The sequence below is a fragment of the Bacillus sp. FSL W8-0640 genome, from assembly GCF_038007725.1.
GTDB classification, from domain to species: Bacteria; Bacillota; Bacilli; order Bacillales; family Bacillaceae_G; genus Bacillus_A; species Bacillus_A cereus.
The window spans coordinates 2974728-3090070 of record NZ_JBBOXT010000001.1; the positions used below are offsets into that span (position 1 = coordinate 2974728).

Consider the following 115343-nt stretch of genomic DNA (forward strand, 5'->3'; position numbering starts at 1 on the left):
ATGACCAACCTACTAGATGAGCAACAAACTCACCAATTGTTGCATATGAGTATGTATATACACTACCAGACGCCGGGAGTGTAGAAGCAATTTCCGCGTAACATAATGCTATAAATCCACATATAATTGCTGCAAGTATAAATGAAAAAACAACTGCTGGGCCAGCATTTCTTGCTGCTACTAATCCAGTTAACACAAGAACACCCGTTCCAACTATCGAGCCTACCCCTAACATAATTAAATCAAATGCTCCTAATGTTTTCGTTAAAGTCTTGCTTTGATTATGCTCTAACAATTGTGTAACGGATTTCTTTTTTAGTAAATTACTCATATTTTCTGTATCCCCTTTAAAATAAGGTTTATTCTTCTCGTTAGTGTTGTATATAAATTTACTTAGTTATTAACTAGCCTCATAATATTTCTTTTACATTAAATAGATTTAAAATATTATATAAATTCGCTTCTCACTTACTAGTTAAACTAGACATTTCCATAGATTTTTGCGTACAACGTTTCATAGCTGAAATGATAGCTGTTCTTAAACCTTTTTCTTCTAGCGTTACTACAGCCTCTATCGTCGTTCCACCTGGAGAACAAACCATATCCTTCAATTCACCTGGATGTATTCCTGTTTCCAATACCATTTTTGCAGAACCTAATACAGCCTGAGCCGCAAATTTATAAGCTTGTTTTCTCGGCATACCGCCAAGTACAGCAGCATCTGCCATGGCTTCTATAAACATATACACATATGCTGGAGAAGAACCACTAATAGATGTAACAACATCCATTAGTTTTTCATTTATGACCTCCGTCTGGCCGAAAATATTAAATATGTTCAGTACCTCTTTTATATCTTTTTCTGTAACCATTTCATTAAAACATAACGCAGACATTCCTTCTCCAACAAGTGCCGGTGTATTAGGCATTACTCTAACAACTTTTAACTTTCTACCAAATTCATTCTCAGTGCTCTTAATACTTTTCCCTGCAGCAATAGTTACAACGATTACATCATTTTTTATTTGATCTTTTATTTGGTTAATTACCGATGAGTATAAATCTGGTTTGATTGATAAAATTAAAATGTCAGCGCTGTTAGCGACTTCATTGTTGTTAATAGTTATAGTTATGCCATATTCATTACTAGCATTTTTTAAATTAATGACATTTAAATCTGAACAAATTATTTGATCTGGAGAAACTATATTTTTTTTAATCATCCCACCTATCATAGCAATACCCATGTTTCCACATCCGATGAATCCTATTTGTTTATTCATAATAATTTGCTCTTACTCCTTCTACTCTAAATTTTATTGATTTTGAAATTATTATTCTAAATAAGGGCTATTACAATTACTTGGTTTATCAATAGAATTTCAAAATTCTCCTTCCTATATAGAGCTTACATATACCTCTAATAACTTCTTTGCTTTCGCTGAATTTTGAGGTGTGGGTCTTACTGCCCGGCAAATAGCGGGATAAAATCATTTCTTTAATCTATAATAAGAAGGACATAAAAAAACAAAAAGTTACAAAAATTTTCAAATTAAAACTTTTATAACTTTTTGTTTTGATGTAAATATAATTTCAATTAATGTATCTCACCGTTTTAAACTTGACGCTCCATAATCTTGTATAGTTACATTTATATGATATTTAATCGGTACTTTACTAAATGTTTGATCCCAATCTTTTTTGACTTTCTCCCATGTTCTCGGGTGTTTAATTCTTAATTGGTTGCCAAAACCCGCAATATCGACTTGGTATTCTTTTTGTATTTTTTTTGTAACATGATGTACTAAGTGCTTTACTTCTTTTTCAATAGCTTTTTCTTCCCTTTTTAAAAATTCATTTTCAAAATCTTTTCCTGATTGCATCCAATTTTCAGACAAACGCCCTTCTGATTCAATGTTTACATCAAAGGAAATATTATTTCCGTTAACATGTGGTATGATTTTGCTTTTTATTGACTTTATCTCGTATATAATAAGTTTCTTTGATTCTTTATCAAAAGTTTTTACCACACCACCATTCCTTTTTCCGTTTATCCATACTACTCCTTCCAATTCCTGTTCATTTAAAAAGCCCATCAACTTTTTTGTCTTCCCTTTAATTACAGCAGCTCCTGCAAATTTTGTTTCTCCTTTTATCGAGATTACATTTTGCAAAAGAAAACTGGACCCTGACCGCATCTTTCCTTCCAATTTAGCGAGCGATACAGGAGGTAAAATCCTTGTTGTTCTATTTCTATTATCTGCAATTCCAGACAAACGAAATGCTGGGATTTCTCCTTTTTTGTTTGATTCCAGTACCTCCTTCGCTAGACCCTTGCTAATTAAGAGCATACAGCTAAGCCGAACTTCATTGTCACGGAGATACTGTTCAAGTAATTGTTCTAAACTGAATGTACGTACAAGACTATCACTAATAACAATGTTTTTTAAATGTGGGCTGAACATTGTGCTCTCTCTTTTCAATGAAAACTCACGAACAATTTGATGAATGGAATCACCGGTCTCAGAAACATTTATATAACGTTTTTGTTGTCCATTTCCTTTACTTTGTGCTTGCGAACTAACAATTTGATAAGTAGCTGTTATAAGATTTCTTTTAGGATAACCTCCTTCCTCATCCTCTTTCTCAATTGTTGAATCCTTCCCTTTATCTAGTGCTATACCTGCAGTTAAACTCAACTCTTCTACTTCTTTACTGCTCCAACATCCTGTTAAAAATAGAAGCAAAAGCGTCCATAACAAAGCCAAATAGAACCGCATATAATTAAATTTATTTTTCACACTACTCCTCCTTTTAATCGCGTAATAATAAGAAGAAGCAGTGGCAGTAAACCAAATAAAAATAAAGCAGCATTACCGAGCATATCCCCCAATTTAAGCAAGTCATTTATATTTTTCGAAGTCATAGCAATGATGTAAATGATTGGAATCAAAGCAAAAATAAACGGATGAATTCTCTTTTTAAAGAGTTGTGCTAATCCTAATGCAGCTGCATAATAACTAATCGTATAGGTAGCAAATATTTGCATAATCCATATTACAAGCAGTAAAGATTCAAAACGTTCAAATATTAATCCAGAAATTTCAAAACTGCGCATAAGGTCAATTGTCGGCCATGTTCTTGTTACAACCCCATCAATTGATAATGCACCAATGACCATTACAACAGTTATTACATAAAAGATTAACGGAATAGAAATTCCAACTAAAATAGCTTTTACTGCTTTATTTCGTTGTTCCATAAATACCAAAAGAATTAACATAATTTCAGGACCTGTATATGCGAGAGACGTTGTTTTTATCCCATCTAATACTGGTTTAATTCCCAAACCTAATACGGGACGGAGATTATCTATCTCGAATATTCCGATGCTCATAAAGGAAATGATTAAAAAAATAAAAACAGTAATAGGAAATATTATTTCAAACATCCGTGCAATTGAATTAATACCACTCATAATCAAATAGAGACCTATCCACATAAAAGGCATAACAATAGCCCATGTGGGGGTTCCTTCGAGCAAAAAAAAGCTTATTACTTCTGCCATTGAACGAATTTGAAATGCTGAAGTTGTAAGAAAATACCCTATAATAAGAAAACTAAGTAATCTGCCTATCCATTTCCCTACAATATCTTGACTGTATTGGTAAAATGTTTTTTCTGGAAACTGCTGACTTAATTTGACCATAATTACTCCTGAAACCATTGCCAGTATTCCACCTAATATCACACTTAGCCATACATCTGGTGTTTTCACTTTTTCCACAGATGCTCTGGGCAAAGTGAGGATTCCTGTCCCAAGTATGTAATTTACAATAATAACAACTGCTTGCGAAGTTGTTATTCGGTCTTTAAGTTTAGTAATCACTGAAGGCCACTTCCTTTCGTCATCAGCTACCTTTTGCGGATATTTTTTTTGGTATGCATTATTTTTGGTCGACGTCTCATTATTTTTAATGGCATGCGAACCATAAAATCTTTCCAGTCACTAAATCGATATGGAACAGCAGGGCTGGTATAAGGAACGCCAAAACTTTTCAGTTTCACTAAATGACTGCAAAGTAAAAGAAAGAAGAGAATAACTCCATACAAGCCAAATATCGCAGCACAAAACATAGCTATAAAACGAAGAATGCGTAACGTAATTCCCACACTATATTGCGGAATAGTAAAAGAAGAAATAGCTGTTACCGCAACAACGATAACCATTATTGGACTAACAATTCCTGCTTCTACGGCAGCCTGACCAATTATTAAACCACCCACAATTCCCATTGCAGGCCCAATCGGTTTAGGCAGACGTAAACCTGCTTCTCGCAAAACTTCGATAGCTACTTCCATAATTAACGCTTCTATTAAAGCGGGAAAAGGAACTCCTTCTCGCGATCCGATAATAGAAATAGCGAGCTTAGTGGGAATTAATCCTGGATGAAATGAAATAAAAGAAATATATAGTGCTGGGGCAAATAATGAAACAAAAGCTGTCATGAAGCGTAATAAGCGGAGAAGCGTACCAGGAAGCCACCTTTCATAATAATCTTCTGGTGATTGCAGCAGCATACTAAATGTAACTGGAGCAATTAAAACAAATGGTGTTCCATCTAACAAAATAGCTACTCGACCTTCCATTAAAGCACTAATAACACGATCAGGCCGTTCTGTATTTTGAATCTGTGGAAAAGGACTTAGATAATTATCTTCAATGAGTTGCTCTATATAACCAGATTCGAGTACACTGTCTATGTCAATTTTCTGAATTCTGTTTTTTACTTCATCCACCAATTCTGTACTAGCAAGATCTCTAATAAATGCCACAACTAACTCTTTCTTTGCACGTTCTCCTACTGGTAGCTTTACTAATGATAAGCTCTCATCCGCACAATGTCGTCGCAAAAGTGAGGTATTATCACTTAATACTTCAGTAAAACCGACCCGTGGCCCTCTGACTAATGCCTCCGATACTGGTTCTTCAATGTTTCGTTTATTTGCTTTTGTTGTACCAAGAATAAACACATCTGCTAAACCATCAATTAAAAGAGCTGTTGAACCTATCAATACTTTGGGTATTAAATCTTTTATGTAATGGACTTCTGCTACTTCACTAATTGTAAGAACTTTATTTTTAATATATTCTTTTGAAACAGTCCCCTCCACATAAGAAGATTCATTTTTATATTCATCAGAAAAATCATCCATTAGTAATTTCATAATATGTTTGTCAATTATCTCTTTATCTGATAGGCCATCAACAAAAACGATCCCAGCCTGAATATCTGTGCGTCCAATATTAAACTTCCGAAAGCGAACATCAGAATTATGTCCGATTTGTTGCTTTATAAGTTCTAAGTTAGAGGCAAAATCATTTGTGAAATGAACGTTTGCATTTTGAGATAGTTTATGCTCTTGTTTCGTTTTAATTTGAATATTATTTTTTTTCACTTGTTTGTCTCTTGACTTCCACCAACTCATTCTTCCCACTCTTTCTCTGACATACGAACCCAATGAAAAAATCTTGAGATAGTATACGGAATTAAAAACAAGATAAAAGCTTGTACAAAGACTTTCCAATCTGGAAGATAAGAGGTAATTATGTTCCACATTTTTATCACCCAATTTATATACTCTGCTAGGATTGAGATTTCTAAAAAACGATATGTACTTAATAAAAAATAACTATAAGATTAAAGAACAGAAAAGCGAGACATTATGCTTATTTAGTACAAATAACCTAATTAGTATAAAAACATTTCTGACCTAAAATACCATTTCCAATTATAATTTGTTAAATATTATCTCCTTTTCCCTTATTTATATGCCCGCATTTGAATTTCAAATAATATAAGGATCAATGATATTTCCTCTTAAAGAAAAAAAGATGCTAGAAGATAGCATCTTTTTTTAAATTCAACTTACTATGTAGTTATATTTTATTTTGGAAATACTCGTTTTTTTTAATGAATATTAATGTTTAAAAAAATAAAAAATACATATTCTTTTGTTCTAAGTTCATGCACTTCTACCAAATCGATACGGAATTTTCTGATTTTAAAACTAATATGAAATAAAGGAGAATAAAAAGAAAAACTATTATCAATCTATCAATTGAAAATAATACTTAACAAGAGTTTATCATCTTAACTCCAAGTGTATTCGTTTTGCTTCAAAATAAAGAACTTGAATAAATTTTTTCGTATCAATACGAGCAGGTAATGTTGGTTCATTATTCAATTCTGTCATCTTTCTCCTTACGGTAGTAAAATCAAAAAATCTAGAAGCATAATTTTCGAACTTCGGGTTTAAAAAATCAGTAAGTCCAAGGGATGCTAAATGGTTTAATGATTGATAAATTGCTCTCCGAATCCGTTGTTTGGAAGCTTCTATGAACCTTTTTAATTCGGCATCTTCAGCTGAATCCCCAAGTTTTTTTTGAGCCAAATTCATAAAAATCTCTTTTAGTGAGGGAAAGCCTTGGTCCAACGTGTTATCTTGTTCATATTTATATAAATAATCTAGCATATCCATTAAATCTTTACTTCCACTTTCACTGGCTATTCCTAATTCAGACAAAAGAAAATGAATGGAATTTTGAAAATGATTAAAAGTATTTAAATGTTTTTCATTACGGTATTTTTCTTGCGCACTTGAATTACTATCCAATTTTAGTACCATATTAAGCGATTCTTGAATGTTTTTTATCGATTTTTCCAAACGAATTCGTTCAATGACTTTCCGAACAACTGTTAATACTTCAATCCGGTTAATTGGCTTAATAATATAGTATTCAACACCAAGCGAATAAGCTTCAGCAATTAATTCTTTTGATTCTACTTGAGAGACCATGATGATTTTCCCTTTAAACGAAGGTTTTATTTGACGGATTGTTTTTATTCCATCTTGAATCGGCATTAACAAATCGATAAATAAAATGTCTATATTTTTAAGGATTAGCATTTGTTGCTCTAAAGATAAACCATCCTCAGCTTCTCCTATAACCTCCCCAAGATCTTCATCCTCGATAATTTGAGCCAACATTGAGCGAACCGCTTTTTCATCATCTACTATATAAAAATACATAGAATCACCCTTTCGAAATTATATGATCAATCCCTAATCTAATTATAAAAATTGATCCTTTTCCTTCGGTTCTGTCCTCAAGCGTAACATCACCTTCAAGTTGTTCGACCATTTCTTTAACATACGATAATCCGATACCTGTCGATGGGTTGCCTAAATCATCATATTTAGAAGTAAACCCAGGCTCAAAAATTGAATCTTTATATTTTGAAGAAATACCAGGACCATTATCGCCTATTTGAAATTCAACAAAATGGTGGTCTTTATTAATGTCAATTGTGATGGTTCCCATACCTTGGATAGCTTCTACAGCGTTTGTAACGATATTATTTATAATAGATAAGATTGTGTAAATATGATAATGAGGATGCACACCATCAATTTTATACACAAATTGGATATCTTTCTCTAGCAAGCGTGCATATTTCGTATTTGCCCGTATAATGATATTTACTAGTTCATGTACAGACATATAATCTGTAAAACTTTCATCAGAAATTAGTTTTGAAAGCCCCGCAAAAATACGTTGGTTATCCTTTTTAACGTCATGGACCTCACCAGCAATTTGTAATGCCTGTTGCCTTAAATCCCCAAACTGAAAATCCATCTGTTTGTGCTCAAAAGAGTCTAAGGTTTTATATAAATCATAGGATTTTTTTGTTATATTCTCAGCATCTTGTAATGTTTTTTTTAAATGAACAGCATCTTCATATAAATTAGAGATGAGCATGAGCATGTGTTCATTTTGTTTCTTTATGTGTCTCTCCCTTGATTGCGCTTCATACAATTTCATCATATTGAAAAAGCTTAGAACTATAAAACTATGGGAACATGCGATAACAATGATCTCATTTATTGCTTCGGATGTGATTGATGTTTTTAATACGAAATATTGAATCATTAATTCCACACAGTCTGACAGTATTTCAATCATGCAACCAATAAAACCAATCATTAGTGGTTGATGATAAAAACGTTTGATTTTTGCTAAATGAAAGAGATACGAATAAGTAAAATAAAAGAAAAAACTAGGATAGTGAGTATGAAAAGCGGCTAGCCAATCCATATTTCCCTTTATAATGACATCCATTGAGATACGAAATACTACAACGACTATCGCTGTTAAAAAACCCGGTAAAAATGCTGGAATTCGTCGAAACAATAACAAAAAAAAGAAAAATGTTGGTGCGCCAAAGCTCATTCTAAATGTTTCATTTAAAGGAAATGACTTTATTTCACCTACTAAGGGTACTGTAAGTATCATTAAAACGAGAATATAGATGTCTTTTTTTACTAAATTACTAAGATTCAAAATAATCACTTCTCACTTTCGCCTAACAGTCAGTATACAAACCTATTTGCATTAATACAATACTTACTCTATTTTTTTCAAAAACTGATAAATAAGATATAAACGAAAGCATTATAGATTGTGAGTATTCATTACACCCTTCTACTTTAGAAAGATACTTTATAACTCAAAAATGTTCAGACACAATATAAGGTCTGAACACTTTTGGACTCGCTCTAACACCAAAATATCTGTGCTCCTTTTTAAAATATACTTAAATCCCATTCTTTTGCAATATGTTCTAACAACATAATTCCTGGTAAACTATTCCCATATTCATCAATGGCTGGTCCGTAAATACCAATACCACATCCATCTTGGAACGATAAATCCTTCCTAGATTTTGAGGGAACAAGTGTCATAATTCCGCCGGATACCCCACTCTTAGCTGGTAATCCAATGAAAGCAGCAAATTTTCCAGAAGCATTGTACATTCCACAAGTTAGCATTAAAGCTTTTGTTAACCTAGCTACTTCTTTAGGGAGCACTTGTTCTTTGCGAATAGGATGATATCCATCATGTGCTAGTATAAGCCCTATTAAGGCAATATCTTCTGTATTTATTTCAATCGAACATTGTTTTAAGTAAACCTCTAGTGTCTCCTCCACATCTGATTCTAGAAAACCATTCTCCTTTAAATAGTATGCTAATGCTCTATTACGATGAGCCGTTTCCCATTCTGATTGAAATACTATTTCATTAATAGCGGGACGCTTCTCTATCATTTTTTCAATTAATACGTATAGAGATTCTAATTTTTCTTGCACCGATGTCCCTGGCAAAAGTGAAGCTATCGTAATCGCTCCAGCATTGATCATAGGATTAAAAGGTTTTCCTGGTTTATGTATCTCTAAACGAATAATTGAATTAAAGGCATCTCCAGTTGGCTCTACGTCAACTCGTTCTAATACATAAGAAATACCGCGACTTAAACAAGCGGCTATAAAACCGATTACTTTTGATATACTTTGTAATGTGAAAGGTATCTCCCAATCTCCTGATTTTATCATTGTTCCATCTGGCTTTACTATACAAATACCTAACTGCGATACATTTATTTCCCCCAGAGCGGGAATATAACTGGCGCTTCGTCCCTTAGCTGCATACGCTCGATAATGAGCTACCCATTGATCTAAGCAAACTTTTTCTTGACCCTCAACTTGAACGCTAGAATCCTTTATCATTTAATCATATTCCCCCGTACTATTAACTTTATATAGAATGATTTTTTCTTTACTATAATCAATAATATTTGCACTAGAACCAAGAAAAATATTCAGACATATTGCAGTCTGAATATCCTTCTTATTACACACTTTTCTTTTTTGAAGTTTTCTCATAACTATCCCAACATTCAATATTTTCAAGTCCTTTAATGTTTTCTTTATAAAAAACAGGATCTTTACCAGCTTTTTTCTGGTTTATATAATCTTGTAACGCCGCAAATGCTACTTTTGAAAGTAAGGTAATAGCAATTAAATTAATAATAACCATAAAGCCCATAAATAAGTCCGCTAAATCCCATACAATTTGAATCTTTGCAACAGAACCAAATACAATCATAGCCAACACACTTATTCTGTATATCATTAACCACACTTTACTTGTATGTAAGAAGCGAATATTTGTTTCGCCATAATAATAGTTGCCAATTAACGCACCAAATCCAAATAAAAAAACAAAGATAGCAAGACAACCCGATGCCCAAGGACCTATGTGTTCACTTAATGCTGCTTGTGTAAGTGCAATACCATTTAACCCCGGTTGTTTATATGCATCAGACAGCAAAATAATAAAGGCAGTGCTAGTACAAATGATCAGTGTATCCGTTAATACACCAAATGCTTGAATCAGTCCTTGTTTCACCGGATGACTTGTTGTTGCTGTTGCGGCAACGTTTGGTGCACTTCCCATACCAGCTTCATTTGAAAATAAACCACGTTTAACTCCATTCATAAGTGCTGCACCAATTGAACCGCCTGCTATTTGTTTAAAACCAAATGCGTTTTGAACAATAAGAGAAAGAACTTCCGGCATTTTTGATATGTTGGTAACTACAACAAATAATGCAACTCCAATGTATAATACCGCTAAAAATACCACCTTGTATTCAGCCATTTTTGCAATACGTTGTACACCACCAAAAATAATCGCAGCGAAAGCAATAGCCATGATTATCCCAACTGTTAGACGATCTGTACCAAATGAGTTTTGAAAAGCAATTGTAACTGTATTTGATTGTACTGAATTGAATACAAGACCAAAAGTAATTGTGATTAAAATAGAGAATAATACTCCCATCCAACGTTTATTCAACCCTTTTTCCATATAATAGGATGGACCACCGCGGAAACCAGTTTTATCTTTTACTTTATATATCTGTGCTAATGTGCTTTCGACAAAACTGGAGGCCGAGCTAATAATAGAAATAATCCACATCCAAAATACAGCTCCAGGACCACCTAATGCAATTGCAATCGCAATTCCTGTGATATTCCCTGTTCCAACGCGGGCTGCCATACCAATACAAAACGCTTGAAAAGGAGAGATTTGATCTTTAGAACCACTTTTCCCCTCCATTAATACACGGACCATCTCTTTTAACATTCGAAACTGTACAAAATTCAATTTAAATGTAAAATAAATTCCGCAAATAACAAGCATAATAATTAACAATTTAGACCATAAAAAATCATTTGTTGATCCGACTAACTCTACAAAAAATCTTTCCATATTATCACTCCATACCAAAAATTTATCTATCATAATCTATATAAAATCACCTATATTCCTTGGCATAAATACCTCATTCATATTCAAATACAACAAGGATAAAAATTTTCTATATTAATAGAATTGGCCTGTTTAAACAAACATCGCAACACGCAACTGCGAAACTGAATTTTCTAAAAACTTACCATTTATACACAAGATGCTCTATCCCCTTCTGCAAAACTAATATTCTTATCCACTAATGTTGTTGTACTATTATGTTTGTTTCGTTTACCGGTGATTTACATTTTAATCATAATAATCAATAGTGATTAACTGGTTTTTTGTTAATTTTCTTAAGAACATGGAAATATCTCCTTTCTTACTACTAATCTCAAAAATAGGCTAGGTAAAAATTTCACGAAAAATCTATAAAGCGCTTTCAATCTTTAACTAAGAGAAGTTTGTCTTTAATTTATAATTAAAAGTACAGAATGTTACGAAAAAGTACAGATTTTTATAAAAACAAAAAATTTTTTAAGATTTTTCATCTAAAAAAACAGTGAGATTTTGTGAATTTTATACAGTATCCAAACGTCGCAGATTTTGTTCTATCTATCCTTTGACAAGTCTCTATTTTCTTCATATAAACATGCATACTTTTTCTCTTTTAGAAGTTCATATAAATTATTTGAAATCAAGAATCAACGGAATATTATAGGAATATTTAAAAAATAAAACATTTAATTTATTTATGGTATCATACAAAAAACATTTGTTTTCTCAATTAATCCCCCTAGTTGGATTCGTCTATATTGCACATATTTACAACATGAAAGACACTAAGAAAAAAAGGATTTTGTTGAAGGGATGAAACATTACAAAACTCTTATTTAGGACCTTATGTCATCCTCTTTTCTAGCAATATCGAGTTATCCCAAAAAACGTATATTTACTAACATAAATTACAGGTGGTGTATTGTGAAAGAAATAGTATTTGTTCAAAATAAAAAAAGACTCCTTATGAAATTCGAATTTTTAAAAAAGGATTTAGTACTTACCATTTCACTGATACTAGCAATTGTCAGCTGCTTAATACATTCGCCAAAGATCGAATATATTAACTTTGAAGTGTTAATTAGCTTATTTAATCTGATGGTAGCCATTAAGGCCTTGGAACAGCTAAAGATATTAGACAAACTTGCCGTTGCGATTTTAAATAAATGCAATAACAGCAGGTCAATATCTATTATTCTAATTTTGTTATGCTTTATTTGCTCCATGTTTGTAACAAATGATGTCGCTCTCCTCACTTTTGTACCAATAACACTTGTCATTAGTAAAAAAACACAAATGAACATGATGGATACAATCATCCTGCAGACAATTGCGGCAAACATCGGTAGTAGCTTGATGCCTATGGGAAACCCACAAAATTTATACCTATATTCTTACTATGGAATTAAGCTCATCCCATTTTTAGGTTCAATCCTGCTTTTAGCTGTACTTGGAATTAGTTTGTTATTTATATTTACTCAAAAACTTCAAAAAACAGATTTGAAAATAGAACTACCTGTTATTACCGTGAAAAATCGAAAAAAAGCTACCGTCTGGATTTTGATACTTATTACTATCATTGCATCTATTTTTGGTGTTATTAATTATTACATTGCGCTAATAGTCACACTGATAGCAGCATTTACGTTAGATAGAAACTTACTATTTAAGATCGATTACTTTCTTCTAATAACCTTTGTCTGTTTTTTTATTTTTATCGGAAACATTTCCCATTCCGATGCACTGGGGACATTTGCTCGCGCTAATTTAAGAGGAGATACTTCAGTCTTCTTTAGTTCCATATTTTTGAGTCAATTGATTAGCAATTTTCCTACTTCAATTCTTCTATCAAACTTTACTTCTGATTGGAAAGCTTTATTACTAGGAGTAAATATTGGAGGGCTTGGAACAATTATCGCATCTTTAGCCAGTGTAATCTCCTATAAACTATTCATTCAGGCCAATGTTAAAGAGAGTAAGGCGTATTTAATTAAATTTAGCATTTACAACTTTGCATTTTTAATCATACTTACATGTATACAATACTTTATCTTTAAATTTCTAAAAATTTTTTAAAAAATTGATTCCTTTAGAAAAACCCAAATTTCTCAGCATTAAATTGAGAAATTTGGGTTTTAATATAGGTATGTTCACTATTTTGAGATGTTCCCAAAGCGAAACTCTTTTAGCTTTTACGTTATTTATTAGAATTCGGTTCATTTTTTATGCACTCAGTTATATAATAAATGACTGAATTTATAGGGTAATAACTTTCAATTAATAATAGAAAGTTATTACAATGTTATTTCATTTTTGAAGTCCTCTTCACAAAATCCTTAATGTCCCTCAAATTTTTCCCGCTAATATTATCTTTGATGGTTAAATTTAGTTCAATTTCTAATTTTGCAAATACTGCTCCTACACAATTATAGATACTTAATCCCTCTATACTCTTTCAAGCGGTAATCCATTCCGATGGAAATTACAAATGACAAAATTTATCCGTTTTTCCTACTTGCTAAATTCAGCAAGTAAAATGTTTTTAAAAACTTCTGGATTATTAAGGTTTAAACTGTTCGAATTGATAGCGAGTGTATGTTTACCTCCAAGCGTTCCACCAGCAAAAGTGGAAAACCCTGGAACGGCCCCCCTGTGTCCCCATACCGAGACACCGTTCGGAAGCTTAATTTCAAGTATTCCAAGACCATATCCGGTTCCCTCTCTATTTGTAGGAACTGTAGTAAGCATTTGTTTTAACTGCTGTTCCTTCAGTAATTTGCCACCTAGTAAGCAAGAGAAGAATTTGTTTAAGTCGTCAGCAGTAGAAATCATATCTCCATCCGAGCTACCTGGGTTAATATAAGTAACATCTTTTAGCTCACTCGCTCCGTCTAGTTGCAAATAGCCACGGGCATGCTTGGTGCCTGGAATCACGCTTGAATTACCAGGTAGAAATGTATTTGACAAATCAAGCGGTTCAATAATCCGATTTTCAACCTCTTCCGCATAGCTGTTTCCTGTTACTTTTTCAATAAGGATTCCTAGTATTACATATCCTGTATTTGAATAAGACCAACCCTTTCCTGGGGCAAAGTCTGGGGGAAGTGAAATCCCCATCTTTACAAATTCTTCAGCCGTATACGATTTTTTTATATCCGTAATATCAAAGTCTTTTGAATTTATATAGTCAGCAATACCACTTGTATGATTCAATATTTGCCGGATCGTAATCTGGTTACCATCATATCCGTTTCCTTGAATAACACCAGGTAACCATTTTTCAATGGAGTCGTCTAGATTCAAACGGTTCTCTCCAGATAATTGAAGTAGAACTGTTGCAATGAACGTTTTCGTCACACTGCCAATGCGAAAGCGAAAATCTGCTTTCATTGGTTTCTTAGTTTTCAGATCCGCTACCCCAGCTGTATAACTCCAAGTTTTACCCCCCTTAGAAATTTTAGCGAGTATTCCCGGGTATCCAAGTTGCAGTTCATCTCGCATTGCTTTCTTAACGGAAGTACGATCGCTTTGCGTACTTGTTTGTAACGAACTAGATACATTTTGCGTAGGTTCTGCTTTTACAATTAATGTTGGTGTTATGTATAACAGGGAACTTCCACCTATTAAAAGTGCTAGACTTGCACATGTAATTTTACTGCGTGTTTTCATAAAGAATTCCTCTCTTCTATTTAAATTATATTGATGGCTGATAGCTGTCTCATATACTAACCACACAGCTATCAACTCTCCCAATGATAAAAGTCAACACTGAATTTGCAATCAACGTACTAATCATTATTTTCACAAACACCATTGTGTTCTAACAATCTCTAAATCACTCTTTTTCCACATACATATTAACCATAGAAATTACTTCTTTTCCTTAAAACACTCTTGTTACTGATTATTTGTTTTATATGTAGGCCGTACTTGTTCCCCCCTTCATGCCTCCTTATATTTTTATCCTACACAATGAAAATCTCTTTTTTCTTACCTATTCCTTACAAATTCCTTACATACAAAATCACTTCTACAATAGGATTGAAGTAGTATCTGTGCCCGAAAACGCAAAAAACACCGATGCTTTTCGCTTCAGTGTTTTTGCGCTTTACATATTGTAAGATTCGTTTTACTCTTAACAGGTTAAACTGCTGATTTTTTCTAATGCGATTATTCTTCTTGCTATATAAAACAAATTTCATTGTGTTATATGAAATTTGTCATTAAGGCACATGATTCTAAATTTATTGATGTACTTGAGATGGACTCACTTTTTGAATTTGAACAAGTATATCAAACGCTTTACCTAATGATATATCAACAGTTTTTGGTATATCAGGCCCTTCGGTAGTTATTCCAGCGAAAATTGGCTGTTGTTCGTTTAACCAAGTTTTTGTCACGCCGTTCGCCTTACGTAAATCAATAAAAAATTGATCTTTTTTGACCTGTCCAAAAATGTAGTTATAACTGTTTGGATCATCCGATTTTAATGTTCCATAGGGGCCAAATTCACCATTGCTATTCTTCACATTGTATTGTCCTTCATAAACTGACGTTCCAATAGATACGTACCGTTTTCCGTAATATTCTGCTAAATGCTGCCCTGCTACTTTAGGGTATATAAAAGAAAGCATATTTGTTTTCGAAACGTGTCCATTATGTCCCCATACAATGGTTTTTCCTAAATGTTCTTCAGTCCACTTCGCATTTTCATACATTGCAATATCATGTTTCAAATAAAAATCCGCTGGTTTATCAGGAGGTGTCGCTAACATTGTAGTAAACTGTTCAATAATACGAGCATTTTGCTTTATCCATACGAACTCTTTAGATTTCCCATTTAAATGACTTTTATTTTCCTCTAATAAAGCACTAATTTGTTTAGCATCTAAAACATACTTTTCTTTTTCTTCTTTCGTAAGGCTTTCAAAAGTATTCATATCCTTTGTTACAGGAATAAGCCCTTTTATCTTCTCTTCTACTCTAGGCAACAGTTTTGAATTGTTCGCTTTAATATATTCTATTATATTATTATAAACATTTTCGTTTACTGATTGAATGTCCATCCCGATGACACGTACTTTCGATTTATGTTTTGGATTAGCATTATATTGCCGAATCCAATCAAGTAAATCTAGCATTTCTTTCGTCTTAAATACAGGTGTTAGATGTTGGCTTGGGTTTCCCTTACCAGTAAGAACATATCGATCAAGTTCCAAGGCCCTGTCCCATCCCTCTTCTAAAACTAGATTGGTAAAGCCCTTTTCAGATACTAAATACTTAACAATGCGGTGTTTCATCGTAAAAACTTCATGAGCCCCATGCGTAGCTTCACCTAAACCTACAATTGAAGCTGAACCTACCATATCCTTAAGTGGTTTCAAATCATTAAGAGATGCAGTTGGATTAGTTGTTTTTAAAGGCTTTGCATGTGCTTCTAACCATTTCGTTATTTGATTTGTATTATAGGGAGCTGTAACAGAAACCTCTGTTTTCGAATCTGCATAAGTATTTCCTACAAAATGAGTCATTGTTATAGCAGAAGCAACAATTGCAATAATTATTTTCTTTTTCATAAAAAACCTCCTGAAATATTTACTTATAGCTTTTTGACATACTCTGCCAACTTCCGTTTAAAACATTCATTTTCTTATTACTGTTAAGATACATTTATTCTAGTTCCTAAAACTCACTTATTTCTTAATAGGTTCTTAAGAAATTCTTAATTCACTTATACGAATATAAAACTAAATAAGCTTCAATTCATTGTATTGTAAATTCCTCATTGCATAACATTATAATGTACAGATATTCGTTATAAATGATGTTATCTAAAGTATTCAATTTCAGTATGTATTATTAACGTAATTAATATATGGTTAATATGAAGTTCCAAATTTTGATTGTTTGTAGTCTCTTTATCATAGAGTTAATTTAGGGGTTATTTTTTGTTCACTTCATTTTTTTTGGCACTCTGCATCTAGACGGTATACCCATTGGCCACAGTTAGACTATTTCAAATCAAAAAAATAGATTACCTGCACACGAAAAAGTATAGTGCACAGGTAATCTATTTGTTTTTGAGATTAATAAAAACCTAATTTATCTTTTGAATTCTTCCATCAATAATAGACTGAATTGGTTCTTTTGATTTTTTTATATAATCTACTAATGCTTCAAAATCAGTTGGTCCTGTTTCAGCATCTTTACCGTTTTTAAAGGATACAAATCCATCTCCCCCTGAAGCTAGAAATGCGTTAGCAACGACGCTGTAAGTTTTAGAAGGAATAATTTCTTCTCCATTCGTTAAGCGAATACTTGTTACTTTTTCTCCATTGGGCTTGTTCGCATCCCAAGTGTATTGGATTCCTGAAATTTGAAGCATTCTTGTTATGTCTTTTTGCCATTGTTGATTTAAAATATCACGAATGTCTTGACCTGTTAAATTTACTTTTATTAATTGATTTCCGAATGGTTGAATACCATATATCTCTCCCCATGTAATATCACCAGCATCTAAGTCATTACGAATACCACCAGGATTCATAAGTGCAATTTGGGATTGCATTGTTGTACGCTGGGCATCAGCAACTAAATTTCCAAGAGTAGATTCACCAGCCGTATTGAGTTTGCGATCTAGTGGCGCAATAGACTTACCTACAACTTCATTAACAAGAGGTGCGATTTTTGCTTGATATTTCTCCATCTTCTTCTTTATTTTTTTATCAGGCTCTATGCCTTCATGATAAGTTGTAACAATTTCTGCTTTTTTCTCAACAATATCTTGTGTTTTACGATCAATCTTTACATCAACATCAGCAAAAGCCATACCATATGAATTTGCTTGTACGACAAGTTTATTATTAACAGTTCCATTTACATAAGTGTGGCTATGGCCACCAAAAATAACATCGACTTCTGGATCAGTCTCATTTGCTAATCGGACGATATCACCATTTGTTACGCCGTTCCCATCTGTTATACCTCCGTTATGTGCAAGAACAACGATAGATTTAACGCCTAGTTTTTTTAATTGCTTTACGGATTTGTTAATAGCTTCAACTTCATCTGTAATTTCTACATTCTTTAGCATAGTAGGCATAACAAGGTTAGGAACATCCGTTGTTACGACTCCGATAAATCCAACAGGAACTCCTTGTACCTTTTTTATAGTGAATGGTGGTAAAAATAAACGACCGGTGGATTTATTATAGAAATTTGCAGCAACATATGGGAATTTTGCTCCTTTAAAATTCCCTGTTTTCTCATGGTATCCACCATAAATAAGGCGGTTCATTTCTTGAACACCTTCATCAAATTCATGATTTCCTATCGTTCCAACATCGAATTTCAAATCATTTAGAAATTCAATTGTAGGTTCGTCTTGTAATAATGCTGAAACAGGAGTACTTGCTCCAACAACATCTCCAGCATGTACCTTTAATGTATTTGGATTTTGTTTTTCACGATCACGTAAATAAGCCCCTAAGTACTCAATTCCCCCTGCATCTTTATTGTTAATTTTTTTTACAGTGTCTAGTTGCCCATGAAAATCGTTAATACCGAGCATTTGTACATCTATGTAGCGGTTTGGTTCTGTACTTGCTTGGGCTGAAGGCATAGCAAATACACTAGTAAAAGTAACTGTACTTAATGCTAAAGCAACTGGAATGATTTTTTTCAACATAAAATTTCTCTCCCCTAATTAAAATCTGACATAATACGATGTTATTTTAATATATTAAGAGAATTATTTCCACAAAAATTCTACCAATTATAAAAATTAATAAGATTTTATTGTTTTCTGACAAGATATTTCTTCCTCAAAAAAATGTATATTTCTTTGTTTTGAGGATTATTCAAAATATTATCTTGATAGTAATATAACAATACTTCTAAGAAATCTAAAAAACTCTAATCAATATATTTTAGCTGTTAAGAAGAGTATTCAATCCAAAATTAATGGAGATTTATCAACCTAACATCTCAATATCACCATTAAAAAGATGCTCCTGGATTTATCCAAGAGCATCTTTTATAAAGCTTTATTTTAACTTGTTTATAATTTATTAATTAACAATTATATAGTTGTAATTAGTCCTTTAAAAATGATAGGAGTGCTTCATTAAATTCTTTAGCATGCGTTGCATTTAGCCCATGTGGACCACCCTTTATTAACGTTACTTTAGAATTAGGAATTGCTTCATGTGTTAATTTCCCACTATATTCATATGGTACAGTTGCATCAGAATCACCGTGAATAATAAGAGTAGGTATATTAAACTTCTCCAAGTCTTTTCTAAAATCTGTCTTACTAAAGGCGGTAATACAATCAAGTGTTCCTTTAGGTGATGCACTGGCTGCAATATCCCAATTATATAAACGGAATGGCTCACTAACTAAATCTGTTCGATTACCAGCTGCGAAAAATCCCTTAGTAAATTCATCAAGAAATGCAAGGCGGTCATTAATCACACCACTTTTGAACGCTTCAATTGTTGCATCATCTAATGCCCCTTCAGGATGATCCTCTGATTTGTATAAATATGGAGGTACTGCTCCAGCAAAAACAGCCTTTTCAATACGATCTGTTCCATACGTACTAATATACCGGGCTACTTCGCCTCCACCCATAGAAAAACCAACAAGTGTGACATTTTGAAGCTCTAAATGTTCTAATAGTTGATGTAAATCAGAAGTAAAGGTATCATATTCATACCCTTCCCACGGCTGAGATGATTTTCCAAATCCTCGACGATCATATGTTATAACTCTGTATCCAGCCTCAACAAGAGCGGGAACTTGGTATTCCCAAGATCGACCACTTAACGGCCAACCATGAATTAGTACAACTGGTTTTCCTGTGCCATAATCCTCATAATATATCTCAATTGGTTCTTGATTTTCGGTTCCTACAGTAATTTTAGCCATGCTTCTACCTCCAAAAAATATTCTAATATGTATCCTTTTCTTCAATAATCCGGATGAATGTCATAACCTATTCATGCACGTTTATGTTGTGAACTCTAAGTATGAAACTCTATTGTTCCAATGCATTCATTTTCTCCTTTTGGAACAATCCCCCCTCTAATACCTTTTTCATCAAAAAATAATTACTGAACATTACTCCTATTCAATTGTAATAACAAAAATAGGTGACTATCAATATTGTTCTATCTATAGGATGTATAGGTAAAACCAATCTATTTTATAGTGAAAACAACTATAGTTACGACCTATACGAATTATAGATAATTTAGAATTGATTAACGAATCAGTTTTCAAATACTATAAAATTGTATAGCACTTCATGTTCTGTGAATGCTGCTATAACCAATATTATTGGTCAGCTTAGTTATAAACGAAGAAACTTATGATAGTATCCGACTATTTAAACTTTCTTCGATTACTTAATTTTTAGGAGGAATACATAATGACTGATCTCTATTCTCGTATTAACAAAGATGATGCTGTTGTGCTTTTAGTAGATCATCAAACTGGTCTTATGTCCGGACTAGTACGTGACTATGGTGTTGATGAATTCAAGAACAATGTTTTAGCTCTTGCTCATACTGCTAAGTTTTTTGATTTACCAGTTATTTTAACAACAAGTTTCGAAAACGGGCCTAATGGACCTTTAATGCAAGAATTGGTTGATCTCTTTCCTCATGCACCAAAAATAGCTCGACCTGGACAAATTAACGCATGGGATAATGATGATTTTGTAAAAGCAATCGAAGAAACTGGAAAAAAACAACTTATCATCGCAGGCGTAGTTACGGACGTTTGTGTTGCTTTCCCGGCACTTTCCGCTATAAAAGCTGGATATGAAGTATTTGCTGTTACGGATGCTTCAGGAACTTTCAGTAAACAAGTTGCAGATGCTGCCAATACTCGTATGGCACATAGTGGTGTGCAACTTATGAACTGGTTTAGCGTAGCTTGCGAATTACAACGCGATTGGCGCAACGATGTCGAAGGTTTTGGCAATTTGCTTGCTAGCAATCTTCCAGGCTATCAAAATATAATTGGAAGCTATAGGGGAGCTCAGCGAGATCTTAGTAAACAAAATGCATAAAGTGAAACTTTAATCAGTGGGGGTTTTGTTCATCCCCCACTGATTATTAGTTGAACCAATCGGGCTTTTACAGGCAGTTGATCCCCCACCTAACTTCTTTGCTTCCGCTGAATTTTGAGGTGGGGGTCTTACTGCCCGTTAATGCGGGATAAATGTATCTCAAGGAAATAGCTTTAAATCACCTTTTTTAAAGTAGATAGTATGAATTTAGTGCTGATTAAATCAGCACTAAATTTAAATTAAAAAGTATAGCAGATCTCCAATTGACAGAATATACATCACTTTCAATAAACAATTAAAAAAGGAGCGTTTTATTATGAGTAATTTAGAATTGTTAAATCCGGAGAACAGCGCATTAATTTTGATTGATTTTCAACCTCAAATGACTTTTGGAGTTGCAAGTATTGATAGACAAACATTGATTAATAACGTTATGCTACTTGCTAAATCAGCAAAAACTTTTAACGTACCTACTATTCTTACTACAGTTGAGACACGCAGCTTTTCTGGTTATTTTTGGCCACAAATTCTTGACATATTCCCAAACCATGAAATTATAGAACGCAGTTCAATGAACTCTTGGGAAGACCCAAAATTTGTTGAGGCAGTTAAAGCAACAGGTAGAAAGAAATTAATATTTGCAGCACTTTGGACTGAAGTTTGCCTTGCATTCCCTGTGCTCGAAGTAATGAAAGCTGGCTATGAAGTGTATGCAGTTGATGATGCTTCAGGTGGTACTAGTCTGACAGCACATAACGCTGCTATGCGTCGTGTAGAACAAGCTGGTGCAATTCCAGTGACAGCAATTCAAGTTTTACTTGAATACCAACGTGACTGGGCACACAAAGACACTTATGATGCTGTAATGGAGATTGTAAAGGAACACACTGGTGCTTATGGTCAAGGTGTAGAATACGCATATACTATGGTGCACGGCGCGCTTCCAAGCAGGAAAATATGAAACAAGAAGGAGTAGCTGTCGAAGAGACTTATACAGGGAACACGATGGATGCTGGCAATCCAGTAACAACGATTGTTACATGGGAAATTCAAGAAGGTAGAGAAAAGCAGTTTGAAACATGGAGACATGAAATTGAGGCTGCCGCTACTAAATTCCCAGGGCATTTAGGTGTAAATCTAATAGTTCCAAATAACGAATCGAGAGAGTATACTGTTATTTTTCGATTTGATACGTATGAGCATCTACGTGTTTGGCAAGAATCAGACATTCGCCGGGATTTGTTAAAAACGGCAGAACAATTTCAAGTTACTAATCCGAGTTACAAAACTGAAAGTAGTTTGGCTTATTGGTTTGTTACTCCGAAAACGCCAGTTCCACCGCCAAAATGGAAAATGTCTATCGTTACCCTTCTGGGTGTATGGCCTCTTAGCATGTTAGTTCCTAAAGTGATAGGACCTATTATAAAACATATGAATCCTATTATGTCCGCTTTTTTCGTTTCTGTATGTATAGTGTCCTTGCTATCATGGGTAGTCATGCCGATTTTCGGTAAATTATTTCATCCATGGTTACAAAATAATAGAAAGTAGACGAGGTGTGAACATGACTTTACCGGATATGATCTTATATAACGGAAAAATTACTACCCTTGACCCTTCTCAGCCTGAGGTATCTGCTATCGCCATAACTGATGGTTTAGTCACTGCAGTAGGTGGAGATGAGCTTCTTAATAGTGCCACGGAAAAAACAAAGAAAATAGACCTTAAAAGAAAGAGAGCTATTCCAGGCCTGAATGACTCTCATATACACGTTATTCGTGGTGGTCTGCATTATAATATGGAATTACGTTGGGAAGGCGTGCCATCACTTTTTATTGCTCTAGAAATGCTCAAAGAACAGGCAAGGCGTACACCTGCTCCTCAGTGGGTAAGGGTAGTTGGAGGTTGGTCTGAATTTCAATTTAAAGAGAGACGGTTGCCAACTTTGGAAGAAATTAATGCCGTTTCTGAAGACACTCCTGTCTTTGTGCTACATCTTTACGATAGAGCACTTGTAAATCGTGCTGGGCTGCATGCACTGGGATATACAAAAGATACACCAGACCCTCCAGGCTGCTTAATTGAGCGGGATAAACGAGGTAATCCAACGGGCCTTTTAATTGCGAATCCTAACGCTTCTATTCTTTATTCAAGTTTGGGTAAAGCACCAGCACTTAATTTTGACGACCAGATTAATTCAACTCGCCATTTTATGCGCGAATTAAATAGATTAGGTATTACAAGTGCTATTGACGCAGGTGGTGGATTCCAAAATTATCCTGATGATTACAAAGTTGTTGAACATTTAGCCGAGAAGGAACAATTAACTTTGCGTATTGCTTATAATCTATTTACGCAAAATCCAAATCATGAATATGAAGACTTTGCTTCATGGGCAAAAATTGTTTCTCCAGGTCAAGGAACTGATAAGTATAAAATGAATGGTGCCGGAGAGATGTTAGTATTCTCAGCAGCCGATTTTGAAAAATTTCAAATGCCACGGCCTGAACTAGCTACGATGATGGAAGCTGACTTAAAGAAAGTAATTTCTCTATTGGTGGAAAACCGTTGGCCCTTCCGTTTACATGCAACTTATGATGAGTCAATCACACGTTTCTTAAATGTATTCGAGGAAGTTAACAGTGAAATTCCTTTTAATGGTCTACGATGGTGGTTTGATCATGCAGAAACAATCTCAGATCGTAGCATGGAACGTGTTAAGGCTTTAAATGGCGGTATTGCCATCCAAGACCGCATGGCTTTTCAAGGTGAATACTTTGTTGATTTATACGGAAAGGAAGCTGCAAAGCGTACTCCTCCGATTTATCGTATGTTAGACCTTGGTATACCTGTTGGCGCCGGTAGTGATGCAACTAGAGTTTCCAGCTATAACCCTTGGGTCGCTCTTTATTGGATGGTTGCCGGAAAAACCATTGGTGGACTTTCGATATACGATGAAAAAAATAAACTGGATAGAAAAGTAGCCCTGGAATTATATTCAAAAGGAAGTGCGTGGTTCTCTGGTGATGAAGGTAAAAAAGGAACCCTTGCAGTAGGTCAGTTTGCTGATCTTGCTGTATTGTCTGCTGACTACTTTACTGTGCCAGAAGAAGAAATCAAAAACCTTGAATCATTACTCACAATTATGGGCGGACAGGTTGTGTATGGAAATGATGAATTTAAAAATTTATCACCTGAATTGCCGCCAGCATCACCTGACTGGTCACCGACGGGAGTTTATGGTTATGGCGGTGCTAACCTAGCCAACACTATACTTTCTCACGATGCCCATGATAACAAGTTACATAGTTGCAGTAACCCTCTCCATCAACACACTCATACCGTAATAGGAAAAGATGGAACTAAATGGGGTATTGGTTGTACTTGCTTTGCTTTCTAAATCAAAACCACCGGTATAATGCCGGTGGTTTTCTTTCTGCAATAAGGATATGTAGATTCGAAATAGCATTGTATATCTCTATTGGAATCTATTACTATTTAATAGGACAAAAGAGTTGATAGCTTAAACTTGATTTGTTTTTTACATCCTTCTCTCCTTGCAAAGCCTACCCCTTTCCCTTAAGTAAAAGTCAAAAATCGATCACACCACACATATAAAGCCACTGCCCTTTGACTTTAATATTTGCTTTATCTTAAGACTTATAGATTTTTTCAAATTTCACACTAGAATCATTATTATTTCTATTACACTGATACTTTTTGCGAATCATTTAACTTCTGCATAAAGATGCGTGCAGCAAAACTTAAAAATTTATCATCAAAGTGAATAAGATTAATATCTTGACTTGGTGTTGGATCAGTAATACGAACTATGCTCAAAGTATCATTATTAACAAAGTTAACCAGTGAACGAGGTATTATGGCAACCCCATGTCCATTGTATACAAGGCTCAATAGAGAAATAGAAGATTTTGTTTCTATATTTGCTTCAGATAAAGATAACCCTAAACTCTCACAATATATTTTAATAGATTCACGACAACTACATGAAACCATTATTCTACTCAGCCCTACTAATTCTCGAAAAGAAACAAATGATTTTTCATTCAAAGGATGATTTTTTGGAATGACAAGGACGAGCTCTTCACTATACAAAAGGGTGTTTGTTAATGTGTCTGGAATTTGAGCACTACGTGTAATCCCAAAATCAATATTTTTGTCAACGATTTGATTTACGGCAACTTCGGATTCTACAATTTTCACTACGATGTTGGGATAATGTTGTTGAAACTTCATAATATAAGGTGTTAAATAAGTAAGGTCCTCTAATAGACCTCCTATAGTAATCACACCTCTTTTTACACCCTTTAATTCAAAAATTTCATTATAAACGTCATCAAATTGTTGCATGATAAATTTTCCTTTATCAAATAGCAGCTTACCCGCTTCTGTCATTTTGATACCTCTTCCAACTCGATGAAACAAAGGTGTATCAAGTTCACCTTCTAACACACGTATTTGTTGACTTAAAGTCGGCTGTGAAATACCTAGAACTTCCGCAGCTTTAGTAAAACTATTATTATTACAAACTTGAATAAAATACTCTAAATGACGTAACTCCATTCTTGATACCCACTCTCCGCTTTATGAAAGATTTATAATGAAAAGGACGATATGTATACGTGAACATAACAACTTTATTTCCTACTATATTAATTGCAATTACATAATTTCTTTATTTTGTACTACAATACATTTACTACTATTTATTAATTTTCCCTCCTATTTATTTAATTTATATTTAATTAGGATATTACTAAACAGAAATAACATCTAAAAACTTACACTTTCTGTGCGTAATATCCTAACTTTTTCAACTGTTTACTTATCATTTTTTCTCAATATAGTCCAAACTACCAAATATTTGCCGAATCCCCTCTCTATGCTGTGGAAAAATTAGTGTCACCAATTCAATACCTTCTGAAATAATTGATGCATACGTGATACAAAAACTTACAAGTAATATTTTGTCCTCAATTTTTTTATAGGCCGATCAGCTTTACTGTATAGTAGCTCAAGCACTGCAAATTCAGTTGCATTAAGTCCATAAATTTTTAAATCCTTTTCATACGTTTAGTGATTGGCTGTAATTCCCTTGATAATATAACAAATAACTTTAAAGATAAGCTCTCATAATTACCAATCCTTTACAAGTTATCTTGAATTCGAGATTTATTATATTATCGTCGAAATATTATGTCAATAATTCATTTTAGCGTTATCAAGCCACTTATAATTTATTTCTCAACATAAGACATATAGAATCGTTAGAAAATAACTGTTAATATATAGATATCTCAATTACGTTATTTTTTAGAGGGCTTGTTGTCTAGCGCAAGCTCTCTTTTTTCATAGTCTAAATGGAATTCGGACACATTTTATATGGTGAGTTTTGCCCTCTTTTAGCGATAGAGACAAAAAATCTGGTTGTGATGTAAAAACTTCAAAATAACCGCAAATAATCTATAAAAATCAGACATATTAATGAATATGCATTCAAGCGAATCCGGTCTGTTTAAATTTGATTATTGAACTATTTCTCTGTGGCAAAATAAAGCAGCGCTATGGTCGGAAAAGCGATTCCGATCCACAATGCTACACTCCATCCTCCGAAAAAGGATCCAACAGCAACACCCAAAAAGAAAATAGACATGAATAATCCATTTAAGCGACTACGAACTTCTGGTTGCAAAGAGAAAATCAAACGTTGACTTAAAACTGGAAGAGGAATATCGCACTCGATGTTTCCAGCCCCGTCGACTGCAAGCAAAGCAACTTCTAGAGAAGGGAATTCAAAGAGGAGAATTGAAAGAAAACCTTGATATTGAATTATCCATCGATCTCATTTACGGACCAATTTTTTATCGGTTGCTAGTAACCGGTGATAAGTTGGATGATTCCTATGTACATCACTTGGTAACAAGCGCATTCGATGGAATACGATAAACATGAATAACATTCGAAAAAAGAATTAAATGCGCCTTCCTCCTATACGAATAAAATTTCGCTTAACTTAATAAATAAAATATCTAATTATTTAAGCTGATGTATATGAGTCGGTCCCCCACATACATCAGCTTAAGAGTTGAGAATTACCCTAAATGAATGAACATGCAAAAAAATTTATTCTGAGGATTTTACGATATTTTATTTAATCGAAATGTGACATAACTCCTAATATTAGTCTTATTAAGACGCAAGCTCCCTCTCTTCTATTTTTTAATTGAATATTTTAGGTTTATAATGATTTATTTTTAAAGATAATTACCTAATTTATTAACTTATTTTAGAGTAAAAAATAGGAGAAGCCTATCGTGACAGACTCCTCCTAAAAAAACAACCGTTATATACATATTGAAAATAAATTTATTTTATTAATAATGAATATTCACCAGTGTTATCATCAAATTTATACACATTCAAATAATATTTCCCTGGTTTCGCTACGAATTTTCCCTTTATAGCATTTCCTTCATCTTCACCACAAGCTACGTAATTTTGCATGTCTGATTCATGATAAAGTACCCATGTCATCCCAATGTTTTGTTCATTTACCACAGAAATATCTACTTCTTTTGGAACTGTAACATCAAACGTATAAACATCTGTTTGATCAGGAGCAATCAGATTTCCTTTTACAAGCTTATTAAACGGGAGTACCTTTTCCTCTTCAAGGGATCCACCTGTTTGCGGATCTTGTTTTACAGTAACTTTTGTTTGTTCTTTACTTTCTTTTCCTCTACTATCTTTCACTGTTAGTTCCACAGTATATGCTCCTTTTTCTCCATATACATGGGTAGGGCTGACTTCTGTACTTGTTGTACCATCTCCAAAGTTCCATAGATAAGAAATAATTTTTCCATTTTCACTTTCTGTACCATCACTATGGAATTGAATTCCTTCATTTACTATCCCGCTATATGGTCCATTCATATTTACTATAGTCGTTGTTTTTTCTTTTTCCTCTGTTGCAACACCATGGAAAACAATATCATATTCAAATTGATTGGCTGCATTCACACGATAGTTAACAAAATAGGCTGTAACTGTTTTATAGCCGCTCCATCCTGTTTGAGACAACTGCTCCAAGGTTTGATTGACTTGTTTACTCATTGTTTTCCAGTCTTCAGACTCACCTTTTGATGTACTACCTATGTACTTGCCTTCTACAGTAAATGTGTTAAAAAATTGAGACTCATGTTTTGTGATTTTTGCATCTTTTATATTAGTTACATCGACAATTTCTTTCTTCACTTCAGCTAACGGCTTAGGTGCATGTTGTATTAAGTAATCATTTGTTACTTGTGGTACATTGTATTTATCTTGATTATCAATCAACTGCTGCATATACGTTTGATATTCTGTATTCAGCTGTGCATCTTTACTTAATGCTTCACGATACGCGTCATAATTTTTCACATCGTTTGCACGGATTAAATCCTGAATCTTATCAAAGGTTTCAAAGTGGTGATTATATAGATAAGACTGTAGTGCAAAGGAATAATTATAAAAATCCCATGATCCATATTTTGCGAACAAAGTTTGCTTTGCAGTATAACGGCTTGCCGGATCAGATGATAAGCCACTTATAATACTTTTACGTGGAACAACATTATTTGTACGTGTAGATCCTGCAAAGAATTCTGCATTCCCTTCTTGGAACCAAGTTAAGCGTTCATTTTGATATAGTTCTCCACTCCCAAATAAACCAGGAACCTCGTATCTTCCTTGTAAATAATGAGTGAATTCGTGACGGAATAACTCTTCTAGACTATAAATACTCTGTTTTGGTGTACGCTCATATGTAAAGAAAGTACCCTTCTCTTCAATATAAATACCGCCGTTGTTCGTTTCATATCCATATAATTGTCTATTTAATTGATAATCATCTGGATTATTATAAATTACAATTGTCAGCACATCATCTGCGTTACCTGGTTCTAGTGCTTTATCATTTCCAATTACACGGTGATATTGTGCCTTTACTTCTTTGGCTGCCCAATATAACCTTTTAATTTTCTCTTCTGTTACTTTATCGCCTGTCTTAAAAACAATAGATCCATCATCAAATGTATATGTTTTAGGTAAGTATTGTAACTTCCCTTCTTCACGTATTTTCTGTAAATCTACTGTATTTCCATCATAATCTTTTCCACCGTAGTTTGTTTTGATTTGCTCTACCGCTATAAAATAAGGTCCACTTAGGCGAGGATACATATTCATCGCTTGTGTAATAACTTCCAATCCTTTGTTTGGATTGCTATGAAATTTCCCTAAACGTCCTGCATAATAAATCCCATTATTAATTAGCCAACTATTCTCAGTTGTTAAATTCCGTATGAGAGCAATTCTACTAACCTCATTTATAAAGTTATCTATCTTTCCATACCACATTGTTGCATTAGGCTTTTTATTCGTTTCCTGCAAATAAGATTGTATATCATAATCAATACCTTTTACGATTTCATATACAGCTTGTTCTTTCATATAATCATTAGCATACATAGAAAGGTTATCATTAAACTGTTTTAAAATATTTGCCGCATACTGTACTGTTTCAGCATCACTAGAAGCATTACTAATTAATTTCCCATACGCAACTACTACTCTATCTTGCTCAGCTGTACCTAATGTAAAGTTTGGATTTTTTGCAATAGCTTTTAATGCTGGTAAACATTTGTCATGGAAGCTTCTCTCATTTAAGTAACCTACTTCATTATTAAAATATCCCACATAAAAAGCAGAACGTAATACTTCAACAAAAGTTTCAATTCCCTTTGAATCCTCTTTCGTAAAAGATGTCCCTCTTTGTCCTAATTCATCAATGATAACGTTCATACGTTCTTTATTTTGATAAAAAGCTTTCGTATCTTGATTGAATTGAAATAAGTCTGTAATTTGATTCCATGAAACTCTTGATAGCGTATCAATGAATTCACTATCAGACATTTTATTCAATTCTGCCAGAGTATAGCTTTGCTTTAATTGCCTTTCATCATGTTTCATCACCGAAGTAGGTCGTTGTGAAAAATCGCCTACTTTTAAACGCTCTTCAAAATTCAATGTTTCGTCCGCTTTTGTAGCATGAGCCATTTCATCTTTTGAAGTTTCTGTCCCAATCGGTTTCATCTGTAACGTATTATAGGGTGCTTTTTCTTCTGCGGATACCTGTGTTTGAATACTTCCAAATGATAATGCCATCGTACTAATACCGATCATCATTTGAGTAAATTTTAAATTCTTGTTCATAACATTTCCTCCATTTATATATTCCACCCAAAAATATAACATTTTATTTTAATAAATTATCATAAAATGTATTATTACATATTGTTTAATATGAATTTCTGTATAAATTAATATTAAACAAAGCATTATTGAATCTCTTTCTTTTTCCATACATACTCATAAATTGAGTAAACTTTTTGTTTGGAATTTACAGGTTCGTTGCACGAAACCAGACTCTCTGGCAAGATTTCTTAAGATGTTCGGGGATAAATAACATTGAATTTCTTGAGCAAATAGTTGTAGTTCATCAGATACAAAAATAGACATAAAAAACGCTATCCTTTCCTATGATTCTAGAGAAAGAATAGCGTTTTTTTACTCGTTCAGTACTTAGTAGGTATAACTTTTTATATTTCAAATGACTTTTCTCTCTAAAATTATTTTTCATACAAATTTTCAGATTCTAAAAAATCTATAAATTTCTTATAATGTGTCACTGTTCTTTCTAAAGCAATCATTAAAACAAATATAAAATAAATTGCTTGAATTCCATTCATATAATTAAAGAGTGATTCAAATATATATACAATACTTGCAATCATAGAACAAAACCATAAATAAAATTTCATTTTCAGTTTTTTAATTTTTTGCTTAGTTGTCTTACAAGGCTGGCCATGAACTCTTATAAACAAATAAATTGCTGTATGCAAAATAATAATTGAAAATTGGAAACTTCGATTGTCCTCTGAACTAAATTCAGAGAAACCTATTTCTAATGAATGTAATACTATCCAAATAGAAAACAAAGATAGCACGAAGACATATAAAAAACCAAATAATAATTCAAAAATAAATAACCAAGGTTTATTTAATATTGAGTAAAATGGATTTAGATATTTTATGGTTAATAAAAATTTCTTCGCTAAATCAGTAATAATAATTGATGTATTAGTTATATTCATATAGAAAAGTAATGTTATTGGAACCAATAACATTATAGCAATGCCCCAAATGGTAATCTTAATACCGGATAAAAAGAAAACAGCTCCAAAAATTACAACTGAAAAAATAAAAGTTGATATTGGAACAAACATTAAAAATATAAGAGTTCTTATTAAGATTAACTCCCCTAAAAAATCTTTTATTATGAAAACATGTATTTTTTCCTCCTTGTAATTCTTCACAGTTTCAACTATTTCTTTCTCGGATAAAAGAAAATACTTCAATCTATTAAACATAAAAAAACTCCTTTATATTAATTTAAAAAAGATTGCCCTCTGTATGCTACAGAGGGCAATCTTTCTTGATGATTAAAATATATACCCAACTGTTAGCAAATATATTAAAAGACATTGTCATTAATTCACTTTAAATTTCACTTCTGGGTATTTGGAGTCCAATTTTTCAAGCGCAGAGCTATCGTCTACCTGTTTCACATATCGATCAAAAAAAGCGAGACTGAATTCGTTTATAATACGGTGAACGTATCTTGGATCTTCATCTAAGCTTCGTAACAAAGGAGAGAACAAATGAAAATCAGTGAAACTCGTATGATTGGTATGGGGAATAACCATTGACATGCCACCACCTGCAAGTGCATGGTCACTACGAACTTTTCCCTCTAAAAAATCTTTCGTGGAATCATCACTAGTCTCTGCATTCATAATCAAAAACGGTTTTCCAACTCTAGATTTCGGAACATTTTCCCCATATAATGTACCATCCATATTGATGGCTGCTTTGACACGGGAGTCTTCCACTAACACTTGCGCAGCTGTAGCTCCACCATAAGAATGTCCAAACATTCCAATTCGGGATGTATCCATTCTTCCTGTAAAGCGATTATCTTTATCGCTTTGGTTAAGCTTCTCTATTTGATTAAGTACAAAAACAACATCTTCCTTCCATAATTTGATATGGCGATCTCGTTCGGCAAAATCAGTTAAATTGATCGACTGTACAAAAGCGGTTCTGCCATCTGGAAAGACGGTAGCTGCAGCATCATAGGTATGATCAATTCCTACGACGATGTAACCTTGGCTGGCCAACTCCTCCACCTCAAACGTGTTTTGATTGCGAAAACCGCTTAAACCATGGGAAAAGAGTAGGACCGGATAACGTTCCTCTGAATCTGACAATTGAGCTTCCATGAATGCATTCGACTTCATCAAGCCTAGATGATGAAACGCGAATGCTGGAATAGACAATGATTTTTCCAACCCCTTGGCAATCTCATCCGAGTTATGGATATAAGGTGCGCGATTCATCTCTCCTTTTTCTTTTGCAGGATACCAAACCTGAACCATCAGCTCGCGCCGGCCGTTCAAATCTTTCATATAAGGTTCTTCTCGATTATAATCAATCCAATGATAAAGTGTAGTACCAACCTTGAAGGGACCGCTCGTTTTTTCAAATAAAACTACCGGCATGAGGGAAGGAAGCATGACCGCAATAGTCAAATAAATGACCAGTAGCGCTGTCTTGACTGTGAATGCCCCACAACTTTTAACGTTCTTTTTTGATTCAGCAAATAGATAGCAGCTTGTTAAAATAAATGGGGACAAATAAGCAGGAATCATCTGCCAGCGATACCCTTCTACGATAAGCTGCACAACAACCACACAAAAGGCAACTGTTAGAATGAAGACAGACCATTGTTTTATTTTCTCACTAAAAAACAATATACAGCCTAGAATACTAAAATTCACAATAATTATAACAGTCTCAAAAAAATCCATTTACATTCCTCCTATACCCGTATTTTATCTTCAAGGACATCCCAGCCAAATTGAAAAAACAATTTAAAATTACAAACTTTTCGTTTCCATCTCTGATTATCTTAATCCGTACCTTCAGTACCGAAAAATTATTTTTGGTACTGATTTTATATTATACCGAAATCTTCCAGACTGTAAAGTATAATTACCCTTAAGTAAAATCGACATAAAGTGAAACTTTAATCAGTGGGGTTTTCTTCATCCCCCACTGATTATCAGCCCTCACCAATCGGACTTTTATGGGCAGTTGATCTCCCACCTAAATTCTTTGCTTTCACTGAATTTTGAGGTAGGAATCTTACTGCCCATTAAAGCGGGATAAAAATAAAAAATGAGCGGGGCTACGTTAACCTGTATGGTTATTGTGACCCTACTCATTTTTTATGTAGAAGTACTATTTAATCCTTACTTGTGATTCCATGCAATATGATATCGGCCATCATTGCAAGTGACTCTTGTAGAGTAATTTGGTTAGAGGCTATACTCCCCTGTTCAAAAATTGATTTCATTAACGTTTTGAGTGTTTGGATTAGCACTGGAATGTCCATTGAACGTAAAACACCGCTATTGATGCCCTCTTCAACTAGCCCAGTAATTACCTCCCATTCTTCATTTATGCCTTGTTCTATTTTTGCCCACTGCTCTGGATGGTAACGTCGCAGTTCAATCAGTAAACGTACGAAGCTGTGCTGAAAATCCTTAGGCACAATTAAAAGAATCCCTTTTAATTTTTCCGGTATGTTCAAATTCGAATTATCGATAATTTCCCGAAAACGTATTTGGGCTTCTTCATTTATTTGCTCAACTACATAACCAATAAGCTCGTCCTTAGATGGAAAATGCTCGTAAAGCGTACTTTTGCTTACACCTAGATCACGAGCTAAATCACTCATTGTGAATTTTATTCCCCTTACATGAAAAAGCGCAATAGCAGTTTTGGCAATCCGATCTTTCATCATTTATTCACCTCATACCAAAATAGTAAAGTTATTATCTCTCCAGTACTATAATAGTACTTCGAGTACAAGAATAGTTTAACTTTTTATTTCTTGAAGGTCAAACGTGATGAAGATGATGATATTTCACTTCATAGCCTTTAAATGAAAATATTATGTTTTTTATGGAAACCAAGTTTATTTTTATCATTGCGGGGACATCAAAACTTTAACTTGATAGGGATATGGCACTACCCTAATTAATAAATATTATTAACTATATGTCTATCATATTTTTTATAAACAGGATCAATTAGATTTAAAAAAAGACTTCTTTTTCTTTACTCGTAATAAATCACCTGTCCACCCTTTGAATCGCATATACATATACATACCCGCTGTTGTGAAAATAATAAATAAGAGAGCCATTAAATAGCTATATTTCCATTCAAGTTCAGGCATGTATTTAAAATTCATACCCCATAATGCTCCTAAGGCTGTCAAAGGCGTACTTACAGCAGTTAATACAGTAAGAGCTTTCATAATTTCATTCCCACGATGAGAAGAAACAACTTCTTGTAAATGAATCATCGTGTCTAATTCTTCTTGGTACTCTTTAACGAGTTGTAATCCACGCTCTAATTTTACGTGCGTTTGTTTATAACAAAGGGTGTTTGTTAGTTTTTCTAACCAAGCTTCCTCCAAGCCTTGTAACACTTCTTGTATTAAGCGAAACACATGTGTGTTCATAAATAATTCATGACGAATATGATAAATCCTTTCTAAAACTGCTATGTTATTATGATGATAAAAATCCCATAACACATTTCTGAAATTGTTTTCAAAATAGTCAACCTTTCGTAAATAGTGAGATATAAATATCGATAAGATGGCACATAGTCCTTCAGCGGAACTATTACAATTTTTTATACCTATAGGGAAATTATGTATTAATTCTTGAAAATCTTCTTCCTCTTTTTCTTGGACCGTTATCAGTATCCCATGAGCTACGAAATAATGAAGAAATTTTTGAATTTTGGCGTCCTTTTTATCTTGATCATATAAAAACGAACCATATACACAAGTTTGACTTGGTGATAACGTATAAACATATAATCCATTTTCACAAGGAGAACTTATTTTCTTTACAAATTGAGGGAAATAAGATGTTACATCACGGGGGATTATAGAAGAAATTTCTTCAAGCTCACTAGTTTTCACATGATACCAACTCCATTTCGTCATTTTTATGCATTCCATATTATTCTTCCTTTCTAAATAGTTTTATGTTTGATCGAATCATATCCGTAATATGAAATTTGTATGTAGGTATCCATATCTTGGAGGAAAAGTTTTTAAATCATCTAAATTACAAAATAAATGCATAGGAGGTCTTATTCTTTAAAAAGGAAGACCCCCTATATATTAGTTATTTTTATTCTCAATTTTAAACATTTCCTCTATACAAGCACTTTTTATCTTTTCTTATTTATATTTGGAAAAGAAGCCACACAATTTGGCACGTCTATTCAACGAACTCCATTTCGGTCGTCATTATAATTTGGATTTATATGCAGATTGATTGGTGATGTCCTCAAATACTTGACTTCCAATAATATAGTATCCATGAAGCGCGGCCTCTTTTGAAGCGTCTACCATACGGAAAGAAACAATTTCACCTTGCATTTTTTCAATTTGTTTTTTGTGGAGATCTACTATTCCTCCTGTCCAAATAATAGTGTCATACTGGTCTAACTTAAATTGTTCTTGTAATACACGCATGATGTCTTGGAAATGTGTATCCAACTCTTTTTGAATTAAAATATCCACCTGACTTGTCTCATAATTTTCTTCTTTATCTCCATATCCTTTTTCTAATATTTTTGGCATGTCATTAATATGCAATTGATTACTTTCACCTGCATGATTCTGCAGGATATTCTTAATATTTTTCAAAGGCTTGCTACATCCTAGTTCCGTCTCATAATGATTTAAAATGACATTCTGTTTCATATCTGTCATTTCTAATGTACGAAATCCACCATCAATAATTAAGATGCGATCTTGTTCCTGAATGATTCCCTCTTTTAAGAAATAGGCATGTAAAGCGATCGGTTGCTGAAGAATCAAAGCATTTTCAACCGTAATATTAATAAATTTCCCATCAATTTGTACGGAAGTTTCTTTTTTTAGTGCACGTTGTAATTGCTCATGCTGACTACCAAAACAAGTGACTGGAAGCCCGGTAACAACTAAAGGTAACACGACATTTTCTTTATAATCCTTTGCAATGCAACCAAATATTTGTTGTTTAAACTCTTCGCTTTCATAATAATTTTCTATTTCTTCGTCAAATAGAGGAAGAAATGAAGCGTCAGATTGATGTGCTTCATTTCCCATGTAGTATGCAAAGTCTAAGTCTATAAAACTTACCTTTGTTAAATCTTCACTTTCAGCATGATTAGGTACAGGAGCTAGTGTGGCAGCTTCACTCTTAATCGTCACCTCAGAATCTACATCCTGTCGATATGCCCGCTTAGTAAAACCAATTCCTACATCAATTGCATACAGAGATTTCATACTTTTTTCCTCACTTTCTCTTTTTAGAATTAAATCTAAGCACTCTCTTCTTTCCCTTCTTTCACATATTTCTTTTCATTTTCCGTTTTTTCTCCGTCTAGGTTCTTACTATTTTGTTTTATTTCATTATCCTTTTCATCTTTTTTCTTTTTGTTATTTTCGTTTTCTGTTAAATCTTTAATAGTAGAAATGACAACCGGTGTGGCTGTAAGCAGTTGTGGTAATGTTTGTTTTGCAACATTAGCTGCAGTTACAGAGAATTGTTTACTTGTCTCGGTTACCTTCTCTAATGTTTCCTTTATGTTTCCTTCTTGTAGTTTGTCTTTTACGCTTTTTCCTTTTGTTTGTATAACTTTCCGATTTTCTTTTTTTAACAGAGATACTATGACTCCGGTCGTAATCCCAATCACAGCATATTTAAATATTGTATGTTTCATTTTTCTCACCCTTCTCTACTTTTATTTTCTTCCATGCTACAACCTAAAATAATTAACTTATCTATTTATCAGATATTGCAATCTATTAGAGAGAATGATAGTTTTGCGGCTGCCTATCACTCGCCGTTAGTGTTTCATCTGTTACTAGAAGTAAAATTCTCCCTTGATCTAGTTTTTCTTCATATAAGTTAGCTTCCTCCTTCGACAACCCCATTTCCTCCATTTGATTTCGGAGCTCGTCCCCTTTTTTGGAGAAAAAGTTGATAATACTTGTGCCCAACCCTTGTTCTTTTACTCCAATCGTATTTGTGTTTGTATCATCCGCAATCTTTTTTGTTATATGTTTTTCATGTGTTAAGACGTAAATGTCATCTTGGTGAATCCCTTTCAATTCTAGCTCTTTTACTTTCATAACTACTTCCTGTTCATTTTGATATTCATAAACCACCGGTTTTCTTTCATTCTTATGCATCGTATTTTTCCTCCCTTAGATTTTTTATTTTCTTATTTAGTTGTTATGTAATATGTAATACACCTATTTTAAAGATGTTAAACCTAAATTTTCAAAAAACTTCACATAATAGGTTATTAATGTTTTTGAATATCAAGGAAATGTCACGAGCACTTTGCTTTGATAACAGTGTTACAAATAACGCTTTATTTGGAAGACAAGTCCATTATTTTATAGAAATCATAGAAAAATAAAAAAGCACTCCTTTTCAAAGAGTGCTAAAAAAAACATATAACCTAATAAAAATATTTCTATTTTGATTACAGAAAGAAAGTCTTTATTAAAACATATGGTTGCTAATTTAATTGCGATCTGCCTTGCACCCAAGCAGCAATATCATTTATAACATACTCAGGAATATTAGCAGGACTATAATATTCATCCGGTTTACTTATTTCCCCATCGCCCTCTGTAAAGAAATGATTTAACTTTGGATATAGTCGATAATCAACGTTATTTCGTTCTTTTAATTGTTCTTTCCAAAGAGGAATTTCGATTTTTGATTGAACTTGATAGTCTCTTTCTCCTTGAATAATAAGAAGTGGTGTCTTTTGTTCTTTTGATATTTCTGCTGCTTTAATTTTCCGAATAGAATCCCAAAATACTGCTGATCCTAAGTAAAAATCTTTTGGAGGATTCTGACCAGAGAAATTTGGATCATTTAATAATTCAAATTGCGATTTGTAGAATTTATATTGCTCCTGGTTCATTGCTCCAATAGAAAAAAGATACTCAAATTGATCTAAAACAACGTCTTGAATCGTACGAGCTGGTCCACCCATTACAATTGCCCCAGCAATATTTTGATTTTGGTCTTTTTCAATCATTTTCGGAAGCATCATTCCACCTTGACTATGACCAAGAATATATATTTGATTCTTATTTATTAGAGGCTCATTTTTAAGAAATTGAGTTACAAGAAGAGCATCATCTGTTGTCTCTTTATCAACTGTATAGAAGGGACTGAATTGTGTTTTCAGCCCATGTTCATACGTTCGTTTATTATAGCGAAGGACAGCAATTCCCTTCGATGCAAGACCTTCAGCTAAATCGCGAAATGGTTTTAAAGCAAACCCTGTTTCATCCTGATCAGTTGCTCCTGATCCTTGAACAAGAACAACCGCTGGAAAAGGACCATTTCCTTTTGGAACCGACAATGTTCCTGGTAATGGAAATGCACCACTTCCAACTACTACTTCTTTATCAACAAATGATTCAGGCTTACTATATGATGGACGCTCAGCAACAGGACTAAACGACATGCTTAGTTGAAAATCGTCTATTTTTCCAGATGGATCTAGTTTAATTAGTAAAGGTACAGTCATTTTTTCAAAAACTAATTGAATCTCCACATTTGTATGAACAGGATTTGTCTCTTTTTGTGTAACCTCTCCAATTTCTATAAAAGAACCTGCTTGTAATTGAACTGGCAGTCCCTCCCAATAGCTCTTCAACCATTCTTCGGATATTATTTTCTGTAATGACCTTGAGGTTAAATCAAATGCAGATTTATAATCTTCACTATTCATATGGCGAATAAATGAAAGAGTAGTAGATATAACAGGATTTTCATCATCACTATTGTCTATTTTTTTTATATTTGTGTTTACTTCCTTTAATTTTGAAATAAATTGGTGGTTAAATGGATTATTATATGTATTAGGATATAAATTTGTTTTCAAAATTTCCGTATTCCGTGCCTTATACAAATTTGAAGAACTCTTAAAATTTTCAGGTGAAATTACTTCCTCCGCATATGAGACTGAGGGAATTGCTATTGTAAAAATTGCACTGATAAGTAATAACTTATTACTTATTCTTCTTTTCTTACCCATACTTATTGATTCTCCCTTCAAAATTTAAAATTTCTAATACAATATGCCAACTATAAGGAAAATAAAAATTACCAAAGAGATTAATAATCTATTTTACGATCCCCCCTCTCAAGTTAAAAATCTATCATTAACAAACTTCAATAAAAAACGCCTTCCCCCTCTTTTTTTATTGTTGGATTTTCCAATGACCTAGAAGCACAGCACGAAATTACATGTAACCGACCCATGAGATTCTCTGTTTCAAAAGAAAAAAGCACCCCACTAGATGCTTTCTTTAATTGTTCTCACTATCATTTATTCAGGTAATTCTCTTATTACTATAAGATAAATTCATTCTATTTCCTAAACCTCACTTATTTCTTAATTCACTCATACCAATATAAAACCTAATAACCTACCATCAAAAAATAAAGAAAATAGGTTATTTGGCTATTCATTTCGTAAACTTAATGCTCAAATTAGTTTTTTTCACAAAGTTAAACTTTATTAAGAAAAACTTAAAGAATTTCCCTCTATATTCATAAGAACTTTTTTCTATACTCAAAATGTAAATAGACAAAAGGAGAAACGATCATGAAGAAATTTGTAATTTGCATACTAGGAATAGGCCTCCCTATATACTTACTACCTTTCATATTACGCGGAGATTTAGACAGATTTAATCCGATTGCTGAAGAAAAAAATGTATATGCCGTTGCGAAAGGATATGGTGTTCCAGATTATCATCATAAAGGAAAAGCTATGTACTCACTAAAAGCTGTTGACGAATTAAGTAATGAAAAAGAATATACAGTTGGAACGAACACGCCTAATGATTTTATAAGAAAAACTTACTTAAAAATTCATGTGAAAGGAAAATATGTGTATTCTTACGATATTATTTCTAAAGAGGATATTCCTGAGAAAATAAGGGGACAATTGGAGATAGCAAATAAATAAAAGAGCCAATTCATACGATTTGGCTCTTTATTCTCTCTCCCATCTACCGTTTGGATAATTCTTTCGGTAGATTTATTAAATTCGTTATCATTGTTCCAATAACCATTGTTCAATTACTTTTACTGTTTCATCTCGTTGTGCTTTTGCCGTAATTAAACTCGCATTATCACCTTTTTGCTCACCATACATGCCAAAATGAGCATGGTTTCCCCCTTTTATCATGTGCATAGTTGTATTCTTTGACATGAACTTTTTATTGTTCTCTATTTTTTCTACAGTTGCTAAAGCATCTACTTCTCCATAAATTGATAACATCGGAATCGATTTTGTAGAAAAGTCATCTGCAGGATACGAACCTAAGAAAATGATTCCGTGTACCTTGTCTTCATGCTGAGAGGCATACTTAGAAATCATAGCTCCGCCCATTGAATGCCCCGCAACATACCATTTTTGAACTTCAGGATACTTTTCAATTACACTATCTACCTCATTTATTCCAAATATCGCTAAGTTTAATGGTAACTTAGGCATTACTACAAAGTGCCCATCTTTTGCAAGAGCTTCTCCTAAGTAACTATAAGCCTCAGCTTCTACTTTAGCTCCTTGATAAAAAATAACCCCTACTTTCGCATCTTTCGCTCCAAAAACGATATTATCTTCATCTTTTTTATCATCTACTAACGACAAAGCCTCTTGCGTCGGTTTATAAGTAAACTGAGACCAAGTTAAAAAAGTAATACTTCCTATAATTAAAATAGCTAGTAAAGAGTACAGCGTAATTTTTATCCATTTCTTCACAAAGATGACCTCCATAAGATGTATATATTCCATATTTCGGATTATCATTAACACACATAAAAACTCGAGCATTTTTATTATGCTCAAGTTTTTAGTTCCGTCTTTAATTTATACTATAAATTGTCCAAGATAAATATGTAGCAAATGCAGACCATAAAAAATACGGAATTAGCAACCATGTCGATACCTTAGATAATTTGGAAGAAACTGCTATGAGAAGTAACGTAGTAATAGCGACAAGTAAACAATCTACTGTTGCTAAAAACAAATTCTTTTGGCTAAATTGAAAATAGCTGAACGCTTGATTGAATATATAATTTAAAAGGAATAAAAACCAAAATGTTTTTGGCTTGAATCCATAGTTGTTGTAAATAATTGCAACTGATAATGCAATAAGTCCAAATAATACAGCCCATATCATTCCGATTGTCATACCAGGAGGTGTCCAAGACGGCTTTTCTAACGCATCATACCAAGTACGATCAATAGGGAATAAAACACTAGAAACATAAAACAAACCATATGTTAGTAAAAATACTATAATACTAGATTTTTTCATAAACATTCTCCTTTTTACTAGAAGATTATAGAAACTTTATATGATTAGTATGTCCTTATAATGGATAAAATTCTAAATACATATTGTTTAACCTATTTCATACAAATTCTTTCATATTTTTATATGCACAAAGGGCTCTCTCTCGTGCTGCCTTATGATCAACAATCGGATAAGGATATGTATTCCCAAGTTTTATATTGGATTTTTGTAAAATATGCTCAGGTGCTTCCCAAGGTTTATGTATATATTTGTTTGGGATATCTCTTAATTCTGGTACCCATCTTCTTATATACTCTCCATTTTTATCAAACTTTTCTCCTTGTGTGATAGGATTAAAAATACGAAAGTACGGTGATGCATCTGCTCCACTTCCAGCAACCCATTGCCATCCCATTGTATTATTTGCAATATCAGCATCTAGTAGTGTATCCATAAACCATTTTGCACCTTCTTGCCACGGAATTAACAAATGCTTTACAAGAAAAGAGGCTACAGCCATTCTTGCCCGATTATGCATAAAACCGGTTTGCCATAGTTCTCGCATTCCCGCATCAATAAACGGATAACCAGTTTCACCCTTCTGCCATACTCTTAATAACTCCTCTTCCTTATTCCACGGAAAATGTTCAAAGCTCTTATTAAGAGGTTTATATACTGTAAATGGATAATGGTATAGTAAATAATAAGAAAACTCTCGCCAAATTAATTGACGTATAAAGCTATTAACTTGTTTTTCAAAAAGACTACATTGTCTTTCGGTACTTTTATTTATTAAGTAATGAAACATTAGCTTTACTGATATTTGACCAAATGAAAGATACGGTGCCAACATCGAATGGACATTTTGATCTGGAAAATCTCTTCCTTCACTATAAGAGACTAATTTGCTAGAGAAAAATTTCTTGAATGTTTTATATGCCCCTTCTTCTGTCGGATCCCATATTGCTTCCATATGAGATGTCCACGGTATAGTTGGCAGCAAGTGTAATTCTGAAACAGATAAGCTTGCTGGTAAAGAGTTTCCCCACTTTATACTCTGCACTCTGCTAATAGGTTTAGGTATTACCTGCTTTTGAAATGCATTGTAAAAAGGCGTAAACACCTTATATTCAGTGTTATCCTTCTTTTTTATAATCCACGGTTCTAATAATAAATGCGAATTAAATTCCTTACAAATAATACCTTTATCTTCTAATATCATTTTCATTTTTTGATTAGATTTTAACCTGTCTGGATCATAACAACTATTCCAATATACAGCCGTTATATCTAATTGTTTTATGAGAGAAAGTATTTCTTCCTGTGTATTTCCTTTGCGGATTATTAAAGTAGAGCCCAATGCCTTAAGTTGCTTTTGGACATCCATTATAGCATGGCGTAACCACCACTTTGCCGCACTTCCTATTGAAAAAGTTTCATCTTGTACATATACCGGAAGAACCTCCCCGGACTGAACAGCCTCAAATAGAGCTGGGTTATCATATAAACGAAAATCTTTTTGAAACATAACGATAATTTTGTTTTGCATAGCTACCTCTTCTGATTCTTAAAACATAATAAAATTTATTATACAACAGCAATTTATACATAAGAATTTATTTGTCTTTAATAGATTAATTAACTTTTTCAACTATTTTATTAGTAGCAATTTTAACAACCATTTCTTTTTCACCTGTTCTATCAATCCTGAAACCATGAACTTCAATATCAGAAGGTACTAATGGATGATGACGGATCATATCTATACTCTTTTCAATATTTTCACTAACATTTTTTTGTCCACTCAGCCATTGATTAAGGCTACCACTTGAAAATTCAGGCATGCAATTTTTAAAGAGATAGTCTAATTCTATATTATCTTTTATGAAATCACGTTGAGTTTGTAGATTAACTGAAGAAGTTTCTTTATCCTCTATTCCGACAACAAAAATTACTTTAACATTTTCTTGATAAATAGCAATAATAATAGATCTCATTATATCTCCATAAGGATGTACAATTACAGAATCATAGCTGTGTATAGTCAACATGTTTTCTTGTTGAATGTTAGTTACTTGTTGGATACTAGGCTCTATTCCGTGTTCAATGTCTGTTAATAATAAAACTTTTTTATTCTTTGAATTCATATGGAGCACTCCTTCTTCATTATTGTATTTATGAAACTTTTAAGCTAGTAACAATAATAATTGTTACCAGTTTTTCCAGCGTCCCTCTGGATCAACACTTGCAAGTCTAACCCATCCATTTTGGACTTTTTCTCGAAATGTGAAATCATTATTTAACAAACGTTCTATATATTCAATAGGTGCTTGAATGACAATTAGTAAACGAAGTGGTGAATGATACGTCTCACTATCTGACTGCATAACCGATTGCCAAGGTAAGCCTGGCAACAGGTCACTAGCATTCCCTTGCATAACACCGAGACCCGCCGTTACGGTTTGGGTTGTTTTATTTCCACTACCATAATAATGAGGAGCTACAGTTGATGCGTAATATTGTAGATTTATCCACTGTGCAACTGTTCCTGGTCCTGCAATAATGTTAGCTAATATATCGCCACTTTCATCCTGTTTCCAATCATAATTATGAAGGAAAGCCCTACCTTCTAAATCACAATCTTGAGTTAATTCACGCTTTCCGATAATAAAAGATGCATTACGCGCTAATCCCCATTCTGGACGTATTTCACTCCAATCTTCTGCAAATCGATGCGCCTCTTTACTCGGATTTTTTATTTTCGTTTTAAAATTAGGTAATTGCGTTAAACGTTCTCTATTTGCATGTTGGCTCACATTTGGCATAATCGTCTCGATACAATCAAACGCTTCTTGCGCAGTTTTCGAAAGTTCTGGGACGTAAATCCATTCCAATTCGTCCACTGTTGTTTTATGTTCAGCTGCTGCAAAAATGGTATCCTCAGGAATGTTAATGCCTTCAGCAGACAACGCCTCTCTTACTTCTGGAAGATTACATAAAGTAGCGAAAACTCTTGCATTGAATCCCCCTGCTGCGCCTCCACAAGCACCACACTCAAGTGCTGCCGCATAAGGATTGTTCGTACTTTGACTACTATGTCCACACATTACAACTAAAGGAGCAAATTTTTCTGTCAGTCCCACCATTTTTAAAGTTTGACGCACATAGTTCACTTTTTCTTCTTTCGTAAAACCGATAGGTATCTCACCTTTTGTGTCATGAACATAATTAAGCGAGAATGTTGTATCAGGTTTTTGTAACATAGTTTTACGAAGTTTACGAATGAAACCACCAACTCCTCTTGGGACAAAGCTTCTTGTCACCATCTGTAGACCAAGTAAAGGACCACTTAACTCAGGTAGCGCCATACTTGTCAGTACGTTCTGTTTCATCGTTTTAAATGTATAACGCACCGAACTGCCTACCCTCTTACGTTGCTCATAAGATTTAAATTCATTTTCATCTGTAAGCTCTTTTATTTGATGCTTCGGTTTCAGTATAACTGGCAAAGAAGGATGGCTGTCATTACTACCTAGTTCACTAGTCGCAATTGGTAACCCAAAGAAACCAGCTATTCCAAACGTTTCAAACGGACCTAGTTTTTCTAAGTGGCGACGAAACGGTTCTGAACGTACATCAATACAAAATGCTAATTGAGCTAATACACGCTTTTTATCATTGGTTGCACGTTGTTTAGAAGCAATCTTCTCTCTTAATTGCTCTGCATGCGTTTGTTCCCAAGCTTCCAGCCAAAGTTTCCTGCGAATATTTTCATCAAAACGATATGCAAATGCTAACAATTCGCTTTGTTCAGCTGCAGACATTTGTGACCATTCCCGTGTTGAAATATTCCCCCAATAGATCCAAGAAGCTATAAGTGGGACAATCGAAACTTTTTTCTCAACCTTTTGATTTTTTAAAGGTAAATAAGGTTTTGCAATAGCCAGCTCCATAGAAATTCGAACTGCTAAATATTCTATTAAAAGCCCCTGTTCCTGAATTGATTGTTGTGAGCGCCATCGTATCATTCCTGCCCACCCAGGTAAAGAAAGTAAGTGCCCTTCAAGATAAGCTTGTATGTTAGATTCAGAAATTCCTAGTTCAAATAACGCTCTCGCTAAAGCTACTTCGGCATCTTGTGGCCAATCTTTTAAAACTTTACGCTCATTTTTACTGAGCGCTGGATCAAATGTAATAAGGTGTTGCCATGCACGATAAAAACCTTTCTCTCGATTTGGCATCGTCCAACTTGATCCGGAGTCATCAAGATATAATTTACACCATTTAATGATATGATAATTAAGAATATCAGATAGGTTTTCACTATTTTGATTCTCTATAAGCGAACTTATTGGCTGCATAACAGAGGCTTTCATACTCCCTGTATTTATATAACTCATTTCGTCTGCCAGTTTATTTAATTCTGGCGATGATAATAGACTAGAAGGTACTCTTTCTAATTTTAAAGCTGCTTGACAAAATCGCTCTGCTTTCTCTCGCGGAATATGAAAAGATTGTGAATCAAGCCAACGAGACAAACTACTTTGTAAAAATGATTCCTCAATCTCACCTTTCGCTTTTGCCGAATGAATCATGGAGGCACTAGGATACATATCCACATTACGAATTTCTTTTAACCAATTTGCAACTTGATCAAATGATTGCTTTTCAAGTCCCATCCAAGGATGGTGAGCTGCAAACGTAGAGATAGGCCAAAGTGGTGCAATAACTCTGCTAGCAGATGCAACTAAATCATTTATATTATTTTTTTGTATATCAATGTTTGTATCTTTCTTTAATATTGACGATATGCTCATCACGAATTACCTCCCTTTGATACATAATGTTTCAGATAGCTTGGGTGACTTTCTACTGATTTTCTTCTCGCCTCACCTACTCGAACTAACCAAAGATAAAGTACAGCGAATAAAGTAGAAGATTGATTACGAGTAACGAAAGTACTAATAGCACTACTAAATAGTAAAATACATATAACAAAGATAACGGCTGGAGCTGAAGGTTGAACACTTTGATAAATGTCAGTATGCAACCATTTATAAAGAGAATTATGAACAGTAAAGTAAATGAGAGAACATCCAATCAAAACAATTACGCCAGCAATTCGTCCCATTCTTCCCTCTCCAAAAACAACAAGCTGTTTCCATGAAAAATATAATGACCACCCTAAGATTAACGCACTAACTAGCTGATATCCCTCTCCAGAAGTCATAAACCAGAAAGTAATTGCTATAAATACTCCTAAAACACGCCCGACTATAATCCATAAATTTGACATCTTTTCATTAGACTGATTCACTACCCCAAAACGTTGCACTGAAAAACCAGCTTGTAAAAACAGTGTAGCTTTAAACAAACCATGTAAAATTAAATGAATAATAGCCGCTAAATAAGCGCCTAATGCACATTGAATAAGCATAAATCCCATTTGTGCAATAGTTGAACCTACTAGCTGACGTTTATAATCAACTTGGACTAAACTAATTCCTGTTCCGATTAAGACAGAAATACTAGAGAAAATAAGTAAAATGATTTGTGCAATATCATCATGAAAAAGAGGTGAAAATCTAGTTAACATGATACCGCCAGCATTTACTAAACCCGCATGCATAATAGCTGAAACAGGAGTTGGAGCAACGGCAGACTCAATTAACCATCTTTGAAAAGGCCATTGTGCTGCTGGAATCATCACCGCTAATATAATTAATAAGTTAATTCCTGTTCTCTCCAATGTTCCATGTAGCGCTACATTTTCATTCGTTAAAACTGATGTTAATTGCCACTGTCCAGTTACTTGAAAAAGCCAAATGATAGCTGATAGCAACGCAATCCAACTTATTGTAAATAAATAGCCAGAGATTTTAGTTGCTTCACTAACTACTTTCCACCCTTTATTTAGCCCTATGAGTAGAACCAATCCTATAAGCGTTGCTCCCCAACAAATGATCATGAAACGAAGATCATCACTTAACCATGCAACCGAAGATACACCTGTAGTAAATGTAAAAAGTAAAAAATATTTTCGATATGAGCGGTCTCCCATTAAGTAACGTACAGAAAAACGCTGAATGATTAAACCAATTGTAAGAACAAAGAAAGCCATTAACCAAGCTAAAGTATCTAGATGCCAAGGCCCCACAACTCTATCTCCATTGTTATTAACAAGTGCGAGTAAAGAAATCAATGAAGGCAAAGCAGCGATACCAATATGGATATGAACAAAACGTAAAGGCATCCTTGCATTTAAAAACAATAATCCACTTAGCCAAGAAGCACTAAGCGCCATAAAAAATAATGTTAACAGTGTTGATGAACTCAGCGAAATTAACATGTTAAATACTCCCTTCTAAGCGAAAATAACCTATAAAATTCCTTTTAATTAAGATGTTTTTTTAAATTTCAATTTTCATTCACTCTTTTTAGTGCATCGTTTTTTCCCATAAAAAAAACCGACAACTTCCATAATTCAATGATTTTATATCATCATTGAATTATGGAGATTGTCGGTTTCCCTTCAACTAACTTCAATAAAGTTTTTTGAAGAGCTCCCATTTTATAGAGAATAATAATGTATGTATTACTCCTGTTAAAAAGAAATGTATATTTCTGATCTCCTAGATTATGCAATCAATATATCAATTTATGTTATACGCTATCTTTTAATTAAGAAACTTTTTCATTTAGTCAATATTACATATTAAAAAAATGCTAAAGCCTTAATTATAGCAAGCTGTTAAAATGAGCGTCTATCAATTTTTTAAAACAATTATAAGATAAACCATATTTAGCAGTTTGTCAATTTCTTTATCCGTTTTTTAAGAGTTATTTGAATTACGATTTATTATACCTAAATAACTTCAAGTTTTTAATTATTAGCCTGTTAATAAAGTGCAAAACTTGTAGGTTTCTTAATCCTTCCACTAACCTTAAGGTATTTTTAAAATTTCTCCTCAAGATTATGAAGCAATTTAAAAATCATCACTCGTTCGCCTGTACGGGAGCTTATATCCGTATGAAAGCTTTTCACTTTCTCTCCAGTTAATTCTAGTATAATCTCTTTCAGATCATCAATTCCAGATTCAACTAGCTCCGAACGATTCTTCTTTATCGTTAGCATACCGTCTTTTGTTTCGCAAACACTATATTCAGCCGGCGTTAAAACACCTTGTAAATTTACGATAATCATATCCCGTAATATATCTGTCTTAACGGATATAGACCCGCGTCCTAGGTAGTCCTTTTCCCAGTGAGTAATTGCTTTGCTTATCTCTGATTCAATAGAGCCTTTTGAGCTTTTCATCTATGTATCCTCCTTCAATAAAATAAATTTACAATAACAATATAATAATCCGGATTGATTTTATTTTCAATTATTGAGAAGAATTTATTGGGATTGCAAAAAAGAACTCTTATAAAATTAAGAGTCCCTTTTATATTAAATGCGCTTTTCCTTAGTAATGTAACGCAAAATAGCACTTAGGCATTTGTAGATTTATACAACATATTTCGAAGCAGAATACAAATAAACCCTAATACTAATGCAAACATGCCTACAAATAAAATATATTTCGTTCCAATTTGTGCAATAATTATCCCTGCGATCCCAGTACCAATTGTAGTCCCTAAATTACAAGAAGTTAAAAATAATCCATTAGCGAAATCTGGTGAATTAGGTGCTGAAGACATCATCCAATATTGATTGACATTACCACCAATCCCGCCAAAAACACCCCAAATTACAATAAAAATTGCAGTTGGTATCGCAAGATCTGATACAAAGAAAAAGGAAAAATATAATATCATTAGAGCAATGGGATAAATGATTACCGTACGGACAGGAGCTATTGTCAGTAATCTCCCTGCAAGAATATTCCCGATAATATTTGCTAACCCATAAACAAATAGCATGATACTTATCATATACGGCGACATTTTCGTAACTACATCTAAATATTCGGTTAGATAACTATAAATTCCAAATACCGCTCCATTTAAAAAAGTTACAGCAAGTATGGATAGCCATGTGATACCTTTCGTTAAAATCTTAAGCTGCGAACCATAAGAAAGCTTTTCCTGAACAGGCATAGAGGGAATAAATACGATTGTCATAATAAACGCAAAAATATTAACAAGTGCAAAAAATGTTAATGATATTTCAAGTGTAAATACATTTGCTAAAAAGTTGACAATCGGTACACCTAAAACCATACCAGCTGAAACCCCAATAAACACTTTAGCAACTGCTTTTGGAGCTTCTTTTGCACTAACTGAAGTTGCTGCTACTGATAAAGCCATCGATACGTACACTGGATGAAAGAAAGCCGGAATTACTCGTGCAACTAAAGCAACTGTAAAATTCGTTGTAAAAATTGAAATAACGTTGCCGATAATAAAGATTGCTAGTACGAACAACATAACCGTTTTTCGATTTACACCCGAAAAAACTAAAGGAAGCGTTGGAGCCGCAATGGCAATGGCGAGCGCGAACAAACTAACCATTAAACTTACCTTCGAAACACTTACATCAAAATGATCTGATAATGCCGGAAGCAAGCCAATATATCCCATTTCAGTATTAAGAATACCGAAAACCCCTACTGCTAATATAAAAATTAATACACTTTTTGAATTCTTCATAAAAAACATTTCAACTCCTCTTTCACTTCTTATCAATGCTTTTGGTAATGTGATTATAAAATGGTATTATTGAGATAACAAATACCTATATTGAATACATTCCTATAACAAATAGGCATACGAAGGAGAAGAGTTTTTTGGACATACGTGTATTACGCTACTTCATTGCGGTAGCAACGCAAGAGAATATATCTGCTGCTGCAAATGCATTGCATTTATCTCAACCTACATTATCAAGACAGTTAAACAACCTGGAAGAAGAGCTTGGAACTACTTTATTTGTGCGAGGAAATCGAAAAATCACTTTAACAGACGAAGGTATGTTTTTATTAGATCGAGCAAAAGAAATTGTGGATTTAGTAGAAAAAACAGAAGCTAATTTTAACCAAAAATCTGAAATTATTAGTGGAGAAATTCATATTGGAGCTGGAGAAACAGAGGCAATGCAGTTCATTGCACAAACTATAAAAAAAGTTGTTGCCCATCACCCTAACATTAAATTTCATTTATATAGCGGCAACGCTGATGACATTACAACAAAATTAGATAGTGGTTTATTAGATTTTGGTATCGTTATTGAGCCAGCAAATAAACAAAAATATGACTACTTAAAGTTGCCAGCTACTGATGTATGGGGCGTACTTATGCGAAAAGACACTCCCTTAGCGGAAAAAGCTTATATCCATCCAACAGACTTACTAAATAAACCTCTTATCATATCAAGACAAACGGCTGTAAGTAATGAATTATCAGGATGGCTTGGAGAGGAAATTGAAAACTTGAATGTTATAGGTACATATAATTTACTCTATAATGCATCCTTACTCGTAAAAGAAAATATAGGGTACGCATTATGTATTGATAAGCTTATGAATACGTCTGAGGAAAGTACACTTTGCTTCCGCCCCCTATCTCCTAAGCTAGAGGCTGGACTAAATATTCTTTGGAAAAAACATCAAACATTTTCAAGTGCTACAAAGATTTTTCTAACATATTTGCGAGGAGGTATGTAAATATTTTTGATAAACTGTATAGACTTATTTCTAGGACACATATAGCTAAAAAAGAAAAAATCTTAGATTAATTCTTTTTTTAGCAATGTGGTGCTCCCTCATCACCATCGAACTATAAAAAGCAAATACCCCAAAACGAAAAAACAAGCCGTTGTCTGTCAAATACACACTGGATTTTCGTTCTGGGGTGCTATAAATGTTTTAATTTGATAGGTACGGGGGCTACCAGAAAAAGAAGCCTATACATGTACCACAAGCTTTTTATCTGTTGGCAGTTTGTTTGATCAATTCACTTTTACTATCTCTTTGCAGCATAATTCTCCCCACCGCTATAAGAATGGTAATAATTGAAGTGCGAAGAAGAATATTCATATCGTGTGATAGATTTCCCCCTCCAAAAATTATTGTTTGATATCCATCGGCTACATAAGTTCCAGGGAAAAAAGAACCTACAGTTTGATAAAAATTTGATAGCAATGCTTTTGGGACAATTACTCCAAAAGTAACTAATTGTATTGACAGTGATATGATATTAAATACCATACCAGCAGGACCGAATAGAACGATAAACATTTGTGTTACGCTTAAGAAAGAGAAAAAGACAAGAGTTTGGAAGATCCATGTTTCAAATAAGCTTGTATTCAATTTAACGTTAAATACGGTCATCAATAATAACGTGATAATAGCTAAAATAACAGATACGACAATATTAATAACTTGTCTTGAGAAAAATATAGACCATTTTCCGTGCGTGTTTTTTAATATTGTTGCAACAATATTAAGATTTAAACTCATAAGCATAGCTCCAACCCATGAAGCAAGAACAATTAAAAATGGAATCATGGTTGCTGCAAAGCCATCTGTATTGTTTGTTTTTTCGACAGATGATTGCACAGAATCAATGTTTAATGAACTTACAGCTTTCGTAATGTTTTCTGATAACTTTTGGGCCAATTCTTCTGACGGTATCACTGTACTTAGTTCGTTAGATAGGTTAGATGAAATAAACTTTTGTTTATACGCATATACATTTTTATTAACTGTTTGCGTAATATCCTTTGCCGCGCCTTCCATAATCTGTTTTGCCAAAGATGAGTTTGCTTGATTGATGAAATAGTTAATCTCTGTAGTATTATTTTCTTTCAATAGGCTTGAGAAATTTGCAGGAATTTGAATAACCATATCTAAGTTCCTGTTATCCATGTCTTTTTGGGCGTGCGTTACCGAGCTATAACTTTTAACTTTAAAGGGCAGATTTTCCTTCAAGCTTTTTTCAATATCAGTTCCCATTTCATTATCTTCATTAACTAATCCGATTTTTAATTGGTTTACCCGATCAGTAACACCATCGTATGCAGTCATCCACACACAAAAGAAAATTAACAGAAAGGCAAATGCTGTTGCAATTCCAATGAATGTTGGGGGGAATTTAAAGAAATTTTTTAAAGTTTTCATTGTCGTACTCCTTGTTGTTTTATTATAGCAAGTACTTACTTGCATCTGGTGTAAAAAAAGACCTAGGGAGTTAGCCCCCTAGAAAATAGTTGGACACTATGTTTTAGAAAAATCTCTTTTGAATTTGAAAATAAATTGTCCCCGAAGCGTGAGTTAGAAAGAAAGTAACCGAAATTCATCCAAATAAAGTTCATCGCCTGAGCTTCCATATCAGTTTCAATAAGCTTTCCCTTTTCCCTCATCTCAATAAAATATGAAACCAAATTATCTTTTAATTGTTTAGGAATTAATGCAATTTTTTCTTTAAGCTCTGGGAACATTTCAGCTTCCTGAAAACTAATCAAAATTAAATCCTTTAACTTTTCTATATATGCAAGATATCCTTCTGCAATAGATAGCAAGTCATCTTCAAGATTCCAAGTCATCTCTCCAGGCATTAATTTATTCAATTCCATATCACGCGATAAAGATTCGACAGCTTTTTCCATAATATTCTTTTTGCTTCCGAAATTCCGAAAGATCGTTACTTCGTTTACGCCCGCTAATTCCGAAATCGAGCGAGTCGTCGTTCCCTTATAGCCATGAGTGCGAAATAGTTCTAAAAAAGCCTCAATAATACGTTCTGATGTATTTGTCATTTCATTCACGTTTCATCCAACTTTCACATAATCTTTATCCAAACCCGAATGCAAGTCGTTACTTGCACAAGTAGAATAAACCTTTTTGATCAAAAAGTCAACTTTATAAAAAAGCCGATTTCTTTATCGTATAGGAAATCGACTTTTGGCTTAATTATTGATTTAGTAACAAAAACACCTTTTTAAAATAACTATGTTTATACTATAGACGTTGATCTTTTTGGAAGTTTAGACGAAAATGATCCTCGTCATTATATACCCCAAATCCATACCCTTGCTCTTTATAAAATTTAATAATTTCAGGAAGAGCTTGTAATGTTTGCGCCTTTTCATGCATTAAAACAACTTCTACTTCTTCTGTTGTCTGTTTCTTTACATTATCGATAATCTGAGTTGGATTATCTTTTAATTTCCAATCATTTGAGTCTATTGTCCAATCCCAAACTTTTATTGCTGCTTCTACAATTTGGTTACGAATTTCCTCGTCCTTTAATCCTGGTGCAGATCCATATGGCGGACGAACTAGTTTAGGAGTTGTACCCGTAATATTATGGATAAGAGCTAACGTTTCTTTCATCTCCGGTACAAATTGTCCTTTTTTGTATAACTTATCACTATTATGTGTCATACTATGAGCACCAATATAATGCCCTTCTTTTACTGCTCGCTTTACGTTTTCCTGAAAACCTGTATTTTGTAAATTGCTACCTTGCATAAAAAATGTCGAGGCGACATTTTGCTCTTTTAGTACATCTAAAAATTTCCCAGTTAGTTCGCTAGGACCATCATCGAATGTTAAATAAACAACCTTTCCCACCGGTTTTCCATCAGGTCTTTTCTGTTTTGCTGGCGGTGTTTCCTTTTTCTTTTCTTCTTGTTGCGTATTAACTTGTTTACTACTTTCATTAGCTACTCCCTTCGCTGGGGTAGAGTTCCAATTTCCAATTAAGAAGAATGTGAAAAAGGTCGTCGCTAAAACAACTCCTAAAGATATGATTGCCTTCGTTACTACACTTGTTTTTTTCTTATTTTGTGATTCTTTCATTATTTTCCGATCCTTTCCCTATTAATTTTCATTATTTATAAGGCTGAGCCTTTATTCGACTGAATCATTCGTTTCAACCGATGTTTACAATAAATAGATTAATAGAGAGAGGTAAAGATAAAATGCAGATAGTGTCGAAATTAGTTAAAGAATAACGTATTGTGTTTACTTAAAAAAAGAACTTGTTTCATTAATACTGTTAAATTTGAAAAATAAATATACACCCAAAATAAAAAATACTATTCTTTCTAATTAAGATTTAGAAAGAATAGTATTTTTCTATTTACCTATTTTATTACATCGTAAAATAATTAATAATGCCATCCACAATACCTTGTTGCGATTTTGCTTGAAATTCTTCTGAATTCATTCTTTTTTCATCACTCGCATTAGATGTAAATCCTAATTCAATTAAGATAGCCGGAGAAGGATTTTCTCGTAAGACAAGAAAATCACTGCCATGAACGCCTCTATCTCGGCTGTCTATATTTTGATCAAAAATAGCTTCTTGTACGACCTTAGCTAATTTTTTATCTTTCCTTTTATTCGCTCCATAATGAGTTGTTATTCCCTTTACATTTGTATCCTCAAAAGCATCATGATGAATGCTAATATAAAGATCCGCCGCATGGTCTTTCGCTACTTTGACACGTGCTTGTAATTCTTCCTTTTGCTTTGTTTCTGGAAGTAAGCTCGTATCTTTTTCACGTGTTAATATAACTTTTGCATCCGTTCTTTCTTCTAATTCTTTCTTTATATTTTGTGCTACTTTTAAATTAAGCTCTTTTTCAATCGTTCCTAATTTCTTTCCTTTCGTCCCTCTATCTCCTCCACCGTGTCCCGGATCAATTACAATTGTTTTTCCTTTTAATCGTAGATCCTCTTTTGATATATTTTTGTACCCTTTAGCATGTATGAAATTAACGCCTGTACCCATTATTATTATAATAAGCAAAAGCAATATCGCTCTTTTTTTCATTTTAACAATCTCCTTATCAACTTTTCATTCTCTTTCTAATGAAAATAGTAATGAATGCTGATAAAGATAAAATGCAGATAGTGTCGATTTTGTTTAAAAATAATAAAATAATACTCCATCTTCTGTATTTGAAACACCATATTCCGCATCATGTAGCTCTAATATATTTTTTGAAATAGCAAGTCCCAATCCTGTTCCACCTTTTGAACGTTGACGAGACGTATCCCCTCGATAGAAACGATCCCATATTTTCTCTAAATGTTCTGGCGCGATATGAGCCCCTTTATTTTCTACACATACTTTTACACGTTCATTCTCTTCTATTGTAGAAATAATAATATTCTCCTGTTCTGGTGTGTAACGAATCGCATTTGTAATAAAGTTCGTTATAACTTGTTCTATGCGATGCTGGTTTGCAACAACTTCAATTTTAGAAAGTTGTTTATGAACATATAATTGCTTAGCTGTTATATCCGAGGTTAATTGCTCACATATGTAATCGATCATTTCATCAATATGGAAAACATCCATTTCCATTTTATATGTACCAGATTCGAATTTCGCTAACTCCAGCATATCAATAATGAGCATATCCATTTTATCTACTTCTTTTGACATTGCTTTAAAGTAATACTCCTTTTTATTACTAGCAACACCATCCTCTAAAATTGAAATACAGCTCTTCATAATACTCAAAGGTGTTTTTAACTCATGTGAAACACCAGCGATAAATTCTTTACGTGTATTCTCTAATTGCTTTTCTTTTTCTATATCTTGCTGCAATTGATGAATATACGAATGCAAAGCTTTAGAAAGTGTATTAATATTTTGTGATAAATCACCTATTTCATCCTTTGTAGTAATAGGTATCGTCTCAGAGAAATCTAAACCCGCGATTTTTTTTGTAGTATCATTTATTTGTAATAATGGCTTGGCGATTTTTTTTGAGTAATAGAACGATATCAAAACAATTAAAATCAATACAAAGATAATTAAATATACATAATAATCCTTTATCATTTGTACCGCTTCATCAACTGGTTGCAATGATGTCATAGCAAATATATAGTTTGTCTTACCCCCCGCGTCTTTTGTTGGCTTGATTAAAACTTTATATTTAATATCATTTTCTTCGTAATCCATTATTTCTGTAGAAGTAACATCATTAGATTTTTGATTCAATAATAAATCAACCTGAAATTGTTTTATTCTATCTATAAGCACACGATTTCCATATATAAAGTTCGTTCCTACAGTCCCCTCCGGTAATTGCACGTTTTGAATGCTTCCCGCTAAATATAATTGTGAACTTTCTTTTGAAGATACGGCTTTTGGCCCATACAACCTTTCTGACAGTTGCTTGTTCTCTAGCCCAACATTCTTCTCTTTTATTGTTAACATCGCAGGGACTACTATATCCCCCTTCTGTACTCCGTCGATAATAATATGACTCCCTTGTTCTAAACTATATTTCATCCTCTGTATATCTTCTAAATTGATAAAACTATACAACGGTATGTGAATGGAACGTTCAGAAAATATCTTATTTTCGTTTGGGTCTAATTGAATTTCTATAGAAAAATCATTTGCATATTTTATATTACCTACACTATCTAACGTTGTAATCCATGTCGCATTCTCTTGATAGAAATTTTGTTCTAATTCTTGAATTACTTTCGCATCATCTCCAGCTTTTATATATGCTTTTTCAAAGGATTGAATATTTGTTTTAATATCATTAACTTTTCGATTTGCGTAGTATTGCTTAAAAAATATAGTTTGTCCAATAAAAATAGTTACTAAAATAAGTGTGCATAATGCTGTTGTTAACATAAATAACTTTAATACAATTCCTTTTTTCATACTTGTCCCTCAAATTTATAACCAGCTCGTACAACCGTTACAATACAAGCTGCTTTTTGTCCTAATTTATGACGCAAATTACGAATATGACTATTAACAGTGCGATCATCCCCAGCGAATTCATAACCCCAAATTTTATTGATTAGTTGTTCTCTCGAAATTACAATTCCTTGATTTCGCATGAGATACGTTACTATTTCAAATTCTGTATGAGTCAAATTTATGTCTTCCCCATCTATAGTTACTGTACGAGAAGGAAAATGTACATGGATACCACTACTCGTTAATGTGTCTTCAGCTGGTACATTAACAGCTGAAGAATATCGGCTTTCCATTAATCGTTTTGCTCTTGCTAATAAAATAGGAGGACTATACGGCTTTGTAACATAATCATCTGCTCCTAGTTCAAATCCAAGTAAAGTATCATCTTCATCCACCCGAGCCGTTAGCATAATAATAGGTACATTAGATTTCTTCCGAATTCGCCGACAAACCGTCCAACCATCTAATTCCGGTAACATAATATCTAAAATAATTAAATGCACCTCATGCTCTTCAAATATAGATAACGCTTCTTTCCCATCCATCGCCTCTAAGACGTTATACCCTTCGTTTAATAAGTAATCTTTCATAATTTCACGTAAAATATCTTCATCTTCTACAATTAATATTGTTCTTTGCATCTTTTATCTTCTCCACGATTTATTTTAGTTAGGAAGAAATAGTTCATTTTATATGTTAACCAATTAGAAATCTTTCACTATTTCCGTCACTACTACATACAACATAATTATATCAAGATAATAGCATACCGGTATAAAGATAAAATACAGAGATAGCCTTACTATTGAAATGCTATTATAATTTTGTAATTGGAATCAAATAAAAAACCAAAAGAAATACTATGATATCGCGACTTAAACTAAATAATATAGTGTATATCAAAAATGAGTTTCCTGAATACTTTCGAAATGGAACAGTAAAAAAACAGTCTCAGTACATCAAAGTTGATTTAGAACACATTATGAATACCTTAAAACCTGGACAGGTGTGAATTTAGGGTAATATCATATTTTCCATTCAAATATGATAGAATAGAAGTATATCCAAAACGGAGGAATAACAAATGAACTCAAACACAAAACAGTTTATTTATGATATCCAGCAACGAAAGAACAATTATATAGAAAATGCTTTAATAGCAATACAACACCCTAAAAAAGAGCAATCTGAACAGGTCATTCAAAATATAGTAGAGAAGATGGATATGATGATTAGTCTAGTTACTACGTACATGAGGATTGAATCTGGATCTACGGAAGAATTAAAAGAACTTCAGAAAGAAATTATCCATGCTCAAGCATATATTCAAAAACGAAAATTTGAAGAAACACAGAGATAAAACCCTGTGTTTTTATTTGATTATTGTTTTGGCATAATCCATACAATTTGTTGAATGCGTACAATATATGGCACCGTATCTTCAATGAGCAAATGATCTGGTTTCACATCCTTTAATTTCCCTCTTATATTTCCTCTTACAGTTTCAATAACCACATGTTTACCAATTACTGATTGTAATGTCTGATATACATAGGGATTAGGCACACTTACCATATTTTGTTTACTAAAGTCATTTCCCTCCAAATAACTCATTCTATAAGACTCCTTTCTAACTTGCATTCTTTCTACTAATATATGATATAAATCTTATAAATATGCTAGAAGGATAATTCATTATATGGACGGAAATAACATTTTAATAGGGTACGGTTTCTATTTCTACATTGCTAAAAAATTATTTATATAAAGTTACTTTTACTAGTTAATAGGAGATGATAAAGGGATATTTTGAATATACATCTAGGTTGTTCCTTTCTGGTTATGTATCATTTTAAATACGCCCTTTATTAGAATAGTGCTCATACTTTTTTTGAGATTCTTTCGTAATACGTGCGTTAAGTAAAATTGCTAACAATAAAAATACTCCATATTTTCCCCCTGTAGCTCCTATGATAATCACACTACTACAAACAAGTACAATTAATAGGATAAACGAAACTAAATAAATACGATCATAATTTTTTGACATCTTCTCGTATTTTATGCGTTTTTTCCTTGCATCCATTTTAATTCCTCCTTTATATGATCCATTTCACTCTCAGATAAATCTCGCCCTAAAAAAAGAAACAATCTATCGTTTTAAATAATTAGTTTGTTTTTTTATCAACTAATTTATATAACGTAAAAAGAAATCCTACCAATATTAAGCTTTCCACCATGATAATTTCCATCCTCTCCTTCCTTTTAACCCCAACACATCAGATAAAAGTTATTTATATCCCATATTGGCTGCAACAAACAAAAAGGATCCCCCTTCTCTTAAAGGCCGATCCTTTTCTCCTTGTATGCAACTATTTTTACCTATTCTTGATTAATTAGAATAATAGCTGGTCCATCTACACGAATTCCACCAACTTCGATTTTTTCATAAGACTCAACTGTAATAGAGATGATCCCTTCTCGCTTCTTTAATTCATTACTTAATTCTTTTGTTAACATTTTTTTCATGTGTGTACTCCTTCTTACTGCTTAATTTACTATTGGTATGTAAATAAAATTTAAATTGGTTTCCTGGTCTGGAAACCAATTTTTTGTAGTTGACCATATGGTGTTACCAGTTCGTTTATCAATTTTAAGTAAAGAAGATAAACAATTACTATTCACCGTCTCAGTAGATATAAGGCACTCTTAAAGATAGTGGTGAGATTGATTGTTTTTTCTTCTAGAAATAATGACTTAGATAGTATATTACCTAAAACAATGAAAGCCCTACCTCTCTTTCATCCTTACTGCTCCTTGTCCGTGCCAGTGTGAATCAGGATTGTAAAAATCAAGTGACTATTTAATCTAGTTATTTGATGAAACTTCAAACGTTCGTAAAAGAAATTTAAAAATAAAAATGAATTAGATTGAAGTAATAACAAAAGAGGTATCTACTCTAAAAGTGAGTTGAAGAAATTGAATATCTTTGAAATACTTTCCTTTTAATAATCATCATATACCCAGAGAATTCAGGATATTTCCGAGGGATGTCATACAGTATTTATAATAAATCTCAACAGAAACTTTTTATTTGTTTTTCAGTGATTCCTTTAATTAATTCTAGCTCACTGACCAAAAATTTATATGCATCATCCAACAATTTTTTTTCGCTTGTATTCAGTGCTTTTTCCTTCTTTATACGGATTAAATCACGTATAACTTCAGCACCTTCTTGTATTTCACCCGTTTTTATTTTATCTGTGTTTACTTTATACCTTTGTTTCCAAGGCATTAATTCGCCTGATTCTCCATGCTGAAAAATGTGTATAATGCGCGTTAATGTAAGTATATCAATAACTGGGCGTATATTCGAACTCAATATTTTGCCTTTAGGAATCATGATTTGCATATTACTAATGGACATTTTTATGACATAATAAAGTTGCTTTTTCCCTGAGAACTCTTTTTCTTCTATGGCTTCAATTATACCTGCTCCGTGCATTGGATAAACAATGTTATCCCCAATTTGAAACATATAACCCACCTCCATATGTGGTAACCTTCTCAAGCTTAACACATATGTTATTTTTTATCAAAAATTCAATAATATCATGAGTTTATTTTTGGTGTCAATAACTTTTTTCTTCGGAAGTTAAATTAAGGAAAACAGCCGCAAAATAATAGAGAGCGTTCTAGATTTCAAATAAAAGAAAAGGGAATTCCCACGCGTATATTCTGAAATCTCTACTCATTAACGTAGATCAGTTTTTCCTTGAAAACGGCCAAATCGATCCCGTATTTTTTTCAATCTTATATGATACTCCAAAATCTCAATTCTTGCTTTTTCTGCTAGAGGGGCAATTGGTCGTAAGTCTTTTAACCCCCAATACTCAACCACTACATCAAGTACTTGATCAAAATATTGTAGTGGCCCATAGTTTGCTTCTTTTGCAATCACAGCCATTCTATTTTCAAAATCAGGCATGACGGCACCTGGCATTTTAAAATTCCTAATCACATTGGCAATATGGTAGCAATAATTTGGTTCCAATTCTAAATGTGTTCGAATAACGTCTCGATAAAACGCATAATGAAGTGTTTCATCTTTTGCAAGACGGCGTAATAATGTAGCCAGATCTGGATCATGCTTACTTGCCACCTTAGCTACATTATTGTAAAACACCATTGTTGCAAGTTCTTGTAGCGTCGTATACGTCATGGCTTCGATTGGTGTATGAAAATCAGGCTCAAATCCACACTCAACGACTGATTTTCTTAATTCATGTATACGTTTAGGGTTTACACTTCGAGTGAGTAGTAAATATGTCTCTAATAAATTCGAATGTTGATCCTCTTCTGAGGTCCAAGTATGAATAAAGTCTGTAATAACAGAAAGGGAACCTTTAAAAGTCGCAGATAAATACGTTGTAAACCATGGTAAATTCACTTCTGTTAATAAAGCTGTTTCAATGGCCGTAATTACACCAGAAGGGAGAGTAACTTGACTTTCATCCCAAGGAACTCTTTTAAAGTCCATTCCCTTATCCCATGGTAAAAACTCATGATAACCCCAGTCTATCTTCTGCGCTCTTATTTTATGTTGTTCATACAGTTCTTTTAAACGTGGTTCTAATCGGAAATCTAAATCATTTGTTAGCATATAAGTGCCCCCTTTTCTTACCATGAATATTCAGCTTATTTTTATCTCTAAAAATTTTCTACAAATAAATATTACTTTCCTTTTTTTAAATCAAACATAACAAACTTGTAACAAAACTCTTTAAGAGTGCTATATTTTCATAGGATTTTTTTATCAAAAGAGGGACCGTTACATCTATTTTCTTTTTTATAAAATAGATATTGAGGCAAACAATATGTTAGTTAGTCAAAATAAAAACTAACCTCAGTAAATACAGAATAACATTCATGGATAAAGATACTCGTCATGTTGTAAATTTTGGTGAGTGTAAAAAGGTGCATGCCTATAAAGAATCGTTTTATAATAAAGATTGATAGTGTTTTATATACACTATCAACTTATTTAGACGTAAGATTATAATCCAATATATTAGATTAAGCGCTTGAAAAAAATATAGTTGATGAGATAGCCTTAAACGACAATTCCCAACAAGCTTAATACACATTGGCTATGATGAGTTAGACCAAATTTTGTGAAACAGTATACAACAAAAAGGGAAGAGGCGATAAATATGCAGTCAACGGAAGCGCATATGAAGGAAAAACAACGAAGAGAAAAAATAGAAATTATATTTAGTCACAGGGTAAAAGGGGAGAATTTTTTTCACGGTTCTTCCTATCAATGGAAAAACATTGTATATCAAAATTATAATAGGATACAACAAAAAGAGTTGGAAATTGAACAACTCATTTCAAAAATGGAAAAAGAAGGGATCCGTTTTACGCAGCACCGTTCCCTCATACACTATCCCGTCATTGATTTCGTAAAATATATAGCTAAGATTTATAAGGAGCCCCTCGAAATAAAATAATCATATTTATAAAAGGTTTATTTCCGGGGGTTTTTTTAACTTAAAACCAGGGGTACCGCCCCATTTCCATCAAGATAAAGTTTTATAACACCCCCAAAACGAAATTTTTAGGTTTTATTGTGAAAAAAGCCTATTTATCATTTTGGGGGTGACCTGTTTTCTTAGGTTGATGGGATACCGCCATCAACCTAAGAAAACAACATGCTAGGAGTATACTAGATTTTATACAGTTTTTCTGCTAATCCAATAACCCAAAAACCATGCCAGGATAGGAATGTATAAAAAATGAATAGAGTTATCGAAAAAGAAAAAGTGGATTACACCACTACTTTCCCTGCTACCCTACTACTAATAGTTATTTAAAACAAACCAGGTAATTTAACACTTAAATATTTAGGAAGAAGGCTCAGAATGAAATTAAATAATGAAAATGATGGCATTGTGTTTGCAGTACTTTCTTATATTATGTGGGGTATTACTCCAATTTACTGGAAGCTTATTCAACACGTATCTTCAGGAGAAATTCTAGCACAACGAGTCTTTTGGTCCTTTATTTTTATGCTTGTACTTTTATTTTTCATGAAGAAATGGTCTACATATGTTGAATTCATGAAAGAAATTGTTAAAAATCCAAAATTAGTTTGGTCACTTATTATTGCTTCTGTACTGATTAGTTCAAACTGGGGTATCTTTATGTGGGCAGTGCTTAATGGAAAAATATTAGAAGCAAGTCTTGGTCAATACATTAATCCTTTAACAAGTATGTTAATCGGTGTAATCGCATTAAAAGAAAAGTTAAGTGGTTCTCAAATTCTTGCATTTATATTAGCAGGCATTGGTGTATTAACACTAACGTTCCATTATGGTGTGATTCCTTGGATTTCTCTTAGTTTGGCGCTTACCTTTGGATTTTATGGTTTAGCCAAAAAAATGATTAAAACAGATTCAGTCATTGGATTAACACTTGAAACGATGGTAATTTCGCCTATTGCGTTAGTATATTTGACTTACTTGATGTTTCAATCTCAAATACAATTTTTCAATTCTGTTTCAACCAGTTTATTATTAATAGGGAGTGGCATAGTAACAGCTCTACCACTTTTATTATTTACAAAGTGTGCTAAAAAAGTTTCATTATCTATGCTTGGTATTCTCCAATATATTTCACCAACTCTGTCACTAATAGCCGGTGTTTTTCTTTATAACGAAACGTTAACAAAAGCTCATTTTATAGCTTTTACCTTTATTTGGTTAGCCCTTGTAATTTATACTTTTTCTTCCATAACAAAGTCAAGTAAAGAGAGTAAAAAATAAATGAGTTTAACTTATAAATAATGAACTACCTGTAACGAAAATTATGTAAATAAGCTGTCCATATGGGCAGCTTATTGTATTTTTGCTTAGCGTTTTTTTGATGCATGTTGAATTGATGGTATTTTTGTACCAAGTACAAGTATGAATGCAACAAGTGCTAATCCTGTACATAGAAGAAATAGATAATAGAATGAAAATGATTTTATTACCCAAAGATCTAATACTGGTCCTAAAGCCATGCCATTGCTTCTCCACGAAGAGATCGTGGAATACATCAATCACAGCCTTTTCTATCGAACTTGTAGCAACTGCCCAGCTGATTCCATGGAAAATATGTAAAATCACTAAGCATATAGCCCCTGTTATCCAAGTATAAAAATACATTGTCTTTACAAATAATACTCAAACATTTTTGCAACCTTTTCTTTTATTTTTTCTTTTATAGATAATTGGTTGACGTCAGAGGATGTTACTTGCTTTGAATTTTGTAAGTCTGCATTAATCACTGGCTTTATTCTCGAAATATAGATAGGGTCATGAATATAACAGTTCATTTCCTCATTTAAATGAAACGAACGTGAATCAAAATTCACGGTCCCAACCATCAATACTTTTTCATCAATCAAAAATACTTTACCGTGTAACACCCCATTTTTGTAACCATATACTTCCATCCCCTGTTTTAATGCTTTTCGGATATATGGATATGCTGCTTCTTTAACTAATAGTGCATCCGAATGAGGTGAGAATAGAATTTTGACACGGACTCCCCTCTTTCTTGCATCTACTAATGCGTTCCAAATAGTTCTGTCTTTTGGTATAAAATAAGGTGTTAATATAATAATGGATTCTTTTGCTTGTTGAAACAGCATTTTATAATCTTGCCCAAGTTTTTCTCCACTATAATATGCAGTAAATCGTTGCGAGGTTGCTCCCTTTTCCTTTACCGCATTGTGTATCGGAATCGGTTTCTCTGAGTTTCTCTTCCAGTCTAATACAAATTGTTGTTCTAAATCTTGAACTCCTTCTCCTCGTATTTGAAGATGATAATCTCTCCAATAACCAAGTTTTTCTTTTTCTCCCAAATACTTCTTTCCAATGTTGAATCCACCAATGTAACCAACCTTTCCATCAATAACTGAAATACGACGATGATTCCGATGATCCAAAGAAGAAAAAAGATAAGGGAAAGCAGGTTTATTGTAATATGTAAAATGAACTCCTTTTTTAACTAATAATTCTCTTTCCTTTTTCTTTAGTAAAATTCCACCTAACCTGTCCAAAGCATAGTATACTTCTACACCTTCTTGACTTTTTTTCCGCAATAACTCTAGAAACTGATGGCTTACTTTATCATCAGCAATAGAAAAAAAGTTAACATGCACGTAATGCTTTGCTTGCTCTATATCTGAGAATAGTTGATTGTTTAACTGTTTCCCATCTGTATACAAAATAATATCACTTTGACGCATAGGGTATTGACTAGAATTTTGGCTAAATACCCCATTTTTTTCTGCTATCGTTCTGTCAATTTCACCCCAAACAAACAGAACTAAACATCCACCGATAAATAAAAAGAGGAATACTCGGAAAATTCTTCTTATCTTTTTCAGCACATTTAATCTCCTTTATATATTATCGTTTTATTTCTGTTAGTTTTTGTTATTGGGACAAAACTATTCCATGCATCTATTAGCTAAAAAAATCCCTCTTTGAATGATTAACTATAAAATTTCTCATTCGCATAACCCTAAAATTGGAAGTCGTACAATGATAATAAAATAGGCACTCTATATTTTGAAGTACATTTACAAGGAGGAATACTACATGACAGTAAGTACTAAACTTAAACAAACTATCGCTGGATTAAAGAGTGCTCAAGCATGCCTAGAAGGATTTGTTCTTGATACTGATAACAAGCAAGCAAAACAATTATATAAAGGTGCAGCACAACAAACTCAAGAAATTATTGAATCTTTAAATCCTCGTCTTCAACAAATTGAACATGAAGAGCCTCAGTACAAGTAATAACATAATACCTTTCACATAGAATATCGTCCCCATGGAAGAGTGCCCAGCTTAAATAACGATTATCATAATGCTAATTATGATTAAAGGGTCTCACCATATTGCCATCAATTTAAGAATTCAAAATTACCCCAAAACGAAAAAATGAGTTCAACTCTCATGGACACCTATGAAAAGATAAAATTTTCGTTTTTGGGGCATTTCAAAATATTAGCTTGATTGGCATAGGGGTACCGCCACATACCCATCAAGCTAAAGATGTATATTTCATGCACTTCCGTTCTTGATGCTCACATGCTTGATATTTTTATTTGTTTTTAAAGTTTGCTTTTGATTAAAAGGGAAAATACACGCTATAAAAATAAAACCCCAATCTCTCCATATTAAAATCGAGAAATTGGGGTTTAGTCACGTAACAATATTTTTTATTTAAAACAAATAACTAATTAATAATCCTGCTGACAATAAGAAGCCGAAAATCGTATTTGTCATTGCTGTTGATTTCATTGCGATGCGCATATATCCGGGATCCTTTGCCCCTTTTTGGAAACTTTGAATCGCAGAAATTGGCTTTCTCAAACCTAGGAACATAACTAATGCCCAAGGGCTTATATAACCCATTAATACAATTACGGCAATCCATAAATACGCAATGAAAAAGGCTACCGCTAGTGTTACCACAGCTTTCTCTCTCCCAAGGAGGATTACTAATGTCTTTCTTCCACCTTTAATATCTTCTTCGATATCTCTGATGTTATTCGACATATTGATTGCACCTACTAAAATTCCAATTGGAATGGAAATCAATACACTTTCAATCGTTACAGTATTCGTTTGAATAAAGAAAGCAATGAGTACAAAACATGTCCCCATTAACAATCCAGAAACTAATTCTCCAAACGGGGTGTACGCAATTGGTAGTGGACCACCTGTATATAAATAGCCAACTGCCATCCCAATTAAACCAATAACCACTAACCACCAACTACTATTCATACAAATATAAATGCCAATAAAAGCTGCTACGACATATAATAAAAGCGCAACTGTTAACACATTTTTTGGCTTCAATCCATGACGGACAATTCCGCCACCGATGCCAACGGATTCAGCAGTGTCTAATCCACGTTTAAAATCATAGTACTCATTAAATAAGTTCGTTGCTATTTGCAATGCTAAACATGCAGCCATCATCGCAATAAATAACAGCCAATCAATTTTGGCAACATAAAGTGATGCCACTGTTCCTAAAATTACAGGAGAAAACGTCGCCGTTAACGTATGCGGGCGCGTCATCTTCCATATTAATTTAGCGGAACTAATTTCTTTTTCTGTCCCCATAACTCTGTTCAATCTCCCTACATTTTAAGTATAAATTACTAGCAGTATCTTTCTATCTATTTCCTGCCACGCATCCATTCATTATATCAATAAATGATTATCCTTTCTAACAAATCAACTTTTAATAAAATAAAAATTATAAAATGAAACTTTAATCAGTAGGAGTTTTGGCATCCCGACTGATTATTAGTACATATGAATTGGGCTTTTATGGGCAGCCCCCCCTCCCATTTAAAATAGGATAAAAAAGAAAGCAAATTACTTCCAAACAACACCTCGCCTCTCATATTCCATTCTGTATTCAACGGCAGCCGCAATTTTAAGGCTTGCGAATCTTTCCGTGATCCAAAGCCCCAAATCAACTCCTGAAGTGACTCCTCTTGCAGTGATAACATCCCCTTGATCCGCAATTCTGTAATGAAGAAGCTCTGCCCCGTATTCACTCATTTCATCCTGTGCCAAATAGTGCATCGTTGCCTTTCGACCGTTCAATATACCAGAGGCAGCTAATAGCATACCTCCTGTACACACACCAGCAACGATTGTTCCTGCATTGTGCATCTCGCTAATCATTTTAGTCAAAGTTCCAAGCTCTGCTTGCTTTCGTGCCCCATGCTCTGCTTTATGATTCCAGCCACCACCAGGTACAATTAACAAATCTGGACGATTCTCCATTCGTAAAAAATCATGTAGTTTAACTGTAACTCCAAACGAGGTAATAACTTCCTGCTTTTGTTCACTCGAAACGAATTCAACTATAAATGGAGCCCCTTCTTCTATAGCTCTTTTCAGTACCTCAAACGGTGCGAAAGAGACAAGTTCTCCGAAACCATCAAACAATACTATTTGTATTTTCATTTTTTAGAACACATCCTATGGTTTCTTATTTGAGTCCCAGACTAGGAGAATACATGTTATGTACAAGTTAATAATGAAGATAGTCTTTCTCCCCTCACTCTATAAACTTCCAAATGTTCTTCTAATTCCCTCTCATCACTTATTACACCTAGCGTTTTCTTCACAAAATTCCAATTCAAACTACCGGATAACCATAACAAGGAAGAAAATCTCTTATAATCATTTGGTGTTAAAATATTATGGGCCTTATACCCTACTAAAAATGAACTAGCAACCTTCGAACACACCTCATGAGACTGTACTCCTTCTGTTCGAGAATACCATTTTATTAAAAAGGCTAGTCCTTCAATGCGGTCAACATAACTAATAGATTCAAAATCCACAATTCCTTTTACCTTTTGACTTGAGCCCCATAAAACATTCAAAGGATTTAAATCTGTTTGTACGATAAATTCTAGTTCACTCGTATATGCGCACTCTATATGATATTTAGCAAGATCTATATACTCCCGCAATTCCTTACATGCGCTTGCCCTACTTTCTAACATATTAATAAACTCAACATACCCATCCAAATGAGATATCTTTTGAAAAATCGAGCTTTGAAATGCGCAAGAAATATCATGAATCTTTCTTGCTTCCTTTCCGAAGGCTTCTACAATGTTTTCTGTGCAATGCGTAATATGTTCTCCCTCAATCCAATTAGACAATACAAATCGGTATTGTTCATCATTCCAAGCGACAAGTGTAAATGGCTCTCCTGCCCTATTCTTGTTTATCTGCATAAAAGGAATTTCATGTTCGCGTAAATAATAGGTAAACCGTACTTGCTCTATCAGTTGTTCGTTTGATAACGCCCCAAAGGCTGGATTGATTGTTCGCTTGCTATTTATAAATCTTGCGGAATATCGCTTTCCATTTACCATTATTTTATAATGCAGATCCGTATTCCAACCATCCTTATGCAATTCTTCTTCCACTGCTAGTGAATGAATTTCTTTAAAATAATTTATTAATATGTCTTTTATTATATGTTTCATTCTATTCTCCTTTCATGCAAAAATTACAGTAGCCTTCTATCTATGTAGATGAAAGAAGGCTACTAAATCTTTTTTTAAATTTAGATATTTCATAGTGAATGTATTATTGATTAAATAATACATTTGTTTAATACAAGTACCCCGTAAGAAAAATTAACCGTCATAATGTAATTAACAAAGTGAGGATTTTCATTTAAATTTTATAAAACTCAAATGTATTCTTTTCTAAACATATTGTTTCATCAGAAGTTTTGATAATGATATCAAAACGCTGACTATACGAATGCATAAATACTTCATATTGAATCCGTCGTTCTTCATGAGACTGCCTTAAATAACTTATATCCGCTCCCCTTTCAGCTATATCCCGGCTTGATCTTCTCATTAGTTCCGTTTCGCCATCTGTATAAAAATAAATTTTCAAATCAAATAAATCAGGGTTAATAAATGCGGCACTCATTCCCTCCACAATCGTTACTTTATTTTTCGAAGAAATCAACTTACTTTTCATATAATGCGTATCTATCGTATAAAAATCCAGCCCAGCTCTAACCATCTGAATATCTCTTTCTAAAGCTGCCAAATGGTGTGCCGCTGGATGACAAGCTGTCATTTTATAACGATGATTTTCATTTTGATATGTATAGTGAATCACTGCATGCTTACGGATATCCGAACTGACAATGTAAGGATCTGTATTAATATAATTTACTTCATTTTGATTTAGTAGATTTACGAGTCTATTAGCAAACGTTGTTTTTCCAGCTGCACCATGTCCTGAAATACCAATAACAATTTTTTCATCGCTCATCCTTAACCAATTTATAATTTCTTGTAACAACTTATCCATCATTCTCCCCCTTGCGCTAATATACTACCCTTTATTTCAATATCCAAAAATCCCTTTATTAAATTATACATAAAACAAGGAAGATATTGTAATTATTCATCATACCATCTCTAATTCTAAACAACTATATTATCTTTTAAATGAATTTATTATTTGTGAACACCTACATGATTAAATAGATTTCTAATTTTATCAATTCAATAGAATACCCTCTATTTTCCGGTAATTTATGCGAACCAATACAGTCATGACTATGTACAATAAAAAAGAGCCAATCCCCTATAAGATAGAAGATTGACTCTTTCCTTTATTTACTCCCCTGTTTCAGAAAATCGCTTTATACGTTCACCAATTTCATCACGAACACGTTGAAATTCGGACCACTCTTTTCCTGCTGGATCATCAAATCCCCAATGAACACGATTTACATGCGGCGGCGTAGATGGACAAACAGAATCCGCATGACTACAAAGCGTAACGACTAAATCAGCACTATTTAAAATGTTTGCATCAATTATATCTGATGTTTGATTTGTTATGTCGATATTTACTTCGTTCATTGCTTTAATTGCATTTGGATTTACTCCATGTGCTTCAATTCCTGCAGAATATACATTCCATTTATCACCTAAATATTGTTTGCCCCATGCTTCTGCCATTTGGCTTCGGCATGAATTTCCTGTGCATAAGAAATAGATTGTCTTTTTGTTTTCCATGTTGTTTTCCGCCTTTGTTTTTAAATTATGCTGGTTGATCATTAAAATATTTACGCTTAAACCAAAAAGCGACGTTTACAAGTGCAATCATTACAGGTACTTCAACTAATGGTCCGATAACTGCTGCAAATGCTGCGCCTGAATGAATACCAAACACCCCAACTGCTACAGCAATTGCTAACTCAAAGTTATTACTACCTGCTGTAAATGCTAATGTTGTCGTCACCGGATAGTTTGCACCAATTTTTCTTCCCATAAAGAAAGATACAAAAAACATTACAATAAAATAGATTAATAACGGAATCGCTATTCTTACCACATCTAGTGGCACGCTAACAATCATCTCTCCTTTTAAAGAAAACATAATGACGATCGTAAATAGCAATGCAAGTAATGTAAGTGAACTAATTTTAGGTATAAACACCTTTTCATACCACTGTCTTCCTTTTAACTTAACTAGTACAAAGCGTGTCAACATACCTGCTATAAAAGGAATTCCCAAATAGATAAATACTGATTTTGCTACTTCTATCATTGTAATATCGACAATAGCACCTTCAATCCCTAACCATTCTGGAATTACAGTTACAAATACGTATGCATAAACTGAGAAAAAAAGCATTTGGAATACCGAATTAAAAGCAACTAAACCTGCCGCATACTCTTTATCTCCATCGGCAAGATCGTTCCAAACAATGACCATCGCAATGCAACGTGCTAACCCAATCATAATGAGACCAACCATGTATTCTGGTTTATCAGGAAGAAAAATAATTGCTAACACAAACATAAGTACCGGACCAATAATCCAGTTTTGTACTAAAGATAGAACTAACACTTTTACATCTTTAAATACTCGGCCCATTTCCTCATAGCGAACTTTCGCTAATGGTGGATACATCATTACAATTAAACCAACAGCAAGTGGAATAGACGTCGTTCCAACCTGTAATGTATGTAGTCCGTCTACTACACTAGGAAACACAAACCCTAAACCAATCCCAACAGCCATAGCTAGAAAAATCCATAGTGTTAAATATCGATCTAGAAAAGATAAACGTTTCATTTTATTTTCCATCTCCTATTAACAACAAGAATTTTGTTCTACTACGTTAGAAGTCGTACAACAAGATGGATCTTCAATTTTATGAACATCACTCTGTGCTTTTGTATAAAAGAATTCCCACTCGTTCCCGTCAGGATCTGTTACCCAAAACTTATCTTGTACTGCATAGCAACAAGTCGTATCCATCTCATCACGTGCAAAGAACCCTTCTTTTTCTAATCTTTCTTTATGCAATGTAATCTCTTCAGCTGTATCCACTTGGAAACCGAAATGATTTACTTGGTTTCCCTTCACTTCATCTCTTACGTTCAGCGTGAAATTAAGTCCTGGCGTCTCTAATAAAAATTTTGCATAATCCACCTTCACCTTAACTGGTGACACACCAAATACCTTTTCGTAAAATTCAATAGACTTCTCTAAATCCGTAACGTTTATACCGACGTGAACATATCTCATAGCTTATTCCTCCTCTTTATATATTATTAATCAATTTTTTTTGATTAATGACTCAAAATTTTAACAGCAACTACCTTTCCCTGTTTTTCTAAAGATACAGCATAATTCTTCTGATAATAAATTATTTACTTCCGCATCATTTAAATCATAATAACTCCACGTACCTTTTGTTTCTTTCACAATTAAACCCGCATCTAATAAAACCTTTAAATGATAGGACAACTTAGATTGCGTCATTTCAAAAACTTCTGTTAAATCACATACACACGTCTGGCCCCGCTGGCAAAGCTCATACATGATTTCTAAACGTTTTTGATCAGCCAACGCTTTAAACTTTTTCTCATATAACTGAAAATTTTGTGCCACTGTAGTTCACTTCCCTTCATCAATTTTTTTGATGTTTATAGTATATACGCTGTTTAGTTCTTTATGCAACTAATTCATCAAGTTTTTTTGATTTAGAAAAAACTTCCTCCCATTATATCTTTGTTACAATTAAAAAAGACCATAGCTTTTTCAAAAATGAAAAACTACGGTTCTTTTTACAACTTAATAGTTACAATATTTCCGAGGAATGGAGTCTCTATAACTGTTTTAAATTTTAATTTGACCATTATAGAGTAGTGCCCCATTACCATCAAGCTAAGAAAAACAAATACCCCAAAATGAGAAAAATCGATATAACTCTTCAGCAAATAAAGATAACTCTTGTTTTTAGTGCATAATCATAAAAAGCACGTCACCCTTTCTCATTAACATAAGAGAATAGTAACGTGCTTTCAATTTCAAAAATAGTCTAAATCCTTAAGTTGATGGTTGTGGGGCGGGCCCCAATAAGAACGGTATCTAAGATTGTATGAAAGGTGTTAGTTCCATTCAAAAGGCCTCAGCCGACGATTAACTCAAGTACCGATTTCGGATGACTCCCATGTGATGAAGTTCGTGTCCTGCGATGCCGTACGCGAGGGCGCGCGCCGTAATGCTTAGGTTGTTGGCTGTACCCTTGCGGTTCCACGCCTCCGCCGGTAGCCCGCGCAGCAATGTGATCGTTGATTGCCGGACGGCCTGGTAGTCTTCGGCCAGTTGCGCGATTGTCCAGCTTCCGAAAGGAGGCATGAACAATTCCTGATCGAAACCGGTCAGCGGCGTCTGGTCCCCTCTTGCGAACCGGAGCAGGCGGTAGGTCATGACGCGTTCCGCGTCTGTAATGTGGCCCACAACTTCTTTCAGTGTCCATTTTCCTTCCGCATACCGATATGCGGCCTGGCTTTCGGTCAACGATGCCAGGAGCTCGGTCATTTGCTTTTCCTGAGCGAGCAGAATGTCGATGATGTTACCGTCTGGCACCAAACGGATATATTCGCCGGAGCTCCCAGCGTATTCTTCTTCTGACGGTCTTTGATTCATGCGTAGTCACCTCTTTATGTATATATAGAAAATTATAGCACTCGTCTATGTCTAATAAATTCGCGAAATGATAGAACTTCCCTTCTAATAATTGAGGCTAAGCAACTATTTAGTCGGTCGCCACACTATCCTGATTCCTTAGCACAATAAGCAATTCTAATCAATAATGCATAAAAATTAGAAGTTATACAATATTTCAAAATTATTAATATATATTAGTTTATTCCGAAACACACATAAATATATTTTGTCGAAACTATTAAAAAGGGAGAATTTCTCTAGCTGAAGAATTAATAATTGTGTTACCAATATGTAAAAATCTCAATTTAAAACTAAAGGAGAACAAAATGGGACAAATAATTGTATCGATGTACCTCTCACTAGATGGTGTCATGGAGGAACCAGCTTGGACTGCTCCATATTTCAATGAAGAAGTAGCAAAGTTTCAATCCAATTTGCTGTTTGAAAGTGAGGCTCTTCTACTAGGGCGAGTAACCTATCAAGGTTTTGCAGCTGCTTGGCCTTCTATGACTGATGAAGAAGGTTTTGCTGATAAGATGAACAGCATGCCTAAATTTGTTGCTTCAACAACTTTGGAAAAAACCGAATGGAATGCAAATCTTATCAAGGGTAATATTGTAGAAGAAATATCGAAACTGAAGGAACAGCCCGGTCAGAACCTTTTAATTTATGGTAGTGGTGAGCTTATACAGACATTGATGCAACACGACCTCATTGATGAATATCATTTTATGGTCAATCCTGTTATCGTGGGAAGCGGAAAGCATCTCTTTAAAACCGGAAACGATACAAAGGCTTTAAAACTGATCGAAACAAGAACGACCAGTTCAGGTGTCGTTATTCTTTCCTATCAGCCGGAGAAAAAAGAATAATTATTGATAAATTATCTTATGAAAAACTCTATTTATTACATAGGAGTTGCTATTATTTTAGTAATTATCTGTGCAATGTTTAGGGGCATTATACGTATAATTTGTCATACTAACAATCGCAAAAAGCAAGATTCAGTCGCACAAAATTAGATAAGGTTATTCAACTGTTAGAAAAACAAAACAAAGATTGACTCTTTCGGATCAGGAAAAGTTAAAAATAACTTCCAATAACGAGAATAATGTAAATAAGCTGTCCATGTGGACAGCTTATTGTTTTTTGCTTAGCGTGCAAAATTTGCGTCTTGTTCGCGGGACTCCAAACAGTACGATTTTATTTCAAAGACACAACGATCTTACTACACACTTTTTATTTATCCCACACTCTCATCTACTAGTATTACTATTTTTTATTACTAATGTTGCCGTTTCACTCGGATGGCTAAGAGGAAAATGATGACCATATGGAACAAAATCAACCTTACCAAGATGCGATGGAGCAGAATAGCCTCTGTCATACTCCCCCCAAATAATGTGAAGATTATACTTTGTTACTTCATTGAAATCACCTTGATTATTTTTTAGTAGTAAACTGTTAAGCTGGACCGTAGTATTTAAAATTCTAGGAGAAGTAAAACTGTTTCTTATTTTTTCAATATAATGTTCAGGGATACTCTCGATACTTTCAAACAAACCATTACTTAATAAATATCGCCCTATCAAATTAGTAGTTGCCAATTTTAATGTCCATTTGTTCATAAATTGAGGAACATTTAGCGATTTAGCATTTTTTTTAACAACAGGTGGCTGAAGTAACGTAATTGAATACTTCTTATCTATGTACTCTTGTACCAATGCTTCCAGAAGAATAAATGCACCGAATGAATGGCCAATTAGATGTGCACCATTCGTAGCTTTCTCCAATAACTTTTTCACTACATTCAAATAGATAGCTAGAAGATTTTTCTCTTGTTTAAAAGGAGAACGTCCCAAACCTGGAAGATCCAAGATCCATACAGGTTGACCAGTTTTTTCATGAAGCTCTTGTGCTAAAGGAAATAAATCCTCTCCATCACTCAATAAACCATGTAATAAAATAAACGGTTTACCCTCTCCTTGTAATTGGTAAAGGGTAGTGCTATCGCATAATGTTCGTTTAAATAAATGATTATGTTGGCCATTTTGATACATCATTCGATAATCCAAATCAGCTACTACGGCAGGGAAAAATTTCATTACACTCGCCTTCTTAAACCAATCTCCTCCCATCATTTTTTTCGCTGAAACATTTGAAAATTTTCGTCTTGTAATAAAATTCAGTCCATCAGAAGGAATTTTTGTTATTTTACTTACTCCACTATTCATAATTGCTTTCATAAGTGGCATTGGGACAGAGATTTTTGGTGCCCTCATATTCATACTTTCCGACATAATACTTAATAACTCAGCAATGTTCTGGTCGTGCTGTTTGTCTTCAACAAGTGTATATGTTTGAATAGTCGGTTGCTCTAATCTGAAAACCTGCACAATAAACTTCGCAAGCTCATCGTTTGAAATAAGTGGTAACCTATATCCCTTACCCCCAGGAATCACTGGCATGAGCCCTCTTCGCATACTCTTCACAAGCAAACCTAATCCTGCTATCTGCTCTGTACTCCCTGTTTTACTACTACCGACTACAGTTGGCGGATTAATTAAAGAAAGCGGATAACCTACTGCTGATGCCTGCTGACGGATATAAAGATCTGCTAAAAATTTTGTTCTCTCATATGGATTTTTTATTTTCAAATAATTATTTCCTTCTTGAAACACATCAATTGCAATCTTGCTATTTTTATCATCAAAGGGACTCATATAACCTACAACATGAATAAATTGTTGCAAGCCCTTCAATTGATGAATACTTTTAGCTAATTCACTAATATGTTTGGCACCATTTAAAAATACGGAAGCTGCCTCTTTACTTGTCGCTTGAATATCCATGGGGCCTCCTGCGTGAATAATCACATCCGTTTTCAATACCCTCTCCTTATCTTCAGCACTTAGACCTAAATCTATTTTCGTCAAATCACCTTCAATAAAGTGCATAACTTCCTTTTTTAAGATGCCTCTTTCTTGAAAAAGACGTATTGCTTTACTTTTCGACCTCACTAAAAGAAGAATTTTAACATCCTCTTTGGCTAATTCTTTCACTAATTGCTTTCCAATAAAGCCTGTTCCACCAGTTAAAAATACTGTTCTCATATAAAATCCCCCTTTTTAGTACTACTCAGTACTAATTTGATATAAAAAAAATGCTTCTTTTATCGAAGCAATTTTAAAAAATGATCTGCTGTTTTCGTGATTACAGTTGCATCCTTCAATGTTTCTGAAATAAATAACGCTCCTTCAAGATTTGTAATAAAAAGTGATGCAACCTCATCAATATGAATCGTATTTCTAAATTCTCCATTCTCTACCCCTTGTTTAAGTAATAGAGAAACTTTCTTTTGTAATCCTGTAAAAAAAAGACCTATTTTTTCTTTTATTTGCGTGGCCTGTTTAGGACTTTGAATATAAAGAGTAATAAATGGACAGCTCCCCTTATACTCTCTCGACTGAACTCCTTGTGATAATTGCTTTAAAAACAGTTGGATACGATCTTCAACTAAAAATTGCTTCTGAGAAAGTACGTCATCAATTGCAGATTGATACATTTCAATCCAATAATCAACGACCGCTTCTAATAATACTTCCTTATTAGAAAAGTGATAATACACATTAGACTTTGAAACTTTGCTTACACGTACTAATTCATCCATACTTGTATAAGCAAACCCTTTTTCTAAAAATAATGTTGCAGCTACTTCAATCACACGTCTTTGATTCATTAATTTTACCTTTGTCATAACTAGAACTATATAGTACTAATTTAAATATTACAAGTATTTATGTTAATTTAGAAAAAAGTTTGTTTAAAAAAGTTCCACTAACATTGATTTTACTGCAAAAAAAATCTTATTTTGAATAAAGTTGAACTGAACCCCGAAATCGTTAATTTACTATCGTCTAATAGGGGTCACCATACATACCCATCAACTTAAGAAAAAGAAATGCTCCCAAAATGAAAAAATGAGCAGCTTCTCAGAATAACTATCTGTAGAGAAAGAAAATTTTAATTTAGGGAGATATGAAAATATTAGTTTGATGGTGATGGGGTGCTCCCCTATGTCTATCAAGTTAAGATATTATATTATCCCCATAATGAAAATTGTTTGCATGACGTTATATTTAGAGTAATTATCTTGATTATTTTTAACATCCCCTTAATTCTTAAACTGATGTATTGGGAGACCACTCCATATACATCAGTTTTTAAAAATTAAATACTTTATTTACCAAGTTAATATAAATTGCCTTCGCATAAGAGACAGTAGAATTTCTAAATCTTCATTTTAATATTAATCAATTCAAGCGTATTCCTTCGAATGCATTTATTACCAAGTCATGCACATAGGAATCATCCAACTTTTCACCGGTTACTAGCAACCGATAGAAAATTGGTCCGTAAATGAGATCGATACTTAAGTCAACATCGAGATTTTCTTTTAATTCGCCCCTTTTAATTCCCTTCTCCAGGAGTTGTTTTGCTTGCAGGCGACGTGGCTGGAAATATCGAGTACGATATTCCTCTGCCAGCTTTGAATCAAATTGTCCTTCACCAACTAACTCAGTAATAATAGTCCCTTCACGACTTATCAAAAATTTGGTTAAACTTGTAGCATGAATTAAAATATCATTCAATGCTGAACCTGTGTCAGGTATAGGCAATCTAGCTGCGGCAGCAAAAAGAAAACCATCCATTACTACAGCAGCCTTATTAGGCCACCATTTATAAATTGTAGCTTTACTAACTTTAGCACGGTCTGCAATTTTATCGACTGTGACTGCTTTAAAGCCACTTTCCAGTAATAACTCATAAGATGCAGAAAGGATAGCTTTTTGGGTTTCGACATTACGTGGTCTACCTCTTTTACCTTGCACATTAATCATTCCTTCCAAGAATCATAAACTATACGTTTAGTATACTTAATATGAACAAAAAATAAAATAGCCTATTTACAAAACTAAACGTTTAGTATATATTTTAGTTAATTAATAAACTGAACGTACAGTTTATTAATTGTTAAGGAATCTCGTAATAATCATGGCTTTATCTAAGTTCCAAAATACACCAAGGTAATTCTGAAATAAAAATATGGGGGAAATACTTATGTCTAATTTTAAAAATAAAGCAAGTGATAAGGAAATTTCATCGGGTTTAATCATTCTTCTGGCAACTGCATGTGGTATCATCGTGGCTAATCTTTATTATGCGCAGCCTTTAATTGGGGTAATTAGTAATGAAATTGGGCTTTCTAATAGTAGCGCTGGATTAATTGTAACGCTAACTCAAATTGGATATGTTGTTGGCTTATTATTTCTTGTGCCTTTGGGGGATATTGTTGAGAATAAAAAATTGATACTTATATTGTTATTTTCAAGTGCATTTGCACTCATTTCTATGGTTTTTGTAAAAAGCGCAACCTTGTTGTTAATTGCTTCATTCTTTATCGGACTGGGTTCGGTCGCAGCGCAAGTGCTCGTACCTCTTGTATCATATCTTTCATCTGAAAATACACGCGGTCGCGTAGTTGGCAACGTCATGAGTGGTCTGTTATTAGGTATTATGCTTGCGCGACCGATATCTAGTTTAGTAGCCGGTATGTGGGGATGGAATGCAATATTTGCTTTATCTTCTACTGTAATTATTGTTTTGGCATTTGTATTATCGAAAGTACTCCCTACTAGGAAACCAAAGGCAAAAACAAATTATACCACCTTACTTAATTCAATGTGGCAACTACTACGAACTACTCCAATTTTACGCCGTCGTGCCATTTATCATGCTTGTGTATTTGGGGCTTTCAGCTTATTCTGGACCACTGTTCCATTATTATTATCTAGTCCTGCTTTTCATTTTTCTCAGACTGCCATAGCATTATATGCACTTGTCGGAATTACAGGTGCAATAGCCGCTCCAATAGGTGGTCGTCTAGCTGATCTTGGCTGGACACGACCCGCCACTGGGATAGTTCTCACTGTTGTTATTATTTCTTTATTACTACCACTTATTATTCGAAGTAGTTCGCCCATCGGAATAGCTGTTTTAGTAATTGCTGCAATTCTGTTGGATATGGGAGTATCTGCAAACCTTGTGCTTAGCCAACGTTTAATTTTCTCGTTGAGTCCAGAAATTCGTAGTCGATTAAATGGACTATTTATGGCTATTTTCTTTTTAGGAGGTGCAGTTGGATCCTTTATTGGAGGATGGGCATATGCCTTAGGAGGATGGAATCTAACATTATGGATAGGAATCACTTTTCCGGCCATAGCCTTGCTTTATTTCGCCACAGAAAAATAGTTCTATAATCAAATTATTTACGAATTGTATTGAGCTTTTGGTGCAGATTTAAAGTTTTTAAAGACTTCTAAATTCTGGTTAGAGCAGTATGAAATAGAAGTGATGGGACGTCAGGAGACAGGAAATCAAGAGCCAATTATCCAAAGATGGATGCTGACTGCGAGTGTATACTTTTTGGATCATCATGTAACATAAAAAGCCCCTTTTTAGTCTATAAATATTTTATAATGAGTGTAGTTTATTTAGAAAATACTAAACTACACTTTTTAATTCGGTTGTCAAATCTTTCACACACTCTCTCTTTTAAATAATAGCTCATAATAATAAGTGCGCCTTTTTTTCCTATTTTTCGTACATCTTCATCAATAAAACCACATTTTTTATATAATAATTGTGCAGTAATGTTTTTCACATTTATCGCTAGCCAATACAATTTCACTAATATGTGGATATTCTTTGCGTACAAAATCAGGTAGTAACAATAATGATTGTTTGGTATGCCCCTTTCCTTGATAATAATAATCCGTTGAAAGAGCTCGTAATAACATAGCTTTTGGATTTTTAGATTATGGATTTATGCCTGCATTTTCATGAAGCTCAAAAAATGTTATAAGCTCATTATTTGCAAGAAATAATATAGAATGTATGTCAGTATCGCCTTCTGATAATTCTACACATTTCTTTGGTTTACCTGTAAATTGTAACTGTTCCTCAGATAATTCATAGCATTCTACTTGTTTTTTAAATCGTTCTTCAAATTCAAATAACCCCATAATGTCCCCCCATTAATTCTCCCCGTTTGCTAAATAACTTTATATGGAAAAAGTTGATACCCTCGTATTTGAGAATATCAACTTTCATTTTTATGTAACTTTATAGTATAAAAAAGAACTTTATTTTCATTAAACAGCTTCGTTGCTATAAAAGGCAAAAAAGCTCATTTTTTCATTTGGGGTAATTCTGAATTCTTAAATTGATGGGCATGGGATCGCGCCCCATCTCTATCAAACTAAGCTTATATAAAATAAATTTCAGGTGAGATTGTTTCTTATTTCTAAAGGACAAGTGTAGGTGATTGAAAGATTTGCATACAAAATAAACCTTAAAAAGTTTCACATTTAAGCTAAACTAAGCTAAGAAAGTCAATTTTAACAATCTATGTTTTTCTTTTACATATTAGCAGAATAAGAAGGTTATCAAAGGCTGGATGAAACCCCCAGCGAATGATAACCTTTTGAAATAGCATATCAATGATTTAAATAAATACCCTCATGAATATATTATTGAGCCACTCCAAATACATTGATTTCTGCCGCACTTGTCCATGGATTATTGTTTACCTCGCTTAATGCACGTAGTCTAATATAACGACCTGTCTTGTTTGCAAAGTTGACTTCTTTCAAATTAGTATTATTTGCAAAAGCACCTATGGATACAGCTGTTCCCCAATTCACTCCATCACTACTTACGTAAAACTCATAATCCTTAATCGTTCCGTTTATTTGGCCGTCTTGCCTTGGCAGGTAGCTGAATTTGGAGAGGTTATAGGTCGCACCTAAATCAATTTGAATCTCATGTGGCATTGGAGCAACAGGACTCCAGTTTGTATGCCAAAATGTGTCTTTATTTCCGTCAAAGGCATACGTACCTAAATTGTACCAATTATAGCTATCTACATATTTTAGCGTCCAGTTTGTCTGCGGAATTAAACTAGCTTCTTTTGTTGTGACCGCTACATTCATAGTCGAATTACTTGTGCTTGTCGTTGTAATCGTTACACCTGATTTTTCTCCCGTGTAGGTATTACTATTCGGATTGGTGTCTGGACTAAAGGAAGCAGCATGATTTTGATTCGTGTAATAGAAAGGGTCTTGGTATTCACTGACGGATTGTTCTATATCAATGAAGGGATGAGGATCACTGGAATTATTATTCATGGATTCATCAATATGCCAAACCGCAATACCACCAGAATTAGTTGGTAAGCTCGCATCATACCCAACCTTTGCGCGATTCTCAACTAAAAAATACGTATTATCCTTTAAAGGAATCTTTAACACATTATAGTTATTTGGGATCGCATTTAGAGTAAAATTGTTGCTGGTATTTACTACATTTGGCGTTACAAAACCTAGTTTTACCTTGGACCAAGCATCCATATGATCTGGCGTAGTTCCATACTCTTCTCCTGGAAGACTATTCCAAGCTCCATTCCCCATTATACTTAGACTACCCACACGGTTATTGTCGCCATATAGATCTGGAAGACCAAAAGAATGACCTAACTCATGAGCAGGTATACCAATTGTCGCCATATGACCATATTGCTTTTCCCCCTGCGCTGTATACATGCCTGATACTGTAACACCATCGTGATTTGTATTAGGAGCATATGACTGATGTGCCCAAATATTTGGAAGTGGACCACCACTAGCCTGTTCATTACCAGCAAGAAAACTTACAATGTAGAAGCCATCTTTAGAGTCAATGACTTGATCATTATTAGTATCAAGACTAGCAAAATTCACTTGAGAATCAGCTTTAGCCAGTGCATCTGTTATAACCGTACCCATACTTTTTCCCGATGTACTCGGATGAGCGTAATCTAATTTCACTTTAACCACTCCATCATTTTGAGTACCATATGTTTCAGGAGCTGGAGTTATCTGTACTTTTCCGTTACTTACTTCATTATAGTAATTCTTAACTGACTTTTGATTTGTAGAAAAGAATTTGTTACTCCAATCGTTATCGTTATATGCAATATCAACATCTGTAAACCCAATTAACAAAACAAGTAATTTTTTGTTTCCTAAAACTGGAGTGACAGTTCCATCAATATTTTTTGGTGATTCTTTTTGTAATTTATTCATGTGCTCCTGTTTTTTCTTTGCTTGAGGGTTGTAATTCTTTATCCATTTGTTCAAATTGTTCTCATTTACTGCCATTGAAGGCTTCTTATCAATTTTATATTTTTTCCCCGTCGATTTCAGTTCATCTAATGTAAGCTCCGCGTAATTCCAATACCCCTTCTGATCTTGTAAAAGTACATCGCCATCCTTTGTACTTACCCAATGGAACCATTCATCTCCATGTAACGTGCCCTCAAAAGATTCGCCTGAAGGCTGCTTCATTTTGACAACTCCCTCGTATGCTGGTGCGGCAAAAGAGTCCGTTTGAACATACAAAACACAAATCAAAGAAAAAACGGACATGAACAGGAATTTTAAAATTCTTTGCATAAACTTTCCCCCTTTTTCAATTGTGTGTGGAATATTCTGTTGATAGCCAGACTAGATTCATACATGGAATAAATCGACAGATACATTTGTATAACACTAACAGAATACCTTTAATTATAATTACAGGAAATTGAAAAAATGTTATTTTTTTAATTCTGTTAATATTTTCTCAAGATTATCCAGTTAAGCAGAATCGATGAAAGTTACATGTGGAGTTCCGGAAAAAATTATACTTTTAGTATGTATATAATGCCACATGTTGACTAATCCAAATTAAATAAAGTTTATGAGCAAAAGAGAGTGTAATTTGACATTGTGTAATAAAGATAAGGCCCACCTACTAAAATAGGTGGGCTTTTTGTTGGGTATTACTATCTCATTGCACAAAAGGGAATTTGTATTAAAATATTAACACATTTTTAGAGTTCTTATATTGAGAAAAAAGATACTATAAGGACTCTAAGAATGGCAAAATAATATACATTATAAAAATATAAAATCCGGTCATACAGATAGTTTAATTAAATATTATAACGCATTAACTCTAGCAGAAAAGAGGAATTAGTTTGTTTTAAAGTAATAAGTGGACAATACTTCTTAGGTGTAGAAGGTATCGAGATTCCTGTACCAATTCCAGCGTTGGCTGCAGCTCTATTAATTAGTTTAGGAATAATTCCACTTTGTTCTTAATTTAAGGAATTCCAAATACCCATACTTTTTAATGGATAAGCCCTTAAGTACATAAATGCTTTTGGGTTTTTATAATGAAAAAAGACACCTAAGGTGCCTTCCTCCGACTTGAGAATTACATCTATGTATTGAAGAAATTTATAAAAGATAAATACAAAAAGGACAGCTTCTAACAATAATTTATAGATGTTTATTATTCTCCAGATGAAGTTACTGGATTTTTTGTGATGATGAATAACAGTTGTTAGATAATAACTTATTTATCCCGAAAGTGCAGTTTGTAAATGATTCTGATTAAATCTTCTCATTAATTCAATTTTGTAATCTGTATAGAAATAAATTTTCAAATCAAATAAATTAGGGGTCACCATACATGCTCATTAAGTTAAAATATCATAATAGTTCCAGAACTAATTTTTTACATGTTAATCATTTTTATCGTTTTTGGTGAAGAATGTGTTTCTTAGCTTGATAGCGATGGGGTGCTCCCCCATATAAAGAAATTTTAAACCTCTTAATCTACATTTCCTTTATGTAAATATGGGAATAACGAAATTACCCCAAGGATAGCTAAACAAGCTCCAATCCATAGAGGAGATACAAAACCATATCCTTTACTGATCCCAAGACCACCTAGTGACGAACCAATAACAATACCTAGCGTAATAAAAGAACTATGAACGGTATTTATCATTATTCCATTACTAGCTGTCTTCATCACCCTCGCAACCATAGCTGGATTCAATGCTACACCAGTTAAACCAATAAAAATCGTAGAAATAACTGCAATGTATTTATTCTCTGCACTTAAAGCAAATAAAGACAACGCTATGATTAATATAATTAATCCACCCATAAGTATTTTCATTGTAAATTTATCAGCGAACTTGCCAATTATTATATTCCCAATTACTGTCGCGCTACCATAGAGAGCAAGTAAATATGGAATACTTGCACTTGAAAACCCTGTAACATTTGTAAAGATAGGAGTGAAATAACTAAATGCTGCAAACGTACCACCAATAATGAACATACTTGTTACGTACGCTGCCCAAAGATGAATATTCTTAAATCGCAGAAGTTCATCTTTCCAATTTAATTGCTCTTTATTTGAAGAGGATGGTAACAACCGTTGAATCATAATTGCTGATACTAGCACAAGAACAGAAACAGCCCCAAAACTAATACGCCAGCCAAAATATTGCGAAATAACGGTTGTTATAGGTAAACCTAATACAGTTGCGAACATTAAACCTGCAAGTACAATTGATGCAGCTTTTCCCCTTGAATCAGAGTGAACCAATGTCGCAGAAAAGGAAATCGCAACTCCAAAAGCTGAAGCTGAAGCAATACCAGTTATAATACGTGAAATCATCATAATATCATAGTTCCAAGCAATAGCTCCGAGCGATTGACCAATTAAAAATATGAACATTAAAAACAATAATGCTTGTTTGCTGCGCATTCGTAAGAGGATTGCAGTTAAAATGGGGCCTCCTATTACCATTGCTCCTGCATAAGCTGAAATTAAATACCCAATGGATGATACAGAAACCTGGAATGCAAGAGCAAGTTCATTCATCATACCTGCAACCATAAATTCTGATGTAGTCATACAAAAGATTGCTAAAGCTAATAAATAAATAATCGATGGCATAAAAACACTCCTTATTCATTATTGTAATGATCGGTACAAAAATAGTGCGAAAAAGGGCGCACTAAGCGCCACAAATAGACTCTACTGTTCCTTTGATAACTTGTTCAGACAACATCCGATTTTGCATCGATACATTAAGAACACGGAATCCGTAATAACTGCTTAAAAGCAGACTAGCTAATTCCTCAGCGGATTGCTCCTTTGAAATTTCACCTGTTTGCAATCCTTCCTCCATCACTGTTTCAATAGCTTGTTTAAGAAGTTCAACATGCTTCGAGAAAATTTCTTGTACCATTAAATCGTTTTTAGCACGTTCTATACTGGCATTAATCAATAAACATCCTTTTTGATCCATATTCTCAAAGTCTTCTTTCAATGCCCATTCAAAAAATTTACTTAATCGTTCTTTAACTGGAATTGGAGTATGTAACAATTTCTTTTGTTCCCTAATCCCAATTTCATGGTAGCGTTCTAATACTTGTTTATACAGTTCATGTTTACTACCGAAAGTATTGTATAAACTTCCTTTTCCAAGTCCTGTATCACTGCATAAATCTTGTGTAGAACATCCTTCATATCCTCTTAACCAAAATGTTTTCATTGCAACATCTACAATTGAGGAATAATCAAACTCTCGAGGTCTGCCGCGTTTATTCAATCGTATCCTCCTCTCATTTTAAAGATAACATGAATAGAATACTCCTTTCTGTACCACGCGGTCAATAATTTTGTTTTAATGTTACTGTAAAATAAAATTGGATTATTTTAGATTATGAATAATTAAAAATAGCCCCCTTATTCAAATTGCCTAGCGAAAAAATCACGTTTTAATAGACTTCTTTATCATCCCTACCTTTCTATAAATTACTAGTTATGAAGCGAGGATCGTTTCATAACTAGTAATTTACTTAATTAGCTTGCTGGTTATGGAGTAAGTGACCCTATAAACAAAACCCTCCAGAGACATCTATAATCTGCCCTGTTACCCAGCGGCTATCAGAAGAAGCAAGGAATGCTACTACATCTGCAATATCTTCAACTTGCCCTATTCGTCCGAACACAGATGAATTCGTAGCAAAATTTCGTATTTCTGAATTATCTAGCAATTTCGCATTCATATCTGTCTTCGTATATCCAGGCATAATTGTATTCACTGTTATACCTCGTTCTCCAAGATGTTTAGCTAGAGGAAGTGTCATCGTATTTAGTGCACCTTTACTTAAACCGTATGCAATGGACCCTGTAAAACCAAGTCTTACTTCCGCTGATGAAATGTTAATAACGCGCCCTTCTACTCGTAGTAACGGTAATGTTTGCTGAATTAAAAAGAATGGCGCCTTAATATTTACGGCCATAATTTCATCAAAAACTTCTTCTGTTGTATTTTCAATCGTCCCTTGTGTACCTATCCCTGCATTGTTTACTAAAATATCAATCTCTGATGTACCAACTCTTATTTGTAATTCATTCTTCAATTGTTCTACTATTTTTTTGACACCATCCATTAAATTGAGATCAGCTTCAATTAAGAATGCCTTTCCTCCATTAGATTCAATCTCACTAATTGTTTCGTCTGCAGCTATTTTATTTCGGCCGTAGTGAATCGCAACTAATGCACCGTCGTTTGCCAATCTCATCGCAATCGCACGACCAATGCCGCGACTTGCCCCTGTTACTAATGCTACTTTCCCATCAAGATTCTTCATTTTTTCCATCCTTCCTAAATTCCCTTTTGATAAACCCTATACTTATATTTTCATGCAAATACTAATCATTTTAAATATAGATTTATAGGTAATTTAGTTCGTTCACTTATGATATTATAGTTATAATTTGCAATTCACTTTAGAAAACATAACAAGGAGGCTACACAATGCAAAACGCTGTAAAATTGGATGAAATCGATCATAAAATTATGAACCTGTTATATGAAAATGCGAGAATTTCTGTTTCAGAAATAGGACGAATTATATCCATGACGCAACCTGCTGTAAAAGAACGTATTAACAAGCTTGAAGATCAAGGAGTTATAGCGGCTTATCGAACGAAATTTGAGCCTGCAAAAATTAATAAAAACATTCAAGCATTCATCATGTTTAAAACGAGCCAATGCTCTGATTTTATTCAATTTTGTAATGCCGCTCCTGAAGTAACAGATTTATACCGAATTAGCGGGGAATTTAATTATATGATGAAGGTCATGAGCGATTCGATGGATTCTCTCGCTACATTTTTAGACTCTTTAATGCAATTTGGATTATCGTCTCCTTTAATTGTTTTAAAGAGTGAGTTTGAGGAGAAATTGTCGTTCTAATAAAGGGATACGTATTATCCCCGGCTAACAGTAAAAGTTTTTCCTTTATGAGAAAAGCCAATGAAATCAATGATTAGTAAACAAAAAAAGAACATTGATATTTCAATGTTCTTTTTTATATCTCTACTTATGAATTAGATCTCTATTCGAAAAAAGCACCTTAATCCCCTTACCCTTGATTCCTCTGCGCCTCTCTAAACTCCTCCTTCACCTTCTCTAACAACCCTTCTTCCGTAATTAATCGATACGCTGTATTTGCTAATGCTTTTGCCGATGTAATTAATGCTTTATCTCCAAGTTCTGAACGTGCTGCTTCTCTAAATTCATTCGTATGTGCAATTAAATCATCTGGTCCGATTTTAATGTACGGATGAATTGTCGGTACGACTTGACTTACGTTTCCTGCGTCGGTTGAACCAATCCCTACTCTTTCTTTACGATTTACATCTTCACCTAATAGTTCTAGTTCTTCCGCTACGATATCGTTATATGTTTTTGTTACGAGTAATTCATCGATTTCATTTTGAAATTGATGGATTTTTACTTTTGCACCTGTTGCTAATGCTGCTCCCTGTGCAATGTTTCTTACTTTTTCTGTTACTTCCGCGCATCTTTTTCTCGTTGCTGCACGGATGAAGAATCTTGCTGCGGCATAGTCAGGAATAATATTAGGTGCTTTTCCGCCCTCTGTAATGACACCATGAATTCTCACGTCTGACGGGAGTTGTTGGCGAAGTGCGTTAATACCGTTATAGAGCTGAATAACCGCATCTAATGCGTTAATCCCTTCTTCTGGCGAAGCTGCAGCGTGAGCTGTTTTTCCGTAAAAATGAAAATCAAGTGGATCGACTGCTAGTGAAGGACTCGTTGTCGCTGTCTTTCCGCTCGGATGAATCATAAGCGCCGCATCAATGTCTTTAAATAAACCTGCCTTTACATAACTTGATTTCGCGCTACCATTTGGCCCGCCTTCTTCTGCTGGCGTACCAAACACGACAACTTCCCCGCCAATTTCTTCAAGCGTTTCTGATAATGCGATTGCTGCTGCAACGCTAATTGTGCCAATTAAATTGTGACCACACGCATGACCTAGTCCTGGTAAAGCGTCGTACTCCGCTAAAAATGCGATTGCAGGTCCTTGTTTTCCAGAGCTTTTTCGCGCGATAAATCCCGTTTCATGTCCAGCTATATTGTGCTGCAACTGAAATCCTGCACTGCCTAGCAATAAACTTAACGTTCTAGATGCATAAAACTCTTGGTTACCAATTTCCGGATTCGCATGAATATCATGACTTGTTTCTATGTACTTTTCCTTATTTCTTTCGATACTCTCTTCAATTGTTTTTCTTTGTGACGCTACTCCTGTCGCTCCCATTTTTCTTCCTCCTTTTATTTTCACATAAAAAAGCCTCTTTCTAAAAGATAGAAAGAGGCTTCTGTATATACAGTCAAAATGAGCTTCTTTCTTATCTTTCAAGTTACCTTGCTGGAATTGGCACAGTATTCATAACGAATCCGCTGCCGAGGTATCATAGGGCCAGTCCCTCCACCTCTCGTGATAAGAATTTTCATAAAATTATATTAAATTATTTTTTATTCTAAGTTCATTCCAAGTAAAAGTCAAGGAATTCCTATCCGAATTTACCGAATATCTAAAAATCCTTTTAATACACCAATTGTCTCAGGTGCTTGCAGTCTTGCACATACGTACGGAAATTCCGTACTACCTTCAAACATCATTTGAGATGTAAGCGGTGCGCCTGCCCAGAAGATTTCATCATCAATTACTAAGAATGGGAATGCTTTATTTTGTCTTTGTAACTTTACATTTTTCAGTGGAACTGGTCCATCACTATAAACTGTTATTTGCGCATTTGTACGCATTAACGCTTGCCATACTCGCTTATCCACTTGTTTTGTACTTGGAAGTGAAATAATAATTTTTCGTTTTGAGGCTAAAATATCTTTTAATACCCCTTTCGTTTCCTCAAGATTCATTTCCATAAACCAGCGTAAACGTTTCGAAATTTTCCGTTCCCACAATTGTCTTGATGTCGTGCGATCATACACATCTCCGTGACGTTCTATATGAGCTGTTAATTGTGATAACGCTTGTTTTCTCGAAAGGTTTTTACGCATATAATGGCAATCTGATAATTGAATGAACTTCCCTCTCGCCCTTGTCACTGCTACATTGACGAGGCGATGGTTTTTGTGATCAAAGAATAATACGCCAGGTCGTTCTTGCGGATAACTGTCAACCGTATCAAAGATCATCATATCTCTTTCAGAACCTTGGAACTTATGAACTGTCGCCGCTAAAACTGGTATGTTTTGATATTTCGTTCTCTGCAACATTTCTCTAATACACGTCGCTAAAAAGCGTGACTGCGCCCTGTAAGGTGTCACAATACCAATTGATTGCACACCATCTAACAATCCGATTAACATCATTTGCATTGCTACTAAACCAGACATAATGTTAAAACGTGAACCAGAAGCAGCATCTTTTAACGAAAAAGCTCCCATTTGGCTCGTATCAAATAAAACACTCGCCTCATTTGCGAACGGTTGTAGTTTCGCAAGTTCCTTACGTTCTGAAACAGACGGATGATCGTATACTCTATTTTTATAAATAAACGAATTCGTAAACTTCGATATATCCGCATGCATACGTCTTTGTTCCTGCAACATAAATAGGTTTGGGTGTGCTTCTGATTTATTAACAGACTCAACAATCCCAACATGGTAAAATATATCTTCCCCAAGCCATTTGCGAACGAGTTCATGATTTGCCATCGCAATTGGAGGTAACTGTAAAAAGTCACCGCAAACGACGATACGTTTTCCAAGTGAAGCAGCTAATGCAATTTGCGGAACATATGCCATACTTACTTCATCTACAACAACTAAATCAAATGTACGCTCATAAATAAGTGAATCAATGGCACATTTTGATAAAGTTGCGCCGATTACTTTTGCATTTTCAATATATTCTTTTTCTACTTCTTTAATTTTAGCCTTTTGCTTTCGAAGATCACTTTCAATCTCTTGTATACGCTTCTTATCAGCAGATGTTGCTTTATACGATAAGATTTTTTCACGAAGATCTTGTCGTGTCTCTTCTAAATAGAGTCTTTCCTCACCCCAAGATCCGTTCGTCGTTTCAACTAACTTCGACGCAAGTAACGTTTCATGATTTCGTATATGTTCATGTTGACTATAACCGTAACGAACAATTTCACCAGGCGTCCATTTCTTTTTCTTCTCAATTTGCTTCGTTACTTCACTCATTAATACGTCTACTGCCGCATTACTATGAGCTAACACAAGTACCGATTTTCCTTTTTGATAATGAGCCGAAATAATACGTGATAAATTGTAAGACTTCCCTGTTCCCGGCGGTCCCCATACGTACGTTGTCGGATTATAAAACGAACGATATGCCAGTTCATTTTTTGGATTTTTCATCTTCTCAATATGTTTCGGACTGCTCGTCCCATCAACAAGACGCTTTATACGATTACGTTTCAGCTTATCTTTACGTGCTTCTTTCAACCTCTCTTGTAGTTGCTCTAAAAGTTGCCACGGTTCACTATATAAAACAGCTTCTCGTATTTCACCTTGTATATAATCATTTAATTTCAGTTCTATTTCTAATCCATGTACAGACAATACTTCTCCTGTCGCTTCCTCACCATCAAACTCAATTCGAATGGGTGAACCTTCAGGTAAGCTTACTTCCGAAATAAGCTGAAATACGTATACTGTACTTTCATAATCTGTATATAAAAAACGACCATTCATGATAGAAATTTTACTACCACCTATCGTTTTCCAATGTTTAATTTCATATGCTAATGCATAATGCCACTCTTTCATCGTTTCCGATAATGAAGGAGTTTGAGTAGTTGTATTCATCGTATAATCTCCTTCCTTCTCCCCAAACATACTTTCTCACTATACCATATAACACGCTAAAATTTGTAAGGTTTTTATCTTGCTTATTTTCTTAATTTTCAATAATATATTGTATATAATTTTCAGAAAGAAGGAATCTACATGCCAGTTAGAAGAATTGAACACGTAGGACTTATGGTTGCAAACTTAGAAACATCTATTTCATTTTATGAAAAAGTAGTCGGCTTACAGCTCATGAAACGTATGGGTCATCCGAATCCAGACTTAAAACTCGCTTTTTTAGGTGTGGAAGAATCAAAAGAAACGATACTAGAACTCATTGAAGGCTACAACTCTTCTCTTCCGGCAGAAGGAAAAGTACATCACATTTGCTTTAAAGTGGATTCATTAGGGGATGAGATCGAAAGACTGAAGAAACACGCAGTAACCTTTTTACTAGGAGAAGAAATCGAAACATTACCAGATGGAACACGTTACATATTCTTCGCTGGTCCTGATGGAGAATGGATTGAGTTTTTTGAGACGGAGAGATAAAGTAAGACTTTAGGATAGAAAAGGAGCCGGAATTCCGGCCCTTGTTTTTAACGAAACATATTTTATTATAGGAATAAAAAGAAATGGGATATCCTCTCCTATTTCTTTTCTTAGTGTTATAAAAATCTTTCTAATAACTCTAACTTGCACAATGCTTCCCGTTAATATAATAGGCTGATTCTGTGAAAACTGTAAATACAACCTCTACTTCTGGAAGTCCAAAATCCATTACATATGTAGTAATGGCCTTGGCAAATCGATCACGAATTTCCTGTCCACGCTCGAACCATTTCACTTCAATAAGAGGAAACGCCTCTATTTCTTCTCCATTGAATACAAACGTAGAACTTGGTAGTTCCAAGGTGAAATTATCCGTACCACACTCACAGATATCTGCGAGTTCTTCTACTAATGGCTTGCTTATGCTTTTTAATTGTTCAGTAGTAATTCCACGAAACACAACATGCGGCATGTTATTCCCTCCGTTACATAGCTTTATATTTCCTCATATCATAACACAATTTATTTTGCTGCACTAACATCTATTCGTACATTTCAATGACATTCTTAAGAATGATCATATGTTATTGAAGCTAATATAATCAGGAGTTAAGGAAAAGCAGACTGATAGAATTAAAGGTGAAGAGGTAATACTTGACCTCAATTCTAATCGTCATATAATCAATGCCATGCACAAAATGACTCATCAAAAAGTATTATCTCATGAAAAGCAAGGATTTATTAAAATGACTCCAGAAAACATCGAAGCAATACGTTGAGTAATTGATGAAAATAATAGTGGAACCTTACAACATAAAGAATAGTACCTCAAGATTTTGATTGGTTGGTATGAAGGCGATTTTTCCCTTATCGTTTTATGATATGCTAACAACATTTGATAAAATACGGTATCTATAGACAGTCAAACACCTTTAAAGATACCTCGTCCAGTTCTTGCTGTTGCAAGATAAACAGCATATAATCAGTTAACCACCCACATTAGTAACGAAAACATAAAGAAAAGGCATTCCAAATATGAAACACCTTCTTTCGTTTTATAAAACCATCCAACACGCTGAACTTTTCAATTTAATATAATGACTCGTTTAACTAAAGAAATTGATTACGTGCATAACGCTCTTCTCACTTTTCTTGCAAAATTTAGTGGATCATCAACGTCTTCGATATTAACGTAAATTAAATTTGGAACATCACATAACCACTCATTGTGTATAGACGAAACGATTATTCCTTGTTTAATAATTGTCGCCACAAATTCAGTGACTTCTTTTTGTAAGAGTGCTACTCGGCCTAGGCATAATGCCCGTCCAGTTTTATTGTCTCGTGATTCGAATGAAAAGGAAGTTGTTACTCTAAAACGTTTTCCCAAGATTGTTGCTCGTATTTCATCTCGGTTTATTGTTGCCACGCATTTCCCACCGGCGAATCCTTCTTGACCGCCAATGATTCTTGCAAACTGTTGACAAATTGATTCCTCATTAACCGCCATACCTTTAATCATTCCTCCTTTTACTATTAGATTATGAATTCATACATAGGTCTGAAACGGCAATGAATCTAATCTATTATAAAAAAATGATGGCGATCTACCGAAAGCTATTAACTCAATTATTCTTAATCGTATGAATTGTTATCAGAGTTTAAATGGTGCAGAATTTTTATTTTATGCTTAATGGGCATCGGAGACTGAAAGCAAAACTCAGCTATTATATGGTAAAACATTTTTAAAGAGCATAAAAAAGACACCCTAAGGTGTCATCCTCCGACTTGAGAATCGTATCTATGTATGGAGAAATTTATAAAAAAACTAATACAAATGAAAAGTTTCTAACTATAATCTATAGAGCACTTATTCCATGAATTATTTTCAGGAAGAAGAATTTCAGTTACATTATTTTCTGAACAGTCTCGTTAAAGCCATCCCAAGAAATCCAACACCCATTCCTATTAGCCATCCAGTTTGGGCATTACCTAACATAGATCCCACTCCTCCACCAAGAAACATACAGCCAACGAATACTAATCCTCCAATTCCCCAATTCGGCCGTTCCATAATTCAATCACATCCTTTCAATAAAATATATGCGATTAGCTAACTCAACTTTCTTCCTTAAGATAGTTCATTACTTTGCTTAGGTTTAGCACATCAGGGAATTCATAAGATGCGAAGCTTGAGTCATTTATATAGATTGTAGAAATACGGGTATCAATCGTTATTAAAAATAACTGACGCATTTTAAACATCATCGATTTTATCATTTTGGACAACCTATTCTGTTAAATTGATATACATGCGAAAAAACTATCAAAATAAAACCCCAGAAATCCAAAGGTCTCTGGGGCTCCATTATATATTTAGCTCTTTTTGCTTTTTGTTTTGTTTATGTCTATACAGCAATTTTCGGCTTATTAGAGAAATCACTAATAAGGTCAGAATTAATAAGATAAGTTGCATAAATGATAAATCAAAATATTTAGCACCTGTAACGATTAAAAGTGTAGAAATCGTGCCTTTTACAACGAAAAAAATAATAACCCATAATCCGCCTTTTTTCCAGTTCATTTTATATTACCCTTTCCTACGTTTAAATTCTTAAAATATTTAATGATAGTTCTTAAATGTGACAACTTAATAGAAATCTATTATATTAACAAAAAATTCATGTCTAATTAAATGCAATGAATCTATATTAAGTGAAAATGATATTCATTGTCAATTTTATTGACTATTTGAATACTTATTATTTCTTTCTACTTTGTTTCTTATAAGCAATACGCTCTTGTATTCAAACAAAAACACCTCCATTGCATTTGCACACTTAGTATGCGAATGCAAGAGGTGTTTTTTCATATACCATCAGGTAAGATTTCCTGCTTTGTTTATTTCTTGATACGTAGCTATTTTTTAATACACAATAACTGGATCATACGTGTTCAAACTATCATATACAGTTTTTGCAACATTAGGAAGAAGGTTCACACACCCACCTGATCCTCCTGTTAAATAAGCATTATTTCCCCAGTCTTTGCGCCAGCCGGCATCGTGGAATCCTTGACCACTATTTGTGAATGGAACCCAGTAATCCACTTTAACCGCATAATCAGCTTTTCCTACTGCGTTACCTCTTAGCGTATATGGTGTTCGTTTATATAGGACGTACCACACACCTGGTGATGTATCTTCACCAGTACTATGTTTACCAGTTACTACATTTGTTGTAACAACTAATTTTCCATCTTTGTAAATCCAAATTTGTTGCTCTGCAATTGAAACTTCTGCATACGTGTCTCCGATGCCATTATTCGATGTTGTTTTATAACCGATACCTTCCTTCTCCCAACCATTCCCGTGAATATTAGAAGCAGAAAGCGATTTTTCGCCTTTCTCAAAGGCTTGTTGAACTTGTTTAGTTTCTTTTTCAACATCTAGTGCCCAGCCGTATCCTTCTCCTTTTACTGATATGACTGAACCGGAATGAGTTTTAAATGAGAAATCTTTATTTAATGTTGATTTGGCATTATTAATTTCAGTAATTTTCTTCTTAATGTCACTCGCATCAATTGTAACTTTCATATCCTTTGACATAGAGGCATTTTGAATTAAATCTTTCGCTTTTAAAGGATAAACTTCATCCTGCACTTTATACTCAACAGACTGCCCAAGAAGATTCTGTAGTGCTTTCTCCTCTTTTTTGACAATCGGATCGTCTTCTTTAATAGGTTTTATGTATGCAGACTTCAGATGAATTTCGCTTTTATATTTTTGCTTATCATAATCTTTCAGTAGACTAGTAACATCATACTGTTTTCCTTCAACACTTTTCGAAATAACAATTTTCCCTTGTTCTAGCTTCGCCATAGCATCTTGAGGCGCTTTTAATTTCTCATTCATAGAGATGAGCTTTTCTTCTACAAGTTTTTTCATCGTTTCACTACGATACTGATCTGCCTTCTCTGGTAGCAATGAATAATTTTCTCCCTTTGAGGAAGGGAAAAATGTCCACTGGTTTTTTAATAGTTTCTTAACTTGAGGCAAATCTTTTTCCGTAAGTTCCGTTTTTGTATCTTTTTCATCTAAAATTTGTTGTTGATCAACATAGACTTTGTTTGCTAGTCCAGATGTCTTTAATTTCTGTATTGCCTGATCAGCGCTCAGACCACCAACTTTTGTGTCATTAATTGTAACATTCGAATTGAAGTGAGTTGCCTGATAATAACTCATTCCCCCAATAAGAAGTGCAATTACACCAATACCCGCTGCAATAAACTTCCAATTTGTATAACGTTTTTTTGATCTTACTCGTTTTTGATCAATTTCTTCAACTGATTCATTTGTTGTATTGTTGTTCATCAATCTTTCCCCCGTATGCATTAACGTCAAACGATTTTCAACTAAAATCATAAACTAGTGTACCTTATTTTTCCTAAAATTTCATTATTTCCGACCACATTTTATCGCAATTTAATGATTAAATTTAGATTTTTCAATAGTACGATGCATTGCACAGCCCTTTACAAGTTATAAAATGAAATTTCAATCAACCGTTATACCAAGGAAATTAACTACATCTTCTTTGGAAAACTTTTTCTCTTTACGCAAATACGAATTATATTATCCATTTTATGAACATCACCTCCTAATTTTGTCAAAAAAATAAACGATAGTCCTTCTATCTAAAATGTAGAAGGACTATCGTTTTTTCAGTTAGAGTATTTGTATAATCGTTTAAGTTTTTATTTCCTGAAGGTCAAACTTGATGAAGATGATGAAATTTCATCTCATAGCCTTTAAATGAAAACATTATGTTTTTTATGGCAACCAAGTTTATTTTCTTAGCTTGATGTCCCCCACATATCCAGCAGCCTAAGATGAAGTAAGAGTCTGTTCAACTAGATTTTTTCTAATATTTTTAGGAGCATCTTATTTCGCCTCGTCATATTTCACTAATTGAATTTAAAACACATCCGTATGCTATTTAGTAAAATTTACGATTCGAGACGTAATTATTGCAGTAATCAAGATAATACTAGCGGTTATCAAGCCAGATTCTCCAATCCAAATCTCAGTTTGATACCCTGTACTTGCACGTGTGAAAGGTCCTTGAATAATGGCATTCCAAGTAGCATGGATGATAACCGAAGGCCAAATGCTGCCTGTGATAAGTCGTAAATAAGCTATAATATAACCGAATGGTACAATACAAAGATAGATACCAAGTACTGAAAGAACGACAGATGGTCCCGCTACATATAGACCAGCAATAACTATTGGAACATGCCACGTTGCCCAAATCAATCCACTAATAAGGATGGGCCGTGAAAACTCTGCATCGACTAGCCTTGTGAGCATATAACCTCGCCAACCCATTTCTTCTCCCAAAGCTGGGATTAAGCCAAGCAAACTTCCGAAAATGCCGCTCAATACTACTAGATAAATGAAGCTGAATGGTGCCGTTACATACTGAAGCCCAAGCATATTGTAGATCGGTTCTAAAATAAACATACCAACTTCGGGATACTGAAACCCCGCAATTCCGCTCAACCAGGCGATAGAATAAGTAATTCCACAAATAATCATAGGGATTAGCAGAGCAAAACCAATCCCTTTCCATATCTTTAAGTTACCGAGACTAAAAGATACATCTTTAAACCCTTCTTTCAGTATTATGCGAGTCAAAATAGAAGATAATGCTGGGGTAAACATATATACCACAATAAGTGGCATACTTTTCGTAATTATTACTACTACATTTAGGATAATTGAAGTAATGATTAAGATACTCAGAAAAAGTTGAAGTCCTATTTTAGCACGTTGGATTTTATCTTTATTGTGGAACGATTTTGCGTGTAATATCATTTTAATCCGCCCTTCCCCTATAATTCACTTGTTTATCGAATATACTTCTTGTCATTTCCACAGACACAACTTAGAATAAAAATATTTTTGTATACAAATTCATTCATCTTTAAAATCCCTCCCCAATTTATAATCTAGTCTTACTTACGACTCATCAATGTAATTATTATTTATAAGTTGTCATAGCGGATAGTACAAAAGTGTAATGATTAGTCTATGACCTGTGTCAATTAACCTTATGACAATATGTAACTAGAAAATATGATATGGGATAGATAACAATTGAATTAAGGCAATTGATTCGTGCAAGTACAATGAATCAATCTTGCTTTTACAAATAATTCAATTGAGGTGAAAAAAATGAATAAGAAAAGAATAATTGCAATGGTTAGTACAGCTTTATTAGTCACAGGATGTGTAGAAGTAGGAAAGGCTCAAACAGTAGCAGTCGAAAATTCAGATCAATCAATACAAAAAAATATAGTTAAATCAATACAATCACAGGCTTACCCATTAAAAACGATAGAGCCGTCAAAATCATTTGAGGATTTAAAACCACTTAAGAAAATGATTGGGAGCGCACAATATGTAGGATTAGGAGAGACTACTCATGGAAGCTCTGAAATTTTCACTATGAAGTTTCGGCTTGTGAAATATTTGGTTACTGAGATGGGTTTTACAAATTTCACAATAGAAGAAGATTGGGGTAACGGCTTAAAACTAAATGAATATATCCAAACAGGAAAAGGAAACCCTAGAGAATTTTTAAACTTGTTATATCCTACTGATGAAATTATAGCCATGATTGAGTGGATGAAAGATTATAATGCTGATCCATCCAATAAAAAAAAGATCCAATTTATTGGGCTCGACTTAAAGGAGTTGGACCAAGGCTGCTTTAATAAAGTAATTGATTATGTAAGGCTGCATCGACCAGATTTGCTGGCAGAAGTAGAAGAAAATTATAAAGAATTATCGGCTTTTAATGGAGGTTTACAGGAATATATGGACCTTGCTCCTGAAATAAAGGAAAAGTTCAAAGCAAACGCTGAGAGAGTAGCCCAATTACTAAAAGATGAGAATGGGCAAACCAACACAGAAATAGCTTCACCCGAATACATCTGGGCCAAAGCAACGGCAAGTGCAATAGAGAAATATACAACAATGCTAATTCCTAACGACTATCCAAGTATGTTAAAGCTACATGAGCAATACTTGGCCGATCATGTAATGTGGGCACAAGAGACATTGGGTGGTAAAACGATGGTATGGGGACACAATGTTCATATAGCTAAAGGAATTTTCGATGAGGAATTATACCCTTATGTTGCCGGGCATAATTTGAAGGAACGTTTAGACAATAATTATGTCACAATTGGCAGTACAACTACGGAGGGGAATTTCACCTTATACAACGACACCGGAGATAAGATTATAACAGATCCGATTCCACAAAATGTAAATAGTTTCAATTATACCCTTGGAAAAGTACCATATAAAATGTTTTTATTGGATAACCGTCACCTTAAAGGACCGGCAGAAAAATGGGTTAAAACAAAAAGACCATTACTAAGTATAGGGGCACGACTCTTACCGAACCAATTGGCATACTTTGATACGTCATTGCTTGAGCAATTTGATATTATTTTTCATATTCGAAAAACAAGTCCATCTCATATTAAATAAAAGTACAAAACAATCCCGTTCTTGCAGATGCAAGAACGGGATTGTTTTATGGTGATTCATATAAGCATCTTTTTTAACCAGAAGTAGGTTACTCTCCCCTTTTTATCATCATTTAAAAATGTCATATGACACTTTTACACTAGTGAGAATGACAAAAAAAGCAGTACAATTCGGTTATTACATAGATAGGAGCGAGAACTTTATGAAATCAAGATTCATCCAGAATGGTTATTTTTTATTACTAACTTTCGTTACAGGGTTGTTTTATTTTTGTTTTTATCTAATAGCTCTGCTATTCAGTTTCACCCTTTCATTTACGGTAATTGGGATTCCACTAGTTATACGCGTACTACAGACTACGACACCTTTTATCCAATTCGAGCGCATACAGACGAAAATTTATACAGATATTTCGACCGACACTTATGATAGAAGTATAAAAATGGATACATCAAACTGGGCTCAGGTGAAATTAGTGCTTACAGATTGTCGTACTTGGTCTGCTGTCTTTTGGTTAATGCAGAAATTTGTGATTGGCATTTTTAGTATCATTTGTGCAACCATTTTTTATGTAATGCCACTTATGTTCCTGTTGGCACCACTACTGTATCGCTACATTGAAATGAATATTATTTTCATACAGATAGATACTTTTGCCAAGTCACTCTTTGTAATGTTTATGGGTATAGTATTTACCGCCATAAGTATTAGAATAGTAGAACGTTTGACAAAGAAAATTGGGGGCTATACCCGTAGCATGATTCGGCAACTAAATCGATAGAAGTTTGCCTTCTGTGAGAAAATTGTAGTGTAAAATTAAAAAGTATAACAATGTATGAAGGATTAATTCATAATATAGGAAGTAAAATGGTAGGCTACTTAGGGGGGAATAACTTGTTAGATATGGTTAAGTCTTGGTTTTGGTACGATTGGATTATGTTAGGAGTCCGTATACTTATTAGTGTCTCTATCGTCGTAATCACATTAGATTTTCAGGATTTTTTAACATTTTCATTTTGGATTGTTATTTTTTGGGAGATTGTTGCCTTCTCGATTCCATGGGTAGCCTTACTGTTCAATTACAAATATTACTTGTTCACAGAAATACTGCTATATGGTGGACTATGTATATATTTAACCTCTTTATTTCCTGAAGCTAACAAGGCATTTCTTATATCGGTTTTTCTGATTGCTGCGAATAGTAAGCATTTGTCCTATTATTGGACAGCTCCAACAACAGTTTTTATAACAACTGGAATTCTCCATGCGGTTGCACCAAGTAATAGCTATTGGATTTTGGTTACCTACTATGGACTTGCTTATGTAATGGGATTCGCTTTCCATTTACTAATCGTCAATCATAAGCAAAATGAAGCGATTCGTAAACAAAACGCGGTACTTGAGCAATATATGTCTCAAATTGAACGCATTACACTGGCAGAAGAACGGAACAGACTGTCGAATGAGCTTCATGATACAGTTGGTCACGCTTATACTTCTATTATTATGGGGATGGAAACGTTGCGTACCGAACTTGCTACTGAAATGGGTATACAGAGGCTAGATTCTCTGCTTGAAATGGGACGTAAAAGCATCGAGGACGTGAGAGGTTACCTACATCAAATGGATTCTCCATGTCAATCTCCTTCCTTGATTCAATCTCTACAAAATCTTGGAGCCGAATTTCAGGAGCACGCTCAGGTTAATGTAAGTTTTCGAGCATACGGAGAGGAATATGAATTGTCTCGGCAAGCAAAGATAGCGTTCATTCGTTGCTTACAAGAGTCCCTTACGAATGCAGTACGCCATGGTCAGGGAACTGAAATTATAGTTTCATTGCAGTTTGAACAACAATATACGAGATTAGAAGTTCAAGATAATGGAAAAGGAAATGTAGAATGGCAGGAAGGCTTCGGTATGAATGCGATGAAAGAACGAGCAATGAACTTGCAAGGTCAATTGTCTGTATATACAAAGCCAGAGGAAGGAATGCTTGTTACTTGTACCATACCGCGACAAACTGAAATAAAAGATGGACTTATTCGTTTGTTAATTGTAGACGATCAGCCATTTGTCCGGGAAAGTTTGAGGACACTACTCGATAGATATGAAGATTTAAATGTAGTCGGTTTAGCTGAAGATGGCAATGAAGCCATCGATTTGTGTGGGCGCCTTCAACCCCATGTTATACTTATGGATTTAGATATGCAGCACATGGATGGAGTCGAAGCAACAAAAAAAATCAAACAACAATGGCCACATATCCGCGTATTAATTTTCACAACGTTTCAGGATACCGAACAGGCGTTGGAATCACTTCGCAACGGTGCGGATGGCTTTTTACTTAAATCTATTGAAACGTTGGAGCTAGCTAATACGATCCGACTTATTCACAAAGGTGGAACACTGATTGATCAGGGAATGTCTCACAAAATATTTGAGAAGTTCGATGAGCAAAAAGAGACACCACAATCAAAAGCAGCCGCTTATGAGCTAACAGCTAGGGAGATAGAAATATTGCAGCTAGTAGCAAAGGGACTTCGATACACTACCATAGCATCAAGGTTATATTTATCGAATGGTACGGTCAGAAATTATGCTTCCACAGCTTATACAAAGCTAGGAGTCCGTAACAAAGAAGAAGCTGTTCAAAGGGCTCTAGAAATTGGAATTATTGAATAAAAAAGTGTTTTTTTGTTTCTTTACAGCAAGATGAAATGTAGTTACAAAATACATAGAGGATAAACTTATGAATTTAATTGGATATCATTTTTTATAGGTAAATTTCTTGAAAAATTTAACCCTGTTTAAAAAATTTAAATAGCGTTGCTACATATTGAATGTAGCAACGCTGTTATTTTCTATATTAGAAATTAGACATCTTTATTATTGCTATAGGGAAGGCTGTTTCAGGTCTTTTCACATGAAGATTCCTCTAAGCCAAATGCCCCCTCCCTAATACACTTGTTGCCTCTGAAAATAACTATTTAAAAATATGGTTGCTAATTTCATTTCAATCTTCCTTGCACCCAAGTGGCAATATTATTTATAACATACTCTGGGATATTAGCAGGCTATAATATTCATTCGATTGACTTAATTCTCCATCTCCTTCTGTAAAGAAGTGATTTCACTTTCGATACAGTCGATAATTAATGTTATCTCTCTCTTAATTGTTCTTTCCAAAAAGGATTATCTATCATTCTTTATGAATAACATCATTACATTGATCTTTTTTTCGAGAGTACAATTCCTTTATATAATTGAACTGTAATCAAGTAATAAATCGAGTAAATTACTACAAAAATAACAAGTGGTAAACCAAATACGAGAGTACAGATTGAGTAAAATAGGACTAAACATGTTCATACCAAATAATATATGAGTAATCCCGACAATTACTGGGAATAAAAATATGAAGTATAACTCTTTATAGATTGACTTTGTTAATAATTCTCGGCGGACAACAATTTTACGAAACGTTTGATAACGTGCCACATCTTTTGATGCTCCCGACAGAACTTTAAACATTAAGCAACTTGCCATCGTTGCTAAAAATGCAACTCCAACGAAGAACCCCATAAACATTAGTCCGCTAGCAAAATCATGACTCACAATATTGTGACGAAAAACCGGGAAAATAATAATAACTAGTTACTATTATTATTTATTTGTCACTTTTAAAGCATCTAACACTATCTTGGTTGCTTCTGCAATAAGCTTATCATCGTATTTAGCATCCTCTTTATCATGATTAGAAAGTATCGCAAGAACAATTGGTTTTTTATTTGGTGGCCAAATAATTGCGATATCATTTCTGGTTCCATAAGATCCCGAGCCAGTCTTATCAGCTACTTCCCATCCTCCTGGAACTCCGGCACGAATTAAGTTGTCTCCGGTAGTATTCCTTTTCATCCAATCTATTAATAAATCCCGTTTCTCAGTTGAAAGTACATCTCCTAGCGTAAAAGCCTGAAGACTAGTAGCTAATGCCTTTGGGGTACTAGTATCACGTACGTCTCCTGGAGGCACTTCGTTTAATTCTGGTTCAAAACGTTCAGGATTTGTAACGGTGTCTCCTACTTCTCTTAGTGATTTTTTGAATTCACTAGGTCCACCTAATTGTTTAAGAATAAGATTTTGTGCAGTATTATCACTATATCGAAGAGAAGCATCTGCAAGCTCTTTCAGGGTCATACCACTATCAACATACTTTTCTGTAATTGGATTGTAATTAACAAGATCTTCACGGGTATACAAAACTCTTTGATTTAGATCTTCTATTGATTTCTTTTGTAAAAGTACTCCCACAGCTAAAGCTTTGTGGGTAGATGCGTATGCAAACCGTTCATCTGATTGATAAGTAACGGTTTGATTCGTATCAGTGTCCAATGCATAAATACCGAGTTTAGCATCAAATTCTTTTTCAAGTTTAACAAAAGAATCATTACCAGTAATTTCTTGTTTGATTTGATTTGTTTGTTTCGTTTGTTTAGGTAATTCAGATTGAGTATTACCATCGGAACAGCCTATAAGCGTTGCACATGAAAGAAATACTACAGGTACCATCTTTTTGTAATGTAAAATGTTAAAAAACTTGTTTAAGACTATCATACATTTTCAACCTCTTTCAAGAATATATGTTTTTTTAGGTGTTATACATATCGATACAATTAAAGAGTGTATCGGATATCACTCTCTTGCATCTCACTTTTCATAAAATGAGTGAACTATCATGAACCCCTGTTTTATACGTATACTTAATAGACAACCTAAATAACAAGTTTGTTCCATTTTTATCAGTAGTCGTATCTAGAAACCTAAAAAAGTCCATTTAGAAAATCTAAATGGACTTTTTCACTCATATAATCCTATCTATAGTTAAACGAATAAGATTAAATAAATTTAATTTTTCTTATTTTATCTAATAAACTGTTTAGGCATTTCTTTAACGTGCTTATCGTCATCACGCCAATCATAGGTTTCTTTCTGTGAAACATCTAAAGTTTGATCTCCAATTCTAACAATATTCTTATTTACCCATTCAATATATGGATCTGTATCTGGATAGTTCCAATATATATTTTTCTCTGAATCTGTATCAAGGTTAACTAATTCACCCCTAACAGCATCCGCACTTAATGATCCTGCATTATGAAAATAAGTCTTGATGAGATATTTTCCATCTGGAGATTTCACTGTTCGAATTAATTCCCCTTTTGGAACACCTTGCAAACTAAAAAGTTTCCAATATCCAAATCCAATTATAATTACTAACATAGTAAGTATAGTTAGTAATACTTTTCTTTTCGTTTTTTTAATTTCACCTTTTGTATTTATAATACTCATTCAACTCCATTCCACAGAACGCATACCATATTATACCATTAAATAAATGGTATAATATATCAAAAATAAAAATCCTCCCGTAATAGTATTATAAAAAGGGCATGTGATGGTCTCCCTATTTATAAAGTGAAACTTTAATCACCCTCACCAATCTGGCTGCCCGTTAATGCGGGATAATCATGAAAATTCCCCTTTAAGAAAAATATAAAAAATCAGACAGTATACTTGAATTGCTCTTCGCAAGAGAATATACTAATAAAGCAGGCTATGACGTTCCTTCCTTCTAACTTCTTTGGCGAAATAGGGATGTTACTTTCCTGCTAAACACATAGGCTATGACAATTCTTCCTTCTTTGTAGAAATTTCAAATTGTTTTAGAGTTGTCAATTCCCTATGAAAAATAATTAGACTATAAAACCTCTTTCTTCTTTAGGATTGAATAAACTTTAGTTTATCAACCATTGATGTAGAGGTTTTCTTTTCTTAATTAACAAATTACCACTTAACAACTAAATGTTATACCCCTAATTTTTCACTAAAAAATAGCTATGTACCCTCTGTGCATTTTTCTACAATTAGTGTGTTTATACATATAAAAATAAAAATCTACCACTGAAAGGAGGACAGTCAGACTATTCCCCTCTTTTATAAGGCGTGAATAGCTGGCGTTCTCATGAAAAATTCTATTTACATAAGAAGAAGTTTGAAAGTAATTATAAAAAGAGAAGAAAATAAACTACCGAACATTTATTTAGCCACTGTTTTAAAAAACTTGGAAAGTTTAGGATTTACTTTTTCCGAGCCTTTAATAGAAGAGTTGCAAACCCTTTCGGTTGATGCATTCACATCGTTTTACAAAGAGTTGGTAAAACATTTAAAAGAAATGGTTGGAGCACATATTCAGTTTACTCCTATGTATCCAAACTTTCCGCAACAAATGATGGATTTAAGTGACGCTGATTTATACATTAATGCCATTATTCATTATGTGGCGTTGCGCCTACCTGTATCAAAAGTAGAAGAACGACTCCCTCTTTTAGATAGAGTTGATTTGAAAGTTATTGACTTAGGAAGTGAAGAAGATTTCAATCAAATGATTTCTCAATTGATTAGTGCAAACAGCTCTATTTCCTCAACTGATAAGACGGATGTAGAATGGGCTATTACACACACTGAAGATGTTTCCTGTTTTCTACCTAATGTAATTCCTCATAAGGAAAATATGTCTTTTATAATTGGGGTTTTATTAATAAACAGAAAAATATCAGCCGATGCTGCTGCAAAGTATTTTAAAACAGCAACTGATGTTCTTCGCCTTGCAGTTGCTTTATCTGAAGGCGATGTGAGTTTAGCATCCTCCGTCCGATTCAAGAAGTTTAACCGAGCAGAAAGACGCTTCCTTTTAGGTTTGTTAGAGCAATGCGGAAACATTACCGAAGATATGCTTCGATACAAAAAACGTTGGATTCGTTTAGGTGAAATTCTTCATCCAGCAGAATATCATACTCGTTTCCCAAAAACCCACCGAGCATTTGAGATTCTTCGCAACAACATTAAAGTTGAAACATTTAATGGGAAAATAGAAGCAGCTTTGTTGAATCGTGATATCATGACAGCGAAAAATCTTTTAAAAACTCGCCCAGGGGAATTTGCCAGACGCTTGGATCATTTAATCCGTTTATGTAGTGATAAGTCAACAGATGTTTTCAATATTCTCGAAGATTTTCTAAGTATAATAGGAAACGTTTCTACTCCTGTATTACTTCAACTCACGGCTCATTTTAAGCATCGAAATGATAAAAATGAATTTCGTACCTTTTTTCCAAAGGGAAATGTAGCAAAAGCTATAGGTATTGAAAATACACTTCCATTTATCTCAGAGGATATTTGTTTAATGATTGTAAAAATGTGTGAAGATACTTTAAAAAATCGCTTCGCAGAACTTCCAAGTCTCGGAAAAGTATTTTTGGATGAACAGTTAAAAAATCACTTAGTTCCCTTCTCTCAACGTTCAGCCAGCAAAGCGCTTCGCACATTATCTCGAGGAAGTAAAGTAGATTTGCCAGAAGGAGATACGATTCGTTTTTTCCTATGGTGGAAAGAAGGCTATGTGAATGGACAACATACAGGACGTGTTGACATTGATTTATCTGCTGCAATGTACGACGAAGATTGGCAATACAAAGAACATGTATCCTTCACGAACTTACGTTCAAAAAATTTCAAAGCCTACCATAGCGGAGATATTACTTCTGCACCAAAGGGGGCATCTGAATTCATTGATTTCGATATTCCGTCTGTGCTGAAATATGGTGCACGCTATGTAGTAATGACTTTGCTTTCTTACACAGACCAACCGTATAAAGATTTACCAGAATGCTTTACTGGTTGGATGGTTCGTCAATATCCTGGTTCAGGTGAAATATTTGAACCTTCTACTGTTCAAGATAAAGTGGATATTACTGCCGACACCCAAATCTCTATTCCAGTTATTTTAGACTTAAAGGAACGAAAATTGATTTGGACAGATTTGTCTCTTACGAGAGATCTAACTTATGATAATACCATCGAGGCTAATCAAAAAGGTATGATACTAGTTGGGAAGGCTTTAACTAATTTAGTTAAACCGAATTTATATGACTTGTTCCGATTACATATTGAAGCTAGAGGTGAACTCGTTCAAGACATCGAAGAAGCAGAAAGCATTTTTTCTTTGGATAAAGGGATTACTCCTTTCGATATTGAAAAAATAATATCTGATTTTATAGCTGACTCAAAAGGCTAACTACATTACAAACATTGATAATGCGTGGAAAATATCGATGTATAATGTCTATGTGAAACAGGACCTGATAGATGCATATCAGGTCCTGTTTTTTATTTAGTAGATACTAAATAGTCCGGTTAATCACTATTCATCTAAATACACTATACTAATAAAGTGAAATTTATTCGAAAGAAGTTCATTAGTTAATATGTATCTAATTAAGAAACAGTCATATACCAGCCCAAACATCTTTTCCATATCGCCCTTCATCTTGCACACGATCCAACCAATTTCTTGCTTCTTGTTCACTGACTTCATGAATTTCTTGATATGCTTGACAAAGGGTATCTTCTACATCCGGAGCCATTTTACTTCCATCACCACATATATAAAGATGAGCTCCATTATCTAATAACGAAATTAAATTGATTCTATCTTGTTTTATTAAATGCTGCACATATGTTTTTGGATGTCCCTCTAGACGAGAAAAAGCTGTGTGTAAAGAGATTAATCCATCTCTTTCATCATTTTCTAGTTCTGTACGATAAAGATAATCTTTTTCAGGATGACGACAACCAAAATATAGATGTGCTTCTCCTAAGTTAATACCTTTTTGCTTTTGAACACGACGCGCTTGCAAGAATCCACGGAATGGTGCAATTCCAGTACCTGGCCCAACCATAATAATTGGTGTTTCTGGATCTTTAGGTAATTCAAAGTTTGATTGTGGCGTTCGAATGAAACAGATAATCTCATCTTTATTATGACGCTGAGCTAAGTAATTAGAAGCGACTCCTTCATATGTCCCTTCCCCACTCCATGCAGGCGCATTAACAACACCGACCGTAATGCTCAGACGATTCTGTGCAACGAGTGGAGAGCTTGAAATAGAATAGTAACGCGGTTTGAGCGCAGGAAGAAGTTCTAAAAAGCGTTCAAATCGGATTTCACAAGCCTCATACTTTTCAAGAAGGTCCAACATTGAAATCCGTTTCTTTAGTATTTGTTCATGGTAAACTCCTTCTTCTAATAATGCTTCCAATTCTTTTTTATGAGGAGGACATGCTGTGAATGTTACCATTTCTCGTATTTGTGCTCGAGTGGCTGCTTCTTGAACTTCAACACTATAACTAAGAAGGTCCAATAAACTAACAGGACTGTCTAAAGGTATGTGATTTATACTTCGTCCACTTGCACTCAGTATAACTTGATCCTTCCCATTTAATCCAAAACGTTTTAAAATTCGGTTGATATTTTTCTCGCTATTAACTGGCAACACTCCAAGGTGGTCTCCTTCTTTATATGTAGCGCCTTCTGGCAAGGATACCTCGATATGTCGTGTACTTCTATCACTACTGGATGATTGGAGTTCACGATTTTCTAGTATAGATGCATAAACTGCTTCATATGTTCGTGCAAGAGGAGATCCTCCAAGACGACTGACAAATTGCAAACTCAAAGTACTGCGCTCTTTTTCCATATTTTTGTTGAGCTCCAATCCAAATGCCTTCATTGCATCAGACCACATACTTTGTTTCCATTGCTCAAGCTGTTCCTCGAAATCACCACTTGCATCTGCTTCTCCGCGTTTAGAAAATCTTGTTGCTCCTTTTTGAGCCATCTGCTCATCAATGTACCTTGGAATCCGTTGATAGGTACTAGCCCAATTATGATCTCCACAACCAAAAACTGCGTATTGAACACCTTTTAGCTCATCCGGTTTTAGTTCCTCCAACCATTGCACAAACTGCCCTGCATTACTTGGTGGTTTTCCATTATAAGAAGAAGTCACAATAAGTACCGCTCCTTCTTTTGGCAAACTTCCAATTCGATCGTTAAGAGCTACCACTTCCGTTTGAACCCCTTCTAAACTAGCTGTATCCGCTAATTCTCTTGCAATACCTTCTGCTACCCCTGTATCCGAGCCATACAGAACAAGAAGCGAAAGATTATCGGCCCCAATAATAGAAGGTGTCTTCTGGACGTGTTGCTTAATTTCATGGTTTTTCAGCTTGTCCTCTGTAGGTGGAAGAGCAGTAGGATGGCTAATAGTTTGTTTTCGGGGTAGAATCCTAATCTTAAAATCACCGGGCTTTAGCGTTAATGTTTGTTTTACGTCCAGCTGATAGTTTTGATAATCGATTAATTCAAAATGTTGAAGAAGCATTCCCATTACAAGAGTGGCTTCATGAAGTGCAAATTGCATACCGATACATGCTCTCTGGCCATTTCCAAATGGCTTATAAGCATGATGAGGAACCTTATCCAGCTCTTCAAATCGTTCAGGTTGGAATTCTTCCACATTGTCTCCCCATGCATCTTTATCCCTATGTAGCTGTGGAATAAGAACAGAAATACGATCTTCTCCTTTCTTAATTGGGTATTTCCCGCCAATCACTGTATCTTCTTTTGCATAGAGACTGAATGCTGGAGCGGTAGGCCATAGACGCAGTGATTCATTTAAAATCATCCGTATATACTTCAGTTTCATAACTTGTTGGTATGTTGGAGTAGGATCTGTCAAAACACGGTCTACTTCTTCATAGGCTTTTTTCAATTTATCCGGATTCTTTAATAAAAAGTAAATTGCAAAAGATAACAATCCACTTGTTGTCTCATGCCCAGCTATTAAAAAAGTGATAATTTGGAAACGAATGTTTTCATCATCTAATTTTTCACCAGTTTCCGGATCTGACACATTTAACATACGGGAAAGTAAATCATTTTCTTCCTGATCTCCACTACTTTTACGTTCAGCAATAATATTATCTACTAAAGAAAACATAGATTGGATATCATGCTGAAATTGACGTTTCGTTCTCCACATAAGTTTGTCTTCTATATCCAGCCGCTGCAATTGGTGCATCGCCTCATCTAGAGCACGGGTCATGCTAGTAATAAAAGGATGAGGGGTCTCACGATAAAAGCTATTAAATCGGTAATTAAAACCACATAGACCAATTGTATCTAACGTAAGACGAGTCATATCCTCCGGAACATCCACGTTTTCATTCGGATTAAGCCGTGCCCATTTTTGAACGAGTTGTACAGCAATATCAACCATCATAGCATGGTAATCTTTCATTGCCCGTTGGCTAAATGTAGGCATCAAAATATTATGAGCTTTTTTCCAGTTAGGCTCGTGAGTCTCGCTTGTAAATAATCCGTCTCCAGCAAAGGCGCGAACTTTTGCTAAAGCACCCTCTATACTTTTATCGAACCGTGTTTCGTCACAGACTTCTGCTACCAGTTCATGTCCGGAAACGACAATAATGGTATCACTTAAAGTTTGAATTTGAAAAATGGGACCATACTCTTCCGCTATCTTGATAAAGGATAGGGTCGGTTTATCTTTATCGATTAATGGGAGATTACCCAGCGGTCCATATGTTTTCGGCTGAGGAATGGCAGATACTTTTTTTTCCATTTAAAACACCCTTTCAAAAAACCATGAAATAACATATCCCATTTAATAAAGAGGAAATAGCAACTAATCGCCTGGGATAAAGATATGTAATTGATTACCTTATTTTATCTTTTCCCTAACTATTCATGATTATGATATTACGTATAAGCTTGGCAATTAGATTTATAACTTGTAGAAAAATACTAAATTAAAATGAAGCGAATAAATATAGTTGGAGCCTTTTAATGTTGGTGTTAAAAGATAATCTAAACTTGTAATGTTTATGAGAAATTGCAAACGGATCTCATCTCTTGTATTTGTTTATAAAAACGATTATTTTGATTCATTTTCTTCTAAAACACCCCAAAAATAGAGAAGTTGACGAGCTTAAGATTGTAGTATTCGAAAAATCAGTAGTTTAGTTAAACCAATACGATAAGCAAGTATACCGTGTTACTAATGAAAGAGGACCTGATATGAACATCAGGTCCTCTTTTACTATATAATTATTTCCCTGCTTCTTTTAGTTCTTTTCCCATTTTAAATACCGGCGCCTTAGCAGCAAAAAACTTGTAGGAATCATTATCAAGCGTTTTATTTTTCTCTACCGATTTAGCTTCTCGACAGCTTCCGCACTTGTATCTACACGTTTAACGAAAAAAACTAATAGTAGTGCAACAACATTCATGCCAAGCGCTACATAAAACGAATATTGAATTCCAGATAATAAAGCCTTCTGAGTTACTATTGCCTTCGTAGTTTCTGTAAAGGTTGTTGGATCTATATGAGACATTAAACTTTCAGCTTTTGTTTTTGTTACAGAGTTCATAATCGTAACAAGAATAGCAGTACCAATCGAACCGGACACTTGTTGAGCCGTATTATTAACAGCTGTACCGTGCGGGTTTAAGCGAGTTGGCAATTGATTAAGACCATTTGTCATAAGTGGCATCATAACCATCGCCATCCCAAACATCCGCAGTGTGTAGATAAGAATAATATGTGTGTGACTAGAGTCAATTTGGAGACTTGCCAACATATAAGTTGAAACAGCTGTAATGGAAAGCCCCACTATGCCAAGAATCCGAGGACCATATTTATCAAATAGTTTACCTGTAATTGGTGACATAATCCCCATTATAACCGCACCTGGAAGCATCATCAGTCCAGAGCTCAGCGGAGAAATGCCACGGACGTTTTGTACATAAGCTGGTGTTAAAATCATACCCGAAAACATGGCCACCGCGTTGACAATTGCAATTACAGACGCAAGTGCAAACATTGGGTACTTGTAAACACGTAAATCCAATAACGGCTCATCCATTTTTAATTGACGAATAATGAAAGCAATTAGGGCAATTGCGCCTATGATTAAGGTTGTTAAGACAACTTTATTTGTCCAACCATCGGAGCTTGCAGAACTGAATCCATATAACAAACCGCCAAAACCGACAGAAGATAATAGTAATGAGAGATAATCAAGTTTTGCATTTTTGTTTTGTTTCATGACATTCTCAGATTTCCAAATCCCTAACAGTAAGCTAATGATTGCTAACGGTAAAATCATTTCAAAAAGCAAACGCCAGTCATAATACTCTACAATATAACCTGATAGTGTCGGCCCAATTGCTGGAGCTGTAATCATAACTAGTCCAAAAATCCCCATTGCTGTTCCCCTTTTTTCTCTTGGAAAGCTTACTAGCATAATATTCATTAACAAAGGTCCCATAACTGAAGAGCCTGCCGCTTGAACCATCCGACCAGTAAGTAATAAACCAAAGTTAGGTGCTACAGCCGCTAAGGCAGTACCAAGAATAAAAATCACCATAGATGTAATAAATAGGCTCCTATTCGAGAAACGCGTTATTAAAAATGCTGAGGCCGGAATTAATATACCACTTACAAGCATATACCCTGTAGAAAGCCACTGGATCGTTGAATAATCTTGAATGTTTAAATCTTTCATTATTGATGGCAAGGCTACATTTAAAAGGGAGTTATTTAGAAATGAAACAAATGCCCCAATAAAAAGGATTACAAGCATTACATATGGTGGTTTTCTTTTATGTAATGTTTCACTCATATATTTAATTGCCCCTTCATTATAAATTTCATTGATTCGTTTAAATCGTTTACATATTTGCACAAGAAAACATTACCCTTACAGTATTTTGCCAAACTCTTCGAATGGATATTCTCTTTTTAGCAATTCCACTTGCTCAACATACCATTTTAAAATCTTTTTGTTGATTAAACCTTTATAAAAATGTTTGTTAACGGAATTTAAATTAGGCTGAAATACAAAAAAGAAGCAACTGAAAATTCCCTTCTAAAATAAAGTGAAACTTTACATCAATGGGAATTTTACAGGCAGCGAGAAAAATCAAAAAGACTACGCACCCATTCCTTTAAATACAGGCTTGTAGATCTAGTTATGTAACCATCCATAAAAAGGAATATTACATAGGCTAAGTCTAACATTACATTTTTAAAGTGAGGAGAATAAGCGTATGGACCAATATTGGTATTTGAATTCAAAGGGAAATGGGCAACAATATACTAACCAAATTTCATTATATTCACAGCCCGAAATAACTACATCTGAGGTAATGAATGATTTGAAGCTTCCTGAGAATTGGAGTTACCGAGTCTATCCAGTTAGTTGGGATTCATCAGCCAATTATACGGGGTTCAATCCCCAACCTCCTCCCTTCTCTTGGGGGCAGCAGCCAATTAATTATGCAGAGATACTACCACAAGGTCACCCTGCTAATTGGACTCCATTACCAGGTCATGCAGGTTTTAATTTTCAAAAACCTCCCTTCCCCTGGGCGCAACCATTCAATCATACAGGGATGTTCGCACAAGGTCATCTCGCAGCTTTACTATCGCCGCCAGCTAAGGCTTTTAAATTCAATACCAATAACGGGGGTATTTTCGGAAACTCTCCAGGATGGGGTGGTCCGTGGGCCCCAATGGGATGGGGAAATAACGGAGGTAACGGTCAGCTAGGAATGCTTGGAAACTTACTTACAGCAGGAAAAGGTACCATGAGTGGAATAGGAATGATCAGTAGTCTAATCGGGATGGGGAAGTTCTTCTTTTAGTTAATTAGAACAGGAGAATGTGGCTGTAGCTTTAATCAGCCACATTTAAGGACAGTAATCTCCCACCTAACTTCCTAGCATAGCATTCGCGGAAATTTTAGATGGATATGTATTGTTACAAGTTACTGTTTTACTTTGAGTGCTCCTTTACTTTCTTATCAAGTGCCTTACTATAAGCATCTTTGTTTTCCTGTGATAACTCATAAATTGCTTTTTTCCAATGCTCTCCGTCTACACCTGATAAAAATTCAGTACCTTTCATTGTAGCTTCTTGAATCTTCTGTTTAT

At 34.1% G+C, this 115343-nt stretch carries 94 protein-coding genes, 10 pseudogenes and 1 riboswitch (2 of these 105 cut by a window edge); of the genes and pseudogenes, 24 read left to right on the plus strand and 80 right to left on the minus strand.

Annotation, left to right across the window (positions count from 1 at the left end):
- The 9 genes from N2V80_RS15435 to N2V80_RS15475 form a co-directional block, all read right to left on the minus strand.
- Positions 1–331: the start of an amino acid permease gene (locus N2V80_RS15435; RefSeq protein ID WP_000067454.1), read on the minus strand. The gene continues 1085 nt to the left of window position 1, outside the view; only the first 331 of its 1416 coding nucleotides appear in the window; it begins with the start codon at positions 329–331; its stop codon lies off the left edge, out of view.
- A gap of 133 nt (positions 332–464) precedes the next feature.
- The gene (gene proC, locus N2V80_RS15440) at positions 465–1283 is read right to left on the minus strand and encodes a pyrroline-5-carboxylate reductase (RefSeq protein ID WP_061655831.1); all 819 of its coding nucleotides are present in this window, start codon (positions 1281–1283) and stop codon (positions 465–467) included.
- Positions 1284–1607: 324 nt separating this feature from the next.
- Complete coding sequence (locus tag N2V80_RS15445) at positions 1608–2801, minus strand: Ger(x)C family spore germination protein (protein WP_000790799.1); 1194 nt, start codon at positions 2799–2801, stop codon at positions 1608–1610.
- The gene (locus N2V80_RS15450) at positions 2798–3889 is read right to left on the minus strand and encodes a spore germination protein (RefSeq protein WP_061655832.1); all 1092 of its coding nucleotides are present in this window, start codon (positions 3887–3889) and stop codon (positions 2798–2800) included. The genes N2V80_RS15445 and N2V80_RS15450 overlap by 4 nt, the downstream gene beginning before the upstream one ends.
- Positions 3890–3915: 26 nt before the next feature.
- Positions 3916–5490: a spore germination protein gene (locus N2V80_RS15455; RefSeq protein ID WP_061655833.1), complete on the minus strand. Its 1575-nt coding sequence runs from the start codon at positions 5488–5490 to the stop codon at positions 3916–3918.
- Between the two features lie 660 nt (positions 5491–6150).
- Positions 6151–7095, minus strand: coding sequence for a response regulator (locus tag N2V80_RS15460; protein WP_061655834.1), 945 nt, complete (start codon positions 7093–7095; stop codon positions 6151–6153).
- A gap of 4 nt (positions 7096–7099) precedes the next feature.
- Complete coding sequence (locus tag N2V80_RS15465) at positions 7100–8416, minus strand: sensor histidine kinase (protein WP_000584793.1); 1317 nt, start codon at positions 8414–8416, stop codon at positions 7100–7102.
- A gap of 233 nt (positions 8417–8649) precedes the next feature.
- A complete protein-coding gene (gene glsA, locus N2V80_RS15470; RefSeq protein WP_000588648.1) occupies positions 8650–9630 on the minus strand; it encodes a glutaminase GlsA in 981 nt (326 codons plus the stop codon).
- A 124-nt stretch (positions 9631–9754) separates the two neighbouring features.
- Positions 9755–11179: an alanine/glycine:cation symporter family protein gene (locus tag N2V80_RS15475; protein WP_000439285.1), complete on the minus strand. Its 1425-nt coding sequence runs from the start codon at positions 11177–11179 to the stop codon at positions 9755–9757.
- Between the two features lie 960 nt (positions 11180–12139).
- Here N2V80_RS15475 and N2V80_RS15480 point away from each other — a divergent pair.
- Entirely contained in the window at positions 12140–13291 is a 1152-nt protein-coding gene (locus N2V80_RS15480) for an anion transporter (RefSeq protein WP_000659286.1), read from the plus strand.
- A gap of 435 nt (positions 13292–13726) precedes the next feature.
- Here N2V80_RS15480 and N2V80_RS15490 read toward each other — a convergent pair whose 3' ends face one another.
- From N2V80_RS15490 to N2V80_RS15505, 4 genes are all read right to left on the minus strand, one after another.
- On the minus strand, positions 13727–14884 hold the full coding sequence (locus tag N2V80_RS15490; RefSeq protein WP_002103315.1) for a serine hydrolase domain-containing protein: 1158 nt from the start codon (positions 14882–14884) through the stop codon (positions 13727–13729).
- A 575-nt stretch (positions 14885–15459) separates the two neighbouring features.
- On the minus strand, positions 15460–16791 hold the full coding sequence (locus N2V80_RS15495) for an erythromycin esterase family protein (RefSeq protein ID WP_000726838.1): 1332 nt from the start codon (positions 16789–16791) through the stop codon (positions 15460–15462).
- 521 nt (positions 16792–17312) lie between these two features.
- Positions 17313–18902: a bifunctional metallophosphatase/5'-nucleotidase gene (locus N2V80_RS15500; protein ID WP_061655835.1), complete on the minus strand. Its 1590-nt coding sequence runs from the start codon at positions 18900–18902 to the stop codon at positions 17313–17315.
- A gap of 407 nt (positions 18903–19309) precedes the next feature.
- Positions 19310–20146 carry a bromoperoxidase gene (locus N2V80_RS15505; protein WP_001074330.1) on the minus strand — a complete coding sequence of 279 codons (837 nt, stop codon included), beginning with the start codon at positions 20144–20146 and terminating at the stop codon, positions 19310–19312.
- Positions 20147–20648: 502 nt separating this feature from the next.
- Here N2V80_RS15505 and ycaC point away from each other — a divergent pair.
- The 4 genes from ycaC to N2V80_RS15525 all read left to right on the plus strand — a co-directional run bounded on the left by ycaC (position 20649) and on the right by N2V80_RS15525 (position 24693).
- Positions 20649–21293 (plus strand): isochorismate family cysteine hydrolase YcaC, encoded by a 645-nt coding sequence (ycaC, locus tag N2V80_RS15510; RefSeq protein ID WP_000131214.1) that lies wholly within the window; start codon positions 20649–20651, stop codon positions 21291–21293.
- Positions 21294–21609: 316 nt separating this feature from the next.
- Positions 21610–22254, plus strand: a complete 645-nt coding sequence (locus tag N2V80_RS15515) for a hydrolase (RefSeq protein WP_061654881.1) — start codon at positions 21610–21612, stop codon at positions 22252–22254.
- A complete protein-coding gene (locus tag N2V80_RS15520; RefSeq protein ID WP_000806855.1) occupies positions 22251–22844 on the plus strand; it encodes an antibiotic biosynthesis monooxygenase in 594 nt (197 codons plus the stop codon). Before N2V80_RS15515 ends, N2V80_RS15520 begins: the two co-directional genes overlap by 4 nt.
- A gap of 13 nt (positions 22845–22857) precedes the next feature.
- Entirely contained in the window at positions 22858–24693 is a 1836-nt protein-coding gene (locus N2V80_RS15525) for an amidohydrolase (RefSeq protein WP_061654882.1), read from the plus strand.
- Positions 24694–24998: 305 nt separating this feature from the next.
- Here the strand turns inward: N2V80_RS15525 and N2V80_RS15530 are convergent, their stop codons facing one another.
- The 3 genes and pseudogenes from N2V80_RS15530 to N2V80_RS15540 form a co-directional block, all read right to left on the minus strand.
- Positions 24999–25877, minus strand: coding sequence for a LysR family transcriptional regulator (locus tag N2V80_RS15530; protein ID WP_000423205.1), 879 nt, complete (start codon positions 25875–25877; stop codon positions 24999–25001).
- Positions 25878–26095: 218 nt separating this feature from the next.
- A pseudogene (locus tag N2V80_RS15535) lies at positions 26096–26458 on the minus strand (MarR family transcriptional regulator).
- A gap of 389 nt (positions 26459–26847) precedes the next feature.
- Positions 26848–27033: pseudogene (locus N2V80_RS15540) on the minus strand (MFS transporter); the annotation flags it as partial.
- Between N2V80_RS15540 and N2V80_RS15545 the strand changes: the two are divergent.
- Positions 27021–27260 (plus strand): annotated as a pseudogene (locus N2V80_RS15545) (TetR-like C-terminal domain-containing protein); the annotation flags it as partial. The pseudogenes N2V80_RS15540 and N2V80_RS15545 sit on opposite strands and share 13 nt — an antisense overlap.
- 420 nt (positions 27261–27680) lie before the next feature.
- On the opposite strand, the gene colA reads toward N2V80_RS15545, so the two are convergent.
- The 10 genes and pseudogenes from colA to N2V80_RS15595 all read right to left on the minus strand — a co-directional run bounded on the left by colA (position 27681) and on the right by N2V80_RS15595 (position 39617).
- Positions 27681–30563 carry a collagenase ColA gene (gene colA, locus N2V80_RS15550; protein WP_061654883.1) on the minus strand — a complete coding sequence of 961 codons (2883 nt, stop codon included), beginning with the start codon at positions 30561–30563 and terminating at the stop codon, positions 27681–27683.
- A gap of 159 nt (positions 30564–30722) precedes the next feature.
- Positions 30723–30869 (minus strand): annotated as a pseudogene (locus N2V80_RS15555) (IS4 family transposase); the annotation flags it as partial.
- Positions 30870–30979: 110 nt separating this feature from the next.
- Positions 30980–31780: a hypothetical protein gene (locus N2V80_RS15560; protein ID WP_000483297.1), complete on the minus strand. Its 801-nt coding sequence runs from the start codon at positions 31778–31780 to the stop codon at positions 30980–30982.
- A gap of 120 nt (positions 31781–31900) precedes the next feature.
- Positions 31901–33280 (minus strand): alpha/beta hydrolase family protein, encoded by a 1380-nt coding sequence (locus N2V80_RS15565; protein WP_000345276.1) that lies wholly within the window; start codon positions 33278–33280, stop codon positions 31901–31903.
- A 437-nt stretch (positions 33281–33717) separates the two neighbouring features.
- Positions 33718–34275: a TetR family transcriptional regulator gene (locus tag N2V80_RS15570; RefSeq protein WP_000654863.1), complete on the minus strand. Its 558-nt coding sequence runs from the start codon at positions 34273–34275 to the stop codon at positions 33718–33720.
- 288 nt (positions 34276–34563) lie between these two features.
- On the minus strand, positions 34564–35514 hold the full coding sequence (locus N2V80_RS15575; RefSeq protein ID WP_000388915.1) for a magnesium transporter CorA family protein: 951 nt from the start codon (positions 35512–35514) through the stop codon (positions 34564–34566).
- 294 nt (positions 35515–35808) lie between these two features.
- Positions 35809–36834 (minus strand): ParM/StbA family protein, encoded by a 1026-nt coding sequence (locus tag N2V80_RS15580; RefSeq protein WP_061654884.1) that lies wholly within the window; start codon positions 36832–36834, stop codon positions 35809–35811.
- A gap of 35 nt (positions 36835–36869) precedes the next feature.
- The gene (locus N2V80_RS15585) at positions 36870–37271 is read right to left on the minus strand and encodes a hypothetical protein (RefSeq protein WP_061654885.1); all 402 of its coding nucleotides are present in this window, start codon (positions 37269–37271) and stop codon (positions 36870–36872) included.
- Between the two features lie 85 nt (positions 37272–37356).
- A complete protein-coding gene (locus N2V80_RS15590; protein WP_000549439.1) occupies positions 37357–37743 on the minus strand; it encodes a general stress protein in 387 nt (128 codons plus the stop codon).
- A 335-nt stretch (positions 37744–38078) separates the two neighbouring features.
- Positions 38079–39617: an alpha/beta hydrolase gene (locus tag N2V80_RS15595; protein ID WP_061654886.1), complete on the minus strand. Its 1539-nt coding sequence runs from the start codon at positions 39615–39617 to the stop codon at positions 38079–38081.
- A gap of 573 nt (positions 39618–40190) precedes the next feature.
- Here N2V80_RS15595 and N2V80_RS15600 point away from each other — a divergent pair.
- Positions 40191–40556: a YxeA family protein gene (locus tag N2V80_RS15600; RefSeq protein WP_000714887.1), complete on the plus strand. Its 366-nt coding sequence runs from the start codon at positions 40191–40193 to the stop codon at positions 40554–40556.
- Between the two features lie 87 nt (positions 40557–40643).
- Here N2V80_RS15600 and N2V80_RS15605 read toward each other — a convergent pair whose 3' ends face one another.
- The 8 genes from N2V80_RS15605 to N2V80_RS15640 form a co-directional block, all read right to left on the minus strand.
- Positions 40644–41354 carry an alpha/beta hydrolase gene (locus N2V80_RS15605; protein ID WP_025966702.1) on the minus strand — a complete coding sequence of 237 codons (711 nt, stop codon included), beginning with the start codon at positions 41352–41354 and terminating at the stop codon, positions 40644–40646.
- Positions 41355–41457: 103 nt separating this feature from the next.
- Positions 41458–41913, minus strand: a complete 456-nt coding sequence (locus N2V80_RS15610; protein WP_000749743.1) for a TspO/MBR family protein — start codon at positions 41911–41913, stop codon at positions 41458–41460.
- Between the two features lie 97 nt (positions 41914–42010).
- Complete coding sequence (locus N2V80_RS15615) at positions 42011–43441, minus strand: cryptochrome/photolyase family protein (protein ID WP_001179986.1); 1431 nt, start codon at positions 43439–43441, stop codon at positions 42011–42013.
- A gap of 85 nt (positions 43442–43526) precedes the next feature.
- Positions 43527–44039 (minus strand): hypothetical protein, encoded by a 513-nt coding sequence (locus N2V80_RS15620; protein WP_001086251.1) that lies wholly within the window; start codon positions 44037–44039, stop codon positions 43527–43529.
- A gap of 63 nt (positions 44040–44102) precedes the next feature.
- Positions 44103–46709: a DUF2309 domain-containing protein gene (locus tag N2V80_RS15625; protein WP_061654887.1), complete on the minus strand. Its 2607-nt coding sequence runs from the start codon at positions 46707–46709 to the stop codon at positions 44103–44105.
- On the minus strand, positions 46709–48241 hold the full coding sequence (locus N2V80_RS15630; RefSeq protein ID WP_061654888.1) for an NADH dehydrogenase subunit 5: 1533 nt from the start codon (positions 48239–48241) through the stop codon (positions 46709–46711). Before N2V80_RS15630 ends, N2V80_RS15625 begins: the two co-directional genes overlap by 1 nt.
- 606 nt (positions 48242–48847) lie before the next feature.
- Positions 48848–49210 carry a DUF2294 domain-containing protein gene (locus tag N2V80_RS15635; protein ID WP_000842548.1) on the minus strand — a complete coding sequence of 121 codons (363 nt, stop codon included), beginning with the start codon at positions 49208–49210 and terminating at the stop codon, positions 48848–48850.
- Between the two features lie 176 nt (positions 49211–49386).
- Positions 49387–50556 (minus strand): MFS transporter, encoded by a 1170-nt coding sequence (locus N2V80_RS15640; RefSeq protein WP_000465842.1) that lies wholly within the window; start codon positions 50554–50556, stop codon positions 49387–49389.
- Positions 50557–50684: 128 nt separating this feature from the next.
- On the opposite strand from N2V80_RS15640, the gene N2V80_RS15645 reads away from it, so the two are divergent.
- Positions 50685–51560, plus strand: a complete 876-nt coding sequence (locus tag N2V80_RS15645; RefSeq protein WP_061654889.1) for a LysR family transcriptional regulator — start codon at positions 50685–50687, stop codon at positions 51558–51560.
- Positions 51561–51821: 261 nt separating this feature from the next.
- Here N2V80_RS15645 and N2V80_RS15650 read toward each other — a convergent pair whose 3' ends face one another.
- The 6 genes from N2V80_RS15650 to N2V80_RS15675 form a co-directional block, all read right to left on the minus strand.
- Complete coding sequence (locus N2V80_RS15650; RefSeq protein WP_000854132.1) at positions 51822–53015, minus strand: YhgE/Pip domain-containing protein; 1194 nt, start codon at positions 53013–53015, stop codon at positions 51822–51824.
- A gap of 62 nt (positions 53016–53077) precedes the next feature.
- Complete coding sequence (locus N2V80_RS15655; RefSeq protein WP_001004645.1) at positions 53078–53662, minus strand: TetR/AcrR family transcriptional regulator; 585 nt, start codon at positions 53660–53662, stop codon at positions 53078–53080.
- Positions 53663–53855: 193 nt separating this feature from the next.
- Positions 53856–54698: a polysaccharide deacetylase family protein gene (locus tag N2V80_RS15660; RefSeq protein WP_061654890.1), complete on the minus strand. Its 843-nt coding sequence runs from the start codon at positions 54696–54698 to the stop codon at positions 53856–53858.
- Between the two features lie 295 nt (positions 54699–54993).
- Positions 54994–55677, minus strand: coding sequence for an N-acetylmuramoyl-L-alanine amidase family protein (locus tag N2V80_RS15665; protein ID WP_061654891.1), 684 nt, complete (start codon positions 55675–55677; stop codon positions 54994–54996).
- A gap of 93 nt (positions 55678–55770) precedes the next feature.
- Entirely contained in the window at positions 55771–57540 is a 1770-nt protein-coding gene (locus tag N2V80_RS15670) for a sensor histidine kinase (RefSeq protein WP_061654892.1), read from the minus strand.
- On the minus strand, positions 57537–58223 hold the full coding sequence (locus tag N2V80_RS15675) for a response regulator transcription factor (RefSeq protein WP_001189873.1): 687 nt from the start codon (positions 58221–58223) through the stop codon (positions 57537–57539). The genes N2V80_RS15670 and N2V80_RS15675 overlap by 4 nt, the downstream gene beginning before the upstream one ends.
- Before the next feature lie 443 nt (positions 58224–58666).
- Between N2V80_RS15675 and N2V80_RS15680 the strand changes: the two genes are divergently transcribed.
- On the plus strand, positions 58667–58942 hold the full coding sequence (locus N2V80_RS15680; protein ID WP_001087712.1) for a hypothetical protein: 276 nt from the start codon (positions 58667–58669) through the stop codon (positions 58940–58942).
- 20 nt (positions 58943–58962) lie between these two features.
- Here the strand turns inward: N2V80_RS15680 and N2V80_RS15685 are convergent, their stop codons facing one another.
- The 5 genes from N2V80_RS15685 to N2V80_RS15705 all read right to left on the minus strand — a co-directional run bounded on the left by N2V80_RS15685 (position 58963) and on the right by N2V80_RS15705 (position 62245).
- Positions 58963–59196, minus strand: coding sequence for a YuzF family protein (locus N2V80_RS15685; protein WP_000120818.1), 234 nt, complete (start codon positions 59194–59196; stop codon positions 58963–58965).
- A 238-nt stretch (positions 59197–59434) separates the two neighbouring features.
- Complete coding sequence (locus N2V80_RS15690) at positions 59435–59668, minus strand: hypothetical protein (RefSeq protein ID WP_000340044.1); 234 nt, start codon at positions 59666–59668, stop codon at positions 59435–59437.
- A gap of 296 nt (positions 59669–59964) precedes the next feature.
- Positions 59965–60111, minus strand: a complete 147-nt coding sequence (locus N2V80_RS15695; RefSeq protein WP_000738548.1) for a BC1881 family protein — start codon at positions 60109–60111, stop codon at positions 59965–59967.
- Positions 60112–60658: 547 nt separating this feature from the next.
- Complete coding sequence (locus N2V80_RS15700) at positions 60659–61120, minus strand: CarD family transcriptional regulator (RefSeq protein ID WP_000486298.1); 462 nt, start codon at positions 61118–61120, stop codon at positions 60659–60661.
- Between the two features lie 216 nt (positions 61121–61336).
- Positions 61337–62245 carry an acyl-ACP desaturase gene (locus N2V80_RS15705; RefSeq protein ID WP_000957101.1) on the minus strand — a complete coding sequence of 303 codons (909 nt, stop codon included), beginning with the start codon at positions 62243–62245 and terminating at the stop codon, positions 61337–61339.
- A gap of 550 nt (positions 62246–62795) precedes the next feature.
- Here N2V80_RS15705 and N2V80_RS15710 point away from each other — a divergent pair.
- Complete coding sequence (locus tag N2V80_RS15710; protein ID WP_001191994.1) at positions 62796–63095, plus strand: hypothetical protein; 300 nt, start codon at positions 62796–62798, stop codon at positions 63093–63095.
- Positions 63096–63506: 411 nt separating this feature from the next.
- A complete protein-coding gene (gene rarD / locus N2V80_RS15715) occupies positions 63507–64409 on the plus strand; it encodes an EamA family transporter RarD (RefSeq protein ID WP_061654893.1) in 903 nt (300 codons plus the stop codon).
- 92 nt (positions 64410–64501) lie between these two features.
- On the opposite strand, the pseudogene N2V80_RS15720 reads toward rarD, so the two are convergent.
- Positions 64502–64811 (minus strand): annotated as a pseudogene (locus tag N2V80_RS15720) (MFS transporter); the annotation flags it as partial.
- Entirely contained in the window at positions 64799–66025 is a 1227-nt protein-coding gene (locus N2V80_RS15725) for a phospholipase D-like domain-containing protein (protein ID WP_000913873.1), read from the minus strand. The gene N2V80_RS15725 and the pseudogene N2V80_RS15720, both read right to left, overlap by 13 nt.
- Before the next feature lie 211 nt (positions 66026–66236).
- On the opposite strand from N2V80_RS15725, the gene N2V80_RS15730 reads away from it, so the two are divergent.
- Positions 66237–66437: a DUF1657 domain-containing protein gene (locus tag N2V80_RS15730; protein WP_000218933.1), complete on the plus strand. Its 201-nt coding sequence runs from the start codon at positions 66237–66239 to the stop codon at positions 66435–66437.
- 429 nt (positions 66438–66866) lie between these two features.
- Here N2V80_RS15730 and menA read toward each other — a convergent pair whose 3' ends face one another.
- The 9 genes from menA to N2V80_RS15775 form a co-directional block, all read right to left on the minus strand.
- Positions 66867–67778, minus strand: a complete 912-nt coding sequence (menA, locus tag N2V80_RS15735) for a 1,4-dihydroxy-2-naphthoate polyprenyltransferase (protein WP_061654894.1) — start codon at positions 67776–67778, stop codon at positions 66867–66869.
- Positions 67779–68036: 258 nt separating this feature from the next.
- A complete protein-coding gene (locus N2V80_RS15740) occupies positions 68037–68636 on the minus strand; it encodes a DJ-1/PfpI family protein (protein WP_061654895.1) in 600 nt (199 codons plus the stop codon).
- Between the two features lie 56 nt (positions 68637–68692).
- The gene (locus N2V80_RS15745; protein WP_061654896.1) at positions 68693–69676 is read right to left on the minus strand and encodes a phosphotransferase; all 984 of its coding nucleotides are present in this window, start codon (positions 69674–69676) and stop codon (positions 68693–68695) included.
- 193 nt (positions 69677–69869) lie between these two features.
- Positions 69870–70526, minus strand: a complete 657-nt coding sequence (locus N2V80_RS15750) for a uridine kinase family protein (RefSeq protein ID WP_000359535.1) — start codon at positions 70524–70526, stop codon at positions 69870–69872.
- A gap of 311 nt (positions 70527–70837) precedes the next feature.
- Positions 70838–71242 carry an arsenate reductase (thioredoxin) gene (arsC, locus tag N2V80_RS15755; RefSeq protein WP_000428354.1) on the minus strand — a complete coding sequence of 135 codons (405 nt, stop codon included), beginning with the start codon at positions 71240–71242 and terminating at the stop codon, positions 70838–70840.
- Positions 71243–71267: 25 nt separating this feature from the next.
- Complete coding sequence (gene arsB / locus N2V80_RS15760) at positions 71268–72308, minus strand: ACR3 family arsenite efflux transporter (protein WP_061654897.1); 1041 nt, start codon at positions 72306–72308, stop codon at positions 71268–71270.
- Between the two features lie 18 nt (positions 72309–72326).
- A complete protein-coding gene (locus N2V80_RS15765) occupies positions 72327–72764 on the minus strand; it encodes an ArsI/CadI family heavy metal resistance metalloenzyme (RefSeq protein ID WP_001270993.1) in 438 nt (145 codons plus the stop codon).
- Positions 72765–72824: 60 nt separating this feature from the next.
- Positions 72825–73130 carry an arsenical resistance operon transcriptional regulator ArsR gene (arsR, locus tag N2V80_RS15770; RefSeq protein WP_002062841.1) on the minus strand — a complete coding sequence of 102 codons (306 nt, stop codon included), beginning with the start codon at positions 73128–73130 and terminating at the stop codon, positions 72825–72827.
- Positions 73131–73661: 531 nt separating this feature from the next.
- Complete coding sequence (locus N2V80_RS15775) at positions 73662–74171, minus strand: DinB family protein (RefSeq protein WP_001076316.1); 510 nt, start codon at positions 74169–74171, stop codon at positions 73662–73664.
- A 347-nt stretch (positions 74172–74518) separates the two neighbouring features.
- Here N2V80_RS15775 and N2V80_RS15780 point away from each other — a divergent pair, with 347 nt between their 5' ends.
- Together N2V80_RS15780 and N2V80_RS15785 are read left to right on the plus strand one after the other, a co-directional pair.
- Complete coding sequence (locus N2V80_RS15780; protein WP_000529760.1) at positions 74519–75064, plus strand: dihydrofolate reductase family protein; 546 nt, start codon at positions 74519–74521, stop codon at positions 75062–75064.
- 18 nt (positions 75065–75082) lie between these two features.
- A pseudogene (locus N2V80_RS15785) lies at positions 75083–75255 on the plus strand (DUF4083 family protein).
- Positions 75256–75448: 193 nt separating this feature from the next.
- On the opposite strand, the gene N2V80_RS15790 reads toward N2V80_RS15785, so the two are convergent.
- The 3 genes from N2V80_RS15790 to N2V80_RS15800 all read right to left on the minus strand — a co-directional run bounded on the left by N2V80_RS15790 (position 75449) and on the right by N2V80_RS15800 (position 79093).
- Complete coding sequence (locus N2V80_RS15790) at positions 75449–77305, minus strand: alpha/beta fold hydrolase (protein WP_061654898.1); 1857 nt, start codon at positions 77303–77305, stop codon at positions 75449–75451.
- A 59-nt stretch (positions 77306–77364) separates the two neighbouring features.
- Complete coding sequence (locus tag N2V80_RS15795; protein ID WP_061654899.1) at positions 77365–77931, minus strand: TetR/AcrR family transcriptional regulator; 567 nt, start codon at positions 77929–77931, stop codon at positions 77365–77367.
- A gap of 574 nt (positions 77932–78505) precedes the next feature.
- On the minus strand, positions 78506–79093 hold the full coding sequence (locus N2V80_RS15800) for a TetR/AcrR family transcriptional regulator (protein ID WP_002062846.1): 588 nt from the start codon (positions 79091–79093) through the stop codon (positions 78506–78508).
- A 220-nt stretch (positions 79094–79313) separates the two neighbouring features.
- Between N2V80_RS15800 and N2V80_RS15805 the strand changes: the two genes are divergently transcribed.
- Complete coding sequence (locus N2V80_RS15805; protein ID WP_000064501.1) at positions 79314–80504, plus strand: MFS transporter; 1191 nt, start codon at positions 79314–79316, stop codon at positions 80502–80504.
- A gap of 33 nt (positions 80505–80537) precedes the next feature.
- A pseudogene (locus N2V80_RS15810) lies at positions 80538–80684 on the plus strand (VOC family protein); the annotation flags it as partial.
- A 58-nt stretch (positions 80685–80742) separates the two neighbouring features.
- Here N2V80_RS15810 and N2V80_RS15815 read toward each other — a convergent pair.
- The 6 genes from N2V80_RS15815 to N2V80_RS15840 form a co-directional block, all read right to left on the minus strand.
- A complete protein-coding gene (locus N2V80_RS15815; protein WP_002197198.1) occupies positions 80743–80916 on the minus strand; it encodes a hypothetical protein in 174 nt (57 codons plus the stop codon).
- A 154-nt stretch (positions 80917–81070) separates the two neighbouring features.
- Positions 81071–81277 (minus strand): hypothetical protein, encoded by a 207-nt coding sequence (locus N2V80_RS15820; protein ID WP_061654900.1) that lies wholly within the window; start codon positions 81275–81277, stop codon positions 81071–81073.
- A gap of 507 nt (positions 81278–81784) precedes the next feature.
- The gene (locus tag N2V80_RS15825) at positions 81785–83746 is read right to left on the minus strand and encodes a M6 family metalloprotease domain-containing protein (RefSeq protein ID WP_061654901.1); all 1962 of its coding nucleotides are present in this window, start codon (positions 83744–83746) and stop codon (positions 81785–81787) included.
- 1204 nt (positions 83747–84950) lie between these two features.
- A complete protein-coding gene (locus tag N2V80_RS15830; protein WP_001139233.1) occupies positions 84951–86093 on the minus strand; it encodes an MFS transporter in 1143 nt (380 codons plus the stop codon).
- 61 nt (positions 86094–86154) lie between these two features.
- Positions 86155–86751 carry a TetR/AcrR family transcriptional regulator gene (locus tag N2V80_RS15835; protein ID WP_061654902.1) on the minus strand — a complete coding sequence of 199 codons (597 nt, stop codon included), beginning with the start codon at positions 86749–86751 and terminating at the stop codon, positions 86155–86157.
- 283 nt (positions 86752–87034) lie between these two features.
- Positions 87035–87799, minus strand: a complete 765-nt coding sequence (locus N2V80_RS15840; RefSeq protein WP_033667410.1) for an SDR family oxidoreductase — start codon at positions 87797–87799, stop codon at positions 87035–87037.
- Between the two features lie 167 nt (positions 87800–87966).
- On the opposite strand from N2V80_RS15840, the gene N2V80_RS15845 reads away from it, so the two are divergent.
- The gene (locus N2V80_RS15845; RefSeq protein WP_001178562.1) at positions 87967–88407 is read left to right on the plus strand and encodes an Lrp/AsnC family transcriptional regulator; all 441 of its coding nucleotides are present in this window, start codon (positions 87967–87969) and stop codon (positions 88405–88407) included.
- A gap of 169 nt (positions 88408–88576) precedes the next feature.
- Here N2V80_RS15845 and N2V80_RS15850 read toward each other — a convergent pair whose 3' ends face one another.
- A complete protein-coding gene (locus N2V80_RS15850) occupies positions 88577–89782 on the minus strand; it encodes a M20 family metallopeptidase (RefSeq protein WP_061654903.1) in 1206 nt (401 codons plus the stop codon).
- Positions 89783–89870: 88 nt separating this feature from the next.
- A riboswitch (SAM riboswitch) is annotated at positions 89871–89972 on the minus strand.
- A 76-nt stretch (positions 89973–90048) separates the two neighbouring features.
- A complete protein-coding gene (locus N2V80_RS15855) occupies positions 90049–92358 on the minus strand; it encodes an AAA domain-containing protein (protein WP_061654904.1) in 2310 nt (769 codons plus the stop codon).
- Between the two features lie 111 nt (positions 92359–92469).
- On the opposite strand from N2V80_RS15855, the gene N2V80_RS15860 reads away from it, so the two are divergent.
- Positions 92470–92862 carry a VOC family protein gene (locus tag N2V80_RS15860; protein WP_061654905.1) on the plus strand — a complete coding sequence of 131 codons (393 nt, stop codon included), beginning with the start codon at positions 92470–92472 and terminating at the stop codon, positions 92860–92862.
- A gap of 139 nt (positions 92863–93001) precedes the next feature.
- On the opposite strand, the gene N2V80_RS15865 is transcribed toward N2V80_RS15860, so the two are convergent.
- Positions 93002–93334, minus strand: a complete 333-nt coding sequence (locus N2V80_RS15865; protein WP_001120970.1) for a DUF1904 family protein — start codon at positions 93332–93334, stop codon at positions 93002–93004.
- Between the two features lie 130 nt (positions 93335–93464).
- Here N2V80_RS15865 and N2V80_RS15870 point away from each other — a divergent pair.
- Positions 93465–93683: pseudogene (locus tag N2V80_RS15870) on the plus strand (DUF6241 domain-containing protein); the annotation flags it as partial.
- Between the two features lie 302 nt (positions 93684–93985).
- Here N2V80_RS15870 and N2V80_RS15875 read toward each other — a convergent pair.
- From N2V80_RS15875 to N2V80_RS15895, 5 genes are all read right to left on the minus strand, one after another.
- On the minus strand, positions 93986–94372 hold the full coding sequence (locus N2V80_RS15875) for a DUF1259 domain-containing protein (RefSeq protein WP_061139512.1): 387 nt from the start codon (positions 94370–94372) through the stop codon (positions 93986–93988).
- A gap of 402 nt (positions 94373–94774) precedes the next feature.
- Positions 94775–94936, minus strand: coding sequence for a hypothetical protein (locus tag N2V80_RS15880; protein ID WP_170950840.1), 162 nt, complete (start codon positions 94934–94936; stop codon positions 94775–94777).
- Positions 94937–95230: 294 nt separating this feature from the next.
- Positions 95231–95446 (minus strand): hypothetical protein, encoded by a 216-nt coding sequence (locus N2V80_RS15885; protein ID WP_001104104.1) that lies wholly within the window; start codon positions 95444–95446, stop codon positions 95231–95233.
- A 342-nt stretch (positions 95447–95788) separates the two neighbouring features.
- Positions 95789–97234 (minus strand): L,D-transpeptidase family protein, encoded by a 1446-nt coding sequence (locus tag N2V80_RS15890; RefSeq protein ID WP_001064057.1) that lies wholly within the window; start codon positions 97232–97234, stop codon positions 95789–95791.
- A 621-nt stretch (positions 97235–97855) separates the two neighbouring features.
- Complete coding sequence (locus tag N2V80_RS15895) at positions 97856–98740, minus strand: CPBP family intramembrane glutamic endopeptidase (RefSeq protein WP_000600468.1); 885 nt, start codon at positions 98738–98740, stop codon at positions 97856–97858.
- A gap of 360 nt (positions 98741–99100) precedes the next feature.
- Between N2V80_RS15895 and N2V80_RS15900 the strand changes: the two genes are divergently transcribed.
- The 3 genes from N2V80_RS15900 to N2V80_RS15910 all read left to right on the plus strand — a co-directional run bounded on the left by N2V80_RS15900 (position 99101) and on the right by N2V80_RS15910 (position 103108).
- Positions 99101–100426, plus strand: coding sequence for an erythromycin esterase family protein (locus N2V80_RS15900; protein ID WP_061654906.1), 1326 nt, complete (start codon positions 99101–99103; stop codon positions 100424–100426).
- A 202-nt stretch (positions 100427–100628) separates the two neighbouring features.
- The gene (locus N2V80_RS15905) at positions 100629–101207 is read left to right on the plus strand and encodes a sensor domain-containing protein (RefSeq protein ID WP_000842201.1); all 579 of its coding nucleotides are present in this window, start codon (positions 100629–100631) and stop codon (positions 101205–101207) included.
- Between the two features lie 113 nt (positions 101208–101320).
- Positions 101321–103108, plus strand: coding sequence for a helix-turn-helix transcriptional regulator (locus N2V80_RS15910; RefSeq protein WP_061654907.1), 1788 nt, complete (start codon positions 101321–101323; stop codon positions 103106–103108).
- Between the two features lie 326 nt (positions 103109–103434).
- Here the strand turns inward: N2V80_RS15910 and N2V80_RS15915 are convergent.
- The 4 genes and pseudogenes from N2V80_RS15915 to N2V80_RS15930 form a co-directional block, all read right to left on the minus strand.
- Positions 103435–103626 (minus strand): annotated as a pseudogene (locus N2V80_RS15915) (alpha/beta hydrolase); the annotation flags it as partial.
- Between the two features lie 21 nt (positions 103627–103647).
- Positions 103648–104044, minus strand: a pseudogene (locus N2V80_RS15920) (ABC transporter permease); the annotation flags it as partial.
- A 45-nt stretch (positions 104045–104089) separates the two neighbouring features.
- Positions 104090–105040, minus strand: a complete 951-nt coding sequence (gene bla / locus N2V80_RS15925; RefSeq protein ID WP_000636458.1) for a class A beta-lactamase — start codon at positions 105038–105040, stop codon at positions 104090–104092.
- Between the two features lie 306 nt (positions 105041–105346).
- Positions 105347–105775, minus strand: coding sequence for a DUF5412 domain-containing protein (locus N2V80_RS15930; protein ID WP_000022542.1), 429 nt, complete (start codon positions 105773–105775; stop codon positions 105347–105349).
- 673 nt (positions 105776–106448) lie between these two features.
- On the opposite strand from N2V80_RS15930, the gene N2V80_RS15935 reads away from it, so the two are divergent.
- Complete coding sequence (locus N2V80_RS15935) at positions 106449–108560, plus strand: TerD family protein (protein WP_061654909.1); 2112 nt, start codon at positions 106449–106451, stop codon at positions 108558–108560.
- 211 nt (positions 108561–108771) lie between these two features.
- Here N2V80_RS15935 and cypD read toward each other — a convergent pair whose 3' ends face one another.
- Both cypD and N2V80_RS15945 read right to left on the minus strand, forming a co-directional pair.
- Positions 108772–111969: a bifunctional P-450/NADPH--P450 reductase gene (gene cypD, locus N2V80_RS15940; protein WP_000412774.1), complete on the minus strand. Its 3198-nt coding sequence runs from the start codon at positions 111967–111969 to the stop codon at positions 108772–108774.
- 583 nt (positions 111970–112552) lie between these two features.
- Entirely contained in the window at positions 112553–114031 is a 1479-nt protein-coding gene (locus tag N2V80_RS15945; protein ID WP_000005138.1) for a DHA2 family efflux MFS transporter permease subunit, read from the minus strand.
- A gap of 427 nt (positions 114032–114458) precedes the next feature.
- Between N2V80_RS15945 and N2V80_RS15950 the strand changes: the two genes are divergently transcribed.
- Complete coding sequence (locus N2V80_RS15950; protein WP_000373139.1) at positions 114459–115055, plus strand: hypothetical protein; 597 nt, start codon at positions 114459–114461, stop codon at positions 115053–115055.
- Positions 115056–115185: 130 nt separating this feature from the next.
- On the opposite strand, the gene N2V80_RS15955 is transcribed toward N2V80_RS15950, so the two are convergent.
- Positions 115186–115343 carry the 3' portion of a hypothetical protein gene (locus tag N2V80_RS15955; RefSeq protein ID WP_001201801.1) on the minus strand. The gene runs 397 nt beyond the window's last position, so the window shows 158 of its 555 coding nt (coding positions 398–555); its start codon lies beyond the right edge, outside the window; the stop codon is at positions 115186–115188.

Excerpts from the sequence above, each read along its gene's own strand:
- N2V80_RS15610 (WP_000749743.1), bottom strand. The coding sequence starts at position 41,913 with ATGAAAAAATCTAGTATTATAGTATTTTTACTAACATATGGTTTGTTT.
- N2V80_RS15660 (WP_061654890.1), bottom strand. The coding sequence starts at position 54,698 with ATGAAAGAATCACAAAATAAGAAAAAAACAAGTGTAGTAACGAAGGCA.
- N2V80_RS15530 (WP_000423205.1), bottom strand. The coding sequence starts at position 25,877 with ATGGAGTTACGTCATTTAGAGTATTTTATTCAAGTTTGTAATAATAAT.
- N2V80_RS15905 (WP_000842201.1), top strand. The coding sequence starts at position 100,629 with ATGAAATCAAGATTCATCCAGAATGGTTATTTTTTATTACTAACTTTC.
- N2V80_RS15890 (WP_001064057.1), bottom strand. The coding sequence starts at position 97,234 with ATGAACAACAATACAACAAATGAATCAGTTGAAGAAATTGATCAAAAA.
- N2V80_RS15640 (WP_000465842.1), bottom strand. The coding sequence starts at position 50,556 with ATGTTTTTTATGAAGAATTCAAAAAGTGTATTAATTTTTATATTAGCA.
- N2V80_RS15795 (WP_061654899.1), bottom strand. The coding sequence starts at position 77,931 with ATGAATCAAAGACGTGTGATTGAAGTAGCTGCAACATTATTTTTAGAA.
- N2V80_RS15630 (WP_061654888.1), bottom strand. The coding sequence starts at position 48,241 with ATGTTAATTTCGCTGAGTTCATCAACACTGTTAACATTATTTTTTATG.
- N2V80_RS15730 (WP_000218933.1), top strand. The coding sequence starts at position 66,237 with ATGACAGTAAGTACTAAACTTAAACAAACTATCGCTGGATTAAAGAGT.
- N2V80_RS15740 (WP_061654895.1), bottom strand. The coding sequence starts at position 68,636 with ATGAAAATACAAATAGTATTGTTTGATGGTTTCGGAGAACTTGTCTCT.
- N2V80_RS15820 (WP_061654900.1), bottom strand. The coding sequence starts at position 81,277 with ATGGGGTTATTTGAATTTGAAGAACGATTTAAAAAACAAGTAGAATGC.
- N2V80_RS15590 (WP_000549439.1), bottom strand. The coding sequence starts at position 37,743 with ATGCATAAGAATGAAAGAAAACCGGTGGTTTATGAATATCAAAATGAA.
- N2V80_RS15505 (WP_001074330.1), bottom strand. The coding sequence starts at position 20,146 with ATGGCTAAAATTACTGTAGGAACCGAAAATCAAGAACCAATTGAGATA.
- N2V80_RS15560 (WP_000483297.1), bottom strand. The coding sequence starts at position 31,780 with ATGTTTAATAGATTGAAGTATTTTCTTTTATCCGAGAAAGAAATAGTT.
- N2V80_RS15575 (WP_000388915.1), bottom strand. The coding sequence starts at position 35,514 with ATGGAATGCATAAAAATGACGAAATGGAGTTGGTATCATGTGAAAACT.
- N2V80_RS15680 (WP_001087712.1), top strand. The coding sequence starts at position 58,667 with ATGAACTCAAACACAAAACAGTTTATTTATGATATCCAGCAACGAAAG.
- N2V80_RS15520 (WP_000806855.1), top strand. The coding sequence starts at position 22,251 with ATGAAACAAGAAGGAGTAGCTGTCGAAGAGACTTATACAGGGAACACG.
- N2V80_RS15705 (WP_000957101.1), bottom strand. The coding sequence starts at position 62,245 with ATGCTAACAAATGATTTAGATTTCCGATTAGAACCACGTTTAAAAGAA.
- N2V80_RS15875 (WP_061139512.1), bottom strand. The coding sequence starts at position 94,372 with ATGGCGGTTAATGAGGAATCAATTTGTCAACAGTTTGCAAGAATCATT.
- N2V80_RS15745 (WP_061654896.1), bottom strand. The coding sequence starts at position 69,676 with ATGAAACATATAATAAAAGACATATTAATAAATTATTTTAAAGAAATT.
- N2V80_RS15800 (WP_002062846.1), bottom strand. The coding sequence starts at position 79,093 with ATGATTAATGTGCAAGGTAAAAGAGGTAGACCACGTAATGTCGAAACC.
- N2V80_RS15515 (WP_061654881.1), top strand. The coding sequence starts at position 21,610 with ATGAGTAATTTAGAATTGTTAAATCCGGAGAACAGCGCATTAATTTTG.
- N2V80_RS15775 (WP_001076316.1), bottom strand. The coding sequence starts at position 74,171 with ATGAATCAAAGACCGTCAGAAGAAGAATACGCTGGGAGCTCCGGCGAA.
- N2V80_RS15780 (WP_000529760.1), top strand. The coding sequence starts at position 74,519 with ATGGGACAAATAATTGTATCGATGTACCTCTCACTAGATGGTGTCATG.
- N2V80_RS15665 (WP_061654891.1), bottom strand. The coding sequence starts at position 55,677 with ATGAAAAAAAGAGCGATATTGCTTTTGCTTATTATAATAATAATGGGT.
- N2V80_RS15865 (WP_001120970.1), bottom strand. The coding sequence starts at position 93,334 with ATGCCGCATGTTGTGTTTCGTGGAATTACTACTGAACAATTAAAAAGC.
- N2V80_RS15860 (WP_061654905.1), top strand. The coding sequence starts at position 92,470 with ATGCCAGTTAGAAGAATTGAACACGTAGGACTTATGGTTGCAAACTTA.
- colA (WP_061654883.1), bottom strand. The coding sequence starts at position 30,563 with ATGAACAAGAATTTAAAATTTACTCAAATGATGATCGGTATTAGTACG.
- N2V80_RS15675 (WP_001189873.1), bottom strand. The coding sequence starts at position 58,223 with ATGCAAAGAACAATATTAATTGTAGAAGATGAAGATATTTTACGTGAA.
- N2V80_RS15650 (WP_000854132.1), bottom strand. The coding sequence starts at position 53,015 with ATGAAAACTTTAAAAAATTTCTTTAAATTCCCCCCAACATTCATTGGA.
- N2V80_RS15750 (WP_000359535.1), bottom strand. The coding sequence starts at position 70,526 with ATGGATAAGTTGTTACAAGAAATTATAAATTGGTTAAGGATGAGCGAT.
- N2V80_RS15825 (WP_061654901.1), bottom strand. The coding sequence starts at position 83,746 with ATGCAAAGAATTTTAAAATTCCTGTTCATGTCCGTTTTTTCTTTGATT.
- N2V80_RS15950 (WP_000373139.1), top strand. The coding sequence starts at position 114,459 with ATGGACCAATATTGGTATTTGAATTCAAAGGGAAATGGGCAACAATAT.
- N2V80_RS15790 (WP_061654898.1), bottom strand. The coding sequence starts at position 77,305 with ATGAGAACAGTATTTTTAACTGGTGGAACAGGCTTTATTGGAAAGCAA.
- N2V80_RS15700 (WP_000486298.1), bottom strand. The coding sequence starts at position 61,120 with ATGTTTCAAATTGGGGATAACATTGTTTATCCAATGCACGGAGCAGGT.
- cypD (WP_000412774.1), bottom strand. The coding sequence starts at position 111,969 with ATGGAAAAAAAAGTATCTGCCATTCCTCAGCCGAAAACATATGGACCG.
- N2V80_RS15855 (WP_061654904.1), bottom strand. The coding sequence starts at position 92,358 with ATGTTTGGGGAGAAGGAAGGAGATTATACGATGAATACAACTACTCAA.
- N2V80_RS15620 (WP_001086251.1), bottom strand. The coding sequence starts at position 44,039 with ATGAATTCAAAGAATAAAAAAGTTTTATTATTAACAGACATTGAACAC.
- ycaC (WP_000131214.1), top strand. The coding sequence starts at position 20,649 with ATGACTGATCTCTATTCTCGTATTAACAAAGATGATGCTGTTGTGCTT.
- N2V80_RS15600 (WP_000714887.1), top strand. The coding sequence starts at position 40,191 with ATGAAGAAATTTGTAATTTGCATACTAGGAATAGGCCTCCCTATATAC.
- N2V80_RS15885 (WP_001104104.1), bottom strand. The coding sequence starts at position 95,446 with ATGAACTGGAAAAAAGGCGGATTATGGGTTATTATTTTTTTCGTTGTA.
- N2V80_RS15690 (WP_000340044.1), bottom strand. The coding sequence starts at position 59,668 with ATGGATGCAAGGAAAAAACGCATAAAATACGAGAAGATGTCAAAAAAT.
- N2V80_RS15830 (WP_001139233.1), bottom strand. The coding sequence starts at position 86,093 with ATGCCATCGATTATTTATTTATTAGCTTTAGCAATCTTTTGTATGACT.
- N2V80_RS15805 (WP_000064501.1), top strand. The coding sequence starts at position 79,314 with ATGTCTAATTTTAAAAATAAAGCAAGTGATAAGGAAATTTCATCGGGT.
- N2V80_RS15895 (WP_000600468.1), bottom strand. The coding sequence starts at position 98,740 with ATGATATTACACGCAAAATCGTTCCACAATAAAGATAAAATCCAACGT.
- N2V80_RS15635 (WP_000842548.1), bottom strand. The coding sequence starts at position 49,210 with ATGAAAAGCTCAAAAGGCTCTATTGAATCAGAGATAAGCAAAGCAATT.
- N2V80_RS15880 (WP_170950840.1), bottom strand. The coding sequence starts at position 94,936 with ATGGAACGGCCGAATTGGGGAATTGGAGGATTAGTATTCGTTGGCTGT.
- menA (WP_061654894.1), bottom strand. The coding sequence starts at position 67,778 with ATGGGGACAGAAAAAGAAATTAGTTCCGCTAAATTAATATGGAAGATG.
- N2V80_RS15475 (WP_000439285.1), bottom strand. The coding sequence starts at position 11,179 with ATGGAAAGATTTTTTGTAGAGTTAGTCGGATCAACAAATGATTTTTTA.
- N2V80_RS15945 (WP_000005138.1), bottom strand. The coding sequence starts at position 114,031 with ATGAGTGAAACATTACATAAAAGAAAACCACCATATGTAATGCTTGTA.
- N2V80_RS15845 (WP_001178562.1), top strand. The coding sequence starts at position 87,967 with ATGCAAAACGCTGTAAAATTGGATGAAATCGATCATAAAATTATGAAC.
- N2V80_RS15840 (WP_033667410.1), bottom strand. The coding sequence starts at position 87,799 with ATGAAGAATCTTGATGGGAAAGTAGCATTAGTAACAGGGGCAAGTCGC.
- N2V80_RS15685 (WP_000120818.1), bottom strand. The coding sequence starts at position 59,196 with ATGAGTTATTTGGAGGGAAATGACTTTAGTAAACAAAATATGGTAAGT.
- N2V80_RS15670 (WP_061654892.1), bottom strand. The coding sequence starts at position 57,540 with ATGAAAAAAGGAATTGTATTAAAGTTATTTATGTTAACAACAGCATTA.
- N2V80_RS15460 (WP_061655834.1), bottom strand. The coding sequence starts at position 7,095 with ATGTATTTTTATATAGTAGATGATGAAAAAGCGGTTCGCTCAATGTTG.
- arsC (WP_000428354.1), bottom strand. The coding sequence starts at position 71,242 with ATGGAAAACAAAAAGACAATCTATTTCTTATGCACAGGAAATTCATGC.
- N2V80_RS15930 (WP_000022542.1), bottom strand. The coding sequence starts at position 105,775 with ATGAGTATTATAAATACAAAAGGTGAAATTAAAAAAACGAAAAGAAAA.
- N2V80_RS15585 (WP_061654885.1), bottom strand. The coding sequence starts at position 37,271 with ATGAAACATACAATATTTAAATATGCTGTGATTGGGATTACGACCGGA.
- N2V80_RS15580 (WP_061654884.1), bottom strand. The coding sequence starts at position 36,834 with ATGAAATCTCTGTATGCAATTGATGTAGGAATTGGTTTTACTAAGCGG.
- N2V80_RS15710 (WP_001191994.1), top strand. The coding sequence starts at position 62,796 with ATGCAGTCAACGGAAGCGCATATGAAGGAAAAACAACGAAGAGAAAAA.
- N2V80_RS15455 (WP_061655833.1), bottom strand. The coding sequence starts at position 5,490 with ATGAGTTGGTGGAAGTCAAGAGACAAACAAGTGAAAAAAAATAATATT.
- rarD (WP_061654893.1), top strand. The coding sequence starts at position 63,507 with ATGAAATTAAATAATGAAAATGATGGCATTGTGTTTGCAGTACTTTCT.
- N2V80_RS15595 (WP_061654886.1), bottom strand. The coding sequence starts at position 39,617 with ATGGGTAAGAAAAGAAGAATAAGTAATAAGTTATTACTTATCAGTGCA.
- N2V80_RS15615 (WP_001179986.1), bottom strand. The coding sequence starts at position 43,441 with ATGCAAAACAAAATTATCGTTATGTTTCAAAAAGATTTTCGTTTATAT.
- proC (WP_061655831.1), bottom strand. The coding sequence starts at position 1,283 with ATGAATAAACAAATAGGATTCATCGGATGTGGAAACATGGGTATTGCT.
- N2V80_RS15570 (WP_000654863.1), bottom strand. The coding sequence starts at position 34,275 with ATGAAAGATCGGATTGCCAAAACTGCTATTGCGCTTTTTCATGTAAGG.
- N2V80_RS15500 (WP_061655835.1), bottom strand. The coding sequence starts at position 18,902 with ATGTTGAAAAAAATCATTCCAGTTGCTTTAGCATTAAGTACAGTTACT.
- N2V80_RS15495 (WP_000726838.1), bottom strand. The coding sequence starts at position 16,791 with ATGAAAAAGAAAATAATTATTGCAATTGTTGCTTCTGCTATAACAATG.
- N2V80_RS15900 (WP_061654906.1), top strand. The coding sequence starts at position 99,101 with ATGAATAAGAAAAGAATAATTGCAATGGTTAGTACAGCTTTATTAGTC.
- N2V80_RS15850 (WP_061654903.1), bottom strand. The coding sequence starts at position 89,782 with ATGGGAGCGACAGGAGTAGCGTCACAAAGAAAAACAATTGAAGAGAGT.
- N2V80_RS15765 (WP_001270993.1), bottom strand. The coding sequence starts at position 72,764 with ATGAGATATGTTCACGTCGGTATAAACGTTACGGATTTAGAGAAGTCT.
- N2V80_RS15525 (WP_061654882.1), top strand. The coding sequence starts at position 22,858 with ATGACTTTACCGGATATGATCTTATATAACGGAAAAATTACTACCCTT.
- bla (WP_000636458.1), bottom strand. The coding sequence starts at position 105,040 with ATGATAGTCTTAAACAAGTTTTTTAACATTTTACATTACAAAAAGATG.
- N2V80_RS15625 (WP_061654887.1), bottom strand. The coding sequence starts at position 46,709 with ATGAGCATATCGTCAATATTAAAGAAAGATACAAACATTGATATACAA.
- N2V80_RS15935 (WP_061654909.1), top strand. The coding sequence starts at position 106,449 with ATGAAAAATTCTATTTACATAAGAAGAAGTTTGAAAGTAATTATAAAA.
- N2V80_RS15565 (WP_000345276.1), bottom strand. The coding sequence starts at position 33,280 with ATGGATTTTTTTGAGACTGTTATAATTATTGTGAATTTTAGTATTCTA.
- N2V80_RS15490 (WP_002103315.1), bottom strand. The coding sequence starts at position 14,884 with ATGAAAACACGCAGTAAAATTACATGTGCAAGTCTAGCACTTTTAATA.
- N2V80_RS15695 (WP_000738548.1), bottom strand. The coding sequence starts at position 60,111 with ATGAAAAAAATGTTAACAAAAGAATTAAGTAATGAATTAAAGAAGCGA.
- glsA (WP_000588648.1), bottom strand. The coding sequence starts at position 9,630 with ATGATAAAGGATTCTAGCGTTCAAGTTGAGGGTCAAGAAAAAGTTTGC.
- arsB (WP_061654897.1), bottom strand. The coding sequence starts at position 72,308 with ATGAAACGTTTATCTTTTCTAGATCGATATTTAACACTATGGATTTTT.